The sequence below is a fragment of the Streptomyces oryzae genome, from assembly GCF_017676365.1.
Lineage (GTDB): Bacteria > Actinomycetota > Actinomycetes > Streptomycetales > Streptomycetaceae > Streptomyces > Streptomyces oryzae.
In genome coordinates this window covers 1-97,221 of the sequence record NZ_JADKMA010000003.1, presented here as the reverse complement: position 1 = coordinate 97,221, position 97,221 = coordinate 1, and the positions used below count along the sequence as shown (strand labels likewise).

Genomic DNA, 97,221 nt, shown 5'->3' with positions numbered 1-97,221 from the left:
TCCCAGAGCCGGGCGCCCCCGAGACGGGCGGGGCGGCGACCCCGCCCGCGGGTGGCGCTGCCATCAGTACGTCCTCGGCCCAGATGACGGCATGGGTCCGCCCGGCCGGCAGCGTGCCGGAGCCGCCCGAAGACGAACCGGCCGAGCGCCCCTGGGAGTCCCGCCCTTCCTGGGAATCACTCTGCCGCCCGAAGAACGGCTCAGGGCCGCCGCCCCGCGCAAACGCCGACACCGCACTCCTGGGGGCCGGGGTACGGCTTCCGCGACTGCGAGGCGCCAGCGCCCCGGCCCCGCGCCGCGCATACGCCGACACGGCACTCGTGGGAGCCGGGGTACGGCGCGCGCCGCGGGAGTCGGCTTGCGCCGGTGCGGGCGAGGGAGCCGCGGGTGCCGAGCCCGTGGACGGGGAAGCCGGCGGTGAGGGGGTCGTGGGAGGGGACGGGGCGGAGGTCGTGGGAGGCGTCCAGGTGGTCTTCTCCCAGCGGCCGGCCGTTCCATCGGGAGCGGGCCGGAGCACGATCCTGTGCGGCGCGCCCCCATCGAACCCCGGGTGGAGCCTGCCTTCGCCCGTCCAGAGGTAGGTGTCGCGACCGCTGTAGTCGGAGAACTGCTGCAGGACCGGGATTGCCTCGCCGCCTCGCCCGGAGACCACGAACACCACCGGCGCTCGCTCGGGCGCCTTCTCCCAGCCGGAGTTGGCCTTCAGCAACGCCAGAAGCTCGCCCTCGGTCGCACTCATCTCGCCGCGTGGGAGGTGCAGGATGAAGTTGCCGGTTCGCGCGTCCCGTTCGAGATACACGACGTACACCTCCTGGCGCCCGGTCTGCCACCACCGGGGCTGCCATGGGGGCCGTACCCGTCGGGGGCCCAATCCGTCGCCCGGGTCGGTCCAGACCTCCTTCGTCTCCACGCCGTGTCGGAGTCGCTCGCCGCCCCAGTTGATGCCGCGCGGCTTGCCTTCCGTACCAATGCGGAGCGACTCGTGGAAGGCGTCGAGACTCCGGAGGTCGAAGGCGCCGAGAGCGTCGGCGTCGCGTACATCCCAGTGGTCGGCGAGGGCCCACGTCATCAATCGCCTCAGGGTGCGCAGCCGACGCCGGCGCGTCGCCTCGCTCTGGGGACCAGTGTCGCGCCGATGCAGCACCTGGCGCGCCAGCGATTCGGCCTCGTCCTCGGACAGCTCGGAGAACGCCTGGTCGGCACCGGCAATCGCCCAGAGCACACGGGCGCGGTGCACACGGGTCACCCGGTCGCTGTCGTCCATGTCGAGGCCGATACGCACCATGCGGTCGCCCCGCTGTTCGAGCTGCTCGATGGCGTTCCGCAGCAGGTCGGCCGTGCCGTCCGCGCCCAGCCGCGGGCCGGGAGCGGTGGTGAGGCCGGCCCGCGGGTCGGCGGCCACCTGCTCACGGGCGGCGTCCAGGACCGCCCGATACGCGGCCTTCTTCGGATCGCGGTCCGGATCACCACCGCCCAGCCGCCTGGCCAGCAGGCTCCACAGCTCCATACGGAACGGGGTGTGGCGAGCCAAGTGCCGGTCGTTGGCGCGCATACGCTCCAACGCGCCGATGCCGGCGAGGAGTTTGTCGTACGTCTCCGGGTCGTCCTCGACGCCGTCGCCGAACACCCTGCGCAGCGCGCGTACCAGCCGCAGGGTCCGTTGCAGCACGGTCCGCGGAACCGGGCCCTCCCCGCGGTGCAGCCCTGCGCGCCGCGCCAGTCCCTCCAGTTCCCGCCGCAGTGGCTCCGGCATGAAGGTCACCACGCCGCCGCGGCCATCGGGCGCGTGCGTGACCCTGTTGGTGATGAGGGCACTGAGGATGCTGGCTTCGGTGGGCATTCTGGTCACGTTGGCGACGTGCTGCCCGAACGGCACGGTGTCCAGCGGATCGTCCACCGGCCGCACCAGCATCGGCTCATGTGGCGCCGGATCCAAGTCACCCAAGGGGCTTGAGGCCGAGGCGGCCCAGCAGACAGGGAGGCGGACCTTGAAGCCCGGCGGCAGTTCACCGCGAGCCAACTTCTCCCGCAATGCGGCCACCTCGGGCAGACTGCCCACGAAACGGGCAGCCTCCTTGGCCTCGAGCATCCGCCACAAGACCTTCTTCCCGATACGGACGCCCAAGTCCACCAGGCCGGGATGACCGTGTGCGGCGAAGACGAACACCGCCGGCTGCGAGGGGTGCGATTCTCGGTACAGCGACTGACGGCGGTCAGCGGTGGTAATGGTGACGTGCTCGGTCTCCGTGTGGTCCCGGTAGCTGCGCAACTGTTCTTCGCCGTACCGGTCTTCGTGCATGTCGTCGGTCGACTCACGGCCGAAGGACCCGCCGTCCGGGGCGACGATGAGCCGGGTGTCCACCTGGCTCGCCCGGAACGGGCGCCCGTTGAGCGGCCTCAGCCAGCGGTCTCGGACGGACCGGTGAGGCTCAGGGTCGAGCCGGGCCCAGTCGCCGTACGGGAGGTCCGGATCCTCGTCGATGGTGCCCAGGGCGTGCACACCGTTGTCGTCAACCAACCGCCCGCCCCGGGTGTGTGCCCAGACCGTGCGGTCCAGCCTGTCGGCGAGGCGCTGCCCCGGCGAGTAGAGGCCCGAAGCCCCGAACGGCGTCGCCAGTACCACGGGCACCTTCGTGCCTGCCCTCTCGTCCAATGTGGCCAGCACCGGGTCGGCCGCGACCCGTCGTGCCAGGCTCGGGAGGTCGACGGGGCGGCCGTCGACCATCGGGTTGCCGTCATCGTCGATATCGACGGCGAGGATGTACGCCAGCTCTCCCCACTGCGCGGGAAGGTCCTCCGTCCGCGATGTCGCGCCGTTCCGTACCTCGTAGTGGCGGCGTCGGCCCGCGACCACCCGGATCACCGCCTGGTCCATGAGGTTCCGCCCGACCGTCACCGTCTCCGGGCCGCCGGTCCCGTTCAGCTCCGCGCTCAGTGGCGGCCTGTGAGGCAGCGGGGGCACGGGGTTGTTGACGGGTTTTTCCGGGATGTCATCGGATTCGGAGTCGCTGAACTCGCTTTCGGAGTCGCTGTAGTCGCTGAACTCGCTTTCGCTGAAGACCGACTCGGAGTCGGAGCCACCGGAGTCGGGCTGCTCGCCGAAGAACGCCTCCGTCCCGCTTTGCGCGTACGCCGACACCGCACTCATCTCAGCCGAAGCCGTCGGCGCGCCTCCAGGCGATCCAGGCGGAGCGGGCAGCGGAGCTGCACTGCCTCCCACTTGACCCTTGGACTTCAGAACCTTGGGCAGTTTGGGCGGCTTTGGCGGGGACACCTTCGGGATTCGCCAGTTCCAGCTGTCCCAGGTGCCCGGGGTCCCGGTGCCGTCTTGCGGAAGCAGAATCTGCCGCGGGGCCCGCGCGTTGCCGGGGTTCTCACGGAGCCGGATCACCGCAGTGAAGGCGTATGAAGACCGAGCGGTGTAATTGGAGTACTGCTGTGCCAGCTGCTTGCCCTTTGCCGAGTTTCCGAAGCCGGAGATCAGGAAGACAAGGCGCGCCTGGATGTCGAGATCTCGCTCCAGCGGGGCGTTTTTCAGCAGTTCGAGGATCTCGTCATGGGTCACAGGGACGGCAGCACCGGGCAGATGCATGACCAGCTGGTCATTGCTCCGCATCTCAAGGTGGATCCCGTACCCGGGCAGCACCTTGCCGTTCGTGTCCTTGACCAGCCACGGCGCCGGCTCTGCCCGGACAACGGTTCCGCCGCCCGGCCGCCGAACCTCCCGGAAGATCTGCGTCATGTCGATGCCGTGGGGCAGCGGGATTCCACCCCAGCCGTAACCCTGGGCCGTGCCGTTCGGCACCGTCCACAGCTGCTCGAACGCGCCACGCCGTTCCAAGTCGAATGCCGGGGACTGGAGGGGGCTTTGGGTGATCCGGCCTGCCGCGTCGGCCTGGGAGACCAGTTGCGCCAGCTTCGCCCGCCACTCGGCTGCGGACAGTTGCTCATCTGTGTGGAGGAAGGAGCGGCCAGAGGCCTCCAGTCCGCTCTCCGGTACCGCGCGCAGTGCTCGTTCGGCCCTGACACTGGCCCAGAAGGCTCGCGCCAGGTCCGCCTCATCGAGCGGAGGGCTGGTCGCCAGCTTGAGCTTGGTCCAGAAGGACTTCGCCAGACCCGTACTGCCCTTCCCAGAGCCGGCCGGGTTGGACAGTCTGAGCACCGAGCGGGCATAGGTGTCGGGTGAGTCCTGCCATTCGCTGACGATGGCCTCTATCGCCGGGTCGGGGAACGCCTCGTTCAACTTGATGTGCGGCTTGGCGCCCAGGCGCTTCCTGGCCTCATCAAGAGCGGCCCGATAGTGCGACTCGCCAAGTCGGCTGTTCGGGCCGGCGAGTACGCGGGCGACGTGGGTCCATAGATCCATCCGGAACGGCGTGAGGGCTGCGAGTTGTCGGTCGTTGGCTCGCATCTTCTCCAGTGCGGCGACGCCCCGCAGCAGCTCCTCGTACGCCGGGTCCTCGTCGATGACGGGGGTGAACGTCTCCCACAGCGCGCGGACCAGCAGCAGCGTCAGGTCCTTTGTGGCATCCGGAACGGGGTCCGACCCGCTGTGCAGGCCCGCCTTCCGCGCCAGCTTGCCCAACTCACCCGGCGACGGCTCCGGCTTGAAGAAGACCAGGCGTCCCAGTCGACCGGCAGCGGTAGCCTCCGCCTGGAAGTACTGATCTCGGTAACCGACCGTCGAAGTGTATGCAACGACCCAGCGCCCACTGAAGTTGGCCACCCACTGCCCAAGCGGCCGCTGCCTCAGCGGGTCGTCCACCGTAGGCACCGGCACACTGCTGGGGAACGGCTTCATCGGATCGCCCGCCTTGGCACCGAAGCAGGCGTTGAGATAGAGCCAGTAGCCCGGCGGCAGTTCTGTCACCTCGGGCGAGGTGCCGAGGACGAGACCAGCTTCCTGTGCGGCCAGCCACACCTTCTGACCCTCATAGGTGTCGAACTGGGCTCCGCCCGGCATCGCGTGGACGTTGAGGACGAACAGCAGGGGGAGGTAGTCGACCAATTCAGTGGCGAGCACAGAGCGACGCCCGTTTTCGCCGCTGGTGGCGTAGTGGTACAGCTTGATGAAGGTCGTCATCGACCGGGCCCAGGTCTCCCGATCACGCCCCATGTCATGATCCCGGATATACGAGGTGCCGAACCACATGGTGCGATTGACCCAGGGCCTGCGGTAGAGGTCGCTGTCCCGGAATTCGATGCCGCTTCCAAGGCTCTTCACCTGCCGCGGTGCAGGCCGACGCCAGTTCGGGTTCGGATCGATCGGCAGCCAGCCGCCGACCGGGGCGGTCCCTTCGGGGTCGACCAGTCCGAAGAGGTGCCCCTGGCCGGTCTCCTCGGGAAGCAGGCGCCAGTCACTGGTGGGAAGCACCACCCGCCTGCCGAGGCCCTTGGCGACCGCATGACCGAAGTACGGGTCCAGCACTCCCAGATTCGGGATCACCAGGACCACCGGCACGTCCCTGGGCAGTCCCTGCAAGTTCGGGTCGGCCTTCAGCACCTCGGCCAGTGCGTCCGGGCCCATGATCCGGAAGCGGGTGGCCTTGTCCCGGGGCAGGTGTGCCAGATCCGGGTGGTCCTCCAACCGAACCTGCAACCGTTTGCCGTTCAGCGTCCCGCCTCCGAGCAACAGCCCGCGGCGGTCGGCCTTCCCCCACCCGACCACATACGCCGAATCCGGCCACGACAGCGCCATATCAGGGTCATTCGAGACCCGCTGGAGCTTGCCGTCCTTCATCACGAACCGGCGCATCTGCCCTGGCAGGACGCGCTTCACCGCAGTGTCCAGCCAGCTGCGCCCCTGCGGAGCCCCGGTCTTCCCCGTTACGGAGGTGTGGTCAGCCAGCAACGGATGGGTCGCTGGATCGACTGGTCGCGATCCGGAACCGGCGGCAGTGCTGGGAGCCCCCGCAGCAGGCGGGGCCAGCGTGCCCGCGGGCGGCGCAGCCGTCAGCACAGGCTCGGCCAGGACGAGGGCCCGCGTGTCACCGGGCGGCAACATGCCGGGACCGTCCGAGGACGAGCCGGCCGGCTCTCCCTGGGAATCCCGCCCTTCCTCGGTATCAGCCTGCTGACCGAAGAACGCCTCCGGCCCGCCCCGCGCAAATGCCGACACCGCGCTCGTGAGGGCCGGGGCCGCCGGACGGAGCGACGACAGCGCCGTCGGCCCGCCTTGCGCGTACGCCGTCACCGCACTCACATCGGCCGCAGCCGCCCCACGCGGGACCACCGGGCCGTTGCCCGGCCCTTCCGAGTCGCCATCGGACTCCGAGCCGCTGGTGTCGGGATGGCTGACGTCGGAGCCGCTGGAGTCGGAACTCGCGCTGTGCTCGGACGCGATGTCGGAACCGGCGGACGAGACATCCGAACCGCTCTGCTCCCCCCGGGAGGCAGGATACTCTCCGAAGAACGCCTCCGTCCCGCCTTGCGCGTACGCCGACACCGCACTCACATCGGCTGGGGCCGAGTACACGGAGCCGGCCGCCGGTAGGGAATAGGAGGCCACAGGCAGCGAACTCACATGCGCGGAAGCCGTGGACGCAGAAGCGGTGGGCAGAGAAGCCGTCGGCGCCGGAGCCGTGGGCGCCGGCCCGGACGAGCCGAGCAGCGCGGGCACTGTGGCGCCATGCAGTAGCCCGCCCTGCTTGGGCAGTTGTAGCGGTGGTGGCGCAATGTGCTGTCGCGCAGCTTTCCAATGTGTCGCGTCCCAGGTGCCCGGGTTCTGGGTGCCTGCTTCGGGAAGTTGCAGGATCTGCCGCGGCCCCTGCGGGTTGCTGGGATTCTCACGGATATCGAGATCACCGGTATAGAAATAGGCGGTCCGGCCCGTGGCATCGGAGTAGGCCTGTGCCAACTGGCGGCCCGAGCTTCCGAAGCCGGAGATCAAGAACACAAGCCGAATCTTGACGTCGAGGGTCCGTTCCAGCACGGCGTTCAGCAGCAGGTCGTAGATCTCGACATAGGTCACCGGGACGGCAACACCGGGCAGATGCATGGTCATCTGGCCTGTGCTTCCTACGTGAAGGTGGATCCCGTATACGGGCAGCACATTGCCCTTGTCGTCCTTGGTCAGCCACGGTGCGGGCGCTGCCTGGACGGCGGTTCCGCCGCCGGCCTGCTGTACCACCTGGAAGACCTGCGTCATGTCGATGCCGTGGGGCAGCGGCGTGCCACTCCAGTTGTACCCACCAGCCGCCTCGTTCGGCGTCGTCCACTTCTGCCGGAGCGCCCCGCGCCGCTCCAAGTCGAACGCGGCGAGTGGGCGGTTCTGCGAGTGGTCCCGGCCTGCCGCGGCGGCCTGGGTCATCAGTGCCGCCAGCTTCTCCTGCCACTCGTCCTCGGAGTGCTGCACCGGGTGAGGGATGTGGAGGACGGCGCGGCCCAGGGACTCCAGTGGGTTCTTCGATAGCTCGCTCAGCCTTCGTTCCGACTTGACCCATGCCCAGAAGGCCCGTGGGATGTCCGCCTTCCGTAGCTGAACGCCCGCCGGCTTGTTGAGCGCCGCCCGAACAGCGGGCTCGAGGCCGAAGCTCGACAAGCGCTGGGCGGCAGCGGCTATCGCCGGGTCGGGGAACTCGCCGGACAGCGAGGCGGCGGCCGCATTGGCGTCCAGACGCTGCTGGGCCATCGTGAGAGCGTCCTGATAGTGGTTCTCCGTCAGCTCGGTAACGTTCGGGCCGGCGACCGCGCGGGCGACCTGGTCCCATATCTCCATCCGGAACGGCGTGAAGAAGGGCAGGTGCGGGTCGTTGAGGCGCATCCTCTCCAGCGCGGCGATGCCCCGCAGCTTCTTCTCGTACGCCGGGTCGTCCTCGATAACAGGGGTGAACTTCCGCCGCAGCGCACGCACCAGCCGCAGCATCTGCACCTTTGTGTCGTCCGGAACGGGGTCGGGCCCGCTGTGCAGGCCCACCCTGCGCGCCAGCTCGGCCAACTCGTCCGGCAACGGCTCCGGCTTGAACACGACCGGGCGCCCCAGCTGACCGGCAGCGGTGGCCGCCTCCGTGAGACGTACGCTGTCGTACCCCGTGACCGAGGTGTGTCCGACCACCCAGCGCCTGCTGACGTTGGCCACCCACTGCCCGAGCGGCTGCTCCTCCAGAGGGTCATCTACAGGAGTCACCGGCAGATTACGGCTGTACGGCGCCTTCGGGTCGCCCGCCGTGGCACCCCAGCAGACGGCGAGATGGATCCAGTAATCCGGCGGCAGATCGAGCACCTCCGGCAGGGTGCCGAGAACGAAACCCGCCTCCTGGGCGGGCAGCAAGACGGTCAGACCCTCACGGGTCTGGAACACAGCTCCGCCCGGGAAGCCGTGGGTGTTGAGGGAGAGTAACCGGAAGGGATATGTGAAATTTACCTTGTCGATCACATAGAGACGTCGGTCCTTCCCGTTGCGGACCTGGTGGGCCAGTGTGGCCTTGGACGCCAACGACCGGCCGTTCATTTCCCTCAAGCGCCCGGAGTCGTCGTCCCGTGTGAACAGAACTCCGGACACCTCGGGCTGGTCGCCCACCATGAGCCTGCGGTGGAGGTCGCTAACCCAGAATTCGGCATGGCTCCAGAGATCCTTCAACTGCCGCGGTGCGGGACGCCTCCGGTTCGGCTTCGGATCGAACGGCACCCAGGCGCCGACCGGCGTCGACTCTCCTTCGGTGTCGTGCAGTTCGAGCACATGTCCCTTGCCGGTCCCGTCGCGTCGCAGACGCCAGTCACTGGTGGGAACCCACACCCGCCTGCCGAGAGCGTCCGCGAGCTCCCACCCGAAGTCCGGGTTCAACACCCCCAGATTCGGGACCGCCAGCACCACCGGTACGTCCCGGGGCAGCCTGGCCAAGTTCGGGTCGGCGTTGAGTACATCCGCCAGCGTGTGCACGTCCATGATCCGGAAACCGGTGTCCGGGTCTATGTCCAGATGATCCAGATCCCGGTGGTCCTGGAGCCGGGTCGGCAGGACTTGCCCGTTCAGTTTTCGGTTGCCGAGGAGCAGCCCTCCACGGACAGCCTTGTCCACCCCGAGCACATACGCCGCGTCCGGCCAGAACACCCTCATACCCGGGAGGAGCGAACTGCGCTTGGCCTTACCGTTCTTGATCACGGAGCGCCGTATCCGCCACGGCATGACCGTCTTCACCTGGTCGCTCAGCCAGCTGCGCCCCTGCGGATCCGCGGATTTCCCCGACACGGAGGTGTGGTCCGCCAACAGTGGATGCGTTGCCGGATCGACAACAGGGCGTGCCCCGGCGCCGGCGGGCGCCGTAGTGGAGGCCGCCCCCGCAGCGGGCGGGGCCGACGGGGCAGGCGGGGTCCCAGGGAACTCGACCGAAGACGGCGACGCCACCGACACAGCCTCGGGCACAATGCCGACGCGGACCGGACCCGGCGGCAGCATGCCGGAGCCGTCCGAAGACGAACCGGCCTGTCCCCCTTGGAAATCAACCTGCCGGCCGGAGAGCACCCCGGCCCCGCCCCGCGCGAACGCCGACACCGCGCTCATGGGAGCCGGGGTCCGGAGCGCGTTACGGGAGGAGCCCAGCGCCGGTACGGACGAGGAGGCCGCGGGTACGGAGCCCTTGGTCGGGGAAGCCGCCGATGTGGGTGCCGTGGGAGCGGAGGGGCTGGATGTCGTGGGAGGCGTCCAGGTGGTCATGTCCCAGCGGCCCGGCAGCCCATCAGGCGTGGGAAGGAGCACGATCGTGTGCGGCGCATCCGGATCGGACGTCGGGTGGAGCCCGGCTCGGCCCGTCCAGAAGTGAACGTGGCGACCGCTGTGGTCGGAGAACTGCTGGAGGACCGGCATTATCCCGTCGCCCCCATCGGTGACCACGAAGGCCACCGGCGCCCTGTCGTTGACGTTCTCCCAGGCAGGGTTGGCCTTCAGCAGCGCCAGAAGTTCGCCTTCGGTCGCGGGCACCTCGCCGCCCGGGAGGTGCAGGACGAAGTGGCCGGTATGGGCGTCCCGTTCGAGGACTACGACGTACGGGTTCTCAACCTCGGGGTTTTTCGACGCCCGGGGCCGCCATGGGGGCCGGGCCTCTCGCCGGGCCCGTCCGTCGTCCGGGTCCATCAGGACCCGTGCCGTCTCCACGCCGTGCGGAAGCCGCTCGGCGCCCCAGTTGATGCCGCGCGGCTTGTCTTTCGTACCGATGCGGAGCGACTCGTCGAAGGCATCGCGTTGCCGGATGTCGAAGGCGCCGAGTTCGTCGGCGTTCCGTACGTCCCAGTGCGCGGCGAGGGCTTGCGCCATCCGCAACTTCAAGTCGCCCAGGTGCCGCCGACGCTTCCGCACATCCCACGGGCCGGTGTCGCGCAGATGAAGCACCTGGCGCGCCCGCGCCTCCGCCTCGTCCTCGGACAATTCGGAGAGCGCCTGTTCCGCGCCGACCATCGCCCACAGCGTACGGGCGCGCTGCGCACGGGACGTCCAGCCGTTGTTCTCCCCCACCTCACCGAGAATGTCGCGCACCACGCTGTCGCCGTGCAGGTCGAGCCGGTCGGTGGCGTTCTTCAGCAGGTAGGACAGACCGCCCGCGCCCAGCCGTGGGCCGGGGGAAGTGGTCAGGTCGGCGTCCGGGTCGGCGGCCACCTGCTCACCGGCGGCGTCCAGGACCGCCCGATACGCGGCCTTCTTCGGATCGCGGTCCGGATCGCCGCCGCCCAGCCGCCGGGCGAGCAGGTTCCACAGCTCCATACGGAACGGGCTGTGGCGGGCCAGGTTCGAGCCGTTGGCCCGCAGGCGCTCCAACGCGCCGATACCGGTGAGCAGCGCGTCGTATTCGGCCTTGTCCTCGATGCTGTGGCCAAAGACCTCACGCAGAGCGCGTACCAGCCGCAAGGTCCGCTTCAGCACAGTCCGCGGCACCGGCTCTTGGCGTGTGTGCAACCCTGCGCGCCGTGCCAGCTGCGCCAGTTCCTCCGGCAGTGGCTCCGGTTTGAAGGTGACCTCACCGCCGCGGCCGTCGGGCGAGTGCCGAACGATGTTGTTGTCGTAGGCCTTGAGGATGCTGCCGCTGGTGTACAGCCTGGTCACATTGGCGACGTGCTGCCCGAACGACACGGTGTCCAGCGGATCGTCCACCGGCGGCGCCGGCTCGTGCGGCACCGGGTCCAGCGGCCGCATCGGGTCCGCGGCGCCCATGGCGCTCTCGCAGACCGGGAGGCGCACCTTGAAGTCCGGTGGCAGTTCACCCCGTTTGATCCTCGCACGCACGGCTGCCACTTCGGGCAGGCTGCCCACAAACCGGGCGGCCTCCTTGGCGCCGAACGACTTGACGAGCCCCCTCTTACTGAGGCGGAGCATCACCCGTCCGAAAGCCCCGTGTGCGGAGAAGGCGAGTACCGCCGGTTGTGAGGGCAGCGGCTCGCGGTAAAGCACCTGACGCTTGTCGGCGGTGGTGATGGTGAAGTGCTCGAGTTCGGTGTGGTCCCGGTAGCCGCGCAACTGCTTCTCGGCATACCGGTCTTCGTGCATCTCACCGGCCGACTCACGGCCGAAAGGCTCACCGTCGGGTGCGACGAGGAGCCGGGTGTCCACCTGGCTCGCCTTGATCACGGTGCCGTCCGTGGCGGTGAGCCAGGGGTCCCGACGAGGCAGTTGGTCGCCCAGCGGCTCGAGCCGGACCCAGTCGCCGTACGGGAGGTCCGGATCCTCGTCGATGGTGCCCAGGAAGTGTGTGCCGTCGTCCTCCACCAGTCCCTCGCCTCGGGTGTGTGCCCAGACAGGACGGTTCAGCCCATCGGCGAGACTCTGTGCCGGCGAGTAGAAGCCCGAAGCCCCGGACGGCATCGCCAGCACCACCGGCACCCTCCGACCGGCGCGGACATCCATAGCGGCCAGCACCGGGTCCTCCGCGACCCTTTGCGCCAGCTCCGGAAGGTCCACGGGGTCGCCGTCGAGAACCGGGGCACCGTTCTCGTCAACATCGACGGCCAGGACGTAGACCAGCTCTCCCCACCGCGCGGGAAGGTCATGCGTCAGCGTCCGATCGCCGTCGCGGATCTCGTACAGTCGCTCCTGGCCCGTCACCAGCCGGCGCACCGGCCGGCCCGTGAGGTTCCGTCCGACCGACACCGTCTCCGGGCCGCCGGGGCCTCCCAACTCCGCGGTGATCAGCTGTTTCCCAGTCATCGGCGGCAGGAGGTCGCGGCTGTTGACGGACCCGTTCGAGTCGTCATCGGAGTCATAGCCGCTGGAGTCGGAACTCTCGCTGGAGTCGGAGGTGTCGCTGGATGCGTCGTCGTCGCTGTAGTCGCTGAGCTCGCTCTCGCTGTACACGGAGGCGATGTCAGATCCGTCGGACGAGTCATCCGAGTCGTCCGAGCCGGCCTCCGAGATCGACATGGGGGAGCCCGGGACGACGGCGGCCGACTTGGCCTTCAGAGAGTCTGAAGGCTCGCGGTCCTCGGTCGTCGTGTCGTGACCCGCGTCATCGTCGGAGGAGAGGCCCGGGCGCGGGTCGGCGTCGAAGTAGGTCTCGACGCGGGCGGCGGACGGGCCTCGCCTCTGGGCCGGTGCGGCGCGGCTGGCGGCAGCGGTGCCCGGCCGGGCCTCCGCCCCGTCGGCAGCGCCCTCGAGAATCGTGGGCAGCTCGGTCTCCGCGTTGCGCCGTACCGGCGGAGTCGGCCGTTGCGGGACCGGCCGGCGCCGCGCCATCGGGGAGAAATAATCCTGATCCCGAGGAGGGATCACCGCCGGGGCAGCAAGCTCCTGAGAGGCGGTCATCTCATCAGGGGACTCGAATTTCTGAGAAGCGATCGTCTCAGGGGAAGCAATCGACTTCGCGCTCCGAGCCGAACCTGAGGAGCGGTCCCGCGCCGGGAACGCCCAGTAACCCTGCCTGCTCAACAGCTCCGCGAGCTCGGCGTTGCCCACCTTGTCGATCTCGCGCTGCGCATTCCGCCAGTCCGCGTCGTCCACAGGAGCCAACGGAAGCTTCCTGTGGAACGAATCCTTGGAATGAATGGAGTACAGAGAAGCCAACCGCGGCCGCGGCTTCCCCTGCTTCATGTCAATGGTGTAGCGGTAGAACCTCAGCCGGTGCACATCACCCTTTCGAATCGACTCATCCAGAATCAGCATCTCGTCCTTCGAGAGAACGCTGTTCTGCACGACACCGGTCAGAATCATCCCGTTCACCTGACCGTGCAGACTCACGACGAACGAGGTCGACATCCGCTTCCACAGGGCCATCAAGTTCGGGGACGACGACCACATCTTGTGGCCGAAGTTCAAACCATTGAAGACACTCCCCAGTACCGACGCCTCAAGAGCGACACCGGCCCCCTGCAACGCGGCTTCCGTGGGCGGGAGCGGTGAGATCTTCGACCACACCCAGCCGTTTGCGGTCTCCCTCTCCGCCTCCGTCATCTTGGCCTCGTCAAAGCTCAGCCGATGCTGATTCTCGAACCACCAGTCATAACGCACCTGGAGCATCTGCGCCGCATCCACCTTCGCCATGAAGGCATCGATCGCAGCCTCGTCAACCCCCTTCTCGCCGCCCATTCCATCCCGGCGAATGGCGTCCAGCACCCGGTCCAGCGCGGCCACAAAATCCGGCTCACGCATCGCGTCGAACTTCGACATCCGCCCGCGCAACGTCGCGTCGTCTTGATGACTCTTCGGCACATCGAAATTCGGAGCCGGCATGCCGGCAGTAGCGGCGCGGGCGATTCCGCCGGGGCCCATGGGCTTCAGGGCGGAGGCGTGTCGGTCGTCGAACACGGGACGCGTGGCGGGGTTCCGCTGCGGCTCGCCGTCCTCCTCCGCTTCCGAGTCCGACTCGAAGACGTCCGTCCCGGAGACGTCCGCCTTGCGCCGTGCGGAGCGGGGCGCGGGGGGCGGTACGGAGAGGGGGTACTCCTTATCGGCGTACTCGTCCCGGGGCCCGATCTTCTCCCAGGCGGCGGCCGTCGGCGCGGGCGTTCCGGCCGGGCCGGACCGCAGGGTGAGCACCGACAGCCCGCTGTCGCCGGTCCCCGACAGGTCCACGGGCAGGCGGGTCCACCACACCGCCCGGCCGATCCGGTCGGCGATGAGCTGGCGCATGTCCGGGTCGAGCCGGTCCAGCCCCTCGACGGACATCACGACCTCGGCCCTCACGGGGCGCTCCAGCAGTGCGCGGTCGGCGGCCAGCAGTTCGATGAACGTGCCGATCGCCATCCGGTGTTCCGTCTCGCCCAGGGTCACGTGGACGATGTCCGGGTTCTTCCGGTCAACGACAGCCCGCCGCACCAGGAACGGGCGCTCGGGCTCGAATCCCGGCTCGGAATCGGAGTCCGACTCGGACTCCGACGCAGAAGCGGCCTCTGACGACCCCGACTCCGACTCCGTGTCGTCACCGCTCCGGTCACCGGCCGCCCATGGCGCCGTCTCCAGCCCGTCGGGCGTGCGGATCTGGGTCAGGTCGACCATGGGTGGCCTCGGCTCAGGCCCGAAGTCCCGCCCCCCTATATCCTCTATGTCCTCGCCGTCGTGCCAGACGGACTCCAGCAGCGAATCGTCATCCAGTGCGCCGAAGCGCGCCCAGCCGTGCGCGGCCACCACATCGGGGTCGGCCGCGGGCCACCCGGCCGCGTACGCGGCGGTGTAGGCCGACCACAGCTCCGCGCGCAGATCGTCGTTCGGCTCGACGTCCGGGGCGAGTCGCAGCACGTCCGCGAGTTGCCCGTCGGGGTCGGCGTCCGGATCGCTCAGCGTCTCCTCGGCCTTGACCCGCGCCCAGAACACCCGCGACCGCTCGGCCACTCCCACGCCGTTCCGGCCCTGCTCCAGGTCCAGGGCTTCGGCCACTTCGTCGTCCAGGTCCGCCTGCTGCACCCACGCGGCCGCCGCGTCCACGGCCGGCAGCAAGCTGCCGGTGGGGGATGTCATGAAGTCCCGCAGCGGCGTGTCCCGCTCCTCCGCCCTGGCCTGGGACCACACCGCCCTGGCGCGGGCCAGCACCGCACGGTACGCGGCCTGGTCGGGATCCGGCCCGCCCTCCGGGTGCGCCTCCACCACCCGCCGGAACAAGTCCATGGTGAACGGGCCCACATCCGCGAACCGGTCATCGGCCCCCCACATGTCATCGAGCGCGGCAACCCCCCGCAGCAGATCGAGGTAGTCCGGCTCCTTGTCCACCTTCCAGTCGAAGACCAGCACCAGCGCCCGCCACGCGCGCAGCGTCCGCACCCGCACGTGCGGCGGTGCCTCACCCTGGCCCGAATGCCACCCCATCTCAGCGGCGAGCCGGTCCAGACCGGCCCCCCTGGGCTCGGGAGGATCGATGATCCACCGCCCGGGCCTACCCCACAGGTCCGTGTCCAGGATCCGCACGTACCGGCCGTCCCGCAGTTTCTTGTCGCCTTGCTTGCGGTTGGCTGACCGTACGTAGAAACCGTTCGCAGTCGCGATCTTCCGCGCCTTCGTCATCTGCCCGAGCGGGTCCGGAACGAACGCCTCCTCCTTCGCCCCCAACTCCACCAGGCGCGGCAGGGAGCGGTCCGGATGCTGACTCAGCGAGCACTCCTCCAAACTGAGCCAGCGATGAGGGTTCCCGGTCACGCTCTTGCGCCGGTACCAGCGCCGCAAATCGTCCTCGTCCGCCAGCCGTTGCCGCCTGCCGTCTGCCCAAGCCGGACTCGGCCCTTCCGGGCTGCCGTGCATGTCCTCGTGGTAGGCGTCACTCTCCTCGCCGGGCGCCGGCATCGGAAGCTCTTCCGATTCCTCCCCGGTGACGGGGTGGCGATGCACGAACGTCGTCATCGTGTCCAGATTCCGGATCCGGTCCTCGTAACCCGTTTTGCCCAGCTCCGCGTCCTTGAACGACGACCGCCCGATCTGCTTTCCGGTCGTCTCACTGATGGCGGCCCGGGTCAACATGCCGCGGAACTCGGCCAGTTCGTCGCCGTCCCGCGGATCGCGCCCCATGCCGGGCGGACTGGGTATCCAGTCGCCCTTCGGCTCCCCGTATCGGTGCACCACGTCCACGGTGGCCATGCCGGACTCCTCGCGGAGCTCAACCCGACCGCTGTGCGCGAACACCGTCATCCCGGTCCGGTCCGCGAGCAGCCGGGGCAGATCCAGGAGCCGGTCACCGGCGAAGGGAATGGCCAGCACGATCGGAGTCCCCGGAGGCAGCCTGAGGCGCGCCACATCGGCCGCCACCGTCTCGACGAACTCCTCGAAGTCCATGTCCAGCACCGACTCGTCGTCAAAGCGCGCCCGTACCCAGTCGTGCCGCCCCTCGGCCGCCACCACATAGGCCCGCGGGTGCCGCGCCCATGGCGCGGACCCCTTCTCCGGCTCCCGCTCGGAGCCGTCCGCCCGCTGCACCCGCGTGAAACTGCGGCTGGTGTCCAGCTCGACGACCTTGGCCGAGCTCCAGTTCAGCCCGGGCCCCCGCACACCGTTCCGCGTGAAATACCGCTTCCGGTCGCGCGCCAGCAGTCCACGCTCCTCCAGATCGAAGGCCGCCAGTGCCGCGAAGCTCCGTGCCCTCCCGGCCTCCCGGGCCCGCTCGACAAGCTCGAAGAACGCCTGCCGCTCCGGCTCATTCACCTCCGCGGTCTCGCCCAGGTGCAGAACCTTCCGGGCCGGCCCCGCCACATCCAACGGCTCACCGTCCAGCCGTCGGTCCTCCCCGCGCAGCACGTCGAGGATCTCCACCGCCGACGCGTCCGTGTCGGAGTCGAACTCGATGGTCACCTGCCGCTCGATGTCCGCAGAGGTCGCCTCCCCACGCAACGCGTCACCGATCGGATCGTACGAAGGAATCCGCGCCCGGCCGCGCACATGCACGTCGAAGTCCGCCGTCGTCAGCCGCTGCTCCCTGGGCAGGTTCCCCTGCAAGGAGTGCAGCGACGCCGCAAGACTCTGCACGAACGCAGTGCGCACCAGCCGCGCACGCTCGGCACCGGCCTGCTCAGCGGCCCGCCGCCACTCCGCGTCCCCGCCGCCCGACGGTGTGTCGGCGCCGTACCCCGTGATGACGGCATCCGGCAGGGACACCCTCAAGTCCCGGTTGCGCACACCGACCCTGGCCAATTGCGCCGCCGACCTCCCGATGGAGAACCCGTCGGGCGTGTTCCCCTGGCCGGTGAGCGGCACCAGCTTCGCGGGCGGCAGAGCCGGCACCGGCGCGGAGTGCACGGGCTGGGTGAACAGCCGGGAAGGCCGTGGTGCGGAAGAGCCGGCCGTCTCCAGCCCGGGCATCGGCTGTCCGGACGAGGCCCGCGCCCGCGCTCGGGCAGCCGACCGGCCGGCGGTGGCCCGCGCCGGCTTGGACCGGACGGACGACGAGGCGGGGCCGGAGAACGACGGCCCCTCGGCGGCCCACTCCCCCGCGAGCGGCGGCGCGTGCCGCGGTGTGAGGTCGACGCCGGACAGGTCCAGGTTCACATCGTTCGCACTCGCCGCGACATCCATCATCAGCGGCAGGGCCCGCGGGAGCGGGCCCACAGGCTGCCCGCGCCAGCGAGCGAAGGACACCGTCAACTGACGCAGCGAACCCATGGTCAGCAGTGAGCGGTCGCCGTTATCGGCCCGCTGCAAGTCCAGCGCCCAGAACCCGCGCAACAGGCCGTCGAACGCCGCCTGGTCCTTCTCCAGCATCGGGCCGTAGATCAACCGGATCGCCCGCACCCAGCGCAGCACCCGCTGCGGCGATGCCTGGTCCCCCGTGATTCGCGTCGAGAGAGCGCGCAGTTCCGGCTCGCCCGGGTCCGCGCGGAAGCCCACCCACCAGTCGCCCTCGGCCAACTGAAAGCGGGCCGAAGGGTTCTGGCCCGGGCCGAGGTCCACGATCCTCGGCTCTCGCCCGCTCGCGGTCCCGAACAGCCACCGGTCCCACACCGTGGCCAGGTACTGACCGGCCACCGGGTGCTCCAGCGGATCCGCCATCGCCGGATCCGCCATCGCCGGGCCCGCCAGATCGGTACCCATCACCACTGCGGCCGTATTCGACGTCTGCGCCCTCAGATCCGGCGCGAGTGCGTGCAGCACGTCGATCAGCGCCGGGAAGCTGAACTGCTTGACCGCACCGGACTTCAGCGTCAGTTGCACGAGCCCGGCGTTCGCCTTGAGACCCAGCCCGAACGCCTTCGCGAACGGCACCGACCGGCTGCCCGTCACCGCCGGTACGCCCCGGTCGCCGCCCTTGCTCTCCGGCGTCCGCGCGAAAACCCCGGGCAGTCGGCCGAAGGACCGCTGCCACCTGGCCCGGTCCTGGGCAGGGCCCGACGACACCGCCATCGGATCGCCCTCCGCCGGATCGCCCTCCGCGGCCCGGTGCAGGTCGACGGCGATCTGGTCGAGCGGCACCAGCTCCCCGTCCGCTGCCTCGACCACCGTGTCCCAGCGCACCGGGCTCGGCAGCTCCTCCGGATCCGCCAGCTTCCCCAGAGCGGCCCACGCGTCGTCGACGAGCGGCACGATCTGCTGCTGGTCCGGCCGGGAGAGTCCCGGCAGCCGGGACTCCGCCTCCTGCACCGCGCCGCTCAGCCGCTGGTGCAGCTCCTCGGGCAGCGGAGTGCCCAGGGTCCAGGACCCGACGGCCGAGGCGATGTCCGCGGCGGTCGGCGTGTCCAGCAGCATATGCCGCTCGCCGTTGGCCAGCGGCAGTCCCTCGTCCGCCAGCCACAGGAAGGGCGCGAGGTCCTGCGCCACGGAGCTGTCGAGAATCCGCGACAAGGACTCCCGCAGCGCGTCCTCGGACAGCGGGAGGCGGTGGGCCTTCGCCCGTTCGTAATCCCTCCGCAGAAAGTCGGCCAGTTCGGTCGCCAGTCGGCGCAGTTCTCCCGGCTGCATCAGCTGTTGGAAGCCGTAGTGCCGCAGCTCCACCAGAATGAGAGCAACCAGCAGTCGTCCGGAGGCCGTATCGAGTGCACCGAACTCCGCCATGCCGACGCTGTCGAACCTGCCCAGCCGCTTCCCCGAGGACATGCGGCCGGTCAGCCCCACATTCATCTTCTCGCGCGGACTCGCCGGCTTCGCGTCCGGATCCGCAGAGCGCGGAGTGAGGTCGAAGACGTTGACGGGGAACCTCCCGAACCCCTTCAGGGTCTGCTGCAGCTGCTCCATCAGCTCCGTCAGGTGCCCGGCGGAGACCTCGTTGATCCGGTCGACGTGGTCTTGGAGGAACTGCCGGGTGCGGGGCCTGAGCGCCCTGCGCAGGTACTCGAAGGAGTGCCGTGACGCTGCCGCGAGGAAGTGCTTGGTGAGGACCTGCCCTTCCAACGTGGCCACGACCGGCTCGGCTGCGATGTCGTTGAACAGCAGCCAGGAGTAACCCCACACCTCCTCGACATCCGGAACAGCGGCGAGGAACGGCGTGAGCGCATCCACCCTCGACGCGTCGGCGTTGCCGATGAGTCCGAGCACGTACTGACGAGCGAGAACCTGACCGAAGTCGCTGCCTTTGAGGAGGAGCGGCTGCAGGACCGGCTGCGTCAGCCGACGGAGGACCTGATGCTGAAGGCTCCGCAGGCCGAGCGCGCTCACTCCTGCGGTGAGCTGCCCGTAGCGGCCGGGACCGGCGTCCGGCGACTTCGGCTGGACCTCGGTCCGCTCCCCCAAGTCGGTCAGCTCCCACCCCTCGGCCTGACGCAGCAGCTCGCCGAGCGGCAGCGGCTCCCCCAGCTCATCGACGAAGCCCAGCTCCGACTGGGCACGCTCCAGGGCTGACAGCCCCTCATCGAGGGTCTGCCGCTGCTCCTCCTCCACGACCTCCATCGGATCGACATCGAACTCAACGATGTAGATCCACTCTGCCTCGGGCGGGTCCTGTCCGGGTGGAACCTCCGGTGGTGTGGCCCGGAACGCCCCGGTCCGGGGATCCCGGTAGAACGGCCCGCTGTCGACGACAGCCTGCAGTCCGTGCCCCCTGGCCAGGGGCAGATGCCCCAGATCCGCTGGATCACCTTTCTTGTGTTTGATACGGATGACCCGGATGTCCTCGTCCTCCACCCCGAACGCGGCGTACCTCCGATCCGTGGCAGCGTCCACCACTGAACGCCCGGTCTCGGAGGACTGCGCGAACAGCGGCAGCGCGTCCTCCAGCACCTGGCCCTTCGGCCCGACGATCACAGCGCGCGCCTCCGCCGGCGCCATGTCCGGCGGGCTATCGGAGACTTGACGCCCCTTCGGCCGCGTCAGGTCCACCCACACAACACCGTCCTCGCCACCGAGGTGGTACGCCGCCCACGCGTGCCCCGGCCGTTTGCCCGGCCGCCGCGCCAGCACGAAGGCCGCGGACCGCGGGCCCGCCCCCTTCAGCGCCTCGGCCACGTGCTCCCACTCCCGCACGGACCTCCAGCCCGGTCCCGCGGCCAGCGCACCCTCCCGCGCACTCCGGCTCACCGCGAGATCGTCCAGCGCACCCGCGGCACGCACGCCCGCCGGGTACAACTCGTCCCGCAGCTGCTGCAGCAGGTCCGCACACCACTCCTCGGACAGCCCGCCCGACGGCACCCGCCGGGCGACATCCCGCACCAGCCGGGTCAGCTCCTCGCGGCTCAGCTTCGGACCGGACACCGGCCCCACAGCCTTCGGCGCCGTCGGCGGCAGCGCGGAAGAGCCGGCCGTCTCCAGCCCGGACACCGGCTGTCCGGACGAGGCCCGCGCCCGCGCTCGGGCAGCCGACCGGCCGGCGGTGTTCGAGGTGGGAGCTGTCGGCACCGTCGGCTCCGCACGACCCGACATATCCGACGCATGGTCCGCATTCGGCGACGGAACGGCCGGGGAGCTGTTCGGCGCATTGCTCACCGGCTGTGTGTGCACGTGCCCGGAAGCCTGGTTGGTGCCGGTCGCCGCGCCCGTCGGCGCCGCGTTCGGCGGGACCGGGACGTGTACGTCGCCGTACCGCGGATTGATTTTTCGCCACGTGCCCCGGGGAGCGGCGTGCTCCGCGGGCTTCGGGTACACCGCGAGAGTGTAGGCGTCGCGAGCCGGGTCGAACCGCAAGGCGACCGGGTTCGTGGAGCCGATCCACGGCTTGCCCGTCTTGCGTACGAACTGACCGAGTGCGTTGACGTCGGCGAACGTCGCGATCACGGGAGCGTCCTCTCCGCGCTTTCGCAACTCCGGGTCGCGGTAGGCCAGATCGGCGAGGTGCGGGAGGGGAGGAACGCTGCCGCGCACGTCATACACGAAGGGGCGCGGGAGGTCCTTCCAGGGGGCGTCTTCCGTGCCGTCCACCTCGAACGAACCGTTATCCCGCCTCATCAGTGTGACCACGCTGGCGTCGAACTTCGCGCGAGGCTGGTTCGGAGCGATGGGCCGCCTGCCCCATGCCTCACCGCTGGGGTCCCGCATGAGCGTGGCGAGTGACAGCGCCCCGGCCCGCTCCGGACCGTGGGAGGCCAACTCGTTGACGTCCCCGGCGTCCCGGCCGGCGGCCAGCGCTCTGCGTACCGCCACAACCGCCTCGTTGAAACGGTTCGGATCCGGCCTTGGCAGGCGCAGGATGTCTTTCGCGAACCTCCCGGTGTCGTGAACCCCGTCGACGATCTGCTGCGTCTTGACCTGAGCCCACAGCGTCCGAGACCACTCCCTCTCCCCGAGCAGCGCGGTGGGGTCCAACCCCAGGAGGGCCCTGATACTCGCGGCGGCATCCGGCAACGTTGCCAGCCGTTCCAGCTTCTGGGTGACGGTCGGCAGCGGCAGCCAGCCGGTCAGCGGGCCGCGCTGCTGTGCGTCCCATCTGTCCGCCGCCTGCTCCAGCAGACGGTGGTAGGTGTCACCGGTCACCTTCGACACGCCCTGAGCTGCCTGCGGGTGCCCGGAGCTGCTATGTGCTTGTGCGAGGGCCTCGAACAGCTCCATGGTGAACTTGCGGGCTCCTGGACGGTTCAGAGGGGTATCGATTTCCCTCCGCTTCTCCAGAGCCCCGATACCGCTCACCAACCGTGCGTAGTCCGGACGCTGATCCACGAAGGCGCCGAAAACCTGCCGCAGGGCCCGCACCAGACGCAGCGCCCGCTCCCGCTTCTCGGACGCCGACCCGGGGCCGTGGTGCAGATGCGCCATCCGCACCACGTCGTCGAGCTCGGCACCGGCCGGCTCGGGACGGAAGACGAGCCAGCGTTCTTCCCTGCCACGCCCATCGGAGTAGACCAAGTACTGCGGCTGATCCGACCCGGTATCCGGGAAGAGGTAGTCCTCGAAGTTGACGCCGTTCTCGAACGGCGTGGTGTACACCGTCCGCTTCGTCTCGTTCGCCACGTGCTGAGCGGTCGGCACGTCGTCGAGCGGGTCCACTCCCGCGGGCCGTCCATCGGACGACACCGGCGGGTTCGGCAGGGAATCCGCCGCGTCAAACATTCCGGCGAAGCAGTTCGGCAACACGAGGGGACGGTCCGGGGACGCCCCGGTCAGCGCCACCTGGTAGGCGACCCTGCGCCCGATCTCCGGCCCGCGGACCCTTTCGATCCCGTCCTTGGTGTGCCAGGTGCTGAATCCGGCTCCCCCGTGGTTGACCCCGATGACCGGATCAGGCAGCTTGGCCTCGACCCAGGGAACCATTCGCGGACGCTGTGCGCTCGACTCCTGCCCCTGTTTCGCCCCCAGCTGCCCCACACGGTAGCTGACGTAGGTCTTGGTCCCCAGGAGCTTGCTGTACCAATGCGTGCGGCGGACGAATGCGTTCTTGGGGTCGGCGGGGTCCATCGAGAGGTAGCCGAAGACGCGGTGGTCGTCGCCGACGAGCGGGAAGGCGATCTCCTTCCGGCTCCAGTCGACTTCACCGCCTCCGGGCCTGGCGGCACGCGCTGTGGCCGGATCCCGCACCAGCCAGCGCGCCCGGATCTCGTCGTCCCGCGCGTCCAGCAGGAACATGGGGCGGGCCGACTGCCCCGGCACGGACGTCGCCGCCGCAAAGCCGTTGGTGGCCCAGACCCGCTTGTTGTACTGCAGCGCGAGCGCGTCCGGGAGGTGGAGGTGATGACCGGTGGCATCGGGCATCGCCAGCAGGAAGTCGAAGTCCACCCCGCCCGGGATCACGGACAGCACCGGGTCGAACGCCACTGCCTCGTAGAACACCTCGAACGGCACATTCCGCTCGAACCCGTGACGGCCCCGCACCCAGACCGTCTCTGCATCGCTGCCGTTCCCGGCGTAGAGATACGGCTCCCCGTTCCACGGACTGTCACCGACTGTCGTGACGGGCGCCTGATTCGGACCGCTGACCGTTCCTGCTTTGCTCAGGTCCAAGCCGGCGGGCAGACCGGGCGTCCAGTCCCAGCCCCAGGGGTTGCCCTGGGAATCCAGGTGGCGGAACTGATCGTCATACATGCCGTGACGCACCAGGTAGGACGCGGACAGTTTCTGCAGGCTGTCCGTCCCCCATACCTCCGGCGCCATCGCCACCTGAAGCAACTCGCGAATATCCTGCGGCGTCACAGGCTGACCCGGCTCCAGCATCAGCACATGGCGGGTTAGCGTTTCCATATTGAGCGGCCCGCCCTGCAACGCGGGTACCTGCGCACGCAGCCTGTCCAACGAGGCCAGGGCTACTCGCTCCACGGTCCGCTGCGGCCCGCCCGGAGGCGTCGGACCGTACAGCGCGATGAGGATCCCGTCGTAGAGCTGCGTCGCTCCGTGCGGCGTCGGCGTGACCGCGGACGACGGACCGGCGGCAGACGCCGGAGCCGGCGGGGCCATGTTCGTCGACGGGGTCGGCGCCGCAGCCGCCATGTTCGTCGATATGCGGTTCGGCGCACCGGCCACGGGCCGGATGAGTATCTTCCTCGACGGCTTCGCGTCCGGGCCGAGCGAGTCGTCGCCGTGACCCGAGGCACTACCGAAGCCCTCAGCGGCCACGGGCACGTTGAGGCTGCGGAACGCGTCGCTGATGTCGCCGAACTCGCTCTCGGAGCCGCCCCTGAAGTCGCTGAACTCGCTCTCGGAGTCACTGGAGCCGGACTCAGCAGACGAAGTGTCCGACCAGGCAGGCGAGGCCGGAGTGGACGAAGCCGGAGCAGCGGTCGGCCTGGCCTTCTGGGAGGTTGCTGGCTCGCGGCCCTCGGTTACGCCGTTGTCCGCGTCGTCGGAGGGGGAGTCCGGGCGCGGGTCGGCGTCGAAGAAGGTCTCGAAGCCTGCGGCAGGCGGACTTTGCCTCGCGGCCGGTGCGGCGGGGCTGTCGGCACCGTTCACGGCGGCCCTGTTCGTGGACCAATGGTTCTGAACGGGCCGGCTGCGGACAGAGCTCTCCTGAAGGAGGGTGCTGCCCGCCCAGCGGCCGTGGTGCGGCCCGCTCTGCGGCAGCAGCAGGAGTGAGACCTGCCTGCCGCGCGGTGGTCCGGCCTGCCACTGCCCGCCGTCGGGCAGCAGCACGGTCATCCGCAGGCCGAGCACCGCGGCGCCCGCCGCGAGGACGAGCCAGTCGGTACGGGACGAGCCCTCGCTGGCGCGTATCTCCCCTATGTCGGCGGTGCGTTGGTCGTCGCTCGGTGCCTGTGCGGGCTCGGGGGCGCCGGGGACGGCGAGCCCATCGAGCAGTGGCCAGTAGCGCCGTGCGGACGGTCCCCGGGACAGGTCGCCTGCGAGCCGGTCGGCGAAGAGACCGAGCAGTTCCTCCCCGCCGGGCGGCAGTGGGCGCCCGGCGAGCGCCGCGGTCTCGTCGAACGCGACGGCGGTGAGGGCGTGCGTCACGGCTTTGCCGTCGGCCGGCACGAAGACCGGCCGCAGCATCTGGCGGGTGAGCTGGGCGGCCTGGTCCTCGGTGATGACCGGTGTGTCCGGTGAGCCGGCCGGTTCGCCCGTCGCGGACGACGACTCGTGCAGGTCGTCGTCGGAGCCCGAGCCGTAGCCGTGCTGCCGCTCGCCGTTTTCGTACGCGTCGAAGAGCTCGCGCTCCCAGTCGTACGGCTGCCCCTCGGGCTGTTCGTGCTCGCCATGTCCGTCGCGCTCTTCTTCGCGCTCCGACGTCGGCTGGGCGCCTTCCGCGGGGACGCGCAGGCGGCGCGGGATCAGTGCCTTGAAGGTGTCGCCGTCCAGCAGCAGATGGACGGTGGGGCGGCCCGGCTCGGGCTGCGGGTCGGCGCTGTCCAGACCGTCCGGGTGGTAGACCAGCTCGCCCTGGTCGGGGATGACCACGCGTACGTCGACTCCGTGCAGCCGGGCGAAGAGCTGCGGGACGTAGTCGGAGGCGGCGTTGTCGTACCCGGCCTTCGCGATACCGGCGACCGTCGTGCTTCCGCCGCGCGTGAGCTGACGGGCCAGCAACGTCGCGCGCTGCTGCGGGGTCAGCCGCACGTTGGGGTGCAGTACGCCGTCCTGGTCGAACTCGGTCTGGTGCGGGGCCGACAGGGCCCCCTCCAGGCCCGCGGCGGCGAGGTCCTCACGTGTGAAGACGTCTCCCGTCTCGGGGCCGAACCAGGTGTCGGCCAGACCTGGCCGCCGGTGCAGCTCAGCGGCCAGCGCCTCGCGCACCCCTTGGGCGCGCTGCTGCGGGGTGCCGTGCGCATACGGGTTGTTGCCGTCGTACCGGCCCTCGGCGTGCAGCGCCGTCAGCCCGAGGCCCAGGGACAGCGGCAGGCCCTCGCCCGCGGTCGCCTCCGGGTGCGCGGCGTCGTGCGGGTCGTGTACGTCGTAGACGGTGCCATCCATGTCGACGTAGTGCGTGACGGGCCGGTGCGCACCGTCCACGCCGCCCGCGCCGTCCCGCACGGCCTCGCCGCGGACCGGAGCGTTCAGCGCCTCCTCCAGTTCCAGGGCGCCGCGTACCGGCTCCGGAAGGTCACCGGTGGGCCGGGTGGCGGGGAAGACCGAGGGCTGGGGCAGCCGTTCGTCGACGAAGTCGAGGACGGACTGCTGCACCTGTGCCTGGTGCAGCTCGCCCGTCAGCCTGTCCAGCCGCTCCTGGCGCTGTGCCCGGATGTTCTCGTCGACGGGCTGCGGGAGAACTCCGCCGGGCGGAGCCTTGCGGAGGACGTTGCGGGAGGGGCGGGGGCCTTCGTCCAGGCCGGAACGGGCCCGGTCGACCTCCTGCGTCAGCGCGTCGGCCGCGCCCGGACGGACATCGAGCACGCCGCCGTCGAGCAGATGGGCCGCCGCTTCACGGGCGAGCTCCGCCGCCTCGGCTGCGGTGCCCCTGTCCGAGGTCTCCGCCATGGCGTTCAGCTCGCCCACATGCCGGTGGATCTCGCCCGCCATATTGCTGACGGTGTTCGCCGCCGCGACCAACGCCTCGTGGAGGTAGGCGATTTCGCCACGGCGCAGCGCCGCCTGGTCCTCGTCTCCGCTGTTCCGCGCCTCGGCCAGTTTGGCGCGCTTGCCGCGCAGCGCCTGCCGCAGGCCGTCGGCCTTGAGCCGCTCGCGCAGCAGCAGATGCTGGGGCGGGATCGCGCCGGGCCAGATACCGCCGGGCGAGCCGGCCCGCGTCACCAGTCGCTGCGCGTCCGGGTCGAGATGGAGCGGCAGGTCCGGTTCCGCCTCGTATGGGGACGGGGCTGCGGCCGGGTGGTCGCGGTCACCGGCCTCGCCCGGGTCACCGACCGGGACGGGGGTCCCGGTGTGCGCCTCGTCCGGCTCGTACGGGGCCAGCCTGGCCGACTCGTCGCGGGTGGCCGGATCCTGCTGGAACCAGTCGAGCTGACGCTGCGCTGCCCGTTTCGCCTTGCCGTATTCCGCCGACAGCCGCTCGTAGGTGTCACGCTCGCGCGCCAGCTCGGTCAGATGACCGGTCAGCCGGTGTACGGCGGCCCGGTAGCGTCCGACAAGGTCGTCGTCGGCCGCTGTGGGGCCGGGGAGGGGCCACTGCTCGCCCTGAGCTGTCCGGCCGGCCTCGCCGAGCAGGTCGTAGAGGTCTTCGTAGTCGCGTTCAACCTGGATGGTGGCGGTACGGTGCGCCTTCGCCGCGCGCCCGATCCGCTCGTTGAGATCCTTGACGTGATCGTAGGCGTCGGCCAGCTCCTGCGGGAAGTTCTCGTCGTCGATGAGGCCGTGCTCACGTGCGAGCTCCTCCGGTACCAGCGCGAAGAGCTGTTTCTCGGACGTGAACGAGGAGGCGAACCGCTGCCCGCGCCGACCGCCCGCGGACGGCTGTCCCGTGACGAACCGGTGAACGGCGCTCGTGGACCGCTTCAGCCAGCTCTTGGTGACGCGGCCCTCCACCCGCTGTTCGATCGTCGTCCCGACGAGCAGCTTGCGGCCTCCCTCGGGTACGTCGCTGATCCGGAAGCCGGTGCCCTCGCCGTACTGGCCGCCGCCGGCCTCACCGGTCCCGAGTACCGGCACACTTTCGCTGGGGTAGCCGGTGGGGGCAGAAGGGCTGGACCCAGTGGGGAACAGGGGATAGGCGGAGCCGTTGAAGCCGGCGTCGAGTCCGGAAGCGCCCCCCTCCTGCTGCTGCGGGGTGTCCATCACCTGCCGCTCGACGTGGTAGGTGACGCCGTCGGTCACCGTGTGCACTCGGGGCCTGCCGTTCGCGTCCGGGCGCCAGCGCACGGTGACATCTCCCACCCCCGAGCCGACAGCCGAACCGTCGTGCACCGGGGGCAGTTCGTAGCCGTCCGGGCCCAGCGCAGCGCGGCCGGTCAGGCGCAGCAGGCGGCTGGTGAGCAGCTGTTTCAGCGTCTGGCGTGGCATGGTGCCGGGGCGGGTCAGCGTGGTGTGGCCGCGTCCGCGCGGCGCGAGCCGTTTGAGGGCGCGGCGCCATGAACTGCCGTCCGTCGCCGGATGGTTGGACCCGTGCGTGTGCGGCTCGGTTGCGGAGGTTCCCGGTGTCGTGCTCGTGCCGGGCACGTCGGATGTGCGGGGCCTACCGGCGTCCGGAACTCCCGCGGCGTGATCGAGCACGGCGATCGCGTGGTCCATCAGCCGTGCTGCGTCGGGTCCGTTCAGCAGGGCGACCCTGCTGTCCCTGAGCAGTTCGGCCAAGGGCTGCTGCTGCGCGCCCGGGCCCCACTCCTCGCCCTCCTGTACCGGAGCGACAGTGATCGGCTGTGGCGCGGGACGTGCGGGCTCGGACCGGCCTGGTCCGTGCTGCACGGGTTCCGCCGGCTCCGGCCCCTCCGGCTCCTGGTCCGCCGGTACGAGCATTGCCTCGGGCCAGAGTTCGACGACCTGACCTGCCGGTGCCAGCACCGTGACGATCTCGCCGTCGTCGCGGGTGTAGCTCAGCTCCAGGCTCACCGGGACGTCGAACTCGTCGTGCCGCCCCTCGACGGTGAGTACGGGCATGACGATGACGTCCTGCGCCTCCGTGCTGCCTTCGGAGGTGGGCAGGCCGATGGACGCGCTGGCGTTGGCGACCGTGTACGAGCCCTGGCCGGAGCCGTCCGCCGCGTTCGGTTCGGTGCCGGGGACGCCCCGCACCCAGAAGGACAGGCTCTTGACGGGCGTACGGGAACGGGAGTTCTGCCCCTTGGCGGAGAGTGGGTTCTCGATCTCCACGGTGTTCTCGTAGTGCGGCTGCCGCCGGTCCACGGGCCTGCCACGCACCAGGCGGGCCCGCACCTCCCCGGTGAGCGGCCCCCACTCGCCGGTGGAGCGGGTGTAGGTCCGGTTGTGGAAGTGGCGGAAAGGCATTCCCTCGTCGGTGGCGAGCTGGTCATAGGTGCCGCTGACGGTGTCCGGGCTGCTCAGCAGATTGTGCAGCCAGTCGTGCAGACCGCCCAGGTCCCCGATGCCGGAGTCGGGCAGCGTCAGGCCCAGTCCCCGCTCTTGAAGCCGCAGCGCGAACTCCCGCAGCGCCGGCCCGGTGTCGATCGCTCCGCGTACCGACGCCAAAAGCGGCTCGTCCGTCAGCGGGTGCATGGCGGGCGGGGGCTGGAGCTGGGGCAGGCCGTTGTCGACGAGTCCGAGCCTCCTGGCGTCCTGCCAGTCGAGAAGCTCGTCCCGCTTCTGGTTCACCTCCATCGCCGCGATCGCCACTCTCGCGGAGCGCGCGGAGGAGGAGAGGCGGTTGCGCGACTTCATCGAGGCTTCTGCGACGTAGAGGGTGCTGTCGTACTCGGTACGCACCTGGCGGCCAGACCGCTTTTCGGTCACCTTTCGCGAGGCCGACAGGCCGCTCGACTCGCCCTCGCCCGCGGTGCGGTTGTAGAGCGTTGCGGAGGGGCCTGTGTAGATCGCGCCCGGCACTGCTCCCGGCGTCGTCGGATTGAGGCCGGTGAAGCCGGTCAGCCGCGCAGCAAGATCCATGCTGCTCTGCTGGGCTTTGCCGCTGCCCGCGGTCAGGGTCCCCGCGGCGGCCCGCGTGCTGTTCAGACCGCGGTCCACCACGTCCCGTACCCGGTGGCCCCGGGACAGCGCGTGCAGCCGTATCTCCGCCTCGTGCCGGAAGACCTGCCCCTGGACGTAGATCCGGGAGAGGTCCCGGCCGTTGCGCAGCATGGCGTCCAGCTGGGATTCCAGCTTTCCGCCACCGACGAGGAGCTCGACACCCAGACGCTCACTGCTGCCCTCGACGCTCAGGGCCCACCGGGTCTCCTCGGGCGAAACCTTGGCCAGTACGTCGGCTATCAGCCCGGCCAGGGGCTTCTCGTGGCCGACCCGCAGATGGGTGCGGTGCACCCGCTCCGTCTCCGACACCGGCCGCGAGGTGGCGGCGTCACGCAGCGCCTCCGCCTCGGATTCCGACAGCCGCTGCGAGTGCAGCGGCGGCAGGGCCGGCCTGTCAGGGGTGGGTCCCGGAATCCGTCGCACGGTACGCAGGTTGTGCGGCATGAGGGCGTCCGGATGGAAGATGCGCGCACGGGTCCGTATGACCAGGGCGCCGTCGTCCCTCCTGCCGTTCAGGGGGATGCGCGCGCCCTCCGGGATCGGGCCTGCCAGCGGCGTCGAGTGCGGGCCCTCGCGGAAGGCCGAGCCCGTGAACAGCCGCAGCGCCGTCCTCGGCAGCCGTGCACGATACGCCTTCACACTGACCGTCACGCGGGTGTCGTAGACGTGCACCCGGGGTCCTGACACCACCTCGTGGTCGGTTCCGGCGGACCAGCCTGTCTCGCCCTTGCGGGCCTGGGAGCGTCCGTAGGTGGCACCGAACCCCGACATCAGCCCGTTCGAGGCGCCCTCCAGCTTCGGCCCCGCGTCGGCGCCGGCACCCCCCGACCATCCCCGGGTCACCTCGGAGCTCTGTGCCATGCCGGTGGTGCCGCCCCGCGAGCCCTGGGTGTTCTGGGCAGGGCGCACGCCCTTCCACTTCGGCTCGGTCCAGCTCTCGGCACTGACCTCCAGAACGAGGCTGCGCCTGCTGAGCCGGCCGGTGTCGGTCAGGACGATGAAGTACTTCTCCCCGTCGAACAGGACACGCATCTGCGGATCGAACGCCATCGGCGACAAGCCGGAGGTGACCCGCCTGCGGTTCCGCAGCGCACTGCCCGCCTTCCGGTACACCGAGTCGAAGCGCAGCGCGGCCTTTCGCGGGGCGGGAAGGGGCCGGCCGCGAAGCCGCGCCCACCCGGCCCGGCCGGCGTTGTCCATCCCCGTACGGGCCTTCCGCCACCCGGGCGAGACGGCGTGGTGTGCCCGGTTCACCGTGCGCCGCACCCGGGACGGCCTGGTCCTGACGAAGGGCCTCAGCTCCGGGATGTCCTCCAGCGACTCGAGAATGCCCGACACCATCTGAGTCGCCAACGGCCGCTCTTCGGCGGGCACCGGCGTGGCACGTCCGGACCGGGAGCTTCCCGCCCGTGCCGGTGACTGCGGACTCGCCTCGCCGCTGCCGAAGCTGCGACCGCTCGCCCTGGAGGCCAGGCTACGAAGGCGGGCCAATCCGTTCCGCGGCTGCGAACCTGAGCTCCCGCTTCGCCGACGTTGCACAGACGGCGCACTGCCCTCTGCTTCCGTTTCCGTTCCCTGCGCGGCGATCAGCCTGCGGCTCGTGGTGGACGCCATCCTCAGCCCGTGCTTCGGCGCCGTGTTGCGCGGTGGCAGCAGGCCGCTGATCCGCTCGGCCCCGAGGAACTGCCCGCTCTGATAGGCCATCGCCGCGAACGGACGATCGCGCAGATCCTCCGGCAGCTCAGGCGGAACGCCCCCGTTTTCCTCCTGCGGCTTCCGGTTCGCGTCCCAGCCGGCCCACTCCCGTGCGTCGTCGGCCGGAGTGCGCAGCCGGCCGTTCGCCCTGAAACGCTGCGTCAGCTCCGCCGCGTCGGGGTTCTGGATGTGCGGCGGCGGATCGAAGCCGGCGATCTCGTGCGGCGGATGGTAGGTGACCTCGATCCAGGCGGGCGTCCGATACGAGCCGTGGGTGCCCTTGTCCTCGCGCCCGGTCCGCACGGTGCCCGAGTGCGAGAGCGTCGTGGCGTCGCTGCGGCCGCTGCTGACCGTACCGCCGGCCCCGCCCTGCGCACGGACGACGACATAGTTGGCCACCGGCCCACCGAAGAGGCTGAAGGCCGCGCTCTTGCCGACCGAGCGGTCCAGATCCACATCGGTGATCAGGTCGCCCTCGGTGTGCACGTTCCCGTCGTAGAAGGGACGATCCAATGTCTGCGGCTGGGCGCGGTCATAACCCGTCCGGTAGGTGAAGTGGCCGGCCTCCCGGTTTCCCGCCAGGAGGGCGCGGGTCTGCCCCTCCCCACGGGTCGACTTCACCATCAGCTCGCGCATCGAGGACGACCTGAACACCTTGAGAATGTCCTCGGCACCGAGGTGCTCCAAGGTGACGCCGCCGTATTTGTGCGCCACCCGCAGCGCCCAGTCGAGCAGCGCCGGGGGCGGAGCGAACTGATCGGCGGTCACCTGGTCCGGCAGCACCTTCTCCGGCATGCGCAGTTCGCGCGGCAGCCCCGCCGGGCCGTCGGGCACCTTACGCGTCATCCCGTCGGGCACCCTCCAACGGAAACCGGACCGCACTCCCAGCCTGATCACATGCGGCGACGCGCCACGCGCCGACCCGGACGCCGACGTGGACGCGTACGGGACCAGGCCGCCGTGTTCGCTGCTCTGCTCGTACGCCTCGACGTCGTAGAGCATGTCGTTGACGTAGGTATGACTGCCGCCCAGCGCCTTCACGGCGCGGGTCTCCTGGAAGGTGGTGCTCTGCGACGTTTTGAACGTGACCTGGTTGTAGCTGCCGATGAACTCGGCCCTGCCCATGACGGTCCACTCGCTGCCCGGGTAGTTACCGACGCCGATCGCGGGCTTGCCGACGGGATTCAGCTGGGTGGCGGAGGTGCTCTTCTCCTTCACCCGCTGCCGCTCGGCGATCTTCACCCCGGCCGGGTCGGCGTAGACCGCGTAGTCGCCGAAGTTCCGGGCCCTGACCTTCGCGACGCGCCAGACGTCATCGGCACCCCGGTAGCGCAACGCGACACCGTCGCCCACCTCACCGGGCTCCGTAGCACCCTCCAGCTCCCCCGGAGTGCCCGGAATACGGGCGAGGAACGCGTGCGGGCGCTGCCGCAGCTCGTGCAGCAGGCTCCTGCGGAACCGCCCCATGTCCTGGGGGTGGATGTCGAGCGCGCCGACGATGGACTCGGCCACCGGCTCGATCTCGCGCAGCTCGATCCGCGTCCCGCCGACGGTGACGGCGTGCCGCTCCAGGCTGCTGCCGTCAGCGAAGGTCTGCCTGTCGCCCTCAGTGATGGCCGGGTCCCGGTGGCCGCCGGGGGTGATCCGGTAGCTGTCGGTGACGCTGTCGGTCTCCAACTGGGCGGCAGGCAACATCAGTTGGCCGCCTGCCAGGTCCGGCGGAGCGCCATTCTCGTCGCGCGGCGCGTACAGCACCTCGCGCTGGAGGTCGCGCAGATAGTCCAGGGCCTCGGCACGTGCCGCGTCCGCGTCCCGGGACGCGCCCGCCGGAGCGCCGCCGGGCTCCGGATGCAGCGTCCGCCGCACCGCGACGGATGCTGCCCATGTCTGCTGCTCCCGCGCCGTCAGCGCACGCGGCAGGGGTGCGGGCGCCTCTGCCGACGCGGGCGCCTTCCCCTTGGAGTCGGTGGGCACGGCGGGGTAACCGTCCGCGGCGCCGCCGGGCAGCCGGGGGCCGGGGCGCCCGTGGTCGCGGCGCAGCCGGGTCCGCTCGTTCTCCAAGGCCTGTACGGCAGCACGGACTTCGGACAGACGAATCCCCTGCAGGACAGCGCCCGGATCCTCACCGGGCACGGTCTCCGCGCCTTCGCCGGGCACCGCGAACCTGACCTGCTTCTTGGGGCGGGGACGGTCCTGGGGGCTCTCCTGCGGAGTGTCCTCCGCGATGGGGGTGCTGTCGGCGGGGAACGGGATGTGGACCGCGAGGGCACCCGTGGCCGGGTCGTCGGGGATCAGATAGAGGCCCGCTTCGTTCGCCCTCAGTGTGTGCGGGGCGGCGTTCGGGTCGAGCCTCTCCGCTACCTCCAGAAGCGCATCCAGGTTCTCGACCTCACCGATCCATCCGCTGTCACCGCGCAGCAGCGCCCCCGACGGCCGGTGGACGAAGTCGTCCCCGAAGCGTGTCCAGCCGTCGGACGAGAGCGGTGCCTCATCCGGCTCATCCGGTCGGAGGGTGATCTCTCCAGTGTCAGTGACCTGGTACGTCAACGGTGTCGAGCTGGACGGCGAGGGCCGCCGATAGGTGAACGTCTGCCCGGAGGCGCCGCGCGTCGCCTCGGTGGCACGGTCCACCGGCAGCTCGGTGACGTCGCCGAAGCGTGGCTCGGCGACGGTGAATCGATGGCCGATGGGCCAGTGCGCCGTGAGCGGATCGACACCGGTGTCCGGCGAACCGCCGGGCAGCCCCCCGTAATAACCCGAAGGCCCGCCGGACGAGGACCCGTGCTGTTGCGAGGATCCAGAGCCCGGCATTCCAGCAGACGAGCTGCCGTGCGCCGCAGGCGCATCGGAGGAGGACTCATGCTCGGTGGCTGCGCTGGACACCTGGCCCTTGGGCCGCCACGCCCGACCCTTGCCCGTACGCTCTTGTTGGGCCATCCAGGCCCGCGCGATGGCCTCCGCCCGGACGCCAAGCTCCTGGTCACGAACCGAAGCCGGCAGGTCCCGCTGCAAAGACAACACCATCGCAGGACTTGGGTGGTTGCCCACCCAACCGTTCTGTCCGAGTTCGTCACGGACCGCAGACACCAGCGCGCGGACCATGGCCTTCGACCCGCCCTGGCCCTTCCTTTCTTGTTCGGCCATCCAGGTCTGTGCGATAGCCGCCGCCCGGATGCCAAGCTCCTGGCCTCGAACCGAAGCGTCCAGGCCCCGCTGCAACGCGATCACTTGACCGGCATTCGGGCGCCTGCCCTCATAATCGCTGCGGTTGATTACGGCTCCGACCGCCGCCGCCAGCTCCTCCTTCTCGGAGGAGTGCACACGCTCGGTGGCTGCGCTGGGCTCCGGGGCCGTATGGCTGGTCGCGGCTTCCCCACCGGGGCTGATGGGCAATTCGCCGCCCGCGTTCCCCCACGAGTCGAAATTCCAGGGCAGCGATGTCCGCGGGGTGGGAAGGGACGGCTCGAACGAATCGAGAGACGCCGACTCGGCGGTGGTCACACCAGGCTGCGATGGCTGGGAGCTGAGCCATTCCAACGACGCGGCCAACTCCGGATGTTCCTCCAACCACTCCTCCAGCCACCCCATGTGGGCCAACCGGTTGTACATCTCCAGTGCCCAAGCAGGCGTGCCGACCCCGGCGATGAGCACGTCCCACATGCTCCTGGCCGCCGCACGCTTGCTGCCCTCCAAGGTGAGCTGGGCGAGGTGGTCGATTCGACTGCGGAAATACTCGTGAGTGTCCCGCAGCGATTGAAAGGCCTCGTCGTCAAACGAGGGAGAGGAGCCGTCACCACTCGAGAACGGGAATGGGAACCAGGGGGTATGGTCCTCGGAAATCACTACTACCGGATCAACCGGTAGCCCCCTCTCATTGCTGAGAGTGTTCCGCTCCCATTTCCATGGCCTTTCCCTGGCCTCCTCACGGAAAACGTCCTGAATTACCCTGAACTGCCCCTCATAGCGTTGCCGCTCCGGCTGGGTGATCCTCACGCCCAGTGCCTGCAACCACTGCTGCTCCGTCAACAGACCCTGTCCCAGTACAGGGTCGATCACGAACAACTCAACGGAACCGTCCGGCAAACGCACATCCACGCTCGGAGCAATGCGGTACGGCACATTCACGCGCGACGGAACCTGGTTGGTGGCCCTTGCCGCCGTGTGCGTGGAGAAGGAGATCCCTCCGGCCTGGGCGACGGAGATCTTCCGAACCGGCGCGCCCCGCTGCCGCAAAAACAGCGTCATCGCATGCGCACGCAGCGGGTCACCGGCCTCTGGGTAGTTGTGCGGCAGCGGCCAACTGCCACCGTCGGAGTCCTCATACCCCAGGGTCGCCGCCTCCTGGTACCACGACTGGGCCTGGTCCAGCGGGACCGGCTCCGAGGCACCCTGCGGAGGCGCACCACCGGGCAAGCGGACAGGACGCCGGGGCTTGATGACGGCGCCCTGGTCGTTGCGGCGCATGGTGCGCATGATCTGGGCGATCACATTCCCGCGCCGCCGCAACCGCAGCTTCCGCAGCGACGGGTCATCCGCCACCAGCGCGGTCTGAGTGTCCACCGGCTCGCCGCGCCAGTGAAGCCGCCTCAACTCACGGTTCATCACGGTACGCAGAAGTTCGGCGTCAAGGTCCGACAACGGCCCCAGCCTGTGTGGGATCAGCTCGTTGGTGAGTTTGGTGGCCGGGAGGTGGTGGGCGCGGAGATATTCGGCCGCGACGAGTTCGATGACCTCCTCGACCCGCGGTACGACGCCCCACGGGTTCTCGCCCGGCGCCACCTTGTGAATGCGGTCCCACACCAGATCCTGCGCCTGGTCGAGCGCCTCGTTCCGCCGGTCGGCGGGCACTGAGGGGTCGTTGAGGCGGCGCTGCGCGGCGTCGTGGTCGAAGCGCTGGGCACGCGGGTACCGGGCGGGCTGTGGGTCGGTAACCCCGGCATTTCCGGTGCGGCCGGTGTCTTCGGGGTTGCCAGTCTTGCTGGTTCCGCCGGTGTTGCCGGTTTCCCTGGTGTCGCCGGTGTCGCCCGTGTTACCGGTTGTGCCGGTATTGCTGATTTCGCCGGTGTTGCTGGTTTCGCTGGTGTTGCCGGTGTTCCCCGTGTCGCCCGTGTTACCGGTTGTGCCGGTGCCCTCGGTCTTGCCGGTGTCGCCGGTGGTGTCGACCGGTTGGGTCGGCGCCTGGCCCTGGCCGTCGGCCGGGTCGCCGGTCGTCCCCGAAGTCGGCGCTGGTGTCGGCGCCGGTGTCTGTCCGGATACGTCGGCGGCGTCGGGGCCGGCCGGGCCGGTGGGCGTGTGGGGCGTCGTCGGCGCGGTTTCGCCCGTCGGCGGTGCGGACATGTCCACCGGGGCGCTGATGGGAGGTGCCGTCGGCTGGTCAGCGGCGGGCCGACCGGGGGCCGACTGGTCGTTGGACGGCTGCTCGTTGACGGGCTGGTCGCCGGAGATCGGCGGAGGGGTTTGGCCGGACGGTGCCTCCGGTCGCGGCCGTTCGGCTGGCGGCGCGGGCACGGGCGCGGGCTCCGACTGGGGCGGCGTCTGCGTCGGACCGTCGCCGGACGGCCGTGCCTCGGGCGTCCCCGGTGCGGGCTGGGTGTTCGGCCGTCCCGCCGGGGGCGCCGCCGGGTTGCTCGGGGTGCCGGCCGGGGCCCCTGCGGGCGGGCGGGTGGTCGTTTCGGCGCCGGGCCGGCCGCCGCCGCCGTCCCGGGTCGGCGGCGCCTGGGCTCCCCCGGGCACATCGCCGTGCGCCCCCGGCGCGGAGGGGGGCGTGGGCGCGAGTGGTGTGACCACAGGCTGCCCGGCCACCGGCTCTGCGGCGGTGTTCGGGGTGTCCGTCTCGTCCGACGGTGTCGGCGCCTGTTGCGGGACGGGTGTCTGCGTCTGGTCCGTACCCTCCGCGCCGTCGCTTTCCCCCACGTAGGGCACGGCCCTGGGCGAACCGCCACCCTCCGCAGGCGACTCCACCCCGCCACCGCGGCTGTCCAACGACTCAGCGGTCCCGTGCGGATCGTTCTGCGGACCACCGAGAGGGTGCCCGCCCTCATCAACGTTCGACGGGATCGGCTCCGGAGCACGTCCCGGCGGAGGCGTACCCGTCTCGGCAGCCGGGGTTTCGTCGGGCCGGCCGGCCGGGGTCTCCGGCTGCTCCTCCGCGCGCGGAGGGGCCGGTTCGGGCCGCGGCTCGCGCCGCGGAATCTCCAGCACCGGCGGGGCCTCGCGGCCGGTGCCGCCCGTCCCGGGCCCGGACGGGCTCTTGCCACTGCGGGACAGGTCGGCGAGATGCCGCTGGAAGTCCCGGTCGAGGGCGTTGAGTTGGCGTACGTTGCCGTCGCGGAAGGCGGAGTAGAACTTCGCCCGCCAGTCGGCCACGGCACCGGGCGACGCGCCCTTGTCCCTGGCCTGCTTGGCGAGTTGGTCTGCTCGTTCGGCAGCTGCCGCCTCGTTCGCCTTCGGGCTGTTGGCGCCGTCGCGGTCGCCGTCGCCGGAGGACGAGGGGTCCTCACCGTCCTGGTTCCGGGCGGATTCCTGGATCCGGTCGATGACGGACGGCTCGGAACCCCCGCCGGACGCGCCGCCGCCACCGTCCTCCGAGTCGCCGTCGCGCGCGCCGGGTTCCGGACCGCGCGAACGAGGACCCAGGCCGCCCGGCTCGGGACCGCCCCTGCCGCCGTGCGGCCCGAGTTCCCCTCGGCCTCCGGGCCCGCCGCCCTGGCCGCCCAGGATGTCGTCGAGGGTGAGTGGCCCACCGCCGCCGGCGCCCTCGCCCGTACCCAGCCCCTCGCCGTCCTGGCTTCCGCCGCCGGGACCGCGCTCGGTCACCGTGCCGTCGCCCTCACTCGTACGGTCGCCGCCGGATACGCCCTGGTCGCGCGCCTCGCCCGGCAGCGGGCCGATGTCCTTCACGGGCACGCCGCCGTCGGTCAGTTCGTCGAGGCGGTTCTGCCACGCCTGGTCAACCGCGGCGATCTGCCTGGGGTCGTTCGAACGCAGCGCGGAATCGAACCTCGCCCGCCAGTCCGCGACTTCGGCCGGTGTCATACCGCGATCGGCACCGCGCTGGACGATCTGGTCCGGCGTCGGGCCGGACGAGCGGCCACCCGGCGCGCCCACACCCTGATGACCGCCGCCCGGTCCGCCGGTGCCGCCCTCACCGACAGGCCCGAGGGCCCCGTCCGCGCCCGGCCCCGTATCGGCCTGGCCCGCACCGGGCCGGTCCGTACCGCCCCCGCCGGAGCCAGTGCCACGGCTGGAGCCGGTATCCGACGCAGCACCACGGCCGGAGCCCGCATCGGAATCAGCCCCGCGCACGGGGCCCGCATCCGCTTCGGAGCCACCACGGCTTGCGGCCGTGCCGGGCTCCGGTGTGGTCGTCGGCTCGGGGGCCGGCTCGCTGTGCCCATCGGCCCGGCCCTGGCCGCCCAACTCGGAGATGCGGGACTCGAATTCGACGTTCAGCGCCCGAATCGCCTCCACGTCCCCGTCGCGGTGCGCGGAGACATACCGGTCCCCCCAGAGCTTCGCCTCGAAGTCCGACATGCCGTGATCACGCCCGTACCGGGCCATGGACTGGCCGAGCGCCTCCGGCGAGACGGGGCCCAGTGCTGACAGCGGCTCCTGCGGCCCCTTGCCGGGAGAGGAGACGACCGAATCGCCGTCCCCACCAGCGCGGCGCTCACCCTGCAACTCCGAAATCCGCGCACCGAAATCCTCATTCAGCGCACGAACCACGCCCCCATCACCCTCGCGGTGCGCGGAGACATACCAGTCCTCCCAGACCTTCGCCTCCGTCTCCGACATACCGTGATCCCGCCCATACTGGGCGACAGCCCGACCACGCTGCTCCGGCGACAGCCCGGCCACATCCGACAGCGGCCCCTGCTCCCCCTGGTCCGGCGAGGAAGCAACCGATTCCCCCTCATCGCGAGAGGAAACGACCGAATCGCCATCCCCACCGGCCCGACGCCCGCCGCCCTCCAACTGAGAAACCCGCGCGTCAAACGCCTCATTCAGCGACGGCAGCACACCCGCGTCGCCCTGGCGGTGCACGGAGGCAAACCGGTCCCCCCAGACCTTCGCCTCCAGCTCCGACATACCGTGATCCCGCCCATACTGGGCGACAGCCCGACCACGCTGCTCCGGCGACAGCCCGGCCACATCCGACAGCGGCTCCTGCCCTCCCCCGCCGCCGGAGGAAACGACCGAATCGCCATCCCCACCGGCCCGACGCCCGCCGCCCTCCAACTGAGAAACCCGCGCGTCAAACGCCTCGTTCAGCGACCGCACCGCACCCGTGTCGCGCGAGCGGTGCGCGGAGACATACCGGGACCGCCAGTCGGCCGCTTCCGGCACGGACATGCCGCGATCCCGCCCGTACTGGGCGATGTTCTGGCCGAATTCCTCTGGCGACCGCCGGTCCAAGTCCGGCGCCCACCGCTCCGGCGGCGGTTCGGGGCGGTCGCCGTTCGCCTGGATCTCGTCGATACGCTCGTGCCAGGCCGACTCCAAGGAGTTGATCCTGGAGTGGTCACCGGACTGGTGCGCGCCCTTCAGATCCTGCCCCCAACGGGCAACCTCCGCAGGCGACATGCCGTGGTCCCGCGCATACCCGCCCCAGGCGTCCGCCCACTGGTCGGGGGTGACCGGCTCGGCGCCCTCCGGCAGCTTCGACAACTGCTGCCCCCGGCGCTCCCAGCTGTCGTGGAACGCCGAGACCTTGTCGCTGTCGCCGGAACCGTGCGCCTCGTCGGCTGCGGCGCGCCACTCGGTGATCTCGTTCGGCGGCATGCCACGGTTGAACGCCTCGTCGGCGATCAGGTCGCCCCAGCGGGTGGGCGGCAGGTCGAGGTCCCTGCTGCTGCGGATGTCGCCCAGGCGATCGCCCAGGCTCTTCTCCACGCTGTGTATGACGTGGGGGTTGCCGGATTCATGGGCACCCCTGATCAGGCCGGACCACTCACCCGAGAACTCCGCTGCCGACATGCCCTGGTTCCGGGCATGGTTGCCCCAGGTATCCACCCACTGGTCGGGGGTGAGCGGGGAGCCCCCGCTCTCGGCCTGCGGCGGCGACAGTTCCGACTTGTGCTGCTCCCACATGTCGTGGAAGTTGCTGACGGCGTCCGGGTCACCCGAGTTGTGTGCCTCGTCGACCTGTTGCCGCCAGTCGGCGGTCTGCTCCGGTGTCATACCGGCCTGATGCGCCTCGTTGACGATCTGGTCGCCCCAGCGGCCCGGTCCGGAAAGGTCCAGATGCCGGCCGCCCTGCTCGATGTCGACGACGCGCTTGACCAGGCTGTTCTCCAGACTGCTCACCGCGACGGAGTTGCCGGACTCGTGGGCACTCTTGATCAGGCCGGCCCACTCGCCCTGGAACTCCGCATCCGACATCCCGCGTTCGCGTGCATACGTCCCCCAGGCATCCACCCACTGGTCCGGGGTGGGCGCCCCCGCTCGCTCGTCCGGCGCCGACAGCTCCCGCTTCTGCTGATCCCACGCGTTGTGGAATCCCCGGACCTTGCTGACGTCGCCCGAGGCGTGGGCGTCGTACGCGTTGCTCCGCCACTCGGCGATCTCGGACAGCGGCAAGCCGCGCTGGAACGCCTCGTTCGCGACCTGGTCGCTCCACCGGGATGGCGGGAGGTCCACCGCCGATTCGTCGCCCCGAGAGTCGGGCCTCGTCAGCCAGTCAGCGACGGAACCCGGTTCGGGGCCGACCGGGTCCGTACCGGACGGACGGGGCGTGGACGCGCCCACCTCCCGTTTGGGGAGTTGATTCAGATCCCGTTCGAGCTGGGTCAGGCTCCTGTCGAATTGGGCCTGGCTCCGCTCGGCAGGGCTCAGGTTCAGGTCCCTTTCGAGTTGGGCGAGGCTTTCCGCGGTCTCGTAATCCAGAACGTCGTTGTCAAGTTGGTCACGGGAGTTGCCGGCGTCCTCGGATCGCCGGTCCCCGGTCACTTCGCCGTTCCCGCCGCGCTGCTCCAGGCTGCCGGAGGAGAAGTGTGTGCCGTCGTATTCCCCGAGTGCGCGCTCCCCCGGTCGGTCGATCCCGAGCTCGTCGAGGCGGCTGTTCCAGCTTCCCTCAAGGTCCCTGATCCGGGCGCTGTCCCCGGAGCGGTGTGCGTCGCCCAGGGCCTGCTGCCAGCCCGCGGCCTCCCCGTGCGGCATGCCGCGGTCTGCGGCGTACCCGGCCAGCTGGCCGGAACGCTCCGGCGGACGCACCAGTCGGCCGCCGCCCTCGCCGCCACGGCGGGTCAGCGCCTCGCCCGTGCCGTGCCGGTCGTTCTGCGGCCCGCCCAGACGTCGCCCGTCACCGGGCCGTGAACTCTCGCCGCTCGCAGGCGCCTTGGCCTCACCACCACGGCGGCTCAGCGCCTCACCGTGCCCGTACGGGTCCCGCTGCCCGCCACCGAGACGACGCCCCTCGCCCGCGGACGACTTCCCCTCGCCCACCTTCCCGCTGGTCCCGTGCGGGTCGTTCTGCGGACCACCGACAGAACGCTCGCCCTCACCCACGGTCGAACGAGATCGCGAACCACCGCCATCCGCGGACGGCTTCCCGCCACCCGCACCACCGCGGTTCCGCGCCTCAACCACCCCATACGGGTCCCGCTGCCCCTCGCCCGGCGTACCGCGCTCCACGGCGCGTGACGAGGTGTTGCCCTCGCCAGGACGCTGACCGACGGACGCCGCGCCACCGTGCGGCGCCGGGGTCGGACGTCCCTCGGCGCCCGGCTTGGGCAGGGGGCGCGAAGGCGCGACGGCGCCGTTGTCGCGATTGCCGGGTGCCGGGCGGGCGCCGCCGTTCTCCCGGCCACGAGGCGGTACGACGGTATTCCGGTCGCCCGAGCCGGGGGTCCCGGACCGGCCGCCCCTGGCGGCCGGCTCCCTCGGCGAGGGCGGGGCCTGAGTGAGCGAGCCTTCGTTCACCTCGGCGCGCGGCTGCCCGGCGGACGGCTGCTCCCCGGGCTCCTGCACTTCACCGCGAGTGCCGCCCTGAGGCTGTCCCTCCGGACCCCCGCGCGAGGCGGGGGGAAGGGGCGCGCCGTCAGCAGGGGTGAGTGCGCCCGGCTCGTCGGTTTCGCCGCCGGGACGGTGCGCGCCCGGCCGCTCGTCTCCGGCGTGCGGCTGCTGCCTCCCGCCGACGGGCCCGGCGGGCCCGCCGGGCTGCCCGGTCTCGCCGGCCGGGGTACGGGGGGCGGGCACCGGCCCGCCACGCGCCGGCGGCGGACCCGCCGGGGCACCGCGCTCCGGACCGCCCACGAGCGGTGCCGACGCCCGTTCCCCCGCGCCTTCCGGCACCGGGGAGCCCTGGCCGTCCTCGTCCCTGGTGGGGGACGAATGACGCTCGGCCGGCGGCGCCGCCTGGCCCTCCCCTCCCTGGCGTACGGGCGCGCCGTGTTCCGGGCCACCGGCCACCGGCGGACGCCCCGACTCCCCGCCACCTGCCGGCACCGGCGGGGCCTCGTGCTCGCCACCAGGCTGCCGCGACGGCGGCGGAGCCACCGACCTGTCCGAACCAGGCGGCGTCAAATGCCCAGGCCCAGCCGCAGGCGAACCCGGAACCGGATCCTGCGGCGCCAGCGCACCCTCATGCTCCCCACCAGACCCCCGCGACGACGGCGGAGCCACCGACCTGTCCGAACCAGGCGGCGTCAAATGCCCAGGCCCAGCCGCAGGCGAACCCGGAACCGGATCCTGCGGCGCCGGCGAGCCGTCGGGCTCGTCGCTGGGGCGCTGGGTGTTGGCCGGGGGCTGTCCGGAGTCGGACGGTGTCTCCGGTGCGGGGCGCTGCGAGGCCGGCGGGGGCGTCGGGCGGTCGGTGACCGTACCGCCACCCGGACCCCCGCCGCGGCCACCGACCGGTGGCCCGAAGGGAGTTGGGGCGGGGTCGCCGGGCTGGCCGCCGGGGCGCTCGCCGGAGGGCGGACCCTGGAAGTCACCGCGACCGCCGTTGTCGGGGTACCGGGCGGGCGGCTGACCACCCTGGTGGCTGCCGCCGTTCTGCGGGCCGTGGAACTCACTCCGCACGGGCGGGTTCTGTACCAGACCTTCCCCGTTCGAACCGGGACGGCCGCCCCCGCCAGGCGCGTTCTGCCCGCCGGGCCGGTCGGTGTGCCCGGGCATACCGAAGTCCCCGGGGAGCTTGGAGCCGTTGCCTCCGGGGCTGGAGTCCGGTCGGACGGAGGACTGGCCGCCACCCTTCGGCGTGGGGACGGGCGGCGCGTGGTGGCCGCCTCCGCCCAGGTCGTAGGGGCGGGCGTTGAAGGGGGAGGAGTTACCGCTGCCCTTGTTCGGCGGAAACCCGTCGCCCTTGTGGCCGCCGCCCGCTCCCAGTCCGTCGCCGCCCAGGCCGCGGGTGGGCGACGGGAGGTTCTTGATGGCGCCGCCGAGGATATCGCCCCCGGGTGTTTTGTACCCGCCGCCCTTACCGCTGCCACCCGGCCCGAGGACGCCGCCGATGAAGCCGCCCATGAGGGCCCCGGCGCCCATATTCCAGGCTTCGTTCTCCCAGTCGGTGTCGTAATGCGTGCCCGCAGCGGCGGCGCCGAAATGCCCCGCGGCCTCGTCGAACCCGAGCGCCCCCGCGGCGCCCAGCACCCCGCCGCCGAGGACGTTGAAGGTGAGGGAGTTGCCGAGGGCTGAGGCGGCGGAGCGGCCGATGTTCGCCAGGAACGCGACACTGGTCCCGGCGAATCTGCTGAGCTGGGACGCCAACCGGACGGCGACGTTGATCAGCGTGCTCAGCGCGGCCCTGACGATGTTGAGGACGGCGCTGATGGCGCCACCGACCCCGAACGTGACGACGTTCAGAAGCAGACCGAAGATCTGCGTGAACAGGCCCGCGTTGTACTGCTTCGCCGCCTCCTTGGCCGCCGCCTTGATCTCGTCGGCGTAGTTCTGGATCGCCTGGCCGATCTTCCACGCGCTGTTTGCGCTCTCGCGCATGTCGGGGCCGAGACCGGTCTCCCACGCCTCGCCCGCCTTGACGCCGGCGTCCCCGTACCAGGTGATCGACTCGACGTGCCCTCCGACGGAGTCGGCCTTCTCGTACAGGAGGTCCCCGAGCGCGACCCACTGGTTCCCCAGCTCGTAGAGGGCGTCGAGGTCGAGCCCGTCGAGCATCTCCTCCCAGTCCTTCACAGCTCCGCCCCCTCCTGGACGCCGTGTGTCCCCTCCGCCTCGTCGTCCAGCGCGACCTGCACCAGTGCTGCTTGCCGACGGCGCCGTACGAGGAGGCCGCGCCCGGGTGGATGCTGGTGGGCGCGGTGGTCACCGATGAGCGCGCCCTCCCGGTGGTCGCCGGACAGCAGCAGTCCGTCGGCGCTCAGCTCGCGCAGCCGACCCATCAGCGGGTCGGACATCAGTGAGCGGCCGGCACCGGCGACACGGCGGGCCAGCACCAGGTGCAGGCCCAGGTCGCCGGCCTGGGTGACGAACTCGGCCAGCCCGGCCAGCGGGCCCCGGTTCATGCCGGAGCCGCCGACCAGGTCGTAGTCGTCCACGACGACATACAGCTCGGGACCCTCCCACCAGTCGCGCTCACGCAGCCGGCGCGCTGTGATGCCGGGCGGTGGAGTGCGTTCGCGCAGCTTGTCCGCCAGGGCCGCGGCCTGCTGGGCCACCAGGTCCGAGTCGCCGCCCTGCGCCCCGATGTACTCGTCCGGGACCACATCCAGCAGGCTGCGCCGGTAGTCGACCACCATGAACCGCACTTCGCGGGATGTGTGCCGGGCTGCGAGACCGCGCATCCAGGCGCGCAGAAAGGACGTCTTGCCCGTCTCGGAGTCGCCGAAGACCAGGAAGTGCGGCTGGCCCCGCGTCATGTCGAGGCCGATCGGTCGCAGGTCGGACTCGCGCAGCCCGATCGGCACCTCGCCCTCGCTCAGGCCCTGGCCGTGGCCCTCCCAGCGGTCGGTGGGCGACGACGGGGTTGCCATGGCGGCTGCCAGCTCCCTCGTCGTCAGCCGGTCCGGCAGGATGCGCAGCGCGGGCGCGGCGGGCAGCTTCCACGAGTCGGCAATACGCGAGACCAGCGCGGCCTGCGCCTCCGGCAGCCCGTCCGTGCTGTCCACACCGTCCACCCGGGGCAGCGCGATGTGGTGGAGCAAGCCGGGCGAGGTCAGCCCGCGTCCTGGCGGTGTCTGTCCGAGCGCGCGCGCCGCGGGCCGGCTGATCTCCGACTCGGAGGGGTCGTTGAGCCGCAGCTCCAGCCTGCCGGGGATGTTGTCCCGCAGCCCGGCGCGGATCTCCATCCAGCGGTTGGCCGTCAGCCACACGTGCACGCCGACGCCAAGTCCACGGGAGGCGAGGTCGGTGACGGTGGGAGTGATGGTGTCGTCGGAGGCGTGCAATGCGCCCCAGTTGTCCACGGCGAGGACGATGTCGGCCGCACGTACCCCCTCAGGGAGTTCGCCCGCCTCGCGCCTGGCACGGAACTCCGCCGCGGACTGGATGCGCAGTTCGCGGAACATCCGCTCGCGGGAGCTGACGACATGGCCGACCTCCGCCAGCACCCGCCGCACCCGCTCCTCGTCACGGCGGCCTGCGACACCCACCACGTGCGGAGCCTCCTCCAGCTCGTGCAGGCTGCCGCCGCCCAGGTCGATGCCGTAGAACTGCACTTCGTCGGGTGTGTGGGTGAGCATCGCGCTGAGCATGGCCGTACGCAGAAAGGTGCTCTTGCCGCTCTGCGGGGCGCCGACGAGGGCCAGATGCGCGTGCCGGTCGGTGAGGTCGATTACGAGGGGCTGCTGTTCCTGGCGTACGGGCACATCGACCACGCCGACGGGGAACCGCAGCCTGCCGGTGCCCGGCCAGTGTTCGGCGGACAGCCCGCGGTCGGCGTCCGGCTGCGGATCGCCCAGCAGCGGGGCGAGCGTGAACCGCGGCGGGAGCGGCGGCAGCCACACCTGGTGTCCCGGCGCGTCCTCGGTGAGCATGTTGCGTACGGCGACCTGGAGTTCGGTCTCGTCGTCCTCGGTCCACTCCTTGGCCGGGCCGCTCTCGTCGGCGTCCTTGGGCAGCGGCGGCAGATCCCCCTGGACCGCGTAGGAGACGGGTGCGAGGGCCTCCTCCTCGGCTTCCGCTGCCTCGGACTGCTGGTAGGGCCCGGAGACGTGGGCGACCCGGAAGCGTTCGTACACCGACTCGTCGACCTTCAGGTAGGCGGAGCCGGGGATGGCGGGCAGCATATAGGCGTCCGAGGTGCCGATGACCGCGCGGGACTCGGAGGAGCTGAAGGTGCGCAGACAGATCCGGTACGACAGATGGGACTCCAAACCGCGCAGCCGACCCTCCTCCAGCCGCTGGGTGGCGAGGAGCAGATGCATGCCCAGTGACCGGCCGACCCGGCCGATCTGCACGAACAGCTCGATGAAGTCCTGGCGCTGGCTGAGCAGTTCGCCGAACTCGTCGACGACGATCAGCAGATACGGCAGCGGTTCCAGCAGGTTGCCGTGGATATCGGTGCCCCCAGCGGCCTGCTTGAGCTGATACTCGCGTACCGAGTCGATGTCTCCGGCGTCCCGCAGCATCCGCTGCCGGCGCTGCTGTTCGCCGGTCAGCGCCGCCGCCATCCGGTCCACCAGCGCCAGATCGTCGGCGAGGTTGGTGATCAGCCCGGAGACATGCGGCAGCTCGGTGACTCCGGCGAAGGTGGCGCCGCCCTTGAAGTCCACCAGCACAAAGGCCAGATGGTCCGGGGAGTGGACGATCGACAGGCCGGTGACGAGAGTGCGCAGCAGTTCACTCTTACCGGAACCTGTGGCGCCTACCACCAGTCCGTGCGGGCCGATGCCGCCCTGCGCGGACTCCTTCAGATCGAGCTCCAGCGGCTCGCCGGTGCCGTCGATGCCGACCGGTACCCGCAGCAGATCCTTGTCGCCGGGGGCGCGGCGGGACTGAGACGTCCTCAGGGAGCCGACGTCCTCGATGCCCAGCATGGCGGAGAGCGACACGTTCTCCGAGAGCACCTGGTCACGTTCGCCGGTCAGCCGCAGCGGTGAGAGCGCCCGTACCGCGTTCTCCCGCACCGCGGGCTGCGTCTCGTCCGCCACGCCGTCCCGAACGGCCGAGTACAGCGCGGCATCCCGGCCCTCCAGCGCAAGCCCCCCGCGCCCGTCCGCGCGCACCCGTACGTCGACGCGGCCGGGCTCGTCCCGCTCCTCGGCGACGAGGCAGACGACGTGTATTCCGAGGTCCCGGCCGGCCTGGGCGAGCAGATCGCCGACGAGGGAGGTACGGGCCCAGGAGGCTGCCGGGTCATAGCCGTCGAGCACGAGGACGAACTGCTGCTGAGGACCGTCCGCCCTGCCTGGCAGCATCCGGCCGGCGCGCTCGGCGCGGGCAGTCAGTGCGCGGTCCAGCGTCTCCTGGAGGTGCTCCTGGAGCCCGGAGATATCGGCTGCGACGAGTGGGACGACTTCCTGGTCGCGCGCGGTGGCTTCGGTGTACGGATCCTGGGCGTGCGGCAGCCACTTGGTCCAGTCCCAAGCGGGGTTGCCGCCGGTGAGGACGGCCACCCGCACATCGTCCGGGGCGTGCAGCACCGCGAGCTGCACCAGCAGATTCTGGGCGACTTCCCGGGTGCGCTCCGCCGGGCCCAGCAGGCTGACCACGCCCGACTTCTGGAGGTCGATCCAGGCGGGCTGGCCATCGACGGTGTTGAGGCTCTCCACGAGGTCGGCGGCGGACTGCTGGGCTGCCGTGTCGATTTCGGCGGTCGGGTCGGTCTGGCGCGGCATGCTGAGCGGTGCGGCCAGCGGGGTGCGGCCGGTACCGACGCGCAGCAGGAGGAAGTCGGAGTCGTCGGGGCGGCGCTCCCACACGCGCCGCCGCCGGGTGGCTATCGCCCACAGCCTGTCGGGGTGCGGGTGCCGCCAGGCGGAGGCCAGCCGCTGCAAGGCGGCGGCCCGCATCGCGTCCTTGCGGATGTCGGACAGATACTCCAGATACTTCTGCCGCTGCTTGCCCTGGGTGCGCCGCCGTCCGGAGCGCAGATGCATACGGACACCGATCGTGATGGCGACGGACAGCACGACGAAGGAGATGCCGAGCAGGATCATCCACGGCCGACCGCTCGAGATCATGAACGCGGCCATGCTGATGCTGCTCAACAGCGGCAGCAGCAGCATCACCCACTGCCCGGCCCCTGGCGGCTCGGGGCGCTGGGGCGGCGTGGCCAGGACCGTCTTCCCCTCCGGCATGGGGGGAGGGGTGATACGGACGGGGCGGTGGAAAGCGGTTCGACTCATGGGTGCCGTATGCCTAAGAACGGGTCCGGGGAGTGGGGGTGTATACCTTGCGCGGCGTCAGACATTTGGATAGTCGGTGAAAATCGCAGACTTCTTCGCGTCGTCCTGGTCCTCCAGCGGCGGTGTTTCACCCTGGAGCATCGTCAACATCTTCTGGTATGTCTCGTCGGGATTCGGCGTACCCTGCGACAAATACTCGGCCGTTGCCTGGTTGATGTCCTGCTTCATCAGGGTGAACAGCAGCCTGTCGAAGATATCGGCCGCACCGTTCTCTACTTCGGCGTAATTTTTGGCGGCGTTGTGGACGGCGTTGGCGAGTGCGCTCAGGACGCCGGTGTCGGGCTTGTCCTTGGTCCCGAAAAGCTCCCCGAAGACCCGCTCCCATTCGTCGCTGATCTCTTGCTGCCGCTGGGCGGACTTGCCTCGCCACTCCAGACGCAGCGCGGACAGGGTGTCGCTGATACGGCCGAGCGCATCACTGATCTCCTGTCCCGTGGTGACGAGACGATCCTTCTTGGATTTAAGGTCGTTGGGTGCGATATGGAGAGTCGCGTAGTCGTAATCAGCGCACACGGCTTTTCACCGGCTCCTTTCCGCGGGCGCCCTTCGGGCGGATGATTTTCGAGGCGATTTTCTTCCTGCGGCGTACTGACATCGCCCGTCGAATCTGATACACGTAATTGAGGCACGGTGCCGGGCTTTATTCACAGGGCGCCGGGCCGGAAACCTGGTCCCGGAGACGACGAACTGAGAGTGGGAGAAATGACAGAGCGCATTGATTCGGAGTACGACGAGCATCCGCTCGAACCGCCGCCGGACGACGAGAAGGAGGACGCCGAGGGGGGCGACAGCGCCGACGATTTTCCCGACAAGGACAAGGACTTCTCCGACAGCGTCCCGGAGGTGTCGGTCGAGTGGACCGAACCGCCGAGCTTCAACAACGATCCCCCGAAGGTGGGAGGAGGGACGGGCGACGGCGACACGGCCATACCGCCGGCGAACGCCTTCTACATCAGCCTGAGCAGCATGCGGACGGCCGAGGAGAGCATGCTGTCCGACGCCCGCACCGCCGTGAGCAAGTACGAGGAACTGCGTCAGAACGTCGCGGCGAACAAGGACACGGTCTTCGGCCAGGAGCTCCAGGGCGGGCACTCCACCGTCGACGGCGAGGGGAAGATGCACGCCTACACCTACGACTCGCAGTGGGCGGAACCCGCCAAGGAGTTCGCCTCCGTCATCAACCCGATCCAGCAGAAGGTGCTCGCGCAGATAGCCAGCGTCCTGCAGGCCACCGGCGAGTACATCGCGACCCTCAACGCTGTGGGGCAGATGTACGCGAAAGCCGACCGGAAGTCGGTCTTCCCGGATCCCCCCGCGAACAAGTGACAGCTCCGGGAGGCGGCCGGGCACCGCGGCCGGCCGCCTCCCGTGTGCCGGGGGGCACTTCACCGAGGCCGGCACAGCAATGACGGGCGCGCCGGCGGCGGTCACGCCGACCCTCCGGGCGGCGGAGGCCCTTCGGGCGTGACGTTGCCGAAGTTGGCCTGCTCCGCCGCGTGATAGTTGTCGTAGGACGACTGGAGCCGCCGGATGATCTCGTCGAGCATCTCCCCCAGGTCGGTCTGGGTGGTGTCGAACCAGGTTTTCATCGGGTGGAATGTGTTGTGGGCCGGCCCCGACCAGGCGTCGCCCAGACTGTTCATGATCTTGCGGACGGCCGACATGTTGTCCGTGATCTCGGTCTTGATGGTGGAGATCGTGCCGATGGCTTCGTTCAGCTGCTTCAGGTCGATCCTGAACTGCTCGATGGTGTAGCCGGAGTCGCTCAACTCCTCCCCCTCCTCGTGCTCGTCGTGCTTCCAGCGGTCGTCTTCACAGCGCGTCCTCCGGGGGGAGGTCCTGCGGCAGCAGGGTGGTCAGTACCTCGGCCCCGGAGGACCCGAGGTCGAGGGGGTCGAGCCCAGCCAGATCGGTGCCGGCGACCCGCTGGGCGTGCCGCTCGGTCATCAGCTGGAACACCTGCCGTGCGCTGCGGCCATTGCCGAACCGCTCGCCGCGCGGAACGGCGTCGAAGTAGTCGTGCAGGGCCTGCGCCGTCTCGGGTGAGAAGCGGTACTGGTGGCTGTCGGCCTGGTGCTGGACGATGCGCACCAGCTCCTCGGAGGAGTAGTCCTCGAAGGTGAGAGTGCGGGTGAACCGGGACGCGAGGCCCGCGTTGGAGTCGAGGAAGCGCCGCATGTCGCCGGGGTAGCCGGCCACGATGACCACCACCGCGTCCCTGAAGTCCTCCATCAGCTTCACCAGCGTCGAGACGGCCTCGGTGCCGAAGTCGTTGCCGTAGCCGTGCGGCACCAGCGAGTACGCCTCGTCGATGAAGAGCACACCGCCCAGCGCCCGCCGGAAGACCGCCGTGGTCTTGGGCGCCGTATGCCCCACGAACTCGCCGACCAGGTCGCCCCGGTCGGCCTCGACCAGGTGGCCGCGTTCCAGCAGCCCGAGTGCCGCCAGGAAGCCGCCGTAGAGCCGGGCGACGGTGGTCTTGCCGGTGCCGGGGTTGCCCTCGAAGACCAGATGCCGGTTCAGCGGCGGCGGCGAAAGTCCCGCATCCTGGCGGACCTTGACCATCTGCATCAGCTTCGTCAGCGTCACGATGTCGCGTTTGACGCCGTCGAGACCGACGAGCCGGTCCAGCTCGGCATGCAGCTCGCGGAGCTTGTCCTCGGCGGTCTCGGCGTCGTCCGCCGCTTCGCCGCCGTCGCCGGGCCCCATGCCTGTGCCGTTCGCGCCGGCGGCACCGGCCGCGGCGGCCGCGACAGCGCCGCCCTTCGGCTGCGGACCGGAGCCGTCCAGCTCAGGAAGCTGAGCGTCGTCCACGCCCTCGCACACACAGCCCTCGGCCAGGACCTCGGCCTCCTCGTCCCGCAACAGGTCCTGTTCGGTGCCGCTGACCGTGCAACGCCGCAGCACGGGCCGCGACTTGGCGCCCGCGTAGACGGCGGGGAAGCGGCTGCCGGAGAGGTGGCAGTCCTCGTAGGTGCCCTCGCCGCGCTCCTCGACGAACAGGCCGTTCTTCGCGGCGTCCGCCACGGTCGTGCCGCGTATCCGGGGCCGCGCTCCCGCCCGTACGACGATGCCGCTGCCCGCCGGCTCGCGTATCGCACCGCCTTCGACAGCCGCCGTGCTGTCCGCGTCCAGCGTCATTCCGGAGGAGCCGGCGCGGGTCACCGTCAGGTTCTCCAACTGGCCGCCGGTGCCGGGGCCGATCTCGACACCGACGCCGGTGACATCGCTGATCAGGCAGTCGACGAGCAGCGGCCGGTGCGTGGTGGCCAGCCGGACCCCCACCCTGGTGGCGCTGATGCGGCAGTCGCGCAGCACCGCATCCCCGCCGTCGACGCAGACGCCGGCCAGTTCGGTGTCGCGGGTTTCGCAGTCGGTGGCGAGCAGTTCGGCGCGGGCGGTGGCGCGCAGCCCGTGCTCGGGGGTGCCGGTGGCCGAGCAGCCGGTGAGCTGGGCGCGGGCGCTGCCGCCCAGATGTACGGCCGTGAAGGCGGTGTCCTTGAACTCGCAGTCGGCGGCGGTCAGTTCCGCGTTCTCGACGGCATAGACGCCGTTCGCCCCCGTGCGGGCGAACGTGGACTCGTCGGCTGCGGTGGCGGCGTCGCCGAACAGCACCAGCGCGCTGTCCTCACTGTCGACAGCGCGCACCTTCGTCAGCCGGAGTCCGCTGGAGCCGGTCGCGACCACGCAGGCACCGCTGGTGTGGTGGATATGGCAGTTGTCGAGCAGTGCCGCGCTGTCGGAGTCGGCCAGCACACCGGCGCCCGCGGTGCGGAAGATCTCGCAGTTGCGCAGCCGGACACCGAAGGACCCCTCCTCCGGCACGGTGCCCGCGGGTATCCGCGCGGGCACCGTGTCGACCGGCTCACCGGCGCCCGTCCGTACCGCGAGACGCCCCGCGGAGCCGCGCAGCCGCAGCCCCTGGGCGCCCGATTCATGCAGACGGCACTCGCGCAGCACCGCACCGGCCCGGCTCTCCGCCTGGACCGCGGCATAGGTGCTGCGCCTGACCTCGCAGCGGGTGAGCGTCGCCTGTGCCGCTCCGCCGAGCCACACACCGCGCCCTTCGGTCTCGTCGATCACCGTCTCGGTCAGCTCAAGGCGCGCCTCGTCGTCGGCGACAACGCCGTCACCGGCGCTGGAGCGGATGTCGCAGCTCTCCAATGTGGTGCGGCTGGTGCCGGTGAGCCGTACCGAGGCCAGCTCGGCGCCCCGTACGGAACAGCCGGTCAGCGTCGCTGCCGCGCTCTCCGAGACCTCGATACGGCCGCCGTTGACGGTGCAGTCCCGCAGCACCGGTTCGCCGGCCCGCAGCCGCACCGCCGCCTCGCGCGGGGAGGACGCCTCGAAGGAGAGGCCTCGCACCTCGGGCCTGCCGCCGTGTGCGGTCAGGGCCGGCCCACGCGCCGCGACGACCCGGACCGTACCGGGGCCCTTCTCGGCGACGAGCGAGATGTCCTTGTCGATGACGACGCTCTCCCGGTACGTGCCGGCGCGTACGGTGATGACCGAGCCGGGGGCCGCGTCGCGCACCGCCACACCGATCGACCGGTGAGCGCCCCAACTGCCCGGCGCCACCCACTGTTTGGCCGCCTTCACGGTTCCGGCTCCCGCGCCGTACGGCCGGTCAGGGGGCCGCTCACATCGAGCTCCCCGCACTGGCCAGCCGCTCGAAGACGCCGAAGACCCCGACCGCGAGCGGCACACACACCACGATGAAGAAGCTCGCCCAGGTGCTCAGCCACCTGGGCCGGTCGGCGAACGTGCCCGGCCGCGCGACCGCACGGAACGCCATCCCGAGCCCCCACGCCGCCAGCACCAGCCCCGCCGCGAACACCGCCAGCCCCGCCGAAGCGCCGGTGGGAGACATGACCTCCGGCACGCGCATGGCCAGCGCTGTCAGCCCGAGGGCGGCGACAGCCAGTTGGGGTCCCACGACGGACAGCAGCCGCGAGGCGCCGGCGTCCAGCAGCAGCGCCACCGAAGCACAGCCCAGCAGACCGAGTGCATAGGCGTCGCGGGAGACCGCGAGGGCCACAAGTGAGCCGGCCAGCGCGGTGCAGAAGAGGACGGTGAGGAACGTCAGCAGCAGATTTCCACGGCGGACCGCCGCTGCCACCTCCTCGCTCTCGGTCGTCCCGCGCGCTCCGCTGTCGCCGGGCGCGATAACGGCGATCTGGCTGGTGATCCGCGGCAGCGCCCGGATCAGCGGAAGCAGCGCTGCGGTGGTCACAGCGGCGGCACCCGTACGGTCGGCGCCGAGCACCGACAGCGGTACCACCAGCACCATGGCGAGCGTGGTGACGAGTTGTAGTACGACGGTGGAGATCGCGGGCAGCGCGACCAGTCCCGCAAGCGCGCCGGCCGTGGCGCTCACGGAGGTGGCGACGGGGGTGGCGACCTCGCCGTGCAAGGGGCCGCCCAGCCCGGCGAAGGCCAGCAACGGGCAGGCGGCCAGCGCCATCACCTGGCGCATGGCCGCAGACACCGGCCACGACTTGCGGGTGGCGTACCAGGCGGTCAGCGCGGAACCGAGACCGGCCACCCAGAACAGCACGGAGCCCAGACCGGCCTCCTGCCGTACGGCGAGAGTCCCGGCGGCGACCGCGCAGGCGCCCAGCCCGGCGGCGACGACGGCCTGTGCCCGGTGGCGGGCGCCCCAGCTCGCGCTGTCCTCGTTCGCGGCGGCGATCTGATCGTCGAGATCGGTGACGGTGAGGTCGTAGTTCTCCTCGGCGCGGCAGTCCCGCAGATAGAGCACCGTGCCGTCCAGCACCCCCGCCTCCTCCAGGGAGTCGCCGGGGGCGAAAGGGGCGGCCTCGGCCGTGGCCAGTGACCACACCGCAGGCAGCGCCTCGGACTCCTCGGCGCCGCACATTCCGGCGAGCCTGGGGGCGTACTCGGCGATGGGAGTCCGTGTGGGCAGTGCCAGGTCGACGCTCTTACGCCCACCGATCACGGTGACCCGGCAACGTTCATCGGACAACGGGGTTCGTCCTTGTCCCGGCCCCCCTGCCTTTTCCCCGCACATACGCGGTCGGGAGGGAAGCCGAAGAGAAATTGTTCAGTGCTTCCAGGTCGACACGTTCGACCACTCGGCTTCGCTGTAGTTGCTCCAGTTCACGTTCATGGCGTGCGCGATGCGGCCGAGTACGCCGTCCGGGCCGAAGAGTCCGTGGGCGGCCAGGTCCCACTCGTTCTGCAGGTCCTGGTAGTACGTGGCTGCCTGGCTCTGCTTCCATGCGTCTGCGAGCGGCGCCAACTGGCCCTTCAGCGCCAGGAGTTCATCGCTGATGTGGCCGGCGCGGCCGTTGAGCCAGCTGCCCGCGGCGCCCAGTCCTTCGCCGACGTAGATCTGCGAACCGTCGATGTTGGCCATGTGTGCTCGTGCTCCTCGCGTCAGGGTCGGTCCGTGGATTACGGAGGTCAGGAGAAGTCGGCGACGGGCCGTACGGATTTGACATGGTCCGGTTCGCTCACGATGTTGCTGCCGCTCGGGGGCCGTGGCACGTCCTCGCCCAGCCGCAGGAGATTGGCGAGGTTCTGCTCCTCGGACTCCTTGTAGTTCACGTAGTTGCCGCGAAGTCCCTGCGAAATGCCGTACAGCGCGTCGTGCAGCATGCGGGCGTACGTGTCGTATTCCTGCATCAGAATCTGGAACTGGTTGTGGGCGATGCCCTGCCAGTCGGCTTCCAGACTCAGGACGTAGTTCTTGATCTGGGCGAGTTCTCTGGCCAGGTTGTCCGCGGTGGTTTGGGCGTTCGTCGAGGCGGTGGACAGATATTCCGGAGTCACCCGGTACTGCACACCACCGACGCTGATGGACTGGTCGCCCATGGGGATACACCTCCATCCGGCCGATGCGGGCCGCAGTGGTTCTGAGCAGTGAGCGCGGTCGGAAGACCGCCGCTTGGGAGAACGGTGTCCGGGGGCGCTTCCTGCGGTTGTGAGCTGCTCGCCCGCCGAACGGCACGGCGCCAACCGGGATCTGACTTCCCGTCCCCCCAACGTTCAGGGGTCCAGGTTAGGCCACAGGTATTGACTACACAAGGCATGCATCGAATTGATGCCGGGCGCGTGCGACCGCGTCACGATCCCGGTGGGGGCTCTCCTCGACAGCGGCATGCGACAGCGGCATGCGGCAGTACCGTCGCGTCGCACGCAAAGCACGCCAACCTTGGCCGGCCTGGCCGGCGCCGACCGACTGTGACGGCACCCGCCGCGCATCTCGCAGATGTTCGGGGCGATGTTCGGGATGCCGGGCTATGAGCGAAGGCCCCGGCTAATCCTCTGTGAGCATGCAGCGGGCTTGGCGCCTGAGCGCCTTCTCCGCGTCGTCGTAGGTCCACTTGCAGTCGACGACGAGGGCCCGCCAAGCGGCCAGCCCGAAGCAGAACCACAGCCTGTCCGCGACGCCTTGGACCTCGAAGCGTGGGGCGACAAGGCCCTTGCGGACGATCTCCTCCGCGGCCTCCCGCAACGCGCGACGGTACCGGGTGATCACGTCCTGCCACGCTTCACGCGCACCGTCGTCGCTGGCCGCTGCCGAGTACAGAAGGTCGATCACGGACTGAGCGCGTTCATAGTCGGCGCGGGCGCCGCGTGCCACCAGTGCGATGGCCGACTCAAGGCTGGATGCGTCGCCCAGTTGCTCGAGCGCCGCGGTGGTCTGGAAGCCGGCCATGTCGGAGTCGATCAGCGCATGCAGCAGGTCAACCTTCGTCCCCACACTGGCATAGACCGTCTTCACGGCTGTTCCGGCAGTGCGCGCGATTTCGGACATGGTGACCCGCGCATAGCCGCGTGCGATGAACAAATCGCGAGCGGTCTGCAAGATCTCCTGCTGGGTTCGCCTCGCTTCCCGCTCGCGCCGCGGAGAGTGGTAAGGCCGACGCGACTCTGACATCCCATGAGGTTAACCCAAGCGAGGTCTCGAGCACGCTCGGTCACAGCAGGGTGACGAGGTGTCGACCAGGCCCTGGCCGGCCCCGGTTCGCCTTCCCGAGAGCTGCACCTGTCAGGCGATCGCCCCGGGCCGGGTGGCCGGGAACGCGGCGGGAAAGAGAAAGGAGTCCGCCCGAGCACGGCGCCGGCCGGACGACCGGGTAGCCGGTGCTCGGGCAAACCCTTCTGCTGAAGCCCTATACCGTCAGGGCTCTACTGTGCTGAGTACCGATGAGCCCGGTGAGAGGGAGTCTCAGTACCAATTGAAGTAGTACTTGCCGTTGGACAGCTTCGTGCAGGTGTAGCCGGTGAGCGCGCCCTGCTGCGCCATGGTGTTGCCGTACGTCTGGCACGCCTGCAGGCTTCCGTCTCCGATCACGCCCTCACGGGGTGTGAAGTCGCCGGCCGAGGCCGCGCCCGCGCCGAACAGGGAGATCCCCACCGCGACCGCCAGGCTGCCGGCCGCGACCGCGGCCTTCCGCTTTATGCTGTGCATTTTTCTCCAAACGTTGTTCTTTACCTGAGTCCGCCATGTGGCACCGCAATCGCCGGGTGTTGCCCAAAAGGAACCGACAGAGCGGCTGGAAAGAGCCAGGGAACCAATGCGCGCGCATGGGCAGCACCCGGCCGGACGGGAACATCAGCGGGGCAAGCTGAATAGCACAAGTGCGGCTACGTGCCCGATGCGAGGCAGCAACGCCTCCCCGCCGACGGGCCACTGGGCCGGCTTGGTCCCGACGCTGTCGCGTCGCCTTCAGCTCAATCCACAGTCAAGCACGGAGCAAAGCCCTTTTCAATAGCGGAAATTGAGACCTGAGAGGTTCTCCGAAGAGTTCATCGGAACAACTCGGATGTAGCACGTCAGCCGACTCGGTTTCGGGCTCCCCAAGCCCTTCGACAATCAAAAAGCAAGAACAATGCAATGAAGCAGACGGGCGGATCACTCGCGGGGGCCCGACGCAAGTACAGGGTGTCGAATGCGCCGGCGCCGTGGGGGGTGAGCGTCAGGCTGCGGCAGTGCTCTCTTGCGGTGCCGGCCGCGCCGGGTCTGCTCGCCGTCGCCGTTCGTCAACACGACCGTGACGCCGACGATGATGAGCAGGAGCCCGGGCATGGTCGCGGGCTCGATGCCCTGCCCCATGAGCCACCATGCAGCGAGCGCTGCGATCGGAGTCTCCAGCAGGAGGAAGACACTCATCGTCGTCGCCGAAGCGCGGCCGAGGGCGAAGTTCAACGAGCCCAGTCCCAGCAGCTGAGGCAGGAGAAGCAAGCCGAGCAACGACAGCTGTGTGGACTGGTCGAAGCCGGTGAGCGGGATGCCGGCCAGCCAGCAGACGGCGAGGAGTTCCAGCCCACAGACCAGGGAAGTGACCACTGAGTACAGGGGGGTGCTCACGTCCGTGCGTGCCTTCTGGCTCAGGGCTGTGTACCCGGCCAGCGCAGCCCTAGCCATGTTCGGCGTGCGACCGGTACTCCCTGACCTGCGTCGATGAGGGCCTGCCAGATCGGCTGGGTGGCCACAAGCGCCGTGGACATTGCCACGGTGGACATCCGCGTACTCGTCATGAAGGTCGCGAAGTGCAGCGCGAGCGATGTGGCGGCCAGAAAGCCGCGGGCCAGGGGCCGCCACTGCTCGTGCCGCAGCAGTCCGCGTTCACCGCGGGCGACGCGCGCCACCTCGCGGTGGCGCCGCACCAGCAGGAGGAACGGCCCGAGCGTGGCGAAGCCAAGGGCGTTGCGCCAGAAGGCGACCACGGTGACCACCATCGCCACAAAGGCCAGTCGATCGGGGGTCGCTCGGGGGTGCTTCGTACTCTCCGAGGGCGAGGGCTTGGGCATTGCGAGACCATCTGTGTGGAATGGAGTGAAGCTGTCGACCGACAACGCGTCCGGTTCCTTGGTGGCACGCCGACGCTGACGCGACCTCGGCGGTCAGGTCGGCTATGGGCGCCGAAAGCACCGGGCGGTGCGGAGGGACCCGGCGCGGCGGGACGAGAAATCGCTGCTTGGTATTCGTAGATGCAGTCGAACGCGACTGCATCGACAATGGAATTCGCACCGCGACTCGCGGCCGACCGAGGCGGCCAGCAGTTCGTTTCAGCCTGGCTAAGAATAAGCCGCCTTCATGCCCGGGCATCCGGCCTCAGGCTGAATACAACCTCTCGCCAACGTTTTTGCAATGCCAGGCCATACGGGATGGCACGTCCGACGTACTCGCCGAGCGGCCGGCTGTCCTTCCGGCCGACCGGACCGAGCAGCCCGTACACGTGGTCCGCGACAGCAGTATCAGCGTGCGGCCTGCGAGGTGACGCGCTGGATGGCCTTCATGGCGACGTCGGGCTGGTCGGCGTAGATGTAGTGCCCGCTGTCGTCCGCAGTGCTCAGGCGGCTGTTGCTGGAGATCGCGAGCCACTTGCGCTGCCCTTTGGACCACGACCGCTCCAGGGCCGGACCGTACTTGGGGATGTCCGCGAGGTACTGCTTCCCGTGCTTGACCACCTCCACCGGGATGTCCCCGGCGGACTGGACCTTGCCGTCAGGGATCCGGAGCCGCTCTGGGTTCTTCCCCCGGAAGATCGCGAGCTGCTGCGCGCGCAGCTCGGCCGCGTCTCCGGTGGCGGACTCGGGGATCGCGTCGGTGATGTCGGCGGTGTTCGTCGGCGAGGTGGCGTCGAGCAGGACCAGCCCCTTGACCTTGTCCTGGTGGTCGGGGGCGTAGCGGGCGGCGATGATTCCGCCCAGGGAGTGGCCGGCCAGGACGACCGGCCGGTCTCCGGCGACGTGGTCGAGCACGCCGGTGAGGATCCTCCCGGTGGTGGCGAAGGTCTGCGGCCCGTTCGGCTTGTCGCTGGCGCCTTGGCCGAGCCGGTCGTAGGAGCAGACCCGTTCGCTCCTGCTGAGGGTGTTTTGCAGGCTGGTCAGCTTCTCCAGCCGGTCGCCCCCTCCGGCCAGCAGGACGACGACGGGCTTGTCGTCCACCGGAGTTCCCGAGCAGGACACGTTCACCCGGTGGCCGTCGACGGTGATCTTCTTGATTTCGGTGAACACATTCTCCCCGGCGCCGGCCTTCCTCTGCGTGGACGGGGCGGCGGAGGGATTGCTGTCCGCCTTCGAGGAGCCCGAGCAGCCGACGAGCCCGACACCGGCCACTGCGCACAACAGGGCGAGCACGGCAGGGGCCTTGATATTGAGTGTCATGAGGATGACGTCCTTCAGTACGGGGATTGGTGAGAAATAGCTGAGCCGGGCCAGACCTGGCCCGGGAGGGGAGCAGCAGGGCACAATCCACGCGTCCCCGAAGACGGCCCGGCGGGTGCGCCGTCGGCCTCCCCGCCTGGGGCTGTGGAGCCCTCGCTGCTGGAGTGGTTCCCCAGGCATCGTTCCTCCTGCGAAGCCCTAATGACATCCCGGTGCGGCTGGATGGGTGTGAGACGGAGTGCGTGCCGATGTCCGCGCTTCGGGTCCGAAATGCGCCCACCTCGGCTCCGTGGCCGGAGCCGTGGGACCTGCCACCCGCAAGTGGCGTGCCAGACGTGCCGGATCGGCGTCGCCGCGGTCGATGAGTTTGCGTGCGAGCGCTGCGTGCGTCAGCTGCCGCGAGGAGGGGGTGAGTGTGCTCAGCACCACCTCGCGCGGCAGCTCAGGAAACCGGTAGCCACCTGCGGGGCGTTCTTCGGGATCGGCCTCCCAGACCAGGAGCCGAGCGGCAACCGCCGCGTCGACCAACGGCAACAGCAAATGCAGTGGCATGGCCTGGATTTCGGACAGCAGACCGATGTCGAGCCACTCGCCATCGGCTGCGGCGTACCTGAGCATCGTCCTCACCGGCTCGGAAAGCTCGGCCAGCCGCGCGTGCACCGCGCTGCGCACCGCGGTCGGCACCCGAGCCGCAGGACCGGTACGCCGCTCCGGCGGGAGCCTGAGCAGCTCGCCCAGAGTGAACGGGTTTCCCACGGCACGCCGGTGCAGCAGCGCGGCTTCCTCCGGTGCGGCACTGCCGCCGTGCGCGGCGAGGAGTTCGGTCACGTCTGCGACAGTCAGTGGCTCAAGTGGCAGCCACGTCGTGCCTCGACGGGCCAGCGCCGAGAGCAATCCACTGGCGGAGGGATCGTCAGCGTTCCGCAGTGCGCAGACGATCGCGACGTGAGCGTCCGGCAGAGCATCGACGAGGCGCAGCAGCAAGGTATGGAAATCGGGGGGCGTCCAGTCGAGGTCGTCGATGAGGCACAGGGTCGGAGCACGGGTGAGTTCACGGACGAGCTGGTCCAGGGGCTCTTCCTCCATGTGCCCCTCCGGGCCGGCATCCCCGCCGTCCTGCCGCAGCGTGCCAAGGAGCTGAGCGACCGGGCGCCCTCCGAGGACCTTGCGGTGCGAGCTGAGCTCCTGACCGCCTCCGACCCGGGCGACAGCGAACCCCTCTGCCGCCGCCTTGGTGGCCATCTCTTCCAGCAGTCGGGTCTTGCCGGAACCAGGCTCACCCGAGATCACCGCCCACTCGGTTCGGCCTGCGGCAGCGGCCGACAGCACAGCAGCCAGCTGGGCGGTTTCCTCGTCCCGGCCGACCAGGGGCTCGGTGACGGGTACTGGGGCTGAACCTGAGCCTGCCGACAGAGTGGTGGCGGCAGGAGAAGGAAGTAGGCCCTCAAGGACATCGCTGTCGTGCCGCAGGATCGCCGTGTGCAGCCTGCTCAGCCCAGGGCTGGGATCCAGGCCCAGCTCTTCGGCCAACATGCCCCGGAAGCGCTCGTACCGCCGGAGGGCCTCGACCGACCGGCCCGCAGCGTACAGCGCGCGCATCAGCAGCGCCCACGATGACTCTCGCAACGGGGCGCTGAGCACGAGCCCTTCGGCGACCTCGATCGAGCGCTCCAGGTCGCCCTGCTGGAGGAGGATCGTGGCCTGTAGTTCCTTGGCGTCCTGGTGGGCAGCGTTGAGCCGGGACCGCTCAGGTGCGGCGAAGGCGTAATCAGCGGCGTCTTTGAGGGCCTCGTCGCGCCACAGGGCGAGAGCCGTGTCCAGTTCGCGTTGTGCGGCGAAGAGCTGACCACGCTTCAGGGCTCCACGCACCCTGTGCAGGGAGTCCTCAAAAGTGGCGGTGTCCCGCGAGTCGCGGGGCACCTTCAATGCGTAGCCGGCCGAATCGGCAACCAGCACGGTGGAGCGGCCCTCCCGAACCGGATCGAGGACTGAGCGCAGCCTGCTGATGTGGGCCCGCACGGAGGACATGGCGCCGGCCGGCTGGCCGTCGTGCCACAGGGAGCGGCACAGCTCGTTGGCGGGAACGGGCCGACCGTCCTCGATGAGCAGGCGGGTGAGCAGCACTCTGCGCTGTCTCGGTCCCAGATCCAGGGTGGAATCGCCGCGCTGTACCTCGACAGGACCCAGCAAGCGGTATGTAGTGCGTCCTTCGGTCGAGTTCACTCCGTCTCGCCCACTTTCTCGGGAGATGTTCGCGCAGAAGGCCCGCATCCGGCTCGCTGCTCGGCCGGCAGCGCGCGAGCCCTCTCTGATGACCAGCCACTGCCGGCAGACGCCGGCGCGGGACGGCCCGACAGGCACTGCCAGGTCCGCGTGCTTCGCTTCGATGACGGAATTCCACGCGGGGCGCGGGCCGGACGCCCGACATCGGGTCGCCTCTGCTCGGAACCCTGCCAGGAGTTCACCCACTGACCGCTGGTATGGACGCCCCCCGACGACGAATGTGCCGCGTCTGCACTGTGGGTTCGCCCGGGGCGTCGGCACCAAGGGCACGGCGTCCGCGCTGGACACCCGCCGCGGCCTGCCGTCGGAGGACTGAACATCCGCTCACCATGTGCACGGGCTCGCTGGTCCGGCGAGGGCCGGTGGCGGCTGGTCGTTCCCCATACTTCTGTGGCTGCTGCGGCGTGCGCAATCGTGGAGCACCACGAGGCGCACCACGAGATCAGCAGCGGGACCACCACGAGCAGTCTGGTCTGCTCCATCCATCGCCGCAGGTCAGTCGCAGGAGTCGCGCGATGGGCCGACGCCTCGGAGCGCTGCGCGAGGGTTGCCGATTGCCTTGTCCAGAATGGCGACACGGCTATTCGCCTCGCACACTGCGAGTCGCCTGCAGCTCTCCCCGGCCCTGTATGCCAAGCTTGCGGTAGGTGCTGGTGAGGTGCGTCTCGACGGTCCGGCGGGCTACGTTCAAGAACGCGGATATCTCGGTGTTCGTGCGGCCGTCGGCGGCCAGTTCCGCTATGCGGCGCTCGCTGCTGGTGAGCGCTTCGGCGCCGGTGAGCGCTGCCGTGATGCGACGGGCCCCGACTGCCCGCAGAGCCTTCTCAGCGCAGAGCCGAAGGCGTTCGGCCCCCAGCAGCTCGGCCCGCTCGGCGGCCTCCAGGAGGCATTCCCGAGCCCTGTTCCGCCGGTCGGCACCGGTGAGTTGGCGCCCCTGCTCGAGCAGTGCGGACACCAGCTCACTGCCATCCGGCGAGCGGCGCAGGACACCTACGGCCTCCTCGGCGAGTTCCAGCCCACGCTGCCCCCCGGTCGCCGAGGCGAGGCTCTGCAGAGCCCGGCCCACCGCTCGCGGAGTGTTCCACAGCCGGGCCAGCCGGACTTCCTCGTGCGCCAGTGCCACTGCGCGCGGCCGATCCCCCAGTGCAAGCCAGCATTCTGCCGCTGCTGCCCGCCATGGGGTGACGACCGGACTCACCACACCGCGTGCCGACTGCCGCCGCCCGCACTCCAGGAAGTCGTGGAGCGCACCCGTGGTGTCCCCCACCGCGGACCGCAGCGTTCCACGGGCATAGCGGAACAGGTTCATCCGCCAGGAATCCAGCGCCGGGTCCAGGGAGAAGCGGTCTGCGAGCTGCTGCGCCTCCTCGAGGCGGCCGGTCTCGACCAGAGCACGCAGAGCATACGCGGCAACGTCGGTCGGCTCGGCGCGGTGGTCTCGGGAGTCCTGCTCCGCATACTCGGCGAGAAGTCGGCCGTAGTCTCCGCGAGCGGCGGCGATACCAGCGCGGACATCGCACAGGACCTGATGCATCGGGTGCAGCAGAAGCGGGGACTGCCCCGCCAGCCCGCGTTTCACCAGCCATTCGGCTTCGTCCAGTTCGTCCGCCCACTGCGCGACAGCGGCCGATGTGCCCAGCAGGAAGGGCTCCTCCAGCGGACCCACGGGTTGCGTCAGCAGCTCCCGTAGTTGCGTCATTGCCGTCCGAGCGGAGATCGCACCGGCGGTGACCGCGTAACGGACCAGCAGAGCACGGCCTGCCGCGCCGACGGCTTCCTGGCTGTCTTCGGACGTATCTTTCAGCCGCTGGTACGCGTCCCGGCGTGCTGCCAGATCCTGATCGGACAGCGCGACGGAGGCGACCCGTACGGTACGGACGAGCTCCGGATGCCCCGTCAGCTCGCTTTCGTTCGATCGCAGCAGACTCACGGCGGAGTCGAGCTCGCCCCTGTCGGCGAGAGCGGCGCCGAGGGCGAGAGCAGTATGCACGCGCTCGCGGGGCTCGGCCGGAAGGTACAGGGCTTCGGAGAGACGTCGGATACCCGCTGACGGATTGGTACAGGCGTACTCCAGCGAGCCCAACTCTGTGAGCAGCGGCTGCCGTTCGCTGTCGGGGAGCGGCTCCTCCAGAGCCCTGCGCATGTAGCGGACGGCGTCGCCGGGCCGTTCCCCCCGTACAGCGACGGTCATGGCGTCCCGCAACACACGCCGTACCCAGGACTGGCCTACGGTCTCGCTGTCCAGCAACTGCCGGGCTATGGCTTCGACATGGTCGCCACGACGCAACATCAGCTCGGACGCGTCCCGATTGGCGGCCCTCCTCGCCTCGGCGGGCCAGTCCGCGAGTACGGCGTCGCGCAGCAGAGGGTGCGCATAGTGCACGAGGCCCGCTGGGTCGGGGCGCAGTATCCCGATCCGGAGCATCGCGGTGAGCCAGCCCCTCGTTCGAGCCGGGTCGGACCCGGACGCTTCGGCGAGCAGTCCGGCCAGTCCGTCCAGCGCGTTCTCCGGGCCGGTGCGCTCCAGGATCGCGAGGGTCCGTGCCAGCCGGGCCGTTGCGGGCCCGGTGCTGTCCAGCCACCAGGAGACCGCCGCAGGGTAAGCCCCGGGATAGAGCGCCGCGCACCTCTCGGGCACGGCCTGATGCGGGGCGCCACCCAGGTCGTCCAGGAGCGCCCGCAGCAGCAGGGGATTGCCCGCGCCGGCCCGGACACAGTCCGCCGTCCACTGTGCCGAAGCTGCGGGAACGGCGGCCCGGACCAGCGCGGTCGAGGCGTCATCGGTGAGCGGAGCCAAGGTGTGTGTGCGCACCAGAGAAGGCGACAGGGCATGCGTGACGCCGGCCGGCTGGGGAGAGACGTCGTACTGACTGCGCTCGGTGATCACCAGCAAGATGGGCAACCGGTCGATGCGGCGGGCCACGTCGGCGAGCCAGCGGCGCGAGGCGGCATCAGCAAGGTGAACGTCGTCCACGCCGACCATCAGAGGGCACGCCGAGCTGTGTGAGCGCAGCAGCCGCCAGAGTTGCGCGGGACTGTCTCCGTCCTTCCTGGTAGATGTGCGGTCCGCGTCCTTGTCCGCACGGCCCAGGCGGTGGTCGGTAGAGCCCAGGAGGTGGTCAATCGCACCGAAGGGGGCAGCCGTGTCCTCACGGGAGCAACGCACATGCAGCACCCTGAGCCCGCTGTGCGCGGCGTGCTCAGCGGCGGCCTCCAGTACGGCGGTCCGGCCGGTACCGGTGGCGCCGCGTACCAGGACGAGGCGGCCGGCACCAGCCAGGACGCGCTCCGTCTCGGACGCCAGTAACGCGTGTGCGGCGTCGCGTTCCAGTAGTTCTGCGGTCATCCCTTCCTCCTGATGCCGTCCTCACCTCGGAGCAGGCGGGCGGTGATGGTGAAAGCCGAACGGTCACTGGCTGCGGTGCGGGCGCTGCCATGGCAAGGGCCGTCCGTCAACGGCCGGGCGGACGAGCGGTCTCAGCCGCTCAGCCGGGGCCGAGCCTTGGCACCGGGGGATGCGCCCCGGCTCCGCAGGGAGCCGAGGCGGTTCGGGTCGAGGCACCTGCCCGGCACCTCCAAGGGGAGTGAGGCGCCGGGCAGGTGCGGTCCGTGGTCCGGCCGGACGCCGGGACCGACGCCATGCTCGGTTCACTGCCCCGGCCGCAGGTACGCGGCATGCGATGTCGGTCGAATCAGCGGATATGGCACTCACATGGACACTGCTCCGGGGCACCGACGTGGCCCGCCGTGGGCAGATGTCCTGCCGGTGTGGGCCGGCCGGGTCGCGTTACCGACGGTGGTCGGGCCAGTCCGTTCTCCTGGTCTCGCTCCTGGTCTTGCCTGAGGCGTATGGGCGGCCGGCAACTTGTGGTGGGTTCGCCGGAGGCCATGAGCCAATGGCGCCTGTCACTTAGTGACTATGTCACTAAGTGACAGGCAGTGCAAGTCGATCCCGCACCGCCGATGGCCTTGCGGTGCTCGGGGTTCCACACCGGACATGGCCGCGAGCACGGTGCGCATGATGACGGACGGGCTGTGTGAGCCCTTGAGTTCGCCGACGAGGTACCCCGGGCCGACATCGCCGGCCTTGAGTTCCTGAGCGAGCACGGCGAGTTCGGTACCGACCGAGTCACTGGTCCCGGCAGCTGCGACGCTCTGCAATCACTGGCGGGACCTGTGCCAGTCCTTTGAATCAGGCCGTCTGCCTGGCCAGCCTGTACAGGGTCCTTGCGGCAGATGATCCGGGGTCGGCCGTGATCAGGACGACTTCCTGGTCGTCCTCGGGTACGAGCAGGACATCGCAGTTCAACCGCAGCGTGCCGGCCTCCGGGTGGTGGAGGGTCTTGGAGCGGTGCCCGGGGGCGTGGACCGGCCGCGTCTGCCAGATCTGCCGGAACTCCTCGCTGTGGGCGTCAAGTTCGGCCAGCAGGGCGGTCAGCTGCGGATCGTGCGGATAGCGGTCGGCGGCCCGGCGCAGCCGCGCCACCACGATGTGCCCGAACTCCTCGGTGCTGGAGCTCTCGTGCAGCTGCCCCTGGCCCAGGAAGCGGCGCCGGGCCAGGTTCGTCGTCCCGCGGGCGAGGTCGCCGCCGAGCAGCGCCTGGGCCAGGGGGTTCCAGGCGACGACGCCGTACGCCGCGTCAGTGACGATGGCAGCGGTCTCCGGCAGCCGCTCCAGCATTCGGGACACATGCGGGCGCACCCGCCGCACGACATTGCTGCCAGGCGGCGGGTTCGATCCCGCCAGCCGGAACAGGTGGCTGCGCTCGGCCGACGTGAGCCGCAGCGCCTGGGCCAACGCGTCCAGGATCCGGGGCGATGGCCGCGGTCCCCGGGCCTGCTCCAACCGCGTGTAGTAGTCGACCGACATATGGGCGAGCTCCGCCACCTCTTCGCGGCGCAGCCCCGGCGTACGGCGGACGGTGCCCGTCGCCATCAGGCCGACCTCGTACGGACGCAAGCCCGCCCGGCGGTCCCGCAGGAAGCGGGCCAGCTCCTGCCGCGCCATGCCACCTCCTGCCGCTTGCCTGGTACAGACTGTCCCTGGCAGGGCACCCACAACCAGGGAACCGTAGTTGCCATGAACGATCGCACAGCTCTGGTCACCGGTGCCAACAAAGGCATCGGCAAGCACATCGCCCGGCTGCTCGCGGCCGAGGGCCTCACCGTGTACGTGGGTGCCCGCGACCCGGGGCGCGGACAGCGGGCCGTCGAGGAGATCGGTGTCGGTGCCCGGCTGCTGGTCCTCGACGTGACGGACCCGGACGGCATCGCACAGGCCGCGGCTCAGGTGGACCGCCTGGACGTGCTGGTCAACAACGCCGGCGTGTCACCGTCACTCACCCCGCCCGCCGACACTCGCGTCGAGGAATACCGGCGCACCTACGAGACCAACGTGTTCGGGGTGGTGGCGGTGACCAATGCCTTCCTGCCCGCCCTGCGCCAGTCCCCGCACCCGCGCATCGTCAACGTCTCCAGCGGCACCGCGTCGCTGACCTGGAGCACAAACCCCAACCCCCAGTTCACCCCGGGCAGCGGTGGCGCCGCCGCCTACCGGTCGTCCAAGGCCGCCCTCAACGCCCTCACCGTCTTCTACGCCCAGACCCTGGCCGAGGGCGGCTTCAAGGTCAACGCACTCGCCCCCGGCCTGCGGGCCACCGATCTCAACCCCCGGGCCGCCGCAGCCGGCGGCGACCCGGCCGAGGCAGCGCAGGGTGCCGTCCGCCTGGCCCTGCTGCCGGACGACGGCCCCACGGGAGGCTTCTTCTCCTGGGACGGGACGCCCGTGCCGTGGTGAGCGGCTGACATCCGGAAGCACTCGGTGGGGCGCCTTCGCAGCGCGCGGAGCCACCATCGACCAGGTGAAGGGCGCTGTGGACTCCGCGCGGTCGGACACCAGCGCTCACGGCCGTCGTCGTCCACGAGCACAAGCGGCTCGGCCGCGGCATCGAACTCACCATGCTCGCCGAAGAGTTCAAGGCCATCGACGTCGGCCTGGAGTTCCTCGCCGGAGAACTGAAGGGCTCGCACGCCCCTTCCGGGATCGTGTTCACCGTGCTCGCGGCCATGTCCGGCACGGAGCGCGAGTACATCCGCGACCACGCCCTCGAAGGCCACGAGTCCGCCCGCAAGCGCGGCAAGACCATCGGCGGCGCCGGCGTCACCGACGAGGACATGCTGTCCATGGCCCTCCACCTACGCGACCTGGAGATGAGCTGCGCGACATCGCCAAGCGACTCGTCATCACCACCGGCACGAAGAAAGGCCAACACCCCTCACCCGCCACCGTCATGCGGATGCTGCACGAACACGACGAACAGGCCGCCACAGCAGCAAGCCCGTACCCGGGCTGGTTTGCGGCTGGTGTCTGGGCTGGGATTCCGAGGCCGTCTCGGAGGGCACCAGCCGCCACCGCCCTACCCCGCGCTGCGCGTGGACAGCCGCTGTGTGATCCGGTCGAACAGCTCCGTCAGCGGCTCGTTGATGTTCCGGCCGAACTCGGTCAGGCCGTAGGTGACCTGGGGCGGCGTCGTCGGCTCGACCTCCCGCCAGACCAGGCCGTCCTGGACGAGCGCGCGCAGGGTCTGGGCGAGCATCTTCTCGCTGATGCCCTGGATGCTCTCGCGCAGCTCATAGAACCGGAGGCTGTTGCTTCGCAAGGAGATCAGCACCCAGATGCCCCATCTGCTGGTCACGTGGTCGACCATGTCCCGCGCAGGGCAGTCGGTGTGAAACACGTCATACCGCTCCCCCACCTCGACTCGTCCACGCTGCACGCCTTCCACCATGCCATGAGCTTACCTAAAGGTACGTCCTTACCAAGAGTTAGTCCCCGCTCCTAGCGTGAAGGCCACAGGGGACATCCGACAAGGAGCTGATCATGATCGTGGTAACCGGGGCCACCGGGAACATCGGGCGGCCGTTGACGCGGGCGCTGGCCGAGGCGGGCGAGCAGGTGACGGCGGTGTCACGGCACGCGGCGGCGGTGCCGGACGGCGTCCGCCACGTGGTGGGCGACCTGGCCGAGCCGGCCGGCCTCAAGCCCGCGCTGGCCGGTGCGAAGTCGCTGTTCCTGCTGCTGTCCGGCGACCTGCACGCCGCTGGAGCCAACCCTGCCGACATCATCGGCGAAGCCGCGTCCTGCGGGGTCCGCCGCGTCGTGCTGCTCTCCACCCTGGGCGTGGTGACCAGGCCCTTCGGCACAACGCGCATCGCGATGCGCGCGCTGGAGGACACCCTGCGGCAGTCCGGCCTGGAGTGGGCCATCCTGCGGCCGGGCGGCTTCGCCTCCAACGCCCTGTGGTGGGCCGAGTCCGTCCGTGCACAGCAGGTTGTCGCCGCGCCCTTCGGCGACGTCGGGGTGCCGATCATCGACCCGGCGGACATCGCCGCGGTCGCGACGGCCTGCCTTCTGGACGACCGGCACACCGGGAGGGCGTACGAGCTGACCGGCCCGGAGGTGATCACTCCGCGCCAGCAGGCGGCGGCCATCGCCGCCGCACTTGGCTCGCCCGTGAGGTTTCACGAGCTCACCCGCGACGAGGCCAAGGCCGCAATGACCCAGAGCATGCCGGCGGAGCTCGCCGACGACACGCTGGACATCCTCGGTTCCCCGAGCCCGGCCGAGTTGCGCGTCAGCCCGGACGTCCAGCAGGTCCTGGGCCGCGCCCCGCGCCCCTTCGCCGACTGGGCCACCCGCAATGTCGCCGCGTTCCGCTGAGACTGGTCAGCGCCACCGGAACCGCTCATCTCGCTCGGCGGTCCACCGCTGACAGTCGAGGAAGCCGACCCGAACTGGACGCTGACGTGGCGCTCTGTCGGGCCGGGAATCGACGCCACAGCCGCAGTGAATCGCCGTGCCGCCAACCCTGTTCGCCCGTCGAGCCTGGGGACATTCCGGTCACCCCGGTCCTGTCGCCAAGCGATCGAATGACGACAGGCGCGGCGCACGTCCAATGACCCCAGGGGTTCCGGGGCCTGACGACGGCTCGGATCCAATGAGAGCCGATGATGGTTGACGACAGGGTTAGTACTCCAGTTGCAGTTCGCTATCGCCGCTGGTCAGGGGCCTGCTCCGAGTGTAGTTGGCTGACTGGCCGTCCGTCATTTGGCGGCAGTTCGTGACCGGCGATGCGTGATCACTGTTGTTCTGATCACGCAAGATGATGTGCGCCTTGACGTGTGGGCCGGGGAGCTTGAGGAGGTGCCGCTGCGGGTCGGTCACCGGTTCGGCCGGGCTGATCTGCGGCGGCGCATGCGGGACTACGGACTACGTGCGGGCTCTGCTCGGGCCGGTGGGGCGAAAAGCAGCTGGCAACTCGCCGAGCATGCCGGTCACAGCGGACCTCACGGGCTCCAGAACCTCCTCAACCGGGCCCGGTGGGATGCTGATGAGGTCCGTGACGACGTGCAGGCATACGTCGCGGAACCGCTTGACGAGGAGAGCGGTGTTCTCGTCATCGACGAGACGGGCTTTCTCAAGAAGGGCGACACCTCGGCCGGTGTCCAGCGGCAGTACTCGGGCACGGCGGGTCGTACCGAGAACTGCCAGGTCGCGGTGTTCGCCGCCTACACCTGGTCGAAGGTCAGGACTCTGGTGGACAGGGAGCTGTACCTGCCCAAGTCCTGGATATCCGACCGTGAACGGTGCCGGGCGGCGAGGGTGCCTGGCGGCCGTGGTTTCGCGACCAAGACCGAGCCGGCCCGCATTCTGGTCACCCGGGCCCTGTCCTCGCCGCTACCGGTCTCCTGGGTGACCGGGGGCGCGCTCTACGGCCAGGACTGGCACTTCCGCCGCATGATCGAGGAGGCCGGCCTCGGATACGTCGTCGCCGTCCCGAAGTCACGGCAGGTCAAGTCCCTCGCCGGGTGCTGGCGCATCGACCAGCTCATCGGCGATGCCCCTGACGACGCCTGGGAACGGCTCTCGTGTGGTGACGGTGCCAAGGGCCCGCGCGTCCATGACTGGGCGGCTGCCCAGCTGCCGGCCGTCCCGTTCTTCGACGGTGACGAGCCCTCCCACCGCCGGTGGGTGATGGGCACGCCGCAGCATCTCCCGACCGGATGAGATCGCCTTCTACCTGGCCCACGCTCCCAGCAGCACTACTGTTGACCAGCTGGTCAAGGTCGCCGGCAGCCGCTGGGCCATCGAGTCGTGCTTCCAGAGTGCGAAGAACCAGTGCGGCCTGGACGAGTACGAAGTCCGCCGCTACACGGACTGGTACTGGCACATCACCCTGGCCATGCTCACTCACGCCTTCCTCGCCGCCATGACCGCCCAGGACGGAAGCGAAAGGGGCCGCAGAAACGGATCACCCCTCGCCCCGCTCAGCCTGGCAGAAATCCGCGGGCTCCTGGCAGCTCGGCGCTCCGGGACGGCCCACCACCAGCGTCGCCACGTCGACCGGGCACCGAGGTGGTCCTGCTGGCGCCGCCGACACCAGGCCGCCGCCATGCGCTGCTACTACAAGTCCCGCATCGCCGGTCACGAACTCCCGCCACATGACGGCCAGTCAGCCAACTACACTCAGAAACAGGCTCCCGACCAGAGGCGATAGCGAACTGCAACTGGAGTATCAGTCCAGCCGCAACCCAGTGACATCGGGATCCAGCAAGCCGTCGGCATCCGTTTGCTCAGGATCGGTTAGTCGTCTTTTCAAGTATGCCGAGTATGCGCTGACCTTGTCGGCTGTGTGCCCACCGCTGCCGATCGGTGGGTTCGGGCTCACGTTCAGGACACACCATTGCCCGGTCGTCCAATGCCGGACGAGGTGGACTCCGGCGATGTCGTAGCCCAATGACATCGCAGCTTGCACAGCCGTCCCCTGCGCCGCCGGATCCAGCCTTTGCAGGTCGACGACAGTGGCGTCGTCCCAGCCTGATTTCGCCAGCAGATCGCCGCCACCACCGCTGCGATACTGCACCGCAAACGCGACGTGACCTCCCAACACGAGCAGGAAATACGAACCATCAGGCGGCACGAGTTCCTGAGCGAGGAACCCGCGTGTGCGGTCGGCACCCCGGAGTTTTTCGATAAACGCCGCTTCGCTACTGACGAGGCTCGTCCTGCCACCTCTGCCGCCCGTGACAGCTTTCAACACGAACGGCAGATCAAGCTGCGCGGCCAGATCGTGATAGGCGCCCAGGAGCAATCGCGGCGGTAGGTAGACCGTAGAGGGTATGGACAGTCCTCGGTTGCCCAGCCGGACGTACTTGAACAACCTGGTCGGCGCGCCGATTCCTGCGACATTCACGGCGCGGACACCTCTGGCGGCGAGGTAGTCCGCGACCGCATTCAACAGGGTCGCGGTGGGGCGTTGGAAGGCCAGGACCTGCACGAGACCGAAGTCGGCCAGATCCCGCCCGTTCACCGTCTCGCGGACCCGGACTCCCCCCGGTCTGATGTCGATGGCAAGTTCCTCGATACTACGGAAAACGACCTCAACGCCCGTGGCGAGCAGCTCACTTGCAAGGTCGAAATGCTGGCCAAGCCCTTCTCCGTTGAGCACCAGCACGGGCTTCGATGCCATCCTGGCCATCGACTACTGCCCGCCCTTCTGCCGGTACCCCTCAACCTTTTTCCTGATGGCCTCGTCTATCAGGGCGGGGTCCACTAATTCATCTTTTTGGAATCCGAGTTCGACAAGCGTCAGATCATCAAACTCATCGAGGACTTCGTCGATGGCATCGACCACGTCCGCAGCTTTCGACGACGCTTCCGCAGCGGAATCCGCGGAAGCACTCCGCTGCTCCGGGTCGGAGGGTGCCACATCCTCTTCTTGGTCGGTTTCCGGGCGAGTTTTGCGTTCCTGCTTGCTGGACAAATTTCCCGTCCTTGTATCTGCGATGCGAAGGGGGGCGCCATGTCTGCACCTACCTGACCAACGCCTTAAGGGTCGTGCTCAGCACGACGAACCGTCGAGGGCCTGCTCTCCGACTTTACTTTAGGCACCCACAAATCTCGTTCACTCTATCGCTGAACCAGGGTCTGAAATGAGACCGATTGCCTGTCAATTGATGCCCGCTTCTTGTGAGTTTTAGGGCTCAGGATCCGCGTCGAGCCGCAGCAGGCCGGGGAACGACGCCGTCGTCAGGTGCGGCGAGCGCGCGACGCCGACGGTGCGGCCGGCTTGCGGGCCGCGCTGCCCATGAGGCACCCGCTACTCCGTGTCCGGTTGTCCGCGCAGGTGGCGGGCGAGGAAGCGGTCAGCGGCGCGGTATACGTCGATGTTGTTGTCCGGATTCACGAAGCCGCGACCTTGGTCGTCCTTGACGAGGTATTCGACTTCGACGCCGCGGGTGCGGAGCGCGTCGATGATCTGGTCGGATTCTGCTTTGACGACGCGGACGTCGCTGGCGCCCTGGACCACCATCAGCGGGGTGCGGATCTCATCCACCCGGCTGATCGGCGAGCGGGCCCGCAGCTCCACCTCCTGCTCCGGATCGTCCGGATTGCCGACGTAGAGGTACCTGTTGTTGACCAGGTCGGGCCGCGCGAACTCCGGCACTGTCTCAAGGAAGGTGACGAGGTTGGAGATGCCGCAGACATCGATCGCCGCAGCGAAGACATCAGGCGTGAAGGTGATGCCGACCAGGGCGGCGTGACCGCTGTAGGAGCCGCCGAAGATGGCGACGCGGTCCCGGTCCGCGTATCCCTCCTTGACGGCCCAGTCGACGGCGTCGATGAGATCGTCGTGCATCGCCCCCGCCAGCCGGCCGATACCGGCTTTGAGGAACGCCTTGCCGTAGCCCATCGAGCCGCGGAAGTTGACCTGGAGCACCGCGTAGCCGCGGTTGGCCAGCAGCTGCACGACGGGGTGGTAGCCCCAGCTGTCCCGGGCCCACGGACCCCCGTGAACCAGCAGCACCAACGGCAGCCCGCTCGGCTCGACCCCCACAGGCAGCGTCAGATACGAGGGCAGGCCCAGCCCGTCGCGGGCGGGGAACGTGACCGGCGCCATGGGGGCGAGAACCTCGGGGTCCAGGTGCGGAAAGGGCCGGAACAGCAGCCGGCTCTCCCCCGTTAAGTGGTCGTAGTAATAGGTGACGTCGGGGTCACGGTCATGAGTGAAACTGACCACCCAGCGCTGACCGCTCACATCGGACGAGACAGCGGCCAAGTCGCCCTCGCACAGCGCCTCCAGATTCTCCAGCACCGCGGCGAAATGCGGATCCAGCGCCTGGATCACCTGCCGCTCACCGCGATAGCGCACCCCGATCGGCTCTCCGGTACGCCGGTCACAGATGAGCGGCGACGGCAGCGTGGGGAAGACCATGGAACGCGTGTCCATGTCGAGGGTGGGGTGGCTGTCGATCTCGGTCTCCTCCCCGGTGGCCAGATCGAGCCGGACCAGCCGGGTCAGATCACTGTCGCGGTTGGAGCCGAGCCACACACCAGTACCGTCCGAAGTGAGCTGGAACGGGCTGATACCCAACGGGTAGTCGGAGCCGTCGAACGTAGTGACCTCGCACGATGCATCTGTCCCGGTATCCCACCGCGCCAACTCGATGTCACCGTCGGCCTTCCACGTCTGGGAGTACACGGCGCCATCAGGCGCCCGCATCCAGCCTGCGGTCTGGCCGGGGTTCTGCGCCAGCATCGTCAGCTCACCAGTGGCGATATCGAGCTCATGGAGGTCGAACTCAGCGGGGTTCCTGCTGTTCAGATGGACAAGCGCCTTGCCAGGACGGGAGGCAGCCGCCTCGAAACCCGCCACCGTGGCCCTGGGAAAGGGGGTGAGATCGACTGCCTCGGCATCGGGGTCCTCCAGATCGACCCGGTAGATGTGCCAGTTCTCCTCGCCGTCGCTGTCCTGCTCGTAGAGCAACCAACGCGGATCGTCCGACCAGTGATAGACGTGCACACCCCGGTGGTCATCCGCAGTGACACAGCGCGCCTCCCCCACATCCGGCCGATCCGAATCGACACTCTCCACCCATATGTTGAGCCGCTCCCGCCACGGTGCCAGGTAGGCGATCCTGGCACCGTCGGGCGAGATCGATGCGCCGACGCGGACGGGCGCGCCGAAGAACTCCTCGACGGCGATATGCGGGATCTCGCGCGGGATGGCGGGCATACGGCAGCTCCTCTGATCTGCTCCAGTTGGGGCGGTGTGCTGCGGGGTTGACGCCTCGGGTGACGTGGTCGGCAGCGCAGGCGGCGACTCCGCCGACGGCCGTGCGGATCGTGTCGGCTCAGACGCCGTGAGCGGAGAGGTCTTCGCGTGCAAACTCCTGGGAGCCGGCGTCGGCGAAAACGGTGACGCCGAGGCACTTCGTCCAGCACTCGCTGCGGCGGGTTTCCGTACCTCCAGACCGCCGGGCACTCAAGAGGTCGCCCGAGATCGACGGGCGACGTCTCGTCACACCTGCCCTGTCTTCAAGCGACAATACGTCGCTAAGTGACAGGAACGCAATCGTGTACCCGGAAGTGCTCCGCTCCGGAAGGGGCCGGGGGTCGTGCTTCCCAAGCACGAAGGACAAGTGCGGCCCGGACCAGTGCGCGGTCACCGCACCACGGGCAGGCACCGGCACATCCCCTGGCCCCGCTCGCTGCACTTGGAAACAGCACCCCGACCAGCAGCAACAGCCGACTACGACTGGGGGACGAACTTGCCGGTGGAGGAGTGTCGTTCTACGGGGTGACGGGGTCTCCCACCGCGCCTCCGGTGGCGTTGCGGACAGCGTGGGCGACTCGTTCGGGAGCGTCGGCGAATGTGCGGGGATCGGCGCCCACCAGAAGGGCGGCACCTATGTCCTCATTGATGACACGCAAAGCAGCCGAGGCCGCCGCAGCGTGCAGGCGCACCTGGAGGTCGCCGGCCGGAAGCTGGAGCCGCACCGCAAAGATCTCCGCCATCTCGCGCTCCACCTGGTCACAGGCCATCAGCCAGGCAGTGCGCACGCACGGCTCCGTATCCGCCAGCCTGATCATCCTCATCGCCAGCGCGTCGTCGGCACGCTCGACATCGCCGGCTTCACGGGCATACCTCATGGACTCCGCAGACAGATGCTCCTCAAGAGAACGCTCCGCAGGCCAGCTGCGCAGCATGGACATCTCCCACTCCACACCCTGCATCACGATGGGCTCGGCACAGCTCTCCTTGCTGCGGAAGTGACGCCAGATCGTACGCGTCGACAACCCCACAGCCTCGGCGATCTGGTCACCGGTGGTCGCCTCCACACCCTGCTCCCAGAACAGCCGGGCAGCCTCCCGCGAGATCTCCAGCCGCAACCGATGCCGCCGCTGCTCACTCATCCCGCTGCGCTTGGTCGATGCCACCCCAGCCCTCTCCCGCTCCGTATACACCCCTGCCCACCCGGTGCCAGAATGACAGTAAGTGACTCCCGATGCCAGCTCAAACAGCATCTGTGAGCGCGGCCGGATAGCTCATGGAGTGGGGCGCGTAGTCGTTACCGCGGTCGAGCCTCTTGCCTGGAAGGCGCCTGCCTCTTCACTCCATGTGTCCGGTCGTGAGGTTCGACGAGCCGAACCGATCAGCTGGCACGTGCGGATCTTGAGGTTCAACGGCGGGTTCTCAACAGCACGATCGGGCTCAGTTCCCCGGTTTCCGGACTGCGGAACCGGTACTCACTGGGGGCGGGTTCCCGAAGTCGGTGTCCTCGCGGGGAGTTGTCCACCTCGGCGGGGGCAACTTGCACTGCCTGTCACTTAGTGACATAGTCACTAAGTGACAGGCGTCGTCGGCTCATGATCTTCGGCAACTCCACTGGAAGATGCCAGGCGCCCACGCCTGAAGCCCCGATTCCGTGGGGCACCGCATCCGACACCCATGGGGGACCTCATGAAAGCCATTGGCAGCGCCGTCCGTGCCGTCCGGCTCGTGGCTGTCGCTGCCGCCGCTGCGGTTTCGCGGGCGGCCTGCCAGCGCGACGGCGGCATGGACCGCGACGCCGGATCCTCGTCCTCCGCCGGGGCGTCGAAGGACTCCGGGGGAACGAATCGGGCCCGGCCGACTCCGACTCCGGCTCCACGGGCAACGGCGGTGCGCAGGGCAACAAGGAAAGCGGCAACGGGGCGGACAAGCCGACAGGGGGCGGGACCTCTGGCGCGAAGGGCGCCGCGTGCACTGTCGGCAAGGTCCCCGTCAGTCTCCAGGAGACCGGTGGCAGTGCCCCGGTCATTCCGCTGAAGGCCACCAACAGCGGCAGCACGCACTGCGACCAGTACGGCTACCCGGACGCCCAGTTCCCTATACCGGTCGGCGGCGGCAAGGTCACCGCCCCCAGCCGCGTCGACCTCACCCTCATCGACAACTCGACCGCCACCTGCTGGAACGACACCACCGAGCAGGTACTCCAGTAAACCCGCATCCCACCCCGCAAGGGGTGCCTCCCACCCGACCGGGAGACGCCTCTGCGGGGTGCACGGGCCTTCACCGTCGTCAAGACGGGCCGTGGGGCCGCCTGCTCCCGAACCGTGGACATCGTCCCGTTCTGGAGGGGACGGGCGGGGCCTGCCGAAGCCTCGTCCAACTGCTACCGCGAGTCGCGATGGGACGCGACCAAAAAATAGGGACATAGGGGGAACAATGCACATCTCGTTTCTGATCTTCAGCGCGTACGGGATGGGTGGCACGGTCCGTACCACCTTCAATCTGGCGCAAGCGCTCGCCGAGCAGCACGAGGTGGAGGTCGTATCCGTCTTCCGGTACCGGGACAAGCCGTTCTTCGAGCCGGGCAACGGCGTCCGGGTCAGGTCGCTGGTGGACATGCGTCGGCGCAGTCCGACGTATGACGGCGCCGATCCCGAACACGCACAGCCTGCCCGGGTCTTCCCCAGCGCCGATGGCCAGTACGCCCGGCACAGCGCGCTGACCGACCGGCGGATCGGTGCATACCTGGCCGGCACGGAGGCCGACGTGGTCCTCGGCACCCGGCCCGGCCTCAATGTGCATGTAGCCCGGCAGACGCGCCGCGGCCCGGTGCGTGTGGGACAAGAACACCTCACCCTGGCCACGCATTCGGCGCGGATGAAGCTTCTGCTCAGCCGTGTCTATCCGCGACTGGACGCGGTCACCACGGTGACCGAGGCGGACGCCCGGGACTACCGCAAGACCTTGCGGCTGCCGGGCGTACGCATCGAGGGGCTGCCCAACAGCGTGCCCAAACCGCAGGTCACGCCCTCCGACGGCAGCGGCAAATGGGTCGTGGCCGCGGGCCGGCTCGCCCCGGCCAAGCGGTACGACGTGCTCATCCGCGCCTTCGCCGACGTCGTGCGCGAGCGCCCGGACTGGGGGCTGCGCATCTACGGGCACGGCCGCGAGCGAGGCAAGCTGAGAAATCTCATCGATGAACTCGGCCTCTACAACCACGTCTTCCTGATGGGCTCGGCGCATCCCATCGAGGCCGAATGGGTCAAGGGATCGATCTGCGCCGTCACTTCGAGCCTGGAGTCGTTCGGGATGACGATTGTCGAGGCGATGCGGTGCGGTCTTCCCGTGGTGGCCACCGACTGCCCGCACGGGCCAGGCGAGATCATCCGCAACGGCCAGGACGGACTCCTGGCCCCCACCGGCGATGTGAGCGCGATATCCGGCGCACTGCTGCGCCTGATCAACGACGACCAGCTGCGTGTGGAGATGGGCAGGGCCGCACTGACCGCGTCGGCACGGTTCGACCCCGCGGATGTGGCCGCCCGATATGAGGACCTGCTGACCTCGCTGGCCGGCCGCCCCGCCGGCGCACTGCGCCGAGCACGCGGCACCCTCCTCGGCGGGGCCTACGCGGCCCGCGAGACCGTACGCCTGGGTGTGGGGCACGCTCTGGAAGGAGCACGGGCATGATTCACCCGTCCCTCGACACAGCAGCGGCATCCACGCCAGACGTCAGTTCACCCCCCGGCCGCAAGCTCCAACGCCCGCGCGCCGACTGCACAGCCCACAGCGACGGAAGCCTGACCTTCGACGTGCGGCTCTCCGACGAAACCGGCAAGAAAGCCGCAGCTCCCGAGGCGGACGAGCACGCCGCCGTCCTCCTGCGCCTGCGCCACCATCACGGCCCCGATGCCTCCCTCAGCCTGCCGCTCGCCCGTGCGGCAACGGACGGCGGGCTGCGCGCCACGCTGCCCGCCACCACATGGCTGCGCGAGGGACGCTGGGACGTCTACCTCGCCCGCACCGGCGAACCACCACAACGACTGCTGCCCGGAATACCAGACCTGCGCTCCCTCGTCGGCGGCGCACTCTTCGACGCACACGCATGGCTCGGCGTCCGGATCCCCTACACCACCAAATACGGCAACCTCACCATCCGTACCTGGGTGCGGCGACCGCATGCCGAAGCCGGCACATTGCGCATCGACGACGCCACCATCGCGCTGCACGGCACGCTCTACGGCGCGCAGCTCTCCCCCACCGCCTGCCTGGAAGCACACCCCCGCGACCCGGCAGCCCCGACAGTGCGCGTACCGGTGCGCCCGGACCAGGAGGAACACCCCGGAAGGGAAACCGCACCGCAGCACACCCCCGGCCCACAGCACCCCCAGCGCGGATTCGCTGCCGTACTGCCCTTCAACTCCCTGCTGCCCGGGCGCCAGGTGTGGGACCTGTGGCTGCGGCCTTCCGACTCCGAGGACCCGGTCCGCCTCGCACGGATCCTGGACGACATCCCGGACAAGAAGCACGTCTTCAGCTACCCATCGCGGCACGTGGCGAGCCCCGACGGCACCGCCCACGCGGTGCGGCCGTACTACACGGTCAACAACAACCTCGCGGTTCGTGTGCGTTACGAGGCCTCGGTGAAGGAGGAGTAGTGGCCATTTTCAGCCCATCCGCTCGCCACCGCCGATGACCCGCCAGCCGACCGTCACGCCGCCGGCTGCTGGGGGTGACGGGTGCGGCTCTCCTCTGGGATGACTTTCTCTCCATGAGCCCGTGGTTCGAAGGCGAGGGCCGCACCGCTGGTCTGGACCCGCCGGAGCTCGCCGCAGCACGCACCGTGCTGGCAGTGCGCTCTCCTGCGACGCGGGCGCCCTGTCACCGTGGGAGAACGCCTCGACGCCGTCTGGGGGCCAACGGCCAACCCCCGTCTGCGGCCGTATCCGTGCTGCGTCGCCGAAGCGAAGAAACAGTGCGCCGCGGGCGAACTGGCGGCAGCTGCGGCGCTGCTGCGTTCCGCACTCGACGGGTGAGAGGGGATACCGCTGGCCGGGCTCTGCGGCCCGCTGGCCGAGGTTGAGCGCGCCCGACCGGCCGAAGTGCGCGGCGTCCCCCTGGAGGCGCCGCGCGGTGGGCCGATGTCTCAGAGCGCGGCGCGGGCGTCGCCGATCGCCTTGTCCAGAATGGTCAAGCCGAGCGAGAGCTCGTCCCGCGTGGCGGTCAGCGGCGGTGCCATCCGCAGGACCGAGCCTGTGTGCGGCGGTTGGACGACGTTCATATGCAGGCCGAGTTCGAGGGAGCGCCGGGTGACCCGCGCGCCCAACTCGCTCGAACTTTGCTTCGACTCGCGGTCGACGACGAGTTCGAGTCCGGCCAGCAGACCCCGGCTGCGGATGTCCCCGACGACCTCGTGCTGGCCGGCAATGTTCTCCAGGCCGTCGCGGAGGAACGCGCCGAGCGACTGCGCGCGCTCGTCGAGCTTGTCGCGGACCAGGACGTCGAGGACGGTGTTGCCGACCGCGGCCACCAGCGGATCGGCGATGTGCGTGGTGAAGAGCAGGAACCCGCGCTCCTGCGCCGACTGTTCGATCTCGGCGCTGGTGACCACCGCCGCGAGGGGCAGCCCCGCACCCAGCGTCTTGGACAGCGTGAGGATGTCGGGGACGACACCGTCACGCTCGAACGCGTACCAGGTCCCGGTACGGCACAGCCCCGTGTGGGCCTCGTCCAGGATCAACAGCATGCCGCGCTCCCGGCACTTGGCCTGCAGCGCGGCGAAGTAGCCGGCCGGGGGCTCGATGATGCCGCCCGAGCTGAGGATCGGCTCGACAAGGCACGCGGCCAGGCTGCCGGCCGACTGCGCGTCGATCAGCTCGAAGGCACAGTCCAGCTGGCGCTGCCAGTCCAGCGAGCCGTCGGCTGCGGTGACATCGGGCCGGTAAGCGTCCGGCACCGGGAGGGCGAAGTTCCCGGGCGCACCCGGGCGATAGCCCTTGCGGCCCGCACCGTAAGTGGCGGACGCCGCAGCCTGCGTCATGCCGTGCCAGGACCCGGCGAACGAGACGACCTCGTCTCTGCCGGTGACGAGCTTCGCCATCTGGATCGCCGCTTCGTTCGACTCCGCGCCGGTCGTCAACAGCAGTACCTTCTCCAGTGGCGCCGGCAGCGTACCGGCCAGCCGTCTGGCGAGGTCGACCACCGGGCGGCTGAGCATGCCGCTGAAGAGGTGGTCGAGGGTGGCGACCTGCCGCTGGACCGTCTCGACGATCTCCGGGTGAGAGTGGCCGAGGATCGCGCTCATCTGGCCGGAGGTGAAGTCGAGGATCTTCCGGCCGTCGGCGGCGAACAGGAAACTTCCCGCGGCGCGGTTGATGATCTCGGGGGTGAACTCGGCGCCGTGGCACGCGAGGTGCTTGTCGGCGTCGGCCCAGAAGGTTTCGGTGGCCAGCGCGAAAGCGGTGGTCGAAGCAGCCATGTCCTCGACGGTAAGTCGCCTCCGAGCGACGCGTCCATCTCACAAATCCGGCTTTCCTGTTCGGTAAAACCGCACAACAATGGGAGTATTGAACCCCTGGAGGCCGCGGTCGCTGAGCCGGTTGGACACCGCTGGGCACCGTTCGCGCAGCCGCACAATCCACGAACCCGAGCCCGTCCAGCGTAGTCCCAGCAGCTCGCCGTCCTTGAGACCGAGACGTGCACACAGCCGCTGGAGCGTACGGGACGCCGGGTGCGGCTGCGTTGTGCCGGTGCAGCAATTGCTTGCCGGCTGTTCAGCACGCCGGAGGCCGGGGCTGTCGGTCACGCCGCTGCCCGGCCTGGCGGTCGACCACCGTTACCGCGTCGCCACCAGGGAACTCGCAACTCCTGTGACGCGCAACTCCGGTGACGCGCACGATCACGGCAGCGCGGAATCTCAGCACCGGTGGTTGCTGGTATGGCGGACCCCGCAGAAGGTCTCAAGGTCGGGTGGGAGGCACCCCTTACGGGGGGCGGTCTGAGAACCTCCACGGACATCACTCTGACGAGCCGGCGGTCAGTAACCACCGCGGCGGGCCGTGGGCACCGCCCTCACTGGGGCGGCATGGGGTTGGCGTGGATGGGGTGGACCAGGACGTCGCTGTAGTGGCCTTTGACCGCCCCCGAGGGCCACCTCAGGGTGATGTGCCGGCTCTCGTGCGGCGGCGTCACCTCGATGTGGGTCGGGTTGGATTCATCGGGCTCGCCACCAGGCGAGGTCTGGTACGAGATGTTGAAGACGCCGTTCTGGCCGGGCTTCAGGTTGGCGATACGGGGCTGATTGTCGTCGCGCGAGATGGGGTTCGAGGTGTTGTCGGCGTCCTTCAGCATGACGCCCGGGAAGCCGGTCACCGAGCAGGCGGTCGAGCCCTTGTTCGTCATGGTGACGATGACATTGCCGCGCTCCTCGTGCTTGACGTCCCTGGCGCTCATGTCCAGGTCCGCCACCTTGCAGAACCTGGCCTGCTCCGTGCCCTCGCCCGAGCCGTTCCCTGAACCGGCGCCGGCTTCGGTGGCGCCGTCGCCGGAGCCCTGCTGCTTGGCGCCCCTGGCCTCCGTGCCGCCCGACGACGCGCCGTCGTCCGAGGAGCCGCCGCCCGACGATGAGCCGCCCTTCGAAGAGTCCGACGAGGGGGACGACGAGGAGGACGACGAACTGCTCTTGGCGGACGAGTCCTTCCCGGAGTCGTCAGCGCCGCAGGCGCTGAGCGAGAGACCCGCGGTGAGGGCCAGGGCGGCGAGGGTGAGCTTCTGAGCGCGCAACTTTCTTCCTTTGCGGTCGGTGCCGTCTGCCCGGCACGCGTGGGCGTTACTGACCACTTCGATCCGCTCGGCCCACGGAATGTTCACGCCCGACCGCCCGTCTTACATGCCTGTTACACGATCAGGGGTAGGAACGCTGACACCGCGCGGTGCGCACCGCCCGAGCCCAACGGCGCACCCCGTCCTCGCACCGCCCTGGAAAATGGTGCCCGAGAGCCATTCAGAGCGCTGCACCGATGCGCGCTGCCGCGCGCGGACCGCCGATTTCCGTAGCCCGGATCGTGGATCACCACAGCCACCGACCGCTGGGACGGATCCGTAACCGACTGGCCATTGCGCCGCGGAGTTTTCGCCGACCGCTCCACCCCGGCCCACCGGCGAGGAAACCCGCCTGTCCTGCACGTCTTGGTCCACACAGCCAGTGGCCACAAACTCCCGATCCGGCGTTTCGCGGCTCCAGATTCACGGCTGGAGTGCTGCGGCTGCCTCGAACGCTACGGATCCGGAAGCAACACCGCGGGGTGCAAGCAGCATGGGCCGACACGGCGCACTTCAGGCAGTGACCGCGTCTCCTATGTCACCTCCCGTGGCATTACGTACAGCCTGCGCTAAACGTTGGGGAACGTCGACCAACCCCTGGGGATCGGCACCACTCAGTGCAGCGGCGCCGATTTCTTCCTTGACGACCCGAAAAGCGGCCGAAGCAGCCGCCCCACGCACCCGCACCTCGAAATCGCTGATCGGACGGGCCAGCCGCTTCGCGACGATGCCGATCATTTCGCGTTCGACTTCATCGCAGGCCATGAGCCAAGCTGTGCGGATTGACGGCTCGTTATCGGCCAGTCGAATCATCTTCGTCGCGAGCACAGTGTCGGCGTGTTCCGTGGAATCGGTGTCGTGAACGTACTTGGCGACCTCCACGGCGAAATGCTCCTCGAGGGAGAGATGCCGTGGCCAGCTGCGCAGCACGACCATCTCCCATTCCACGCCTTTCATCACGACCGGCTCGGCGCAGCTCTCCTTGCTGCGAAAATGACGCCAGATGGTGCGGGTTGACAGACCCACAGCTTGAGCGATCTGGTGGCCGCTGGTCGCGGCTACGCCGCGTTCCCAGAACAGACGCGAGGCCGCTCGTGAGATCTCCAGGCGCAGCCAGTGGCGTCGTTGTCCACTCATCCCACTTGCATGGCACGCTTGCGCTTCCACCTGGATCACCTCGTCGTGACATGCCGCCATTGTCATTGAATGGCATATTGTCACTTAATGCCAGATCCAATCAAGATCTGTGGTCACTGGGCTCTCGCCGCCCCTTGTCCGACTGACGGCAACAGCGACACCCGTACTCGTGCCTTCCAGCAAGAGATGAGCAGCTGAGTGTGGCCTGCTTCGCCGAGGTCCCCACCGGTCGAAATGGCGCTGGACCGCCTGCGGCCGGAATCTCATCTCCGCAAGGGACACAGCCGGTCGGCGGTCCGTTCTTGGGTTTGTCGATGCGCAGGACGACGCCGTGCCGAGATCGCCCTGCGGGAGCCGGCCGCGTTCCTGCGCACCCGGCGCGAACGGCCGGACCCGCGCGCTCTCGGTCTGCCCTCGCGCCGGCAGGCCCGGCGGGCCCCGGGACTGCGCCGCGAAGAGGTCGCCGAACTGGCCGGGATCAGCGTCGACTACATCGTGCGGCTGGAACAAGGGCGCGGACTGCGGCTCTCAGCGGGCGTGGTGGAGGCCCTGGCCCGGGCACCGCGCCTGGCGCCCGTCGAGCACGCCTGCCTCTTCAACCTGGCCCAGCAGCGCCCCCGCAACGCCGACAAACCCGCCACCACTGCGGCACCGCCGCTGTACGGGCTGGTCACCGACCTGTCACCGCGGCCGACCATTCGGCGAGCACGGCGACGCCCTGGCGTGCTGTGCCGACGGCAATGTCGAAACCGCGATCTGGGCGAGGGAGTCGTGCTGGCACAGGTACACCAGACCGACCAGGGCACGCTGGTGCGGCGGGAGCTTGCAGCGGCGGTCCACCTCTGGGGTTCACATCGGTGAGCCAGGCGTCTTTGGTGCGGCTGGCATTGCTCGAGGTGCACAAGATGCAGGTGATGTTGTCGAGTAGCCGCGAAGGGGCGGTCGAAGGTCTCGGCGTGGCCGAGCGTGCCGAGCGCTTGCCAGCGAGGCTCAGGAGGGCACTGCCTCCAGCACGGAGACCAGGGATGCGGAAGGCGTCACCTTGATGAGCGCCAGACCGGCTCGCTCGAACAGCTTCTCGAACTCCCCCACGTTGCGCTCCCGTCCCCCCGTGAGAGCCAGCATGGTCATGTCCATCAGTGGCGGCAGGCCCGGCTCGCCCACCTCGTCGATGAGGAGCTCCATCACCAGCACGCGCCCACCGGGCTTGAGCGCTTCCCGGCAGTTGCGCAGGATCCGCACGCAGGCGTCGTCGTCCCAGTCGTGCAGGATGAACTTCAGCAGGTGCACATCGCCTGGCGGCACCTCGTCGAAGAAGTCGCCGCCGACGAAATTGAAGCGGTCCGCGACGCCAAGACGGGCCGCGGAGGCGTCTGCTTCGGTACCCACGTGCTCACGGTCGAGCACCGTCCCGGTCAGTGCGGGATGCCGCCGCATGAGCGTCTGGACGAGGGTTCCGCCGGCGCCGCCGACGTCGACGGCGGTCTCGGCGGCCTTGAGGTCGATCACGTCAGCCAGTTGGTGGGCCAGGGCACGTGTCATGACGGTCATGGCGTTGGTGAAGACCTCGGCCTCTCCCGGCCTGGTGGCAAGCCAGTCGAAGATCGGCGCGCCGAGGACGGCCTCCGCCTGGGATGTTCCCGTGCGAATGGAGTCGGCCAGCCGTCCCCACGGCAGCCAGTGCGACTCGGTCCCGCCCCACAGCGCAAGGTCGCGCAGGGAACCCGGCGCATCGGTGCGCAAGTTGTCGAGCACGGGCATACTGGCGAACCGTTCCCCGTCCGCCGATGTGACCAGGCCGAGGGATGCGCAGGCCCGCAGAAAGCGGAACGTCGCGCCGGGATCCAGCGCCTCCGCCTCGGCGACCTCGGCGGCGGTGGCCCCATCCGGGTGCAGATGGTCGGCGATACGCAGCTCGGCTGCCGTCCGTACCACCTGAGTGACTTGGTACCCCATCACCATCTGCAACAGCCGTTGGGTGTCGCCTACTGGCGCCTTGACAGAACCGGCCGCGACCAAGGGGTGATCGAACAATGCCATGTGATGCCTTCTCTCTTTTCGGTTTCGGTGAGACCTCCCGCCGGGCGGTAGCACAGATGAGGTGCTGGAAGGTGCTTCGTCGGGCTTGGCGGTGAGGGGCCGGCGCCCGAGCGCCTCCGGCGCCTGCCGCGCCGGAAGGTGGCACGGGCACGGTCAGCGGGCGATGCCCGCGATCCGGCCTCACGCCCGATCAGCGCCTCGACCTATGGGCGTGCTGTCACTAAATGACTGTGTCACTAAGTGACATCGGAGGCAAGTCCCAGCACCCCAGCGCTCAAGAGCTCTCGCAGTCGCTCGTCACCGAGCCGCTCGACGCCTCGCGTTCGGGTTCCCGGCATGGATCGGGTTGTCCGGTGCGAGACGTGCATCGCCGTCGCGCGGGGTGCCAGGGCCTGGTGGGGTACGGGCCGTTGCTCATCCCGGCATAACGCAGGCCAGGGCCTACGCCGCGTGCAGCGCCAGGGTCGGGGAGAGACGCGCTGCGCGGACCGCCGGGTAGAGGCCCGCGAGCGTGCCGATGACCAGGGTGGCGCCGAAGCCGCCCGCGACCGACCACAGCGGGACGACCCAGGGCAGGCCGTCGACGTGTGCGAACACCCCTGTCGCCGCCGCCCCCAGCACGACGCCGACCGCGCCGCCGAGCCCGGACAGCAGCAGTGACTCCGTGACGAACTGGATGCGGATCTGCCCGCATGCCGCGCCCAGTGAGCGCCGCAGCCCGATCTCGTACCGCCTCTCCAGCACCGAGATGATCATGGTGTTGGCGACGCCGACCCCGCCCACCAGGAGCGCAATGCCGCCGAGCCCCAGCAGCAGGCTGTTGAAAGCCCCCTCCGACGCCGCCTTCGCCTGGAGCTTCGCGGACGGATCGGTGACCTTGACGTCCTGCGGGTTCTCCGGGTCGATCGTGGGCGCGAGCAGACCGCGTACGTCGCTCACGGAGTCGTCCGTCGAGCGCTCGTACACCGAGGTCGGGTGGCCGTCGAAGTCGAGCAGCCGTTCGGCGGCGTCCCAGCCGACGAGCGCCGATCGTTCGAGCTCCGGGGCCAGGGGCAGCGGGGCGAGGATGCCGACGACCGTGAAGTACCGGTCACCCAGCCACACCTGTGCTCCCGCCTGGCCGACCCCGAGCCGCTGCGCGGCGACGTCGCCGAGTACGACGGCGGGGTAGCGGCCATTGGCCCCGTTCAGCCAGCGGCCACTGGCGGTCTTCCCCCGTACGACCTTCAGCAGTTCCTGGGACGCGGCCTGGACGGTGATGCCCCCGCTCTCCTCCTCGGGGAGCTTGTCGTTGCGGCGTACGGTCGTATCGACGGTGCCGGTCGCGCCCGCCTCCTCCACTCCGTCGATACGGCCGACCTTGCCGGCTGCGTTCTTCGGCAGCTTGACGTCCTCACCAGCGAACATCGACTCACCAGGCGACGCCACCAGCATGTCGGTGCCGAGCCGGTCGAGGCGCCGCATCAGCTGCTCCTGGCTGGACGCCGATACGCCGACCACCGAGATCATGGTGGCGATGCCGATGGCGATGCCCAGCGCGGAGAGGACGACGCGCAGCGGGCGGCTGCGCAACCCACCCGAGCCGACATGCAGGACGTCACGCGGGCTGAGCCGGGCCGGGCTGAGCTTGCGGCGCGCGGAAGCACGGCGCGCGAACCTGTGACGGGCCATCAGGCGCCCGCCCGGGCGTCGCCCGGCACGCGCTCCCGCACGTCCTCCCGTACGTCCTCGACCACCGCACCGTCCCGCAGCCGGACCCGGCGCGGCAGTCGGTCCGCGACTTCCGTGTCGTGTGTGATGACCGCGATCGTGGCCCCCGCCGCGCCCAGGTCGTGCAGCAGCTCCATGACCGACTCACCGGACGCGGAGTCCAGCGCGCCGGTCGGCTCGTCCGCCAGCAGCAGTTCGGGGTCGCCGACCACAGCGCGTGCGATCGCTACCCGCTGCTTCTGCCCTCCGGACAGCTCGTGCGGCCGGTGCCGTGCACGGTCGGCGAGGCCGACCCGCTCCAGCGCCTCGGCAGCACGCCGCCGCCGTTCGGCGCGCGGCAGTCCCGAGTACAGCAGACCCTCCGCCACGTTGTCCTGCGCGCTGATCCCCGGCACCAGGTGGAACGCCTGGAAGACGAACCCCACATGCCGGGCCCGCAGCGCGGACAGTTCACGGTCGGAGAGCGCCGCCACATCGAACCCGGCGATCTCGACCGACCCGGAGGTGGGCCGGTCCAGCGTGCCGACGATGTGCAGCAGCGTGGACTTCCCCGAGCCCGAAGGACCGACGATGCCCACCAACTCGCCCTGCTCGATGTCGAGATCCACGTCGCGCAGCGCCGTGACGCCGCCCGCGTACTCCTTCGTGACCCCCGTGAGGCCGACGACCCGGGTCATATCTTGGGCACCCCGACCTTCATGCCCTCGCGCAGCCCGCCGCCGCTGACCTCGACCCTGCCCTGGCCGAAGAGGCCTGGTTCGACCCGTACATCACGGGCCTTGCCGTGCTCCACGACCTGCACGCCGAAGCCCCCGCCGTCCATCGCGAGCAGCGCCTCGACGGGTACGGTCAGCACGTCCTTCCGGGACTGCCCCTTCAGTTCCACCGTCACGGGCGCCTGGTCCAGTGCTTCCACCTGCTCCGGTTCGTCGAGGGAGACGGTGACCATGACCTTGGCCGAGTCGTCCCCGGAGTCGCCGCCTTCCTTCTCGGCCGAGGTGCCGACGGTACGGATCTCGCCCCGCGCCGACTTGCCGTCGGGGAGTTCGACGGTGACCTTGTCGCCCTCCTTGACCGATCCGCTCTCAGCGACGTCGAGCTTCATGGAGACGACGCGCTGGGAACCGGTGGTCGTCAGCACGGGCTGACCGGGTGCAGCGCGGTCGCCGACGGAACGGTCCACGCTCTCGATCCGTACGTCGTCCGGTGCGAAGGCGATGTCCTCCGGGCCCGCGGAGCCGGTCTCCTTGTCGCCGTTCGCCTCCTGCCAGCGCCTCACGGCGTCAGCGGTGAGGCCGGTGTACTCCTCGTCGACGGTGAAGCCGGTGTAGCCGAGCGCGGCGAGGTTCTCCTCGAGCTGCCGTACATCGGTGCCCTCGACCCCGTCCTTCAGCGTCCGGTACATCGGCTGGGAGCCGCGCATCAGCCGGACGTAATCGCCGTCGACCGCGTACAGCTTGCCGTTCCGATGGACGACCGAACCGGTCTTGGCCGTCCAGGTCAGCGTGCCCGCGCCGGCGGCGTTGATCTTCCGCTCGCCCCCGTAGCCGATGGTCCCGTCCGCCTGTGTGCTCTCGCTCAGGTCGCCCCGTTCGACGGCGGCGGTGTCCGGGGGCAGACCCGCGTTCTTGGACGTGCCGCCATCGTCGGAGGAGTTCAGCGTGGCGAACGCGGTGGCGCCGCACACCGCGATCACTATTGCCAGTGCAGCCATCAGTACAGTGCCTCGCTTCAGCCTGGGACGCTTCACTTGCCCAGGCCCTTGCAGGCCTTGTTGGCCTTGTCGAACTTCTTCCTCTCCTCACCCGTCGGCACCTTCCTGGACTTCTGCATGCCGCCTTCGCCGAACTCGGGGTCGGGCATGTTGTAGCCGTTGTCCCGCATGCACTTGGCGAACTTGAGCATCTTGTCCTTGTCGGCCTGCGACAGGTCCTGGGCGCCACCGTTCGGGGCCTTGTCCCGGCAGGCCTTCATCGCCTTCTCCACCTTCGCCTTGTTGCCGCCCCCGATGGAGACGGTGCTGCCCTTCTTCCCTTGGCCCTCGCCCTTGGGCTCGCCCACATCCAGGCCGTTGTCGCGCAGGCACTCGCGGAACGCGACGGCCTTGTCCTCGTCGGTCTTGCCGGCCGAAGTCCCGGAGCCCCTCGCGTCCTTGTCGCCGGAGCTGTCGGAACACGCCGTGCCGACCAGGCCCAGTGCGGCCACGCAGGCGATGGCGGCTGCGGCGCGACGGAGTACGGGTGACTTCTGCATGAGGGTCTCCTCGTCGAAGACGGTGATGGTGCGGTGCTCTCGAACGCGATGACCGTGCCGCAGAAGCGTGTTTCGTTTCTCTCAGCGAATCTGTTTACAACGACGAAACCCCCACCCCCAGTACACAGGTAGGTATGCGTGTACTACTGGTGGAGGACGAGGAGTTCCTGGCCGAGATGGTCGCCGAGGGGCTGCGGCGCGACGCCGTCGCCGTGGACGTGGCCCACGACGGCCGGGCCGCGATGGACAAGCTCCGCTTCGGCGCGTACGACGTCCTCATCCTCGACCGGGACCTGCCGCGGCTCCACGGCGACGAGGTGTGCCGCCGGGTCGTACAGCAGCGGCTGCTCACCCGCATCCTGATGCTGACCGCTGCCGGAGACGTACGGGACCGGGTGGCCGGGCTCGGTCTGGGCGCTGACGACTACCTCAGCAAGCCGTTCGCGTACGACGAGCTGCTGGCGCGGGTACTCGCCCTCGGACGCCGTGCACAGCCCGCACTGCCGCCCGTACTGGAAAGAGCCGGGCTCGTCCTCGACACCGCCAGGCGCCAGGTGAGCCGGGACGGCCGCTATCTCCCCCTCTCCCGCAAGGAGTTCGCCGTGCTGGAGACGCTGCTGCGGGCCGACGGCGCGGTGGTCAGCGGAGAGGATCTGATCGAACAGGTATGGGGGGAGGACACCAGCTACCGCACCAACGCCGTCCGCGTCACCCTCTCCAAACTCCGTGCCAAGCTGGGCGACCCACCCGTGATCGAAACGGTCCCGGGCTCGGGCTACCGTCTGGGGGATGGCCTGTGAGCAGCGAACGGGCCCGGCTGACCGCCCTCTACACCGGCCTGCTCGTGCTGGTCGGTGTGCTGCTGACCGGTCTCGTCTACGTCCTGCTGGAACAGGGCCTCGACTCCCGGATCGGCGTGGCGATCGACAATGTCGTGCCCGCGGACAGCAAAGGGCCGGAGGGGAACGCGCAGGAGGGGTTCGCAAGCACCGCCCCCCAGCGGACGCAACCGAGGCAGCCCCTGGACCGTGACGGAGTGAATCTGACCAGGAAGGTGAGCAACGCCGCCGGTGACGCGGCGCTGAGCCGCCTGCTGACGGTCTCCGGCGTGTCCCTGGCCGTCTTCACCATCGTCTCAGCGCTGCTGGCCTGGTGGATGGCGGGCCGGGTACTGCGCCCCGTCGGTGTCATCACCGCCAGGGCCCAGCGGCTCTCGGGCGAGAACCTGCATGAGCGGCTCGCCCTGAGGGCGCCGCGTGGCGAGCTCAAGGAACTCGCCGACACCTTCGATCAGATGCTCGACCGGATCGAGCATCTGGTCGCGGTCCGGCAGCGGTTCGCGGCCAGCGCCGCACATGAACTGCGTACCTCGGTCTCCGTCCAGCGCGCCGCGGCCGAGATCGGTCTGGCGAACGACCCGCCGCCGGAGAAGGTGGCCCGTATGCGGCGCAAGCTGATCGAGAACGCCGACGGGAGCGAGCGGCTCATCGAGGGCCTCCTGCTGCTCGCGGTCTCGGACCGGGAGCTGTCCAACCCCGAACCCGTCACACTGCACGAGATCACCACCGGCTGCGCGGCGGACCTGCAAGAGGCTGCGGCCCGGCACTCGGTCACCCTCGATGTGAAAGCTGAGCCGCTGTCCGTGGAGGGCGACGCTGTCCTGCTGGAACACGCGGTGTACAACCTCATCTCCAACGGCATCCGCCACAACCACTCCGGCGGCACCGTGCGGGTGCGCGTCGAACCGGACGCCATCGAGGTCGTCAACACCGGGCCCGTGGTGCCGGTCGCTGACGTGCCGCTCCTCTTCGAGCCCTTCCGCCGTGCGGAGCAGCGCACCCGCGGCCCTGGGGAGGGCGCGGGTCTGGGCCTGTCGATCGTCGCGTCGATCGTTCGGGCACACGGTGCGGACCTGCGGGCCGGCGCGAACCCGGAGGGTGGCCTGGCGATCCGGCTGGTGTTTCCGCCGTCGTCCACGGCACCCGGCGTGGCCCACACATCGGATGCCGTACCAGCGCAGCGCGCCGCTTCGGCCGCGTCCGCAGCTTCCGACGGGGCAGATCGGTGGGTGAAGCAGACCGGAGGGTGACGCGGGCAGCTCCGATGGTGCCCGGCGGCGCCGGGACCTCACGCCGCGAACAGCCCCCGCTCGCCCGCGCGGCGAACTCCTCAAGCCCTACCTGAGCATCGGGCAGCCCGTCGCACCCATGGCCTCCAGCAAGCACCCGCCCCGGCAACGGAGGCGCATGCGGTGTCGAAGGCGAGCCCCGCACCGACAGCTGCGGGCATCAGCAGGTCGCCGGGGCAGTGCGCGAAGCACAGCAGCGCGCCCGCACCGGCCTTGGCGCGGCTGCCGAGGCGGTCCAGCGGCATGGAGCCACCCCCGGTGAGCAACCGCGCATCGGCGGCGGCTCTACGCCGGCACCCTCAGTACGCAAGGTGCTCAGACGCGAGATGACGGCGCAGTGGTCTTTCGTCCCGCCGCAGCCCTACATGGTTCGGTATGCCCGGAGAAAGGTCCGCACGCCCTCGACGACGAGTGGCCTGACGCGGCTGTCCTCCGCGGCGTTCGCTGAACCGAGCCTGTCCAGCGCGACGCCGAAGGTCAGCGCGATGAACTGGTCGGCCGCGAGTCGGGGATCGGGGGCGTCGAGCAGTCCGGCCTCGGCGAAGGCGGCGAACCGCTCGGCAAGCGCCTCGTCGGGGGTATCAGCCATGGAGTTGTAGCCCCGTTCCGGCAGGTGCCGGGATTCTGCCCGGACCAGTCGTTGCAGCGTTGCGTACTCCGCCGAGCCGAGCATGTCGGTCGCGATGCGCATGGAGAACGTGACGAGGGCGTCTTCGAGGCCGGCGGCGTCGGTGAGGTCGGTGAGGGTGTCGTCGAGGGTGTGCCGGATCGTGCTGATCAGTGACTGGCCGACGGCGTCGACAACTGCCTGCAGCAGCGTCCGCTTGTCCCCGAAGTAGTCGTAGACCGTCCGCTTGGACACCTCGGCCCGGGCGGCGACCGCGTCGACGCTGGTCCGGTCGAAGCCGTCGGTGAGGAACAGTTCCCGGGCCGCCGAGAGGATGGCGGCCCGCTTCCGCGTGGATCCCTCGCGGAGTGTCTTCGTGGTCGGCATGGGCACATCGTAACCGTTCTACACTGCACGGTGTAGTGTAGTATTTCCTTGGTGCGGGGCACTCGTACACCGTTCCGCCCGGCGGAGCCGTGCATACGCCATCTCGGGCGCTGCCTCCCCGGGTTCATCCCGTCGGACGACCGCAGACCCGTCCACAACGCACCCGCACGCCGCGCCTCGCCTGAACGCCGCCGCTTCCGCTTCCGCGTCCGGTTCCCACAAGGCGGCAGCGCTACGCGTGCGTCCGGCCCTTCCTCAACCGCTCATGACGGAAAGGACATCCATGACCACAGCCTTGCCTCCCCCGGTCCGCATGGGGAAAGCCGCAGTCTGGGCTCTCGGCATGCTGGCGATCTCCACCGGTGCCCTGGAGTCGGTGGTGGCGCCGACGCTGCCGCTCCTGCAACGCGAGCTGGATATCAGTCCATCCACAGGGGCGCTGCTCAACATCGTGCTCGCCATCACCGGCGCGCTCGTCACTCCGCTCGCGGGCAAGCTCGGCGACCGCTACGGCGGAAAACGCGTCCTGATCAGGCTGATGGCGGTGGTCTCGGTCGGTGGTCTGGTGTCTTCGCTGGCGCCGAACCTGCCCGTCCTGCTGCTCGGCCAGGTACTGCAGGGGGCGATGATCGGCGCTCTGCCCCTGTCGTTCATCGTGGTGCGCAAACATCTCCCCGCGGCAGCGTCGAAGGTGGCCATCGGGCTGGTCAGCGGGATGTTCGTGGGGGGCTCGATGGTGGGACTGCTGGCGGCCGGGCCCGTGGCGGAAGCGCTCTCCCGACACTGGATGTTCGCGGTGCCGACGTTCGCGGTCATCGGGTTCACCCTGCTGGTGAGCAGGCTGATGCCGGCTGATCAGCCGGGCCGGTCGGACGATGCCGGGATCGACTGGCGGGGCATGCTTCTCCTGAGCGGGATACTGGTCACGCTCATGCTCGCGCTCGCGGTGGCGCCCGACGCCGGCTCGCAGCCTCTCGTGCTCGTCGCCCTCCTCGTGGTGCTGGCCGCCTTGGTGAAAGGGTGGATAGCCGTTGAGCGTCGTGCGGTCGTGCCGATGATCGATCTGCGCATGCTGGCACGGCCTGTGGTTTGGAAGTCGTGTGTGCTGACGTTCGGGATATGCCTCGGCACCGCGATGGGGGTCTTTCTCGTTCCGCAGCTGCTCGACGTGTCCGGCGACGGATACGGATTCGGGGCCGGCGCCACCGAGATCGGCTTCATCCTGCTGCCCGGCGCCGTGGTCGCGACGCTGGCCGGACCGGCCGGTGGGTTCGGGGAGCAGCGTTTCGGCTCGCGTGCCGTGGTCGCTGCCGCGGTCGTCATCATGGCCACCGCTCTGCTCGCCCTGTCAGCCGCACACACCGAGGTCTGGCACATCGTCGTCGGCAAGGCGCTGATCTCGCTCGCCAACGGCCTGTGTGTCACGGCCATGGTGACCAGCATCGCGTCTTCCGTCGATGAGAGTGACACCGGCATCGCCACCAGCCTGATCCTGGTCACTCGCGTGTTGGGCTCCGCCGTGGGCGGGATGCTCGGTGGCGTGCTCCTCACCTCGGGGACCCCATCCGGGTCGGATGTCCCGGCCGAATCGGCCTTCGTCACGGGCTTCCTCATCGCCGGCGTCGTCGCGGTGCTGGCCCTGCCTGTCGTCCGTACCATGAGCAACGGAGCCAAGAAATGACCCGCACCGATCTGTTGTGGAACACACGTACCACCCCGAGGCGCAAGGTCCTGATATCCGGGGCCGGCATCGCTGGGCCCGCCCTCGCATTCTGGCTGAACCGCTACGGATTCGAGGTCACGGTGGTCGAGAAGGCGAGCACACTTCGTTCTGGTGGCTACCCCATCGACGTGCGCGGCACCGCACTGGAGGTCGTCCGGAGGATGGGGGTCCTGCCACAATTGCAGGACGCACACGTCGACTCGCATCGGATCACCTTCCTCGACGGGGACGGCAGCAAGGTGACCTCGGTCAACCCGCACACGGTCGTCGGCAGCGACGCGGGACGGGACCTGGAGTTGCGGCGCGGGGCTCTGACCGACGCTCTTTACACCGCGGTCCGCGACGATGTGGAGTTCCTGTTCAACGACTCCATCGACACCCTCGACCAGTCAGTGCAGGGGGTCGACATCACCTTCCGCGGGGGCAGCAGGCGTACGTTCGACATGGTGATCGGGGCGGACGGTCTGCACTCACGTACCCGCGAGTTCCTCTTCGGCCCCGAGGAGCAGTTCCACAGGTACCTCGGCTACTGCTTCGCCGTGTTCACCATGCGCAACACCTTCGGCCTCTCCCACGAGATCACGATGTGGAACACCCCGGGCAGAGCCGCGGCACTCTACGCCGTCGGGGACGACGACGAAGTGCACGCCTTCCTCAACTTCGCCCACCCGGAACCGCCGTTCCACGCGTTCCGCAACCCGGAAGCCCAACGGGACCTGGTTGCCTCGGTCTTCGCCGACGCGGGCTGGGAAGTCCCGGGCATGCTCGCCGCCATGGGTGACGCGGACGACCTGTTCTTCGACGGGGTCAGCCAGATCCACATGCCCCGCTGGTCCAGCGGCAGGGTCGCGCTGGTGGGCGATGCCGCGTACGCGCCCTCATTCCTCACCGGCCAGGGCACCAGCCTCGCGCTCGTCGGCGCGTACATGCTCGCCGGTTCCCTGGCCGGCCGGGACCATGCCGCGGGCTTCGCCGCATACGAGCACACCACCCGCGAGTTTGTGACCGTGAACCAAGGGCTGGTCGGCGAGGGCGACGCCACACTCTTCCCCACCACCGCCCGGACCCTGGAACAGCGCAACGACATGCTGCGCAACCTCAGCACCATGCCCGCAAGGGAGGGACGACCGGCCCATTCGGCCCTCACCCTGCCCGAATTCACGCCCACAACGTGAGCCGGGAACGGCGAACTGCTCTGTCAGCGAACAACCAGCCTTGCGGACAGAGGCGTTGGAGGCTTCGTCCAGTTCTACGAGTAGAGCGTGAAGCAGGTACTCGGCTCGGGACGCTTCCTGCACGAGCACTTCACGAGCTGGGGCCGTTGGGTGAAGGACGGACACAACTCCACCCCTCCAGCCCGCCGGAGGGTGGAGGGCTGACGTATTAGTCCGTATTAGCCGGTGAAGCCCCTTGACCAGGCCGACAACACGGCGGCAAGGTGCTGACTAATCCGCATTAGCAACCAGCTGCTCACAGCACCTCCGAAGCTAATGCGCATTAGCAAGCCGAAGCACACTGGCGAAGGAGAACCGGACATGGCCGAAGACAACCCGCCACGGACCGCAAAGGCCCGGCGGGGACGGCCGCGACAGGCTGAGGTGGCCCGGCTCGCCGGGGTGTCACAGACCACGGTGTCGCTGGTGCTCGGCGGCAACAAGCAGGGCATCGCGCTGCACGCCGAGACCCGTGCCCGGGTACTGGCGGCGGCCCGGGAGCTGGGCTACGTGCCCGACCCGGCGGCCCGCCGGCTGGCCGCGTCCCGCAACAACCTGCTGGGCGTCTTCAGCTTCACCGCGACGTTCCCGACCGCCGTGGAGCACTCGTACTACCCGTTCCTCGTCGGCGTGGAGCAGGAGGCCGCAGCACAGGGCTTCGACCTGGTGCTGTTCACCGGTTCCAGCCCCGGCGGTGCCCAGGCGGACGTTCCCGGGGCGCTGGAGCGGGTGCGGCTCGCCGACGGCTGTCTCCTCCTCGGCCGCCACGCACCCACCGCCGCGCTGCGCCGACTCGTGGAGGACGGCTACCCGGTCGTACACATCGGCCGCCGCGACGACTTGTCGGACCTGGCCTGGGTGGGCGCCGACTACGTCGACGCCGGCGTCGAGGTCATGCGCCGCCTCGCCGCACTCGGTCACCGTCGTGCCGTTCTCGTCCGTGAGGACGACGACGCGACCGCTTCCATCGACCGCGAGCGCGGCTTCCGCACCGGGCTCACCGCAGCGGGCCTCGCGGGACCCTCAGGCGGCGGCGACCCCGTCGTGCGCGCCGTGGACCCGGTCGCCGAGATCACCCCGGACTGGGTACGGGAGCGGCGCGAGGAAGGCGTCACCGCCTTCGTCGCCGAGGAGACCGACACCGGCGCTGTCTGGCGGGCACTGCTGGCCGCCGTCGACGGGGCCGGGCTCAGCGCCCCGGACGATCTCTCGCTCGCGCTGCTCGGTTCACCGCCCGCCGATCTCGCCGACCGCCCGGAGCCCACCGGCTTCGACATCCCCCGCGCCGCGCTCGGCGCCGCGGCCGTCCGGGTGCTCACGGCGCTGCTGGTCGGTGCGAAAGCCGACGAGCCCCTGGTGGCCTGCGCGTTCCGCGCCGGCGCGACCGCGGGCCCGCCACCGGCCGCCCTCTGACCCACCCCAGCCGTCCACATCAGCAAGGAGCACGCACCGGATGC

General features: G+C 69.7%; 43 protein-coding genes and 5 pseudogenes. 16 read left to right on the top strand and 32 right to left on the bottom strand.

Features of this window, described 5'->3' with window-relative positions; translation table 11 throughout:
• The 3 genes from ITI46_RS01170 to ITI46_RS01160 form a co-directional block, all read right to left on the bottom strand.
• Positions 1-44,032, bottom strand: a 44,032-nt coding sequence (locus ITI46_RS01170) for a lonely Cys domain-containing protein (protein WP_209237245.1), incomplete at its 3' end; no start/stop codon positions are given.
• Positions 44,029-48,096, bottom strand: coding sequence for a type VII secretion protein EccCa (gene eccCa / locus ITI46_RS01165; RefSeq protein WP_247745279.1), 4,068 nt, complete (start codon positions 48,094-48,096; stop codon positions 44,029-44,031). The genes eccCa and ITI46_RS01170, both read right to left, overlap by 4 nt.
• 105 nt (positions 48,097-48,201) lie before the next feature.
• Positions 48,202-48,717 (bottom strand): WXG100 family type VII secretion target, encoded by a 516-nt coding sequence (locus ITI46_RS01160; protein WP_209237242.1) that lies wholly within the window; start codon positions 48,715-48,717, stop codon positions 48,202-48,204.
• Between the two features lie 189 nt (positions 48,718-48,906).
• Here ITI46_RS01160 and ITI46_RS01155 point away from each other — a divergent pair, with 189 nt between their 5' ends.
• Positions 48,907-49,530 (top strand): hypothetical protein, encoded by a 624-nt coding sequence (locus ITI46_RS01155; RefSeq protein WP_209237241.1) that lies wholly within the window; start codon positions 48,907-48,909, stop codon positions 49,528-49,530.
• A gap of 101 nt (positions 49,531-49,631) precedes the next feature.
• On the opposite strand, the gene ITI46_RS01150 is transcribed toward ITI46_RS01155, so the two are convergent.
• The 13 genes from ITI46_RS01150 to ITI46_RS01090 all read right to left on the bottom strand — a co-directional run bounded on the left by ITI46_RS01150 (position 49,632) and on the right by ITI46_RS01090 (position 66,637).
• A complete protein-coding gene (locus ITI46_RS01150; protein WP_209237239.1) occupies positions 49,632-49,973 on the bottom strand; it encodes a WXG100 family type VII secretion target in 342 nt (113 codons plus the stop codon).
• A gap of 43 nt (positions 49,974-50,016) precedes the next feature.
• Entirely contained in the window at positions 50,017-52,803 is a 2,787-nt protein-coding gene (locus tag ITI46_RS01145; RefSeq protein ID WP_209237237.1) for a right-handed parallel beta-helix repeat-containing protein, read from the bottom strand.
• A 40-nt stretch (positions 52,804-52,843) separates the two neighbouring features.
• Positions 52,844-54,190: an EsaB/YukD family protein gene (locus ITI46_RS01140; RefSeq protein ID WP_209237235.1), complete on the bottom strand. Its 1,347-nt coding sequence runs from the start codon at positions 54,188-54,190 to the stop codon at positions 52,844-52,846.
• 78 nt (positions 54,191-54,268) lie between these two features.
• Positions 54,269-54,583, bottom strand: a complete 315-nt coding sequence (locus ITI46_RS01135) for a WXG100 family type VII secretion target (RefSeq protein WP_209237233.1) — start codon at positions 54,581-54,583, stop codon at positions 54,269-54,271.
• 47 nt (positions 54,584-54,630) lie between these two features.
• Positions 54,631-55,041 carry a WXG100 family type VII secretion target gene (locus tag ITI46_RS01130; protein WP_209237231.1) on the bottom strand — a complete coding sequence of 137 codons (411 nt, stop codon included), beginning with the start codon at positions 55,039-55,041 and terminating at the stop codon, positions 54,631-54,633.
• 445 nt (positions 55,042-55,486) lie between these two features.
• Entirely contained in the window at positions 55,487-56,038 is a 552-nt protein-coding gene (locus tag ITI46_RS01125) for a TetR/AcrR family transcriptional regulator (protein ID WP_209237229.1), read from the bottom strand.
• 363 nt (positions 56,039-56,401) lie between these two features.
• Entirely contained in the window at positions 56,402-56,644 is a 243-nt protein-coding gene (locus ITI46_RS01120) for a hypothetical protein (RefSeq protein WP_209237227.1), read from the bottom strand.
• 444 nt (positions 56,645-57,088) lie between these two features.
• Positions 57,089-57,544 (bottom strand): EamA family transporter, encoded by a 456-nt coding sequence (locus ITI46_RS01115; protein WP_307808010.1) that lies wholly within the window; start codon positions 57,542-57,544, stop codon positions 57,089-57,091.
• Positions 57,545-57,564: 20 nt separating this feature from the next.
• Positions 57,565-57,921 carry a DMT family transporter gene (locus tag ITI46_RS01110; protein ID WP_209237223.1) on the bottom strand — a complete coding sequence of 119 codons (357 nt, stop codon included), beginning with the start codon at positions 57,919-57,921 and terminating at the stop codon, positions 57,565-57,567.
• Between the two features lie 513 nt (positions 57,922-58,434).
• A complete protein-coding gene (locus tag ITI46_RS01105; protein WP_209237221.1) occupies positions 58,435-59,346 on the bottom strand; it encodes an alpha/beta fold hydrolase in 912 nt (303 codons plus the stop codon).
• Between the two features lie 198 nt (positions 59,347-59,544).
• On the bottom strand, positions 59,545-61,569 hold the full coding sequence (locus ITI46_RS01100; protein WP_307808009.1) for an ATP-binding protein: 2,025 nt from the start codon (positions 61,567-61,569) through the stop codon (positions 59,545-59,547).
• 640 nt (positions 61,570-62,209) lie between these two features.
• A complete protein-coding gene (locus ITI46_RS01095; RefSeq protein WP_209237217.1) occupies positions 62,210-64,975 on the bottom strand; it encodes an AAA family ATPase in 2,766 nt (921 codons plus the stop codon).
• 846 nt (positions 64,976-65,821) lie between these two features.
• A complete protein-coding gene (locus tag ITI46_RS01090) occupies positions 65,822-66,637 on the bottom strand; it encodes a helix-turn-helix transcriptional regulator (RefSeq protein WP_209237215.1) in 816 nt (271 codons plus the stop codon).
• 72 nt (positions 66,638-66,709) lie between these two features.
• Between ITI46_RS01090 and ITI46_RS01085 the strand changes: the two genes are divergently transcribed.
• Both ITI46_RS01085 and ITI46_RS01080 read left to right on the top strand, forming a co-directional pair.
• Positions 66,710-67,426, top strand: a complete 717-nt coding sequence (locus ITI46_RS01085) for an SDR family oxidoreductase (RefSeq protein ID WP_209237214.1) — start codon at positions 66,710-66,712, stop codon at positions 67,424-67,426.
• A 161-nt stretch (positions 67,427-67,587) separates the two neighbouring features.
• Entirely contained in the window at positions 67,588-68,142 is a 555-nt protein-coding gene (locus tag ITI46_RS01080) for a recombinase family protein (protein WP_247745278.1), read from the top strand.
• Here the strand turns inward: ITI46_RS01080 and ITI46_RS01075 are convergent.
• The gene (locus ITI46_RS01075; RefSeq protein ID WP_209237212.1) at positions 68,046-68,417 is read right to left on the bottom strand and encodes a winged helix-turn-helix transcriptional regulator; all 372 of its coding nucleotides are present in this window, start codon (positions 68,415-68,417) and stop codon (positions 68,046-68,048) included. The genes ITI46_RS01080 and ITI46_RS01075 overlap by 97 nt on opposite strands.
• A gap of 92 nt (positions 68,418-68,509) precedes the next feature.
• Here ITI46_RS01075 and ITI46_RS01070 point away from each other — a divergent pair, with 92 nt between their 5' ends.
• Positions 68,510-69,349: an SDR family oxidoreductase gene (locus ITI46_RS01070; protein ID WP_209237210.1), complete on the top strand. Its 840-nt coding sequence runs from the start codon at positions 68,510-68,512 to the stop codon at positions 69,347-69,349.
• A 447-nt stretch (positions 69,350-69,796) separates the two neighbouring features.
• A pseudogene (locus ITI46_RS01065) lies at positions 69,797-70,950 on the top strand (IS701 family transposase); the annotation flags it as partial.
• Between the two features lie 254 nt (positions 70,951-71,204).
• Here the strand turns inward: ITI46_RS01065 and ITI46_RS01060 are convergent.
• The 4 genes from ITI46_RS01060 to ITI46_RS01045 form a co-directional block, all read right to left on the bottom strand.
• The gene (locus ITI46_RS01060) at positions 71,205-72,158 is read right to left on the bottom strand and encodes a hypothetical protein (protein WP_209237208.1); all 954 of its coding nucleotides are present in this window, start codon (positions 72,156-72,158) and stop codon (positions 71,205-71,207) included.
• A gap of 12 nt (positions 72,159-72,170) precedes the next feature.
• Positions 72,171-72,452, bottom strand: coding sequence for a hypothetical protein (locus ITI46_RS01055; RefSeq protein ID WP_209237207.1), 282 nt, complete (start codon positions 72,450-72,452; stop codon positions 72,171-72,173).
• A gap of 336 nt (positions 72,453-72,788) precedes the next feature.
• A complete protein-coding gene (locus tag ITI46_RS01050; RefSeq protein ID WP_209237206.1) occupies positions 72,789-74,705 on the bottom strand; it encodes a S9 family peptidase in 1,917 nt (638 codons plus the stop codon).
• 557 nt (positions 74,706-75,262) lie between these two features.
• Positions 75,263-75,910 (bottom strand): TetR/AcrR family transcriptional regulator, encoded by a 648-nt coding sequence (locus ITI46_RS01045; RefSeq protein ID WP_307808008.1) that lies wholly within the window; start codon positions 75,908-75,910, stop codon positions 75,263-75,265.
• 429 nt (positions 75,911-76,339) lie between these two features.
• Between ITI46_RS01045 and ITI46_RS01040 the strand changes: the two genes are divergently transcribed.
• The 4 genes from ITI46_RS01040 (at position 76,340) to ITI46_RS01025 (ending at position 79,780) form a co-directional block, all read left to right on the top strand.
• Complete coding sequence (locus tag ITI46_RS01040) at positions 76,340-76,954, top strand: hypothetical protein (RefSeq protein WP_209237205.1); 615 nt, start codon at positions 76,340-76,342, stop codon at positions 76,952-76,954.
• 226 nt (positions 76,955-77,180) lie between these two features.
• On the top strand, positions 77,181-78,434 hold the full coding sequence (locus tag ITI46_RS01035; RefSeq protein ID WP_209237204.1) for a glycosyltransferase family 4 protein: 1,254 nt from the start codon (positions 77,181-77,183) through the stop codon (positions 78,432-78,434).
• On the top strand, positions 78,431-79,402 hold the full coding sequence (locus ITI46_RS01030; protein ID WP_209237203.1) for a hypothetical protein: 972 nt from the start codon (positions 78,431-78,433) through the stop codon (positions 79,400-79,402). Before ITI46_RS01035 ends, ITI46_RS01030 begins: the two co-directional genes overlap by 4 nt.
• A gap of 228 nt (positions 79,403-79,630) precedes the next feature.
• Positions 79,631-79,780: a hypothetical protein gene (locus ITI46_RS01025; protein WP_209237202.1), complete on the top strand. Its 150-nt coding sequence runs from the start codon at positions 79,631-79,633 to the stop codon at positions 79,778-79,780.
• A gap of 110 nt (positions 79,781-79,890) precedes the next feature.
• On the opposite strand, the gene ITI46_RS01020 is transcribed toward ITI46_RS01025, so the two are convergent.
• Entirely contained in the window at positions 79,891-81,222 is a 1,332-nt protein-coding gene (locus tag ITI46_RS01020; protein WP_209237201.1) for an aspartate aminotransferase family protein, read from the bottom strand.
• A gap of 79 nt (positions 81,223-81,301) precedes the next feature.
• Here ITI46_RS01020 and ITI46_RS36205 point away from each other — a divergent pair.
• Positions 81,302-81,513 (top strand): annotated as a pseudogene (locus ITI46_RS36205) (helix-turn-helix domain-containing protein); the annotation flags it as partial.
• Between the two features lie 302 nt (positions 81,514-81,815).
• On the opposite strand, the gene ITI46_RS01015 reads toward ITI46_RS36205, so the two are convergent.
• Both ITI46_RS01015 and ITI46_RS01010 read right to left on the bottom strand, forming a co-directional pair.
• Complete coding sequence (locus tag ITI46_RS01015) at positions 81,816-82,526, bottom strand: DUF4232 domain-containing protein (RefSeq protein ID WP_209237200.1); 711 nt, start codon at positions 82,524-82,526, stop codon at positions 81,816-81,818.
• A gap of 552 nt (positions 82,527-83,078) precedes the next feature.
• The gene (locus ITI46_RS01010) at positions 83,079-83,768 is read right to left on the bottom strand and encodes a TetR/AcrR family transcriptional regulator (protein ID WP_247745277.1); all 690 of its coding nucleotides are present in this window, start codon (positions 83,766-83,768) and stop codon (positions 83,079-83,081) included.
• Positions 83,769-83,936: 168 nt separating this feature from the next.
• On the opposite strand from ITI46_RS01010, the pseudogene ITI46_RS34475 reads away from it, so the two are divergent.
• Positions 83,937-84,275 (top strand): annotated as a pseudogene (locus ITI46_RS34475) (helix-turn-helix domain-containing protein); the annotation flags it as partial.
• Positions 84,276-84,452: 177 nt separating this feature from the next.
• Here ITI46_RS34475 and ITI46_RS01000 read toward each other — a convergent pair.
• The 6 genes and pseudogenes from ITI46_RS01000 to ITI46_RS00975 form a co-directional block, all read right to left on the bottom strand.
• A pseudogene (locus ITI46_RS01000) lies at positions 84,453-84,551 on the bottom strand (helix-turn-helix domain-containing protein); the annotation flags it as partial.
• A gap of 141 nt (positions 84,552-84,692) precedes the next feature.
• Positions 84,693-85,742 carry a methyltransferase gene (locus ITI46_RS00995; RefSeq protein WP_209237199.1) on the bottom strand — a complete coding sequence of 350 codons (1,050 nt, stop codon included), beginning with the start codon at positions 85,740-85,742 and terminating at the stop codon, positions 84,693-84,695.
• Between the two features lie 441 nt (positions 85,743-86,183).
• Positions 86,184-87,413: an ABC transporter permease gene (locus ITI46_RS00990; RefSeq protein WP_209237198.1), complete on the bottom strand. Its 1,230-nt coding sequence runs from the start codon at positions 87,411-87,413 to the stop codon at positions 86,184-86,186.
• A complete protein-coding gene (locus ITI46_RS00985) occupies positions 87,413-88,129 on the bottom strand; it encodes an ABC transporter ATP-binding protein (protein WP_209237197.1) in 717 nt (238 codons plus the stop codon). The genes ITI46_RS00990 and ITI46_RS00985 overlap by 1 nt, the downstream gene beginning before the upstream one ends.
• Positions 88,126-89,166: a peptidoglycan-binding protein gene (locus ITI46_RS00980; protein ID WP_209237196.1), complete on the bottom strand. Its 1,041-nt coding sequence runs from the start codon at positions 89,164-89,166 to the stop codon at positions 88,126-88,128. Before ITI46_RS00980 ends, ITI46_RS00985 begins: the two co-directional genes overlap by 4 nt.
• A gap of 32 nt (positions 89,167-89,198) precedes the next feature.
• On the bottom strand, positions 89,199-89,705 hold the full coding sequence (locus tag ITI46_RS00975; RefSeq protein WP_209237195.1) for a hypothetical protein: 507 nt from the start codon (positions 89,703-89,705) through the stop codon (positions 89,199-89,201).
• Between the two features lie 134 nt (positions 89,706-89,839).
• On the opposite strand from ITI46_RS00975, the gene ITI46_RS00970 reads away from it, so the two are divergent.
• On the top strand, positions 89,840-90,505 hold the full coding sequence (locus tag ITI46_RS00970) for a response regulator transcription factor (protein WP_209237194.1): 666 nt from the start codon (positions 89,840-89,842) through the stop codon (positions 90,503-90,505).
• A complete protein-coding gene (locus ITI46_RS00965) occupies positions 90,502-91,794 on the top strand; it encodes a sensor histidine kinase (RefSeq protein ID WP_209237193.1) in 1,293 nt (430 codons plus the stop codon). Before ITI46_RS00970 ends, ITI46_RS00965 begins: the two co-directional genes overlap by 4 nt.
• Positions 91,795-91,852: 58 nt before the next feature.
• Here the strand turns inward: ITI46_RS00965 and ITI46_RS35980 are convergent.
• A pseudogene (locus ITI46_RS35980) lies at positions 91,853-92,108 on the bottom strand (MurR/RpiR family transcriptional regulator); the annotation flags it as partial.
• 86 nt (positions 92,109-92,194) lie between these two features.
• Complete coding sequence (locus ITI46_RS00960; protein WP_209237192.1) at positions 92,195-92,827, bottom strand: TetR/AcrR family transcriptional regulator; 633 nt, start codon at positions 92,825-92,827, stop codon at positions 92,195-92,197.
• A 283-nt stretch (positions 92,828-93,110) separates the two neighbouring features.
• Between ITI46_RS00960 and ITI46_RS00955 the strand changes: the two genes are divergently transcribed.
• The 3 genes from ITI46_RS00955 (at position 93,111) to ITI46_RS00945 (ending at position 97,177) form a co-directional block, all read left to right on the top strand.
• A complete protein-coding gene (locus ITI46_RS00955; protein ID WP_209237191.1) occupies positions 93,111-94,508 on the top strand; it encodes an MFS transporter in 1,398 nt (465 codons plus the stop codon).
• Positions 94,505-95,725 carry an FAD-dependent monooxygenase gene (locus ITI46_RS00950; protein ID WP_209237190.1) on the top strand — a complete coding sequence of 407 codons (1,221 nt, stop codon included), beginning with the start codon at positions 94,505-94,507 and terminating at the stop codon, positions 95,723-95,725. The genes ITI46_RS00955 and ITI46_RS00950 overlap by 4 nt, the downstream gene beginning before the upstream one ends.
• Positions 95,726-96,085: 360 nt before the next feature.
• Positions 96,086-97,177: a LacI family DNA-binding transcriptional regulator gene (locus ITI46_RS00945; protein WP_209237189.1), complete on the top strand. Its 1,092-nt coding sequence runs from the start codon at positions 96,086-96,088 to the stop codon at positions 97,175-97,177.
• Positions 97,178-97,221: the final 44 nt, after the last annotated feature.

Coding starts and splice junctions, on each gene's coding strand:
- ITI46_RS01075 (WP_209237212.1), bottom strand. CDS start 68,417: ATGGTGGAAGGCGTGCAGCGTGGACGAGTCGAGGTGGGGGAGCGGTAT.
- ITI46_RS01020 (WP_209237201.1), bottom strand. CDS start 81,222: ATGGCTGCTTCGACCACCGCTTTCGCGCTGGCCACCGAAACCTTCTGG.
- ITI46_RS01030 (WP_209237203.1), top strand. CDS start 78,431: ATGATTCACCCGTCCCTCGACACAGCAGCGGCATCCACGCCAGACGTC.
- ITI46_RS01090 (WP_209237215.1), bottom strand. CDS start 66,637: ATGGCGCGGCAGGAGCTGGCCCGCTTCCTGCGGGACCGCCGGGCGGGC.
- ITI46_RS00970 (WP_209237194.1), top strand. CDS start 89,840: ATGCGTGTACTACTGGTGGAGGACGAGGAGTTCCTGGCCGAGATGGTC.
- ITI46_RS00960 (WP_209237192.1), bottom strand. CDS start 92,827: ATGCCGACCACGAAGACACTCCGCGAGGGATCCACGCGGAAGCGGGCC.
- ITI46_RS01060 (WP_209237208.1), bottom strand. CDS start 72,158: ATGGCATCGAAGCCCGTGCTGGTGCTCAACGGAGAAGGGCTTGGCCAG.
- ITI46_RS01155 (WP_209237241.1), top strand. CDS start 48,907: ATGACAGAGCGCATTGATTCGGAGTACGACGAGCATCCGCTCGAACCG.
- ITI46_RS01130 (WP_209237231.1), bottom strand. CDS start 55,041: ATGGGCGACCAGTCCATCAGCGTCGGTGGTGTGCAGTACCGGGTGACT.
- ITI46_RS00950 (WP_209237190.1), top strand. CDS start 94,505: ATGACCCGCACCGATCTGTTGTGGAACACACGTACCACCCCGAGGCGC.
- ITI46_RS00980 (WP_209237196.1), bottom strand. CDS start 89,166: ATGGCTGCACTGGCAATAGTGATCGCGGTGTGCGGCGCCACCGCGTTC.
- ITI46_RS01080 (WP_247745278.1), top strand. CDS start 67,588: ATGCTCGCCGAAGAGTTCAAGGCCATCGACGTCGGCCTGGAGTTCCTC.
- ITI46_RS01035 (WP_209237204.1), top strand. CDS start 77,181: ATGCACATCTCGTTTCTGATCTTCAGCGCGTACGGGATGGGTGGCACG.
- ITI46_RS01135 (WP_209237233.1), bottom strand. CDS start 54,583: ATGGCCAACATCGACGGTTCGCAGATCTACGTCGGCGAAGGACTGGGC.
- ITI46_RS01050 (WP_209237206.1), bottom strand. CDS start 74,705: ATGCCCGCCATCCCGCGCGAGATCCCGCATATCGCCGTCGAGGAGTTC.
- ITI46_RS01085 (WP_209237214.1), top strand. CDS start 66,710: ATGAACGATCGCACAGCTCTGGTCACCGGTGCCAACAAAGGCATCGGC.
- ITI46_RS01095 (WP_209237217.1), bottom strand. CDS start 64,975: ATGACCGCAGAACTACTGGAACGCGACGCCGCACACGCGTTACTGGCG.
- ITI46_RS01040 (WP_209237205.1), top strand. CDS start 76,340: ATGATCTTCGGCAACTCCACTGGAAGATGCCAGGCGCCCACGCCTGAA.
- ITI46_RS00975 (WP_209237195.1), bottom strand. CDS start 89,705: ATGCAGAAGTCACCCGTACTCCGTCGCGCCGCAGCCGCCATCGCCTGC.
- ITI46_RS01070 (WP_209237210.1), top strand. CDS start 68,510: ATGATCGTGGTAACCGGGGCCACCGGGAACATCGGGCGGCCGTTGACG.
- ITI46_RS01105 (WP_209237221.1), bottom strand. CDS start 59,346: ATGACACTCAATATCAAGGCCCCTGCCGTGCTCGCCCTGTTGTGCGCA.
- ITI46_RS00985 (WP_209237197.1), bottom strand. CDS start 88,129: ATGACCCGGGTCGTCGGCCTCACGGGGGTCACGAAGGAGTACGCGGGC.
- ITI46_RS01120 (WP_209237227.1), bottom strand. CDS start 56,644: ATGCACAGCATAAAGCGGAAGGCCGCGGTCGCGGCCGGCAGCCTGGCG.
- eccCa (WP_247745279.1), bottom strand. CDS start 48,096: ATGCCGGAGGGGAAGACGGTCCTGGCCACGCCGCCCCAGCGCCCCGAG.
- ITI46_RS01010 (WP_247745277.1), bottom strand. CDS start 83,768: ATGACAATGGCGGCATGTCACGACGAGGTGATCCAGGTGGAAGCGCAA.
- ITI46_RS00955 (WP_209237191.1), top strand. CDS start 93,111: ATGACCACAGCCTTGCCTCCCCCGGTCCGCATGGGGAAAGCCGCAGTC.
- ITI46_RS00990 (WP_209237198.1), bottom strand. CDS start 87,413: ATGGCCCGTCACAGGTTCGCGCGCCGTGCTTCCGCGCGCCGCAAGCTC.
- ITI46_RS00945 (WP_209237189.1), top strand. CDS start 96,086: ATGGCCGAAGACAACCCGCCACGGACCGCAAAGGCCCGGCGGGGACGG.
- ITI46_RS00995 (WP_209237199.1), bottom strand. CDS start 85,742: ATGGCATTGTTCGATCACCCCTTGGTCGCGGCCGGTTCTGTCAAGGCG.